General features: G+C 59.4%; 107 protein-coding genes (2 of these 107 only partly in view). 84 read left to right on the top strand and 23 right to left on the bottom strand.

Annotation, left to right across the window (positions count from 1 at the left end; all coding sequences use genetic code 11):
* From PspR84_RS21225 to PspR84_RS21170, 12 genes are all read left to right on the top strand, one after another.
* On the top strand, window positions 1-1,723 hold the 3' portion of the coding sequence (locus PspR84_RS21225) for a DNA internalization-related competence protein ComEC/Rec2 (protein WP_160059024.1). 512 nt of this gene lie to the left of the window's left edge; only the last 1,723 of its 2,235 coding nucleotides appear in the window; the start codon falls outside the window, past its left edge; the stop codon is at window positions 1,721-1,723.
* A gap of 101 nt (window positions 1,724-1,824) precedes the next feature.
* Complete coding sequence (locus PspR84_RS21220) at window positions 1,825-2,460, top strand: MotA/TolQ/ExbB proton channel family protein (protein WP_007908216.1); 636 nt, start codon at window positions 1,825-1,827, stop codon at window positions 2,458-2,460.
* Window positions 2,457-2,885, top strand: coding sequence for a biopolymer transporter ExbD (locus PspR84_RS21215; RefSeq protein ID WP_007908223.1), 429 nt, complete (start codon window positions 2,457-2,459; stop codon window positions 2,883-2,885). The genes PspR84_RS21220 and PspR84_RS21215 overlap by 4 nt, the downstream gene beginning before the upstream one ends.
* The gene (lpxK, locus tag PspR84_RS21210; RefSeq protein WP_160059023.1) at window positions 2,885-3,895 is read left to right on the top strand and encodes a tetraacyldisaccharide 4'-kinase; all 1,011 of its coding nucleotides are present in this window, start codon (window positions 2,885-2,887) and stop codon (window positions 3,893-3,895) included. The genes PspR84_RS21215 and lpxK overlap by 1 nt, the downstream gene beginning before the upstream one ends.
* Before the next feature lie 21 nt (window positions 3,896-3,916).
* On the top strand, window positions 3,917-4,102 hold the full coding sequence (locus PspR84_RS21205) for a Trm112 family protein (RefSeq protein ID WP_003174668.1): 186 nt from the start codon (window positions 3,917-3,919) through the stop codon (window positions 4,100-4,102).
* Window positions 4,099-4,863, top strand: coding sequence for a 3-deoxy-manno-octulosonate cytidylyltransferase (gene kdsB / locus PspR84_RS21200; protein ID WP_160059022.1), 765 nt, complete (start codon window positions 4,099-4,101; stop codon window positions 4,861-4,863). The genes PspR84_RS21205 and kdsB overlap by 4 nt, the downstream gene beginning before the upstream one ends.
* Window positions 4,863-5,327 carry a low molecular weight protein-tyrosine-phosphatase gene (locus PspR84_RS21195; protein ID WP_160059021.1) on the top strand — a complete coding sequence of 155 codons (465 nt, stop codon included), beginning with the start codon at window positions 4,863-4,865 and terminating at the stop codon, window positions 5,325-5,327. The genes kdsB and PspR84_RS21195 overlap by 1 nt, the downstream gene beginning before the upstream one ends.
* A complete protein-coding gene (gene murB / locus PspR84_RS21190) occupies window positions 5,324-6,343 on the top strand; it encodes a UDP-N-acetylmuramate dehydrogenase (RefSeq protein ID WP_160059020.1) in 1,020 nt (339 codons plus the stop codon). The genes PspR84_RS21195 and murB overlap by 4 nt, the downstream gene beginning before the upstream one ends.
* A 312-nt stretch (window positions 6,344-6,655) precedes the next feature.
* Window positions 6,656-7,126, top strand: coding sequence for a (2Fe-2S)-binding protein (locus tag PspR84_RS21185; protein ID WP_034155364.1), 471 nt, complete (start codon window positions 6,656-6,658; stop codon window positions 7,124-7,126).
* A complete protein-coding gene (locus PspR84_RS21180) occupies window positions 7,123-9,444 on the top strand; it encodes a xanthine dehydrogenase family protein molybdopterin-binding subunit (protein WP_160059019.1) in 2,322 nt (773 codons plus the stop codon). Before PspR84_RS21185 ends, PspR84_RS21180 begins: the two co-directional genes overlap by 4 nt.
* Window positions 9,444-10,424 (top strand): XdhC family protein, encoded by a 981-nt coding sequence (locus PspR84_RS21175; protein WP_160059018.1) that lies wholly within the window; start codon window positions 9,444-9,446, stop codon window positions 10,422-10,424. Before PspR84_RS21180 ends, PspR84_RS21175 begins: the two co-directional genes overlap by 1 nt.
* The gene (locus PspR84_RS21170) at window positions 10,421-11,017 is read left to right on the top strand and encodes a nucleotidyltransferase family protein (RefSeq protein ID WP_160059017.1); all 597 of its coding nucleotides are present in this window, start codon (window positions 10,421-10,423) and stop codon (window positions 11,015-11,017) included. Before PspR84_RS21175 ends, PspR84_RS21170 begins: the two co-directional genes overlap by 4 nt.
* Before the next feature lie 286 nt (window positions 11,018-11,303).
* Here the strand turns inward: PspR84_RS21170 and rne are convergent, their stop codons facing one another.
* Entirely contained in the window at window positions 11,304-14,549 is a 3,246-nt protein-coding gene (rne, locus tag PspR84_RS21165) for a ribonuclease E (protein ID WP_160059016.1), read from the bottom strand.
* A 699-nt stretch (window positions 14,550-15,248) separates the two neighbouring features.
* Here rne and rluC point away from each other — a divergent pair.
* The 3 genes from rluC to sppA are packed head-to-tail and all read left to right on the top strand — an operon-like array spanning window position 15,249 to window position 17,871.
* Window positions 15,249-16,208 carry a 23S rRNA pseudouridine(955/2504/2580) synthase RluC gene (gene rluC, locus PspR84_RS21160; RefSeq protein ID WP_038364486.1) on the top strand — a complete coding sequence of 320 codons (960 nt, stop codon included), beginning with the start codon at window positions 15,249-15,251 and terminating at the stop codon, window positions 16,206-16,208.
* Window positions 16,195-16,857: an HAD-IA family hydrolase gene (locus PspR84_RS21155; protein WP_160059015.1), complete on the top strand. Its 663-nt coding sequence runs from the start codon at window positions 16,195-16,197 to the stop codon at window positions 16,855-16,857. Before rluC ends, PspR84_RS21155 begins: the two co-directional genes overlap by 14 nt.
* 24 nt (window positions 16,858-16,881) lie before the next feature.
* Window positions 16,882-17,871, top strand: coding sequence for a signal peptide peptidase SppA (gene sppA, locus PspR84_RS21150; RefSeq protein ID WP_160059014.1), 990 nt, complete (start codon window positions 16,882-16,884; stop codon window positions 17,869-17,871).
* A gap of 85 nt (window positions 17,872-17,956) precedes the next feature.
* On the opposite strand, the gene PspR84_RS21145 is transcribed toward sppA, so the two are convergent.
* Window positions 17,957-18,535, bottom strand: a complete 579-nt coding sequence (locus PspR84_RS21145) for a nucleoside triphosphate pyrophosphatase (protein ID WP_160059013.1) — start codon at window positions 18,533-18,535, stop codon at window positions 17,957-17,959.
* 105 nt (window positions 18,536-18,640) lie between these two features.
* Here PspR84_RS21145 and PspR84_RS21140 point away from each other — a divergent pair, with 105 nt between their 5' ends.
* The 27 genes from PspR84_RS21140 to PspR84_RS21010 all read left to right on the top strand — a co-directional run bounded on the left by PspR84_RS21140 (window position 18,641) and on the right by PspR84_RS21010 (window position 43,537).
* Complete coding sequence (locus PspR84_RS21140) at window positions 18,641-19,168, top strand: YceD family protein (RefSeq protein ID WP_160059012.1); 528 nt, start codon at window positions 18,641-18,643, stop codon at window positions 19,166-19,168.
* Window positions 19,169-19,181: 13 nt separating this feature from the next.
* Window positions 19,182-19,364: a 50S ribosomal protein L32 gene (rpmF, locus tag PspR84_RS21135; RefSeq protein ID WP_003179396.1), complete on the top strand. Its 183-nt coding sequence runs from the start codon at window positions 19,182-19,184 to the stop codon at window positions 19,362-19,364.
* Between the two features lie 4 nt (window positions 19,365-19,368).
* Window positions 19,369-20,379, top strand: coding sequence for a phosphate acyltransferase PlsX (gene plsX / locus PspR84_RS21130; RefSeq protein ID WP_160059011.1), 1,011 nt, complete (start codon window positions 19,369-19,371; stop codon window positions 20,377-20,379).
* A gap of 123 nt (window positions 20,380-20,502) precedes the next feature.
* On the top strand, window positions 20,503-21,441 hold the full coding sequence (fabD, locus tag PspR84_RS21125) for an ACP S-malonyltransferase (protein ID WP_160059010.1): 939 nt from the start codon (window positions 20,503-20,505) through the stop codon (window positions 21,439-21,441).
* Between the two features lie 16 nt (window positions 21,442-21,457).
* Entirely contained in the window at window positions 21,458-22,201 is a 744-nt protein-coding gene (fabG, locus tag PspR84_RS21120; protein WP_008086267.1) for a 3-oxoacyl-ACP reductase FabG, read from the top strand.
* A gap of 196 nt (window positions 22,202-22,397) precedes the next feature.
* Entirely contained in the window at window positions 22,398-22,634 is a 237-nt protein-coding gene (acpP, locus tag PspR84_RS21115; RefSeq protein WP_003442511.1) for an acyl carrier protein, read from the top strand.
* Window positions 22,635-22,745: 111 nt separating this feature from the next.
* Window positions 22,746-23,990, top strand: coding sequence for a beta-ketoacyl-ACP synthase II (gene fabF, locus PspR84_RS21110; RefSeq protein WP_093435430.1), 1,245 nt, complete (start codon window positions 22,746-22,748; stop codon window positions 23,988-23,990).
* Complete coding sequence (pabC, locus tag PspR84_RS21105) at window positions 23,990-24,805, top strand: aminodeoxychorismate lyase (protein WP_160059009.1); 816 nt, start codon at window positions 23,990-23,992, stop codon at window positions 24,803-24,805. The genes fabF and pabC overlap by 1 nt, the downstream gene beginning before the upstream one ends.
* A 3-nt stretch (window positions 24,806-24,808) precedes the next feature.
* Window positions 24,809-25,981, top strand: a complete 1,173-nt coding sequence (mltG, locus tag PspR84_RS21100; protein WP_160059008.1) for an endolytic transglycosylase MltG — start codon at window positions 24,809-24,811, stop codon at window positions 25,979-25,981.
* Window positions 25,982-26,000: 19 nt separating this feature from the next.
* Window positions 26,001-26,633 (top strand): dTMP kinase, encoded by a 633-nt coding sequence (tmk, locus tag PspR84_RS21095; RefSeq protein WP_007908268.1) that lies wholly within the window; start codon window positions 26,001-26,003, stop codon window positions 26,631-26,633.
* Window positions 26,626-27,609, top strand: coding sequence for a DNA polymerase III subunit delta' (locus tag PspR84_RS21090; protein ID WP_160059007.1), 984 nt, complete (start codon window positions 26,626-26,628; stop codon window positions 27,607-27,609). Before tmk ends, PspR84_RS21090 begins: the two co-directional genes overlap by 8 nt.
* A gap of 42 nt (window positions 27,610-27,651) precedes the next feature.
* Entirely contained in the window at window positions 27,652-28,008 is a 357-nt protein-coding gene (locus PspR84_RS21085) for a PilZ domain-containing protein (protein WP_007950801.1), read from the top strand.
* A 14-nt stretch (window positions 28,009-28,022) separates the two neighbouring features.
* Window positions 28,023-28,814, top strand: coding sequence for a TatD family hydrolase (locus tag PspR84_RS21080; RefSeq protein WP_160059006.1), 792 nt, complete (start codon window positions 28,023-28,025; stop codon window positions 28,812-28,814).
* A gap of 351 nt (window positions 28,815-29,165) precedes the next feature.
* The gene (locus tag PspR84_RS21075; protein ID WP_160059005.1) at window positions 29,166-29,804 is read left to right on the top strand and encodes a TetR/AcrR family transcriptional regulator; all 639 of its coding nucleotides are present in this window, start codon (window positions 29,166-29,168) and stop codon (window positions 29,802-29,804) included.
* Between the two features lie 137 nt (window positions 29,805-29,941).
* A complete protein-coding gene (locus PspR84_RS21070; protein WP_160059004.1) occupies window positions 29,942-30,910 on the top strand; it encodes a radical SAM protein in 969 nt (322 codons plus the stop codon).
* 169 nt (window positions 30,911-31,079) lie between these two features.
* Complete coding sequence (locus PspR84_RS21065; RefSeq protein ID WP_007908280.1) at window positions 31,080-31,685, top strand: DUF4823 domain-containing protein; 606 nt, start codon at window positions 31,080-31,082, stop codon at window positions 31,683-31,685.
* Between the two features lie 15 nt (window positions 31,686-31,700).
* The gene (locus PspR84_RS21060; protein WP_160059003.1) at window positions 31,701-32,261 is read left to right on the top strand and encodes a DUF1285 domain-containing protein; all 561 of its coding nucleotides are present in this window, start codon (window positions 31,701-31,703) and stop codon (window positions 32,259-32,261) included.
* A gap of 192 nt (window positions 32,262-32,453) precedes the next feature.
* Window positions 32,454-33,170, top strand: coding sequence for a FadR/GntR family transcriptional regulator (locus PspR84_RS21055; RefSeq protein ID WP_127929329.1), 717 nt, complete (start codon window positions 32,454-32,456; stop codon window positions 33,168-33,170).
* Between the two features lie 134 nt (window positions 33,171-33,304).
* Window positions 33,305-34,180 carry an SMP-30/gluconolactonase/LRE family protein gene (locus tag PspR84_RS21050; protein WP_160059002.1) on the top strand — a complete coding sequence of 292 codons (876 nt, stop codon included), beginning with the start codon at window positions 33,305-33,307 and terminating at the stop codon, window positions 34,178-34,180.
* Window positions 34,181-34,451: 271 nt separating this feature from the next.
* Entirely contained in the window at window positions 34,452-35,270 is an 819-nt protein-coding gene (locus tag PspR84_RS21045; protein WP_160059001.1) for an SDR family oxidoreductase, read from the top strand.
* Between the two features lie 136 nt (window positions 35,271-35,406).
* Window positions 35,407-36,411, top strand: coding sequence for a substrate-binding domain-containing protein (locus PspR84_RS21040; protein WP_077574064.1), 1,005 nt, complete (start codon window positions 35,407-35,409; stop codon window positions 36,409-36,411).
* 53 nt (window positions 36,412-36,464) lie between these two features.
* Window positions 36,465-38,009 (top strand): L-arabinose ABC transporter ATP-binding protein AraG, encoded by a 1,545-nt coding sequence (gene araG, locus PspR84_RS21035; protein ID WP_160059000.1) that lies wholly within the window; start codon window positions 36,465-36,467, stop codon window positions 38,007-38,009.
* 12 nt (window positions 38,010-38,021) lie between these two features.
* The gene (gene araH, locus PspR84_RS21030) at window positions 38,022-38,990 is read left to right on the top strand and encodes an L-arabinose ABC transporter permease AraH (protein WP_026000669.1); all 969 of its coding nucleotides are present in this window, start codon (window positions 38,022-38,024) and stop codon (window positions 38,988-38,990) included.
* A gap of 246 nt (window positions 38,991-39,236) precedes the next feature.
* The gene (locus PspR84_RS21025) at window positions 39,237-39,950 is read left to right on the top strand and encodes a GntR family transcriptional regulator (RefSeq protein ID WP_160058999.1); all 714 of its coding nucleotides are present in this window, start codon (window positions 39,237-39,239) and stop codon (window positions 39,948-39,950) included.
* Window positions 39,947-40,945, top strand: coding sequence for an ADP-ribosylglycohydrolase family protein (locus tag PspR84_RS21020; RefSeq protein ID WP_160058998.1), 999 nt, complete (start codon window positions 39,947-39,949; stop codon window positions 40,943-40,945). Before PspR84_RS21025 ends, PspR84_RS21020 begins: the two co-directional genes overlap by 4 nt.
* Window positions 40,946-41,148: 203 nt before the next feature.
* The gene (locus PspR84_RS21015) at window positions 41,149-42,615 is read left to right on the top strand and encodes a cytosine permease (protein WP_038364464.1); all 1,467 of its coding nucleotides are present in this window, start codon (window positions 41,149-41,151) and stop codon (window positions 42,613-42,615) included.
* A complete protein-coding gene (locus PspR84_RS21010) occupies window positions 42,608-43,537 on the top strand; it encodes a PfkB family carbohydrate kinase (RefSeq protein WP_160058997.1) in 930 nt (309 codons plus the stop codon). The genes PspR84_RS21015 and PspR84_RS21010 overlap by 8 nt, the downstream gene beginning before the upstream one ends.
* 107 nt (window positions 43,538-43,644) lie before the next feature.
* Here the strand turns inward: PspR84_RS21010 and PspR84_RS21005 are convergent, their stop codons facing one another.
* The 5 genes from PspR84_RS21005 to PspR84_RS20985 form a co-directional block, all read right to left on the bottom strand.
* On the bottom strand, window positions 43,645-44,025 hold the full coding sequence (locus tag PspR84_RS21005; RefSeq protein WP_160058996.1) for a Rho termination factor N-terminal domain-containing protein: 381 nt from the start codon (window positions 44,023-44,025) through the stop codon (window positions 43,645-43,647).
* Between the two features lie 63 nt (window positions 44,026-44,088).
* Window positions 44,089-44,346: a hypothetical protein gene (locus tag PspR84_RS21000; RefSeq protein ID WP_016986009.1), complete on the bottom strand. Its 258-nt coding sequence runs from the start codon at window positions 44,344-44,346 to the stop codon at window positions 44,089-44,091.
* Window positions 44,347-44,390: 44 nt separating this feature from the next.
* Window positions 44,391-44,732 carry a hypothetical protein gene (locus tag PspR84_RS20995; RefSeq protein ID WP_007908306.1) on the bottom strand — a complete coding sequence of 114 codons (342 nt, stop codon included), beginning with the start codon at window positions 44,730-44,732 and terminating at the stop codon, window positions 44,391-44,393.
* Window positions 44,733-44,814: 82 nt separating this feature from the next.
* Window positions 44,815-46,011: an MFS transporter gene (locus tag PspR84_RS20990; RefSeq protein WP_160058995.1), complete on the bottom strand. Its 1,197-nt coding sequence runs from the start codon at window positions 46,009-46,011 to the stop codon at window positions 44,815-44,817.
* 109 nt (window positions 46,012-46,120) lie between these two features.
* A complete protein-coding gene (locus tag PspR84_RS20985; RefSeq protein WP_160058994.1) occupies window positions 46,121-46,774 on the bottom strand; it encodes an HD domain-containing protein in 654 nt (217 codons plus the stop codon).
* A gap of 225 nt (window positions 46,775-46,999) precedes the next feature.
* On the opposite strand from PspR84_RS20985, the gene PspR84_RS20980 reads away from it, so the two are divergent.
* From PspR84_RS20980 to PspR84_RS20935, 10 genes are all read left to right on the top strand, one after another.
* Complete coding sequence (locus PspR84_RS20980; RefSeq protein ID WP_038364457.1) at window positions 47,000-47,479, top strand: GNAT family N-acetyltransferase; 480 nt, start codon at window positions 47,000-47,002, stop codon at window positions 47,477-47,479.
* Window positions 47,480-47,638: 159 nt separating this feature from the next.
* Entirely contained in the window at window positions 47,639-48,301 is a 663-nt protein-coding gene (locus tag PspR84_RS20975) for a hypothetical protein (protein WP_160058993.1), read from the top strand.
* Window positions 48,298-48,792, top strand: coding sequence for a PAAR domain-containing protein (locus tag PspR84_RS20970; protein ID WP_016986005.1), 495 nt, complete (start codon window positions 48,298-48,300; stop codon window positions 48,790-48,792). Before PspR84_RS20975 ends, PspR84_RS20970 begins: the two co-directional genes overlap by 4 nt.
* Before the next feature lie 5 nt (window positions 48,793-48,797).
* Window positions 48,798-49,532 carry a hypothetical protein gene (locus PspR84_RS20965; protein WP_160058992.1) on the top strand — a complete coding sequence of 245 codons (735 nt, stop codon included), beginning with the start codon at window positions 48,798-48,800 and terminating at the stop codon, window positions 49,530-49,532.
* Window positions 49,529-50,059 carry a hypothetical protein gene (locus tag PspR84_RS20960; RefSeq protein ID WP_160058991.1) on the top strand — a complete coding sequence of 177 codons (531 nt, stop codon included), beginning with the start codon at window positions 49,529-49,531 and terminating at the stop codon, window positions 50,057-50,059. The genes PspR84_RS20965 and PspR84_RS20960 overlap by 4 nt, the downstream gene beginning before the upstream one ends.
* Window positions 50,060-50,164: 105 nt before the next feature.
* Window positions 50,165-51,154, top strand: a complete 990-nt coding sequence (locus PspR84_RS20955; RefSeq protein ID WP_160058990.1) for a 2-dehydro-3-deoxygalactonokinase — start codon at window positions 50,165-50,167, stop codon at window positions 51,152-51,154.
* 19 nt (window positions 51,155-51,173) lie between these two features.
* Window positions 51,174-51,794 carry a 2-dehydro-3-deoxy-6-phosphogalactonate aldolase gene (locus PspR84_RS20950; protein WP_160058989.1) on the top strand — a complete coding sequence of 207 codons (621 nt, stop codon included), beginning with the start codon at window positions 51,174-51,176 and terminating at the stop codon, window positions 51,792-51,794.
* A 46-nt stretch (window positions 51,795-51,840) separates the two neighbouring features.
* Entirely contained in the window at window positions 51,841-52,989 is a 1,149-nt protein-coding gene (dgoD, locus tag PspR84_RS20945) for a galactonate dehydratase (protein WP_160058988.1), read from the top strand.
* A 195-nt stretch (window positions 52,990-53,184) separates the two neighbouring features.
* Window positions 53,185-54,495 carry an MFS transporter gene (locus tag PspR84_RS20940; protein WP_160058987.1) on the top strand — a complete coding sequence of 437 codons (1,311 nt, stop codon included), beginning with the start codon at window positions 53,185-53,187 and terminating at the stop codon, window positions 54,493-54,495.
* Between the two features lie 61 nt (window positions 54,496-54,556).
* Window positions 54,557-55,360, top strand: a complete 804-nt coding sequence (locus tag PspR84_RS20935) for an IclR family transcriptional regulator (RefSeq protein WP_158960093.1) — start codon at window positions 54,557-54,559, stop codon at window positions 55,358-55,360.
* Here PspR84_RS20935 and PspR84_RS20930 read toward each other — a convergent pair.
* Window positions 55,357-56,409 carry an NAD(P)-dependent alcohol dehydrogenase gene (locus tag PspR84_RS20930; RefSeq protein WP_160058986.1) on the bottom strand — a complete coding sequence of 351 codons (1,053 nt, stop codon included), beginning with the start codon at window positions 56,407-56,409 and terminating at the stop codon, window positions 55,357-55,359. The genes PspR84_RS20935 and PspR84_RS20930 overlap by 4 nt on opposite strands.
* A gap of 192 nt (window positions 56,410-56,601) precedes the next feature.
* On the opposite strand from PspR84_RS20930, the gene PspR84_RS20925 reads away from it, so the two are divergent.
* Complete coding sequence (locus PspR84_RS20925) at window positions 56,602-57,492, top strand: AraC family transcriptional regulator (RefSeq protein WP_160058985.1); 891 nt, start codon at window positions 56,602-56,604, stop codon at window positions 57,490-57,492.
* Window positions 57,493-57,589: 97 nt separating this feature from the next.
* Here the strand turns inward: PspR84_RS20925 and PspR84_RS20920 are convergent, their stop codons facing one another.
* Window positions 57,590-59,254, bottom strand: a complete 1,665-nt coding sequence (locus PspR84_RS20920; protein WP_016985998.1) for an electron transfer flavoprotein-ubiquinone oxidoreductase — start codon at window positions 59,252-59,254, stop codon at window positions 57,590-57,592.
* A 551-nt stretch (window positions 59,255-59,805) separates the two neighbouring features.
* Here PspR84_RS20920 and PspR84_RS20915 point away from each other — a divergent pair.
* The 10 genes from PspR84_RS20915 to PspR84_RS20870 all read left to right on the top strand — a co-directional run bounded on the left by PspR84_RS20915 (window position 59,806) and on the right by PspR84_RS20870 (window position 69,217).
* Window positions 59,806-60,555: an electron transfer flavoprotein subunit beta/FixA family protein gene (locus PspR84_RS20915; protein ID WP_007908338.1), complete on the top strand. Its 750-nt coding sequence runs from the start codon at window positions 59,806-59,808 to the stop codon at window positions 60,553-60,555.
* Window positions 60,556-60,557: 2 nt separating this feature from the next.
* Window positions 60,558-61,487: an FAD-binding protein gene (locus PspR84_RS20910; RefSeq protein ID WP_127929312.1), complete on the top strand. Its 930-nt coding sequence runs from the start codon at window positions 60,558-60,560 to the stop codon at window positions 61,485-61,487.
* An 80-nt stretch (window positions 61,488-61,567) separates the two neighbouring features.
* Entirely contained in the window at window positions 61,568-62,389 is an 822-nt protein-coding gene (locus PspR84_RS20905) for a transporter substrate-binding domain-containing protein (protein ID WP_160058984.1), read from the top strand.
* Window positions 62,390-62,398: 9 nt separating this feature from the next.
* Window positions 62,399-62,755 (top strand): DUF4398 domain-containing protein, encoded by a 357-nt coding sequence (locus tag PspR84_RS20900; protein WP_174244473.1) that lies wholly within the window; start codon window positions 62,399-62,401, stop codon window positions 62,753-62,755.
* Window positions 62,752-63,564, top strand: a complete 813-nt coding sequence (locus PspR84_RS20895) for an OmpA family protein (protein WP_160058983.1) — start codon at window positions 62,752-62,754, stop codon at window positions 63,562-63,564. Before PspR84_RS20900 ends, PspR84_RS20895 begins: the two co-directional genes overlap by 4 nt.
* 202 nt (window positions 63,565-63,766) lie before the next feature.
* On the top strand, window positions 63,767-65,206 hold the full coding sequence (locus tag PspR84_RS20890; protein ID WP_007908347.1) for a PLP-dependent aminotransferase family protein: 1,440 nt from the start codon (window positions 63,767-63,769) through the stop codon (window positions 65,204-65,206).
* Between the two features lie 78 nt (window positions 65,207-65,284).
* Window positions 65,285-65,755: a translation initiation factor 2 gene (locus PspR84_RS20885; protein ID WP_160058982.1), complete on the top strand. Its 471-nt coding sequence runs from the start codon at window positions 65,285-65,287 to the stop codon at window positions 65,753-65,755.
* A 166-nt stretch (window positions 65,756-65,921) separates the two neighbouring features.
* The gene (locus tag PspR84_RS20880; RefSeq protein ID WP_160058981.1) at window positions 65,922-66,176 is read left to right on the top strand and encodes a YkgJ family cysteine cluster protein; all 255 of its coding nucleotides are present in this window, start codon (window positions 65,922-65,924) and stop codon (window positions 66,174-66,176) included.
* A 41-nt stretch (window positions 66,177-66,217) separates the two neighbouring features.
* Window positions 66,218-66,823 carry an START domain-containing protein gene (locus tag PspR84_RS20875; RefSeq protein WP_160058980.1) on the top strand — a complete coding sequence of 202 codons (606 nt, stop codon included), beginning with the start codon at window positions 66,218-66,220 and terminating at the stop codon, window positions 66,821-66,823.
* A gap of 300 nt (window positions 66,824-67,123) precedes the next feature.
* On the top strand, window positions 67,124-69,217 hold the full coding sequence (locus PspR84_RS20870; RefSeq protein ID WP_160058979.1) for an LTA synthase family protein: 2,094 nt from the start codon (window positions 67,124-67,126) through the stop codon (window positions 69,215-69,217).
* Window positions 69,218-69,293: 76 nt separating this feature from the next.
* Here PspR84_RS20870 and PspR84_RS20865 read toward each other — a convergent pair whose 3' ends face one another.
* Complete coding sequence (locus tag PspR84_RS20865) at window positions 69,294-69,452, bottom strand: DUF3309 family protein (RefSeq protein WP_169432680.1); 159 nt, start codon at window positions 69,450-69,452, stop codon at window positions 69,294-69,296.
* 323 nt (window positions 69,453-69,775) lie between these two features.
* Between PspR84_RS20865 and PspR84_RS20860 the strand changes: the two genes are divergently transcribed.
* From PspR84_RS20860 to csrA, 3 genes are all read left to right on the top strand, one after another.
* Window positions 69,776-70,591: an SDR family oxidoreductase gene (locus PspR84_RS20860; protein ID WP_160058978.1), complete on the top strand. Its 816-nt coding sequence runs from the start codon at window positions 69,776-69,778 to the stop codon at window positions 70,589-70,591.
* A gap of 63 nt (window positions 70,592-70,654) precedes the next feature.
* A complete protein-coding gene (locus tag PspR84_RS20855) occupies window positions 70,655-70,987 on the top strand; it encodes a YnfA family protein (RefSeq protein ID WP_007908357.1) in 333 nt (110 codons plus the stop codon).
* A 135-nt stretch (window positions 70,988-71,122) separates the two neighbouring features.
* Window positions 71,123-71,308 carry a carbon storage regulator CsrA gene (csrA, locus tag PspR84_RS20850; protein ID WP_077574041.1) on the top strand — a complete coding sequence of 62 codons (186 nt, stop codon included), beginning with the start codon at window positions 71,123-71,125 and terminating at the stop codon, window positions 71,306-71,308.
* Window positions 71,309-71,313: 5 nt separating this feature from the next.
* Here csrA and PspR84_RS20845 read toward each other — a convergent pair whose 3' ends face one another.
* The 5 genes from PspR84_RS20845 to PspR84_RS20825 all read right to left on the bottom strand — a co-directional run bounded on the left by PspR84_RS20845 (window position 71,314) and on the right by PspR84_RS20825 (window position 78,502).
* Window positions 71,314-71,541 carry a YheU family protein gene (locus PspR84_RS20845; protein WP_003199186.1) on the bottom strand — a complete coding sequence of 76 codons (228 nt, stop codon included), beginning with the start codon at window positions 71,539-71,541 and terminating at the stop codon, window positions 71,314-71,316.
* 170 nt (window positions 71,542-71,711) lie between these two features.
* Complete coding sequence (locus tag PspR84_RS20840; protein WP_077574040.1) at window positions 71,712-72,902, bottom strand: osmoprotectant NAGGN system M42 family peptidase; 1,191 nt, start codon at window positions 72,900-72,902, stop codon at window positions 71,712-71,714.
* A gap of 175 nt (window positions 72,903-73,077) precedes the next feature.
* The gene (gene ngg / locus PspR84_RS20835) at window positions 73,078-74,826 is read right to left on the bottom strand and encodes an N-acetylglutaminylglutamine synthetase (protein ID WP_160058977.1); all 1,749 of its coding nucleotides are present in this window, start codon (window positions 74,824-74,826) and stop codon (window positions 73,078-73,080) included.
* Window positions 74,827-74,829: 3 nt separating this feature from the next.
* Window positions 74,830-76,602: an N-acetylglutaminylglutamine amidotransferase gene (locus PspR84_RS20830; protein ID WP_160058976.1), complete on the bottom strand. Its 1,773-nt coding sequence runs from the start codon at window positions 76,600-76,602 to the stop codon at window positions 74,830-74,832.
* 166 nt (window positions 76,603-76,768) lie between these two features.
* A complete protein-coding gene (locus PspR84_RS20825) occupies window positions 76,769-78,502 on the bottom strand; it encodes a DUF6543 domain-containing protein (RefSeq protein ID WP_160058975.1) in 1,734 nt (577 codons plus the stop codon).
* A 274-nt stretch (window positions 78,503-78,776) separates the two neighbouring features.
* Here PspR84_RS20825 and PspR84_RS20820 point away from each other — a divergent pair, with 274 nt between their 5' ends.
* Window positions 78,777-83,600, top strand: coding sequence for an NEL-type E3 ubiquitin ligase domain-containing protein (locus PspR84_RS20820; protein WP_160058974.1), 4,824 nt, complete (start codon window positions 78,777-78,779; stop codon window positions 83,598-83,600).
* Window positions 83,601-83,604: 4 nt separating this feature from the next.
* Here the strand turns inward: PspR84_RS20820 and mnmC are convergent, their stop codons facing one another.
* Window positions 83,605-85,584: a bifunctional tRNA (5-methylaminomethyl-2-thiouridine)(34)-methyltransferase MnmD/FAD-dependent 5-carboxymethylaminomethyl-2-thiouridine(34) oxidoreductase MnmC gene (mnmC, locus tag PspR84_RS20815; protein ID WP_160058973.1), complete on the bottom strand. Its 1,980-nt coding sequence runs from the start codon at window positions 85,582-85,584 to the stop codon at window positions 83,605-83,607.
* A 172-nt stretch (window positions 85,585-85,756) separates the two neighbouring features.
* On the opposite strand from mnmC, the gene pap reads away from it, so the two are divergent.
* Window positions 85,757-87,271, top strand: coding sequence for a polyphosphate:AMP phosphotransferase (gene pap / locus PspR84_RS20810; RefSeq protein ID WP_160058972.1), 1,515 nt, complete (start codon window positions 85,757-85,759; stop codon window positions 87,269-87,271).
* Between the two features lie 102 nt (window positions 87,272-87,373).
* Window positions 87,374-88,558 (top strand): thiolase family protein, encoded by a 1,185-nt coding sequence (locus PspR84_RS20805; RefSeq protein WP_160058971.1) that lies wholly within the window; start codon window positions 87,374-87,376, stop codon window positions 88,556-88,558.
* Window positions 88,559-88,693: 135 nt separating this feature from the next.
* Here the strand turns inward: PspR84_RS20805 and PspR84_RS20800 are convergent, their stop codons facing one another.
* Complete coding sequence (locus PspR84_RS20800) at window positions 88,694-88,888, bottom strand: DUF6316 family protein (protein ID WP_160058970.1); 195 nt, start codon at window positions 88,886-88,888, stop codon at window positions 88,694-88,696.
* 210 nt (window positions 88,889-89,098) lie between these two features.
* Here PspR84_RS20800 and PspR84_RS20795 point away from each other — a divergent pair, with 210 nt between their 5' ends.
* A complete protein-coding gene (locus PspR84_RS20795; RefSeq protein WP_160058969.1) occupies window positions 89,099-90,058 on the top strand; it encodes a DMT family transporter in 960 nt (319 codons plus the stop codon).
* Between the two features lie 95 nt (window positions 90,059-90,153).
* Here the strand turns inward: PspR84_RS20795 and PspR84_RS20790 are convergent, their stop codons facing one another.
* Entirely contained in the window at window positions 90,154-91,557 is a 1,404-nt protein-coding gene (locus PspR84_RS20790) for a class II fumarate hydratase (protein ID WP_160058968.1), read from the bottom strand.
* 193 nt (window positions 91,558-91,750) lie between these two features.
* Between PspR84_RS20790 and PspR84_RS20785 the strand changes: the two genes are divergently transcribed.
* The 7 genes from PspR84_RS20785 (at window position 91,751) to PspR84_RS20755 (ending at window position 99,654) form a co-directional block, all read left to right on the top strand.
* The gene (locus tag PspR84_RS20785; protein ID WP_016986973.1) at window positions 91,751-92,272 is read left to right on the top strand and encodes a DUF2059 domain-containing protein; all 522 of its coding nucleotides are present in this window, start codon (window positions 91,751-91,753) and stop codon (window positions 92,270-92,272) included.
* A 12-nt stretch (window positions 92,273-92,284) separates the two neighbouring features.
* Window positions 92,285-92,590: a BolA family protein gene (locus PspR84_RS20780; protein WP_160058967.1), complete on the top strand. Its 306-nt coding sequence runs from the start codon at window positions 92,285-92,287 to the stop codon at window positions 92,588-92,590.
* A 163-nt stretch (window positions 92,591-92,753) separates the two neighbouring features.
* Entirely contained in the window at window positions 92,754-93,695 is a 942-nt protein-coding gene (locus PspR84_RS20775; RefSeq protein ID WP_160058966.1) for a rhodanese-related sulfurtransferase, read from the top strand.
* A 35-nt stretch (window positions 93,696-93,730) separates the two neighbouring features.
* Window positions 93,731-94,333 carry a DsbA family protein gene (locus PspR84_RS20770; RefSeq protein WP_174244519.1) on the top strand — a complete coding sequence of 201 codons (603 nt, stop codon included), beginning with the start codon at window positions 93,731-93,733 and terminating at the stop codon, window positions 94,331-94,333.
* Window positions 94,326-96,152, top strand: a complete 1,827-nt coding sequence (locus tag PspR84_RS20765) for an ABC transporter ATP-binding protein (protein WP_160058964.1) — start codon at window positions 94,326-94,328, stop codon at window positions 96,150-96,152. The genes PspR84_RS20770 and PspR84_RS20765 overlap by 8 nt, the downstream gene beginning before the upstream one ends.
* 201 nt (window positions 96,153-96,353) lie before the next feature.
* Complete coding sequence (locus tag PspR84_RS20760; protein ID WP_160058963.1) at window positions 96,354-98,813, top strand: EAL domain-containing protein; 2,460 nt, start codon at window positions 96,354-96,356, stop codon at window positions 98,811-98,813.
* A gap of 46 nt (window positions 98,814-98,859) precedes the next feature.
* A complete protein-coding gene (locus PspR84_RS20755) occupies window positions 98,860-99,654 on the top strand; it encodes an iron-containing redox enzyme family protein (RefSeq protein WP_160058962.1) in 795 nt (264 codons plus the stop codon).
* A gap of 135 nt (window positions 99,655-99,789) precedes the next feature.
* Here PspR84_RS20755 and PspR84_RS20750 read toward each other — a convergent pair whose 3' ends face one another.
* The 5 genes from PspR84_RS20750 to PspR84_RS20730 all read right to left on the bottom strand — a co-directional run bounded on the left by PspR84_RS20750 (window position 99,790) and on the right by PspR84_RS20730 (window position 104,693).
* Window positions 99,790-100,716 carry a GGDEF domain-containing protein gene (locus PspR84_RS20750; RefSeq protein WP_077574025.1) on the bottom strand — a complete coding sequence of 309 codons (927 nt, stop codon included), beginning with the start codon at window positions 100,714-100,716 and terminating at the stop codon, window positions 99,790-99,792.
* A 361-nt stretch (window positions 100,717-101,077) separates the two neighbouring features.
* Window positions 101,078-101,818 carry a YciK family oxidoreductase gene (locus PspR84_RS20745; protein ID WP_160058961.1) on the bottom strand — a complete coding sequence of 247 codons (741 nt, stop codon included), beginning with the start codon at window positions 101,816-101,818 and terminating at the stop codon, window positions 101,078-101,080.
* A gap of 108 nt (window positions 101,819-101,926) precedes the next feature.
* Entirely contained in the window at window positions 101,927-102,598 is a 672-nt protein-coding gene (gene mupP / locus PspR84_RS20740; protein ID WP_160058960.1) for an N-acetylmuramic acid 6-phosphate phosphatase MupP, read from the bottom strand.
* A gap of 4 nt (window positions 102,599-102,602) precedes the next feature.
* Window positions 102,603-103,301 (bottom strand): bifunctional 2-polyprenyl-6-hydroxyphenol methylase/3-demethylubiquinol 3-O-methyltransferase UbiG, encoded by a 699-nt coding sequence (gene ubiG / locus PspR84_RS20735; RefSeq protein WP_007908399.1) that lies wholly within the window; start codon window positions 103,299-103,301, stop codon window positions 102,603-102,605.
* A 57-nt stretch (window positions 103,302-103,358) separates the two neighbouring features.
* Window positions 103,359-104,693 (bottom strand): TRZ/ATZ family hydrolase, encoded by a 1,335-nt coding sequence (locus tag PspR84_RS20730; RefSeq protein ID WP_160058959.1) that lies wholly within the window; start codon window positions 104,691-104,693, stop codon window positions 103,359-103,361.
* A gap of 108 nt (window positions 104,694-104,801) precedes the next feature.
* On the opposite strand from PspR84_RS20730, the gene mtnA reads away from it, so the two are divergent.
* The 7 genes from mtnA to cmk all read left to right on the top strand — a co-directional run.
* A complete protein-coding gene (mtnA, locus tag PspR84_RS20725) occupies window positions 104,802-105,878 on the top strand; it encodes an S-methyl-5-thioribose-1-phosphate isomerase (protein ID WP_160058958.1) in 1,077 nt (358 codons plus the stop codon).
* Between the two features lie 436 nt (window positions 105,879-106,314).
* Window positions 106,315-109,089 (top strand): DNA gyrase subunit A, encoded by a 2,775-nt coding sequence (gene gyrA, locus PspR84_RS20720; RefSeq protein ID WP_034155294.1) that lies wholly within the window; start codon window positions 106,315-106,317, stop codon window positions 109,087-109,089.
* Between the two features lie 231 nt (window positions 109,090-109,320).
* Window positions 109,321-110,406, top strand: coding sequence for a 3-phosphoserine/phosphohydroxythreonine transaminase (serC, locus tag PspR84_RS20715; RefSeq protein WP_160058957.1), 1,086 nt, complete (start codon window positions 109,321-109,323; stop codon window positions 110,404-110,406).
* Window positions 110,406-111,500, top strand: a complete 1,095-nt coding sequence (gene pheA / locus PspR84_RS20710; RefSeq protein ID WP_007908404.1) for a prephenate dehydratase — start codon at window positions 110,406-110,408, stop codon at window positions 111,498-111,500. The genes serC and pheA overlap by 1 nt, the downstream gene beginning before the upstream one ends.
* A gap of 13 nt (window positions 111,501-111,513) precedes the next feature.
* Window positions 111,514-112,626: a histidinol-phosphate transaminase gene (hisC, locus tag PspR84_RS20705; RefSeq protein WP_160058956.1), complete on the top strand. Its 1,113-nt coding sequence runs from the start codon at window positions 111,514-111,516 to the stop codon at window positions 112,624-112,626.
* Between the two features lie 28 nt (window positions 112,627-112,654).
* Window positions 112,655-114,862 (top strand): bifunctional prephenate dehydrogenase/3-phosphoshikimate 1-carboxyvinyltransferase, encoded by a 2,208-nt coding sequence (locus tag PspR84_RS20700; protein ID WP_238785329.1) that lies wholly within the window; start codon window positions 112,655-112,657, stop codon window positions 114,860-114,862.
* Window positions 114,859-115,343 carry the 5' portion of a (d)CMP kinase gene (cmk, locus tag PspR84_RS20695; RefSeq protein ID WP_015093983.1) on the top strand. 205 nt of this gene lie beyond the right edge of the window, so the window shows 485 of its 690 coding nt (coding positions 1-485); it begins with the start codon at window positions 114,859-114,861; its stop codon lies beyond the right edge, outside the window. Before PspR84_RS20700 ends, cmk begins: the two co-directional genes overlap by 4 nt.

Genomic DNA, 115,343 nt, shown 5'->3' with positions numbered 1-115,343 from the left:
GCGTTGGGCCTGGCGCGACAGCATTCGTCAGCGCCTGCTTGCAGTGGATGCGCACGGTCGGACCGGTGCTCTGGCCGCGTTGGTGTTGGGCGATGGGTCCGGGCTCAGTCGTGAGGATTGGCAGATTTTGCAGGACACCGGCACCGTGCACTTGTTGGTGATTTCCGGTCAGCACATCGGCTTGCTGGCGGCGGTGATGTATTGGCTGGTCGCAGGGTTGGCGCGATTTGGCCTGTGGCCATTGCGTTGGCCGTGGCTGCCATGGGCCTGTGGGCTGGCGTTCGCGGCAGCGTTTGGTTATGGGCTGCTTGCCGGGTTCGATGTGCCGGTGCAGCGGGCCTGCGTGATGGTCGGGCTGGTGCTGTTGTGGCGCCTGCGCTTTCGCCATCTGGGGGCATGGTGGCCGTTGCTGCTGGCGTTCAATGGTGTGCTGTTGCTGGATCCGCTCGCCAGTTTGCGTCCGGGTTTGTGGCTGTCGTTTGCGGCGGTGGCGGTGTTGATTTTCACCTTTGGCGGTCGTTTGGGTCCGTGGCGCTGGTGGCAGACCTGGACGCGGGCGCAATGGTTGATTGCGATTGGTTTGTGCCCGGTTTTGCTGGCACTGAACCTGCCGGTCAGTCTCAGCGGGCCGCTGGCCAATCTGCTCGCAGTGCCCTGGGTCAGTCTGGTGGTGTTACCGCCAGCGCTACTGGGGACGGTGTTGTTGCCTGTCCCTTATGTTGGCGCCGGCCTGCTGTGGCTGGCCGGCGGTTTGATCGACGTACTGTTTCGCGCGCTGGCAATGATTGCCGGGCATTGGCCGGCGTGGATCGCACCCTCGGTACCCACTTGGGTCTGGGCCATTGGCGGCCTCGGCGCCGTGTTGTTGCTGTTGCCGCGCGGCGTGCCGATGCGTGCACTGGGCTGGCCATTGCTATTGCTGCTGGTCGTGCCACCCCGCGAGCGTCTGGATGAAGGGCTGGCCGAGATCTGGCAACTCGATGTCGGCCAAGGCCTGGCCATCCTGATCCGCACGCGTCATCACGCGCTGCTGTATGACGCGGGGCCACGCTTTGGCGATTTCGATCTCGGTGAGCGGGTGGTGCTGCCTGCATTGCGCAAACTCAGCGTGAGAAACCTTGATCTGATGCTGCTTAGCCATGCGGACGCCGATCACGCTGGCGGTGCTTTGGCGATCACTCGTGGTTTGACCGTCGATCAAGTGATCAGCGGCGACCCGGCGGGGCTGCCCGCGCAGTTGAGCGCCGAGGCCTGCGAAAGCGGCCGGCAATGGCAGTGGGACGGCGTGCGTTTTCAACTCTGGCAGTGGGCGGACGCCGGCGACAGCAATCAGCGTTCCTGCGTGTTGCAGATCGAGGCCAATGGCGAGCGCCTGTTGCTGACCGGCGATATCGACACCCACGCCGAACGCGTATTACTCGACAGTCCACTGGCGGTCCCGACGCAATGGCTGCAATCGCCTCACCATGGCAGCCGCAGTTCATCGTCAATGGCGCTGCTCAAGGTGCTGCAACCTGAAGCCGTGTTGATTTCTCGCGGACAGGGCAACTCTTTCGGCCATCCACATCCGACCGTACTGGCGCGTTATCGCAAACAAGGCCTGCGCATTTACGACAGCGCCGAACAGGGCGCCATTCATCTGCAACTGGGCCGCTTCAAACCGCCGTGGACGATGCGTCATCAGCGGCGTTTCTGGCGTGATACGCCTGCGCTCGCCCGTTGATCGGTGCCAGCATGGATGGCACATCACGGTCGTCGGGGCGGCGGGTCTTAATCGTGAATCGGTATGGTAAAGTGGCGCACTTTTTCGAGGGGACTGTCACTGTGTGGGAATTGGTCAAATCCGGCGGCTGGATGATGTTGCCGATCATTCTGAGCTCCATCGCGGCCATGGCGATCGTCGCCGAACGCCTGTGGACCCTGCGCGCCAGTCGCGTCACCCCCGAGCATCTGCTGGGCCAGGTCTGGGTCTGGATCAAGGACAAGCAGCTCAATAAAGAAAAACTCAAGGAATTGCGCGCCAATTCGCCGCTGGGGGAAATCCTCGCTGCCGGTCTGGCCAACTCCAAGCATGGTCGCGAGATCATGAAAGAGTGCATTGAAGAGGCCGCCGCCCGGGTCATTCACGAACTCGAGCGCTACGTTAATGCGCTGGGCACGATTGCCGCCATGTCGCCGTTGCTCGGTCTGCTGGGCACCGTGTTAGGCATGATCGACATTTTCAGTGCCTTCACTGGCTCAGGCATGACCACCAACGCCTCGGTATTGGCCGGTGGTATTTCCAAAGCATTGATCACCACTGCGGCAGGCCTGATGGTCGGTATTCCGGCGGTGTTCTTCCACCGGTTCCTGCAACGCCGTATCGATGAGCTGGTGGTGGGCATGGAACAGGAAGCGATCAAACTGGTTGAAGTGGTGCAGGGCGATCGTGACGTCGACCTGGCCGAGGGCCGCGCGTGAAATTCCGTCGCAAGCCTCGGGAAACCATCGATATCAACCTCGCGTCGCTGATCGACGTGGTGTTCATTCTGCTGCTGTTTTTCGTCGTGACCACCACGTTTACCCGTGAAACCCAGTTGCGCGTCGACCTGCCGGAAGCGGTCAGCGGGTCACCGGCCGAAGATCAGCAGCTCAAGCAGATCGACGTGGCTATCAGCGCCGAAGGCGTTTTTTCGGTGAACAACAAGATTCTGCCGAAAAATGATCTGGCGACCCTGATGGAAGCCATGCAGAAAGAGTCCAACGGCGACACCAACATGCCGTTGTCGATCAGTGCTGACGGCAAGACTCAGCATCAATCCGTGATCACCGCCATGGACGCGGCCGGCAAGCTCGGTTTCAGCCATCTGCGCATGACCACGGTCGAGGCGGCGCCCAAATCCTGATGAGCCTGTCCGATCGCTTTCTCGCCGCGTGGTATCAGGGGCACCCGGCCCTGGCGCTGCTGCGGCCGCTGGAAATGTTGTATCGCCGTGTGGTGATCAACAAGCGTCAGCGCTTTCTCAGCGGTGAGGGTGAGATCTATCAATCGCCCGTGCCGTTGATCGTGGTCGGCAACATCACCGTGGGTGGCACCGGCAAGACGCCGATGATTCTGTGGTTGATCGAACATTGCCGGCGTAGCGGTTTGCGCGTCGGCGTGGTCAGCCGTGGCTACGGTGCCAAACCGCCGCAACTGCCATGGCGCGTTGAGGCCGAGCAAACCGCGGACATTGCCGGTGATGAACCGTTGTTGATCGTCCAGCGCACAGGTGTGCCGCTGATGATCGACCCCGATCGCAGCGCCGCCGTCAAAGCCTTGCTCGCCAATGAGCCGCTGGATCTGATCCTCTCCGACGACGGCATGCAGCATTACCGCCTGGCGCGTGATCTGGAGCTGGTGCTGATCGACGCCGCTCGTGGCCTCGGCAACAAGCGTTGCCTGCCTGCCGGGCCGTTGCGCGAACCGATCGAACGTCTGCAAAGTGTTGATGGTGTGCTGTTCAATGGTGCGACTGAAGACCGTGACGACGGTTTCGCTTTCCGTCTGCAACCGACTGCACTGGTCAACCTGCGCAGCGGGGAGCGTAAACCCCTTGACCACTTTCCCGCTGGCCAGGCCGTGCACGCCGTCGCCGGGATCGGCAATCCGCAACGTTTCTTCAATACCCTCGAAGCGCTAGACTGGCGAGCAATCCCCCATGCGTTTGCCGACCACGCCGAATACAGCGTGCAGGCGTTGAATTTCACACCGTCATTGCCGTTGGTGATGACCGAAAAGGACGCGGTGAAGTGCCGTGCCTTCGCTGCTGCCGATTGGTGGTATCTGGCGGTCGATGCTGTGCCGTCGCCGGCCTTCATGGCCTGGTTCGACACTCAGCTGATGCGCCTGTTGCCCGATCGGCTTTTGCCTTAACTCATTTATCAGGGAATGTTCATGGACACCAAATTGCTCGACATCCTCGCGTGCCCGATCTGCAAAGGCCCGCTCAAGCTCAGCGCCGACAAGACCGAGTTGATCAGCAAGGGCGCCGGCCTGGCCTACCCGATCCGCGACGGCATCCCGGTGATGCTCGAAAGCGAAGCCCGTACCCTGACCACTGACGAGCGTCTGGATAAATGACCACCGCCTTCACCGTTGTCATCCCGTCGCGTTTCGCCTCGACCCGCTTGCCGGGCAAGCCGCTGCTGGACATCGCCGGCAAGCCGATGATCCAGCACGTCTGGGAACAGGCGAGCAAAAGCAGCGCCTCCCGCGTGGTGGTTGCGACTGACGATGCGCGCATCGTCGAGGCCTGCAAGGCCTTTGGCGCCGAAGTCGTGCTGACCCGTGAAGATCACAATTCCGGCACCGATCGTCTGGCCGAAGTCGCGGCGAAACTGGGCCTTGAACCCGACGCGATAGTGGTCAATGTGCAGGGTGACGAGCCGCTGATCCCGCCGAGCGTGATCGATCAGGTTGCCGCCAATCTGGCCGCCCACACTGAAGCGCGCATGGCCACGCTGGCCGAGCCGATTGAGGACGTGGAAACCTTGTTCAATCCGAACGTGGTCAAGGTCGTCAGCGACCTCAACGGTCTGGCGCTGACCTTCAGCCGCGCGACGCTGCCGTGGGCACGCGACGCGTTCGCCAAGAGCCGCGAGCAATTGCCTGAAGGCGTGCCATACCGTCGTCACATCGGCATTTACGCCTACCGCGCCGGTTTCCTTCATGACTTCGTGAGCTGGGGCCCGTGCTGGCTGGAAAACACTGAATCCCTCGAGCAACTGCGTGCCCTGTGGCACGGCGTGCGGATTCATGTCGCCGATGCGCTGATCGCGCCGCCAACCGGCGTCGACACGGTTGAAGACCTCGAGCGCGTTCGTCGCCTGCTGGGGGCCTGATGCGCGTTCTGTTTGTGTGCCTGGGCAACATTTGCCGTTCGCCCACGGCTGAAGGCGTGTTGCGGTACAAACTGCGTGAAGAAGGGCTGGCGGATCAGGTCGAAGTGGCCTCCGCCGGCACCGGTGACTGGCACGTCGGCAACCCGCCGGACAAACGCAGCCAGGCTGCGGCCAAAGTGCGCGGCTATGACCTGTCGGCGCAACGCGCGCAACAGGTCAGTCGTGCCGATTTCGCCAGTTACGATCTGATTCTGGCGATGGACAACAGCAACCTGCGCAACCTCAAGGCATTGCAACCGTCTACCGGTAAAGCAGAGCTGGATCTGTTTCTGCGTCGTTATGCCGGTGTGGTCGATGAAGTGCCGGATCCGTATTACGACGGCGATCAGGGTTTCGAGCAGGTGCTGGATCTGATCGAAGCCGCGTGTGACCAGTTGTTGATCGAAGTGAAGGGCCGGTTATGAGTTTGCAGGTGCAACCGCAGGTTTCCCTGAAGTCGTTCAACAGTTTTGGCGTGGATGTTCGTGCGCAACTGTTCGCCGAAGCCCGCAGCGATGCCGATGTCCGTGAAGCGCTGGCGTATGCCACGGCGCACGACGTGCCGTTGCTGGTGATTGGCGGTGGCAGTAACTTGCTGCTGACCGCTGATATTCCGGCGCTGGTGCTGCGCATGGCAACGCGCGGGATCCGCGTCATCAGTGATGACGGCAACCGCGTGGTGATTGAGGCTGAAGCGGGCGAGCCGTGGCATCCGTTTGTCCAACACACACTGGCGCTGGGCTTTTCCGGACTGGAAAACCTCAGTCTGATTCCCGGCACTGTCGGCGCTGCGCCGATGCAGAACATTGGCGCTTACGGTGTCGAGATCAAGGATGTGTTCGCCGGCCTCACCGCGCTGGATCGTCAGACCGGCGAGTTGCGCGACTTCACTCTAGAAGAATGCAACTTTGCCTACCGCGACAGTCTGTTTAAGCAGCAGCCGGGACGTTGGCTGATTTTGCGGGTGCGCTTCGCGCTCAATCGCGTTGCACATCTGCATCTGGAATACGGCCCGGTGCGCCAGCGCCTGACCGAGCAAGGTATCGAGCAGCCGACGCCGACCGATGTCAGCCGCGCGATTTGCAGCATCCGCAGTGAAAAACTGCCAGACCCGGCAGTGCTCGGCAATGCCGGCAGTTTCTTCAAGAATCCGCTGGTGTCGGCGGCCATCGTCGCGCAGATCAAAGCGCAGCATCCGGATGTGGTCGCCTACTCGCAACCGGACGGGCAGATGAAACTGGCCGCGGGCTGGTTGATCGAGCGCGCTGGCTGGAAAGGTTTCCGTGAGGCAGATGCCGGCGTGCATAAATTGCAGGCGTTGGTGCTGGTCAACTACGGCGCGGCAACCGGGCTGCAACTGCTCGATCTGGCGCAACGCATCCAGAAAGACATTGCCGAACGTTTCAATGTCGAGCTGGAAATGGAGCCCAATCGCTATTAGTGCAGCTGCGAGCTTCAAGTTTTTAGCGGCAAGCTACAATCTTGATGGTGAGCCAGCTACTGCTTTTACTTGCAGCTTGTAGCTAAAAGCTCGTAACTGAAAAGCCCTGTCTCAGCAGGGCTTTTTCGTTAATGTTGGGTTAACTTAGCGAGCTAACGATAACCGTCATTTGCTTCACAAAAGGCCCGGTGCAGACGTTCGCGTCGGCACAAGAGAGCCTGATTAGCCTGAGTCGATCTGCGTGAACCACCGCCGATTCAACGGCGGCAGATTGCTCGACCCGATAACCACTAAAAATATGCGGGCGTGCCCATGATTACCCTGAAACTCAATGGCCAAGACCATTCACTTGATGTCACGGAAGACATGCCGCTGCTCTGGGCTATTCGCGATGTTGCTGGTTACAACGGCACCAAATTCGGCTGCGGCATGGGCCTGTGTGGCGCCTGCACCATTCACATCGATGGCTTGCCGGCGCGCAGTTGCATCACGCCGATTGGCTCGGTGGTCGGGCAGAACGTTACTACCATCGATAATCTTCATGCTGACCCGGTCGGGCAGGTGGTCCAGCAAGCCTGGCTCGACAGTGCTGTGGCTCAATGCGGTTTCTGTCAGGGTGGGCAGATCATGTCGGCCACGGCGTTGCTCAAGACCAACCCGAATCCGAGCGACGAGCAGATCGAAGAAGCCATGGTCGGCAACATTTGCCGTTGCGGCACCTATAACCGGATCAAAACCGCTATTCGTCAGGCTTCCACTCACTTGAAGGAGGCCAAGGCATGAGTCGCCTTCCGAATGATTTCGCCCTGAGCAATCTCAGCCGTCGTGGTTTCCTCAAAGGCGTCGGCGCTACCGGTGCACTGGTGCTGGCCGCCAGCTGGGGCTGGCAGGATGCGTTGGCCGAGGACAAGCCGAAACAGTTCGGCGCCGATGGCATGCCCAATGGCTGGATCGATGATCCGAAGGTCTACGTCAGCATCGCCGCTGACGGCACGGTCACCGTGGTGTGCAACCGTTCGGAAATGGGCCAGGGCGTGCGTACCAGTCTGACTATGGTCGTCGCTGATGAGCTGGAAGCCGATTGGGCGCACGTCAAAGTGCAGCAGGCGCCGGGTGATGAGGTGCGCTTCGGCAACCAGGACACCGACGGTTCGCGCAGCATGCGTCACTGGTACGAACCGATGCGGCGTTGTGGCGCGGCGGCGCGGACCATGCTCGAGCAAGCTGCCGCTGCGCAGTGGAAAGTGCCGGTCGGCGAATGTCACGCGCAGTTGCATAAAATCATTCACAAACCGTCCGGCCGTGAGCTGGGCTATGGCGAACTCGCCGCCGCGGCCAGCGCATTGGCAGTACCGGCGCGTGACAGCCTGCGCCTCAAGCAGCCATCGGAATTTCGCTACATTGGCAAAGAAGGCACCAAGGCCATCGACGGTGACGACATCGTCAATGGTCGTGCGGTGTACGGTGCTGACGTGCATTTCGACGGCATGTTGTACGCGACCATCGCGCGCCCGGCAGTTTACGGCGGCAAGGTCAAATCGCTGGACGACAGCGCGGCGCTGAAAGTCCCCGGCGTGCTCAAAGTGATGCAGATTGAAGGGCGTCCGCTGCCTTCGGAATTTCAGCCGTTAGGCGGCGTGGCTGTCGTGGCCAGCAATACCTGGGCAGCGATCAAGGGCCGCGAAGCTTTGAAAATCGAGTGGGACGATGGCCCGAATGCCAGTTACGACTCGATTGCCTATCGCAAGGAACTCGAAGCCGCCTCGCTGAAACCCGGCAAAGTGGTGAGCAACACTGGCGATATCGACAAGGCGTTGAGTGGCGCGGCCAGCACCCTTGAAGCTTCTTACTATCTGCCGCATCTGGCGCAGGCGCCGATGGAACCGATGGTCGCCATCGCCCGTTACCAGGACGGGGTTTGCGAGGCATGGGCGCCAAGTCAGGCGCCGCAAGTTACCCGCGAACGAATCGGCGAGCGCCTTGGTCTGCCGTTCGACAATGTCACCTTTAATGTCACACTGCTCGGCGGCGGTTTCGGGCGCAAATCCAAGCCGGACTTCGTTGTTGAGGCGGCGATCCTCGCCAAGGAGTTTCCCGGTAAAGCAGTGCGGGTGCAGTGGACGCGTGAAGATGACATCCACAACTCCTATTTCCACACCGTGTCCGCCGAGTATCTAAAGGCGGGCGTGGGCAAGGACGGCATGCCGTCCGGTTGGCTGCATCGCACCGTGGCACCGAGCATCACCGCGCTGTTCGCGCCGGGGATGAACCATGAAGCCGCGTTCGAACTGGGCATGGGTTTCACCAACATGGCCTACGCCATTCCTAACGTGCGCCTGGAAAACCCCGAAGCCACCGTGCACACGCGAGTCGGCTGGTATCGCTCGGTGTCGAACATTCCCCATGGTTTCGCAATTCAGAGCTTCGTCGATGAGTTGGCGCACAAGGCCGGCGAAGATCCGCTCAAGTACCAGATCAAACTGCTCGGTGCGGATCGGCAGATCGACCCGCGTACCTTGAGCGAAGAGTGGAACTACGGTGAGTCTCCCGAGCGTTATCCGATCGATACCGGACGCATGCGCGCCGTGCTGGAAACCGCCGCGAAAGCTGCCGGTTGGGGGCGCAAACTGCCGAAGGGGCGTGGTCTCGGTCTGGCGGTGCATTACAGCTTCGTCACCTATGTGGCGGCGGTGATCGAAGTCGAGGTCAAGGACGATGGCACGCTGATCGTGCATAAGGCCGACATTGCCGTGGATTGCGGGCCGCAGATCAACCCTGAACGTATTCGCTCGCAGTTCGAAGGCGCTTGCGTGATGGGCTTGGGCAACGCAGTACTGGGCGAAATCAGCTTCAAGGACGGCAAGGTCCAGCAGGACAACTTCCATATGTACGAAGTGGCGCGCATGTCGCTGGCGCCGAAGGAAGTTGCCGTGCATCTGGTAACGCCACCGGGCGACGTGCCGTTGGGCGGTGTCGGCGAACCGGGCGTACCGCCGATTGCCCCGGCGCTGTGCAACGCGATTTTCGCCGCCACCGGCAAGCGTATTCGCAACCTGCCGGTGCGCTATCAGTTGCAGGGCTGGCAGAAGGCAGAGGCGTAATGGACAGCGTCGACCTCAACGTCCTGCGCAGCGTCCTTGAGTGGCGCCGCGCGGGACAGCGGGTGGTGCTGTTCAGCGTGGTGCAGACCTGGGGCACGGCGCCTCGCGCTCCCGGCGCGATGTTGGCGTTGCGCGAGGATGGCGTGGTGATCGGTTCGGTGTCGGGCGGGTGCGTCGAGGATGACTTGATTGCCCGTTTGCACGACGGCCGCATCGCCAGCGATGGGCCGCCGGTGCAGTTGATCACTTATGGCGTCACGCGAGAGGAGGCGGCGCGCTTCGGATTGCCTTGTGGCGGTACGTTGCGCCTGACCGGAGAGCGGGTTGGCGATCCTGCGTGGGTTGCCGAATTGCTCGCGCGTTGTGAAGCGCACGAGATCGTCGCCCGTGAGCTGAACATTGAAACCGGTGAAGTGTTGCTGTCGGCGGCGAGCAAGTCTGATTCGCTGGCGTTCGACGGCAAAAACCTGCGAGCCATCTACGGCCCGCGTTGGCGATTGTTGTTGATCGGCGCCGGACAGTTGTCGCGCTACGTCGCGGACATGGCGCGGCTGCTGGATTTCGAGGTGCTGATTTGCGATCCGCGTACCGAGTTTGTCTACGGTTGGGAAGAGCACCACGGGCGTTTCGTCCCGGGCATGCCGGATGACGCGGTGCTGAGCATCCAGACCGATGAGCGCACGGCGATTGTCGCGCTGACTCATGATCCGCGTCTGGATGATATGGCGTTGCTCACGGCGCTGGATTCGCCAGCCTTCTATGTTGGCGCGCTCGGCTCTCGGGTCAACAGTCAGAAGCGTCGGGAGAATCTCGCTCAGCTAGGCTTGTCGGTACAGGCGATCGATCGACTGCACGGGCCGATCGGTCTGCACATCGGCAGTCATTCACCGGCGGAAATTGCCTTGTCCTTGTTGGCAGAAATCGTCGCGATCAAGAACGGTGTCGAGTTGAAGCAGAAGAAAACACTGGAGGGCGCATGAGTCGATCCATTGCAGTGATTGTGCTGGCAGCGGGCGAGGGCAGTCGCTTTCGCCAGGTGGCGGGTGCGGACAAGGACAAGTTGCTGGCGGACTGCACCGGGCGTGATGGTGCGGTGCGTTCGGTGATCGAGCAGGTGTTGGTGAATCTGCCGGCCGGTCTTGATAAGCGCGTCATGGTGACGACTGAGGCGCGGCCGCAGGCAATGCGCATGGCCCAGGCTTACGGCTGTGAGGTGGTCTCGATCGAATCGACCGGAATGGGTGACAGCATTGCCGCTGGCGTCGCGGCGTGCCCGGAGGCGGATGGCTGGTTGATTGTGTTGGGGGATATGCCGTTTATCTTGCCGTCGAGTATTGAACGAGTCGTTGCGGCGATTGCCGACGATGCGGTGAGCGTGCCGGTGCAGGATGGCGAGTTTGGCCATCCAGTGGGGTTTGGGCGTTCGTTTGGTGCGGGGTTGCAGGCTTTGAGTGGCGATCGAGGGGCTCGGCCGTTGTTCAAGCAGGGCAGGTTGGTGGAAGTGGCGGTGGATGATCCTGGAGTGCTTTGGGATATCGATGTGCCTGAGGCTTTGGTTTTTGCTTCGTCTTGAGAGCTGCGTAAATTCCTAAGAGCCCCTCACCCTAGCCCTCCCGAAACGTCGGACCGCCCAGAGGGAGAGGGGACTGATCTAGGTGTTCTTTCGAGGTACATCGACCTGAAATATCCAGTTGAACTCAATATCTGAAAACCGCGCAAATCGGCGCCCTTTCCCCCTCGTCCCTTGGTGAAAAGGCTGGGGGCGAGGGGGTTGGATCTAGAGTCCACCACAAAAAATCGAGGCATAAAAAAGCCCCGCCAGGTTTTCACCGGGCGGGGCTCTTTATTGGCTTTGGAAATTACACGAGTGGTTTAGGCTCGTGTTCTTTTTCCTCGGCTTCCTGGTGCTGCTCGACCGCGTCCTGAACGGAGCGTGGTGCTTCAGCGATCACCGCTTCGACAACCGCTTCTTCAGCGACCGGGGCAGGCGCTGCCTCGACCACTTCAGCAACCGGAGCAGCAGCGGCAGCCAGTTCGGCTTCCTTCTGCAGACGCTCTTCTTCACGCTTGCGACGACGCACTTCACGTGGGTCGTTCGGCGCGCGGCCGCTTGGTGTCAGGGCGCTGACCGGAGCCGGTGCTTCAACCACTGGAGCTGGCGCTTCGGCAACGACAGGTGCTTCGACAACCGGTGCTGGTTCAGCAACGACCACTGGCTCGGCAACTTTGCTCTCTTCAACCACAGGAGCTTCAACCACCGGGGTTTCGAACACTGGCGCTTCAACAACCGGTGCCTCAACCACTGGCGCTGGTGTTTCAGCAACAGCCGGCTCGGCGACCCAGTTGAAAGCGGTCTGCTCTTCGCGAACTTCACGCACGGTTTCGGTCACGGTTTCAGCGACGGTTTCAACCACCGGCTCGGCAACCACGGCTGGAGCTGGCTCTACCTGAGGCAGGGTTTCCTGAACCGGTGCCACTTCGACTTCCGGAGCAGCAATCACTTCCACTGGCGTAGTCGCTTCAACAACTGGCGCTTCCACTGGAGCAGTTTCCTGCACAGTGGCGGTGGCGAGTTCAGCTTGCTCGTGGGCTTGGGCTTCCGCCGGAGCACTGATCACGGTGCTGGCAACGGCTGCGGTAACAGCCAGGCCTGCGGCCAGATCGGCGGTGCTTGGCTCTTCAGCGTTTTCGCCGGCTTCGGATTCTTCCGAACCTTCTATCACGTTACCGTTGGCATCACGCTGACGCTCACGACGGTTGCTGCGACGACGCTGACCGCGCGAACGACGACGTGGACGATCGCCTTCGGCGTTCTCCGAACCGTCTTCCGGCAGTTGCTCTTCGTTGCTGTTCACTTCTTCTTCAGCGACGGCAGCAGCGGCCTGTTCGGCGCGTGGCTGACGCTCTTCACGCGGCGGACGCGGTGCGCGTTCTTCACGTGGCTGACGGGCCGGACGCTCTTCAGCGACAACGGCTGCGGTAGCTTCAGCCACTGGAGTGGCGTCCAGAGGCTCGCGCAGTTCACGTACACGTTCTTCACGCTCGCCACGTGGCTTGCGGTCTTCACGCGGTGCACGTGGAGCACGTTCTTCACGCGGAGCACGAGGAGCGCGTTCTTCACGGGCAACTGGCGCTTCGGTACGGGCTTCACGAGGCTCGCGGACTTCACGGGCTTCACGTGGCGCGCGCTCTTCGCGTGGCGCACGTTCTTCACGTGGGGCACGTTCTTCACGTGGGGCACGTTCTTCGCGCGGCTTGCGTTCTTCATCGCGGCGACCGTTACGGTTGCGGCTCTGCTGACGACCGTTGCGACGCTCTTCGTTGCGGGCCGGACGTTCGGCGGCTGGTTTTTCAACCACAACCGGAGCGGCTGGCTCTTCTTTGGTGGCGAACAGGCTGACCAGCGATTTCACCAGGCCTTTGAACAGGCTTGGCTCTGGCGCGGTAACCGGGGCCGGTGCTGGAGCGGCAGGCGCGGCGGCTTCGGTCGGAACCGGAGCGTTGGCACGGGCCGGTGCAGTTTTAACGGCTGCTTCCTGGCGAACCAGGGTGCGGGTCGCAGCGGCTGGCTGAACTTCTTCGACTTCAGCAGCGGCAGCAGCGATTTCGTAGCTGGACTGGTTGGTCGCGGCTTCCGGGCTGTCGTCACGCAGACGCTGAACTTCGAAATGCGGGGTTTCGAGGTGGTCGTTCGGCAGAATGATGATGCGGGCACGGGTGCGCAGTTCGATCTTGGTGATCGAGTTGCGTTTTTCGTTGAGCAGGAACGCGGCGACCGGGATTGGCACCTGAGCGCGCACTTCGGCAGTGCGGTCTTTCAGAGCTTCTTCTTCGATCAGGCGCAGGATCGCCAGCGACAGCGATTCAACGTCGCGGATGATGCCGGTGCCGTTGCAACGCGGGCAGACGATGCCGCTGCTTTCGCCCAGCGACGGACGCAGGCGCTGACGGGACATTTCCAGCAGGCCGAAGCGCGAGATGCGGCCGATCTGCACGCGAGCACGGTCGGCTTCCAGGCATTCGCGGACTTTCTCTTCCACGGCGCGCTGGTTCTTGGCAGGGGTCATGTCGATGAAGTCGATGACGATCAGGCCGCCGATGTCGCGCAGGCGCAACTGACGGGCGATTTCTTCGGCGGCTTCAAGGTTGGTCTGCAGAGCGGTTTCTTCGATGTCGCTGCCTTTGGTGGCGCGCGCCGAGTTGATGTCGATGGACACCAGGGCTTCGGTCGGATCGATGACGATGGAGCCGCCGGAAGGCAGTTCAACGACGCGCTGGAAAGCGGTCTCGATCTGGCTTTCGATCTGGAAACGGTTGAACAGCGGCACGCTGTCTTCGTACAGCTTGATCTTGCTGGCGTACTGCGGCATCACCTGGCGGATGAAGGTCAGGGCTTCGTCCTGGGCTTCAACGCTGTCGATCAGCACTTCGCCGATGTCCTGGCGCAGGTAATCGCGGATCGCGCGGATGATCACGTTGCTTTCCTGGTAGATCAGGAAAGGCGCGGAGCGATCCAGCGAGGCTTCTTTGATGGCGGTCCACAGTTGCAGCAGGTAGTCGAGGTCCCACTGCATTTCTTCGCTGCTGCGGCCCAGGCCGGCAGTGCGCACGATCAGACCCATGTCGGCCGGTGCAACCAGGCCGTTCAGCGCTTCACGCAGTTCGTTGCGCTCTTCGCCTTCGATGCGACGGGAGATGCCGCCGGCACGCGGGTTGTTCGGCATCAGCACGAGGTAACGACCGGCCAGGCTGATGAAGGTGGTCAGGGCTGCGCCCTTGTTGCCACGTTCTTCTTTTTCGACCTGAACGATGACTTCCTGGCCTTCGCTCAGGACGTCCTTGATGTTGACGCGGCCTTCAGGAGCTTTCTTGAAGTATTCGCGGGAGATTTCTTTGAGGGGCAGGAAGCCGTGGCGCTCGGAGCCGAAATCGACAAAGGCAGCCTCAAGGCTTGGTTCGATGCGAGTGATGCGGCCTTTATAGATGTTGGCCTTCTTCTGCTCGCGTGCACCGGATTCGATGTCCAGGTCGTAGAGGCGTTGGCCATCTACCAGTGCAACACGCAACTCTTCGGGTTGAGTTGCGTTAATCAGCATTCTTTTCATGTAGTACCGTCGGTTTCCGGGCTGCCGGAAACGGCGTTCGGCACACACGACTTCTCACGGTCGGTGTCAGGTGCGTCGGGAGTGGTTGGCCATTCCCGTGTCCAGCGATATGCGGCCAATTGGGCCGATATAGCGACGTACGCGTCCTGCTTGCTGTGGCTACTTAAGCACTCAGTCAGGAGGAGGAATCAACCAGCGGCTGTGGACGAGATGAAGCGTCTTGATAAAGCCTATTGCTACACAGTCCAGCGGTTGTGCATCTCCACCCTACACGTATCCCTGATAATTCGGGTGCTGCCGCGCGCAGAATCCGCAGCGGGTTGGCATTTACCGTGAGCTCCGAAAGGGGAGGTCACGCATCATGGCTAATTCAGGCGTTGTTTCCGAAGCATTCGCTCGGGGTCATCTGCAGCTGACTGCACTTTGTGAACTGGCCTTGAATGTGTGCCTGCCAGGCGAGTAAAAACTCCGCTCGGCGGTGTAATTCAGGCCTCATGTCACCTGCGCTTGTTACAACTGCAAACTCCACCGTTACGTAGCGAAAGCCCCGTAGGACGGCCTCGCGTCCTGGTGAATTGCGTTGGTCAGGGCCGGTTTTTGACCGTGGTTCCTCTGTCCAGGCCGCTTTTGGCGGCGTTCGCGACTATAGCAGTAATGATTAAGTGCTTCAATTCCATAAAAATTGTTATCATCCGCGGCATGACAACTACTGCCCCTTCGACTCCAGGCGTTCAATTGCTTGAAGTCTCGCCGGAGTATGCCGGCCAACGAATCGACAATTTCCTCCTCGCTCGGCTCAAAGGCGTGCCCAAGACCTTGATTTACCGCATTTTGCGCAAAGGCGAAGTGCGTGTGAACAAAGGTCGGATCAAGCCCGAATACAAGCTGCAGGCTGGCGATATCGTGCGCGTGCCGCCGGTTCGCGTGCCTGAGCGCGATGAGCCGGTGCCGCTGGCACAGGGTCTGTTGCAGCGCCTGGAAGCTTCGATTGTCTTCGAAGACAAAGCCCTGATCGTGATCAATAAGCCCGCCGGCATTGCGGTTCACGGCGGTAGTGGCTTGAACTTCGGGGTGATCGAAGCCTTTCGTCAGTTGCGTCCCGATGCCAAAGAGCTGGAATTGGTACACCGTCTCGATCGTGATACCTCCGGCCTGCTGATGATCGCGAAAAAGCGCAGCATGTTGCGCCACTTGCACGAGCAATTGCGCGGCGATGGCGTCGACAAGCGCTACATGGCGCTGGTGCGTGGCAACTGGGCGACCTCGATCAAGAAAGTCAGTGCGCCGTTGCTCAAGAGCAATCTGCGTTCCGGCGAGCGCATGGTTGAAGTCAACGAAGAAGGCAAAGAAGCCCTGACCATGTTCAAGGTGCTGCGCCGTTTCGGTGATTTTGCCACCATGGTCGAGGCTAAACCGGTTACCGGTCGTACCCACCAGATTCGCGTGCACACCTTGCATGCTGGCCATTGCATCGCTGGCGACAGCAAGTACGGCGATGAGGATTTCACCAAGGAAATCCGTGATCTGGGCGGTAAGCGCCTGTTCCTGCACGCTTACATGCTGACCGTGCCGCTGCCCGATGGTGGCAAGCTGACCTTGCAGGCACCGGTCGATGAAATGTGGGCCAAGACCGTGGAGCGATTGAGTGCGCCCATCTGATTACAAGCTGCTGATTTTCGATTGGGACGGCACGCTGGCCGATTCCATCCATCGGATCGTCGAGGCGATGCACTCTGCATCCGGGCGCTCCGGTTTCGAGTTGCGTGATGATTTTGCCGTCAAAGGCATTATCGGTCTGGGCTTGCCCGAGGCGATTCGCACGTTGTACCCCGAGATCAGCGATGCCGAAATGACCTTGTTTCGCGAGTATTACGCCGATCACTACATCGCTGCAGAGGCCGTGCCTTCGCCGTTGTTCGAAGGGGTAGTCGAGTCGATGGCGTCGTTTCGTGAGCAGGGCTATCACCTCGCTGTCGCCACCGGCAAAAATCGTCGCGGCCTGGATCGGGTGCTCAAGGCCAATGGCTGGGAAGATTATTTCGATATCACCCGCGCTGCCGATGAAACTGCCAGCAAACCGCACCCTCTGATGCTGGAGCAGATCCTTGCGCATTGTGGTGTGCGTCCGCAGCAGGCGCTGATGGTTGGTGATTCGTCCTTCGATCTGCTGATGGCGCGTAACGCGGGGATGGATTCGGTCGCGGTCAGTTATGGCGCGCAATCGATCGAATCGCTGCAGCAGTTCGAGCCACGTCTGTCGATCGACCGTTTTTCTGAATTGCATGCCTGGCTGGGGCAGCAGGCTTAATACGTTTTTGCTGGGGTGGATGGCATGACCGACGAATGGAAAGCACCGGCCAAGGCAAGTGCCGACGGCGGTGACGAGAAAAGCTGGAAGCTGTTGGAAAAGACCCTGCTCGCCGGTGTGCAAGAGCAGCGTCGTTCGCGGCGTTGGGGGATCTTCTTCAAGCTGCTGACATTTGTTTATCTGTTTGTTGCGCTGATTTTGTTCACGCCGCTGATGGACATGGAAAAAAGCGCCGCGCGCGGACCGAACTACACCGCGCTGATCGACGTCACCGGCATGATCGCCGACAAAGAGCCGGCCAGCGCCGACAACATCGTCGGCAGCCTGCGCGCGGCGTTCGAGGACAAGAAGGTCAAGGGCGTGATCCTGCGGATCAACAGCCCGGGCGGCAGTCCGGTGCAGTCGGGTTATGTGTATGACGAGATCAAGCGTCTGCGCGGCCTGCACCCGGAGATCAAGGTGTATGCGGTGATTTCCGATCTGGGTGCGTCCGGTGCTTATTACATCGCCAGTGCGGCGGATCAGATTTACGCCGACAAGGCGAGTCTGGTCGGTTCGATTGGTGTGACGGCGGCCGGTTACGGTTTTGTCGGCACCATGGAGAAACTTGGCGTCGAGCGTCGTACGTACACCTCGGGCGAGCATAAGTCGTTCCTTGATCCGTTCCAGCCGCAAAAGCCTGAAGAGACAGCGTTCTGGCAGAGCGTGCTCGATACGACGCACAAGCAGTTCATCAACAGCGTCAAGCAGGGGCGTGGTGATCGTCTGAAAGACAAGGATCATCCAGAGCTGTTCTCTGGGTTGGTCTGGTCGGGCGAGCAGGCGCTGCCGCTGGGATTGATTGATGGTCTGGGCAATGCCAGTTCGGTGGCGCGGGATGTGATTGGCGAGAAGGAGCTGGTGGACTTCACCGTTCAGGAATCGCCGTTCGATCGCTTCTCGAAGAAGCTCGGTGCCAGTGTCGCTGAGCAGTTGGCGATGTGGATGGGGTTCCACGGGCCTTCGTTGCGCTGATTCGTTGTAAAGATCAAAGATCGCAGCCTGCGGCAGCTCCTACACAGATCGGTGTAGGGGGTGCCGCAGGCTGCGATCTTTTGCTTTACGGGATCTGCACGCCTTCGATCAGCAGCATGTCGATCAGGCGAATCAGTGGCAGGCCGATCAGGCTGGTGGCGTCAGGGCCTTGGGTGGACTGAAACAGGCTCACGCCAAGGCCTTCCGCCTTGAAGCTGCCTGCGCAGTCGTAAGGTTGTTCAATGCGCAAGTAACGTTCTATGCGCGCCTGATCCAGTGTGCGCATGTGTACGGTGAACGGCACGCAGTCGACCTGGCATTGCCCGGTTTTGCTGTTAAGCAGGGCCAGGCCGGTCAGGAAGGTCACGCTGGCGCCACTGGCGGCCATCAATTGTTCGCGAGCCTTTTCGAAAGTATGCGGCTTGCCGATAATCTGCTCGCCGAGCACGGCGACCTGGTCCGAACCGATAATCAGATGAGCGGGGTGGCTGTCGGCCAATGCCCGGGCTTTTTGTTCGGCGAGGCGTTTGACCAGTTCGATCGCTGATTCATCTGGGCGGTGGCTTTCATCGATATCCGGCGAGCTGCAGACGAACGGCAGGTGCAGGCGGGCGAGCAATTCGCGACGATATGTCGAGCTTGAAGCGAGTAATAAAGGCAGCATTCGCGTCTCCTGAGGCAGATGCGAATTCTAGCGGAGGCACGCAAGTGACGGACAGGGCACAATTTCCTTTGACATGGGTGGGTGCATCCCTATAATGCTGCGCCTATGTTGAATGACCCGATTCCACCTCACGTTGACCCGCGCAAATTGGCTGATCGTGGCACCACCCTTCAAGGTGAAATGCTGCTGGCCGATTTGGAGAGACTCTGCGACCCGCTTTCCGACAATGTCGGTACGGTGCAGGCGAAATTCGTTTTTGAACGAGATGAACGTAAATCTGTGGTAATTCACAGCTTTATCGACACCGAGGTCAAAATGGTTTGCCAGCGTTGTCTTGAGCTGGTCACCCTGCCGATCCACAGCGAATGCAGTTATGCTGTGGTGAAAGAGGGTGCGAATACCCAGTCGTTGCCGAAAGGTTATGACGTGCTGGAACTGGGCGAAGATCCATTGGATCTGCAGTCACTGGTCGAGGAGGAGCTTCTGCTCGCCTTGCCCATTGTGCCTGCTCATCATCCGGAAGAATGCCAGCAGCCGGCGGGTCTCGATGAGCCCGAACCGAGCGAGGACGAGTCAACGCGGTCCAACCCGTTCAGTGTATTGGCGCAGTTAAAGCGTGACCCAAACGTTTAGGAGTTAATCAATTATGGCTGTTCAGCAGAACAAAAAATCCCGCTCTGCCCGTGACATGCGCCGTTCGCACGACGCTCTCGAGGCTAGCACCCTGTCTGTAGAAAAAACCACTGGTGAAGTTCACCTGCGTCACCACGTATCGCCAGAAGGCGTATACCGTGGCCGTAAAGTGATCGACAAGGGCGCTGACGAGTAATCACTTGTCCGCTCAGGTCATCGCGATTGACGCAATGGGCGGGGACTTCGGTCCCCGCAGCATTGTTCAGGCCAGCCTTGCTTGCCTGTCTGCTACGCCCTCGCTGCACCTGACCCTCGTCGGTCAACCCTCCCTTCTTGAAGAATTGCTCAACGGCCAATCGGCTGCCGATCGCGCGCGCCTGACGATTGTTGCGGCCAGCGAAGTCATCACCATGGACGAAAAACCGACCCAGGCGTTGCGTGGCAAGCCGGATTCGTCGATGCGTGTCGCTCTCGAACTGGTGCGTGACGGCAAGGCTCAGGCGTGTGTCAGTGCCGGTAATACCGGTGCGCTGATGGCGCTGTCGCGTTTTGTGCTGAAGACGTTACCCGGTATTGATCGTCCGGCGATGGTTGCCGCGATTCCGACGCAGAAGGGTTATTGCCAGTTGCTCGATCTGGGCGCCAACGTCGATTGCAGTGCCGAGCATCTGCTGCAGTTTGCGGTAATGGGCTCGGTGGCGGCGCAGACGCTGGGTATTCATCGCCCACGCGTCGCGCTGTTGAACATCGGAACCGAAGACATCAAGGGCAATCAGCAGGTCAAACTCGCTGCGACGCTGTTGCAGGCTGCTCGCGGTATCAACTATATCGGCTTCATCGAAGGCGACGGTTTGTATCGTGGCGAGGCCGATGTCGTGGTGTGTGACGGTTTCGTTGGCAACATCCTGCTCAAGTCCAGCGAAGGTCTGGCGACGATGATCGCGGTGCGTATCGAGGCGTTGTTCAAAAAGAACGTCGCTTCCCGTGTGGTCGGTGCCTTGGCGCTGCCATTGATGAAGCGCTTGCAGGCGGATCTGGCGCCAGCGCGACATAACGGCGCGAGCTTTCTCGGTTTGCAGGGCATCGTCGTGAAAAGTCACGGTTCGGCCGGGGTGCAGGGCTTTCAGAGTGCGATTCAGCGGGCGCTGATCGAGATTCAGGAGAATCTGCCTGAGCGCCTCCACGGTCGTCTGGAGGATCTGTTGTCTTAGGCGTTTTCGTCGGACAATGCTTAAATGTGACCGCCCGGTTCAAAGGGCCATCCAACTGTCAGTTTCTTGCGTCCCCCAGCGGGGCGTCATTTTCCGACGACAAGATCATTAGGGGCTTGTTACATGTCTGCTTCCCTCGCATTCGTCTTTCCAGGACAGGGTTCGCAGTCCCTCGGCATGTTGGCCGAGCTGGGCGCGGAATATCCGTCGATCCTCGAAACGTTCAAAGAAGCTTCTGAGGCTCTGGGCTATGACCTGTGGGCGCTGACCCAGCAGGGCCCGGAAGAGCTGCTCAATCAAACCGATAAAACCCAACCTGCCATTCTGACCGCTTCGATCGCCCTGTGGCGTCTGTGGCTGTCTGAAGGTGGTGCGCGTCCGGCTTTCGTTGCCGGTCACAGCCTGGGTGAATACAGCGCGTTGGTCGCTGCTGGCAGCCTGACACTGGCTGACGCGGTGAAGCTCGTTGAGCGCCGTGGTCAACTGATGCAGGAAGCGGTTCCGGCCGGGCAGGGTGGTATGGCTGCCATCCTCGGTCTGGAAGACGCTGACGTGCTGGCGGCCTGCGCTGAAGCTGCGCAAGGTGACGTGGTCAGTGCCGTCAACTTCAACTCGCCAGGTCAGGTGGTGATTGCCGGTGCCAAGGCAGCCGTTGAGCGGGCCATTGAAGGCTGCAAGGCCCGTGGTGCCAAACGCGCCATGCCGTTGCCAGTGAGCGTGCCATCGCACTGCGAGCTGATGCGCCCGGCAGCCGAACGCTTCGCCGAATCCATTGCCGCCATCGACTGGCAGGCGCCGCAGATCCCGGTCGTACAGAACGTCAGCGCGCAAGTGCCGGCCGATCTGGAAACCCTCAAGCGTGACCTGCTCGAACAACTGTACAAGCCAGTGCGCTGGGTCGAGTCGGTACAGACTCTGGCCGCCAAGGGCGCGACCAATCTGGTCGAATGCGGCCCGGGCAAAGTCCTGGCCGGTCTGAACAAGCGTTGCGCCGAAGGCGTCGCGACATCCAACCTCAATACCCCAGACGCTTTCGCTGCCGCTCGTGCAGCGCAAGCCTGAATCAGGAGAAACTTGCATGAGTCTGCAAGGTAAAGTTGCACTGGTCACCGGTGCAAGCCGCGGTATCGGCCAGGCTATCGCACTGGAACTGGGTCGTCAGGGCGCCATCGTTGTTGGCACCGCGACTTCCGCTTCGGGCGCTGAGCGCATTGCGGCAACCCTGAAGGAAAACGGTATTCAGGGCACTGGCCTTGAGCTGAACGTTACCAGCGATGAATCGGTCAGCGCAGTACTGGCGAGCATTCAGGAACAGTTCGGTGCGCCAGTGGCGATCCTGGTCAATAATGCCGGCATCACCCGCGATAACCTGATGATGCGCATGAAAGACGATGAGTGGTACGACGTGATCGATACCAATCTGAACAGTCTATTCCGCCTGTCCAAGGGCGTTCTGCGCGGCATGACCAAGGCGCGTTGGGGGCGAATTATCAGTATTGGCTCGGTGGTGGGTGCCATGGGCAACGCAGGCCAAGTAAACTATGCAGCCGCCAAGGCCGGTCTGGAAGGTTTCAGCCGTGCAATGGCGCGTGAAGTCGGTTCGCGTTCGATTACGGTCAACTCGGTAACTCCAGGGTTTATCGACACCGATATGACGCGCGAGCTGCCTGAAGCACAGCGTGAAGCCTTGCAGACGCAGATTCCGCTGGGTCGTCTGGGACAAGCTCAAGAGATCGCGTCTGTGGTCGCTTTTCTTGCATCCGACGGTGCGGCATACGTCACTGGGGCTACAATCCCGGTGAACGGTGGGATGTACATGTAAGTAAAATGTGACGGATTGCTTCAAAAAAATGTCATACGAGCTGTCTAAAATCCGTTATAAAGCTGCAATCTATTTATAGGCAGAGGGCTGCAGGGTTTGAGGAGTGAAGCTTTCAGTTGAAAAACTGAAAAGTCTTTCTATACACTTACCCACTGGCCAGCTGCCTGAATTTGTCCATTAGGAGTGAAAACAAGGTATGAGCACCATCGAAGAGCGCGTCAAGAAAATCGTTGCCGAGCAACTGGGTGTTAAAGAAGAAGAAGTGGTTAACACCGCTTCCTTCGTAGAAGACCTGGGTGCCGACTCCCTTGACACCGTTGAGCTGGTGATGGCTCTGGAAGAGGAATTCGAGACCGAAATCCCTGACGAAGAAGCTGAGAAGATCACTACTGTACAAGCTGCAATCGATTACGTTACCAACCATCAGGCGTAATAGCTTGTAATCGTTGTTTGCTGTCATGGAAAAACCGCACTGCCATCATGGCGTGCGGTTTTTTCTTTAGGCCTGATGCAAAGTCGTCGTCATTTGAAAAAGGAGAGTGCTGTGTCGCGTAGACGCGTCGTAGTCACCGGTATGGGTATGTTGTCGCCACTGGGCACGGATGTGCCGAGCAGTTGGCAGGGCATTCTGGCTGGCCGCAGTGGCATTGGTCTGATCGAACACACCGACCTTTCTGCCTATTCCACCCGCTTTGGCGGCTCGGTAAAGGGCTTCAATGTCGAGGAATACCTGTCGGTCAAGGAAGCGCGCAAGCTCGACCTGTTCATTCAGTACGGCCTCGCCGCAGGCTTTCAAGCCGTGCGCAACGCCGGTCTGGAAGTCACTGACGCCAACCGTGAACGCATTGGCGTGGCCATGGGTTCGGGGATCGGCGGTCTGACCAATATCGAAGAAACCAGCCGTACTCTGCATGAGACGGGCCCGCGTCGAATCTCGCCATTCTTCGTGCCAGGCTCGATCATCAATATGATTTCCGGTTTCCTGTCCATCCACCTGGGGGCACAGGGACCTAACTACGCCATCGCCACTGCATGTACCACCGGTACGCACTGCATCGGCATGGCGGCACGCAACATCATGTACGACGAAGCCGACGTGATGATTGCCGGCGGTGCCGAAATGGCCGCATGCGGTCTGGGCATGGGTGGCTTCGGCGCGTCCCGTGCGCTGTCGACCCGCAATGACGAACCGACCCGCGCCAGCCGTCCATGGGATAAGGGCCGTGATGGTTTCGTCCTGTCCGACGGTGCCGGTGCACTGGTTCTCGAAGAGCTGGAACACGCCAAGGCGCGCGGCGCGACCATCTATGCTGAACTCATCGGCTTTGGCACCAGTGGCGACGCGTTCCACATGACCTCGCCACCTGCCGACGGCGCCGGTGCAGCACGCTGCATCACCAACGCGCTGCGCGATGCGAAGATCAACGCCGATCAAGTGCAATACATCAACGCTCACGGTACTTCGACTTCGGCCGGCGACCTCGCCGAAGCCAATGCGATCAAGACCGTGTTCGGTGATCACGCCTACAAACTGGCAGTGAGCTCGACCAAATCGATGACCGGTCACCTGTTAGGTGCGGCGGGCGCGGTTGAAGCGATCTTCAGCGTTCTTGCGATCAACAGCCAAGTGGCACCGCCGACCATCAACCTCGATGAGCCGGATGAAGGCTGCGATCTCGATTTCGTGCCGCACACTGCGCGCAACATGGACATCGATGTCGTGCTGTCCAACTCCTTCGGTTTTGGCGGCACCAACGGCACCTTGGCGTTCCGCCGGTTCGCAGGCTGATGGACAGCTGGGTCGACGGTCAACCGGCTGACACTCTGTCGCTGAAAGATCGCGGCCTGGCTTACGGCGACGGTCTGTTCGAGACCATCGCCGTGCGTAGGGGCCAGCCGATCCTGCTGGATCGACACCTGACGCGCCTGGCCGATGGCTGCTCGCGTCTGGCCATTGCGGCGGATATCGAGCTGATCCGTCACGAGCTGCTGAGCTATGCGGCAGCGATGGGCGAGGGCGTGCTCAAGCTCATCCTCACCCGTGGCGACGGTTTGCGCGGTTATGCGCCCGACCCGACGGCGCCGGGCCGCCGCATTCTGCAAGGCAATCCTCCAGCGGCTTATCCTGCTGTGCATGCTGAACAAGGCGTTCGCCTGTTCCCGTGCAGCACCCGCCTGGCCAAGCAGCCGTTACTCGCCGGACTCAAACACCTCAATCGCCTTGAACAGGTTCTCGCCCGTGCCGAATGGCAGGACAGCGAGCACGCCGAGGGCTTGATGCTTGATCAGGTCGGTCGAGTGATCGAGGGTGTGTTCAGTAATCTGTTTCTGGTGCGTGACGGTGTGCTGATCACACCGGACCTGAAGCGCTGTGGCGTCGCCGGTGTGATGCGCGCCGAAATATTGTTTCAGGCCGAGTCACTGGCCATTCCCACGCAGATCGCCGACATCAGCCTCGAACAGCTGCAATGGGCCGATGAAGTGTTTGTCTGCAACAGCGTGTATGGCGTCTGGCCGGTACGCGCCTGTGCTGCACTGAGCTGGCCGGTTGGCCCGCTCACCCGTAAACTGCAAACCATTGCCCGCGCCCTACTGGATGCCTGATTTGTGAGACGTAAACTTTTGCTGCTGCTGGAAACCGGACTGGTTCTGGCAGGGCTGTTGATGGGCGCCAGCGCCTGGAAGATTCACTCTGCACTGGAACAGCCTCTGAACATCACGCAGGAAGAACTGCTGGATGTGCCGAAAGGCTCCACTCCGACCCGTACGTTCCTTTCCCTCGAAACCGATGGCGTCATCAAGGACGCGTTCTGGCTACGTGTCTATTGGCGCTTCAACCTCGCCGGTACACCGATCCACAGCGGCGAATACCGCATGCAGCCGGGTATGACCGTCAACGGTCTGATCGACTTGTGGAAGCGTGGCGAAGTGGTGCAGTACAGCCTGACGCTGGTCGAGGGCTGGAATTTCCATCAAGTGCGCGCCGCGTTGGCCAAGGATGACAAGGTCGAGCAGACCCTCAACGGTTTGAGTGACAGCGATGTCATGGCCAAAATCGGCCATAAAGGTCTGTTTCCGGAAGGCCGGTTCTTCCCCGATACCTACCGCTTCGTGCGTGGCATGTCTGATGCCGAGTTGCTGAAGAAAGCCTTTGACCGCCTCGATGAAGTGCTGGCGAAAGAGTGGGAAAGTCGTTCTGCCGATGTGCCGTACACCGAACCCTATCAAGCGCTGATCATGGCGTCGCTGGTCGAGAAGGAAACCGGCGTGCCGCAGGAGCGTGGGCAGATTGCCGGTGTCTTCGTGCGTCGCATGGCCCTGGGCATGCAGTTGCAGACCGATCCGACCGTCATCTATGGTCTGGGCGATCGCTACACCGGCAAGTTGACCCGTGCACATCTGAAAGAGCCGACGGCGTATAACACTTACGTGATCCCCGGCTTGCCGCCGACGCCGATCGCGATGGTTGGCCGCGAAGCGATTCACGCGGCACTGAACCCGGTGGACGGCACCAGCCTGTACTTTGTTGCGCGTGGTGACGGCAGTCATGTGTTCTCTGACGATCTCGATGCCCATAACAATGCGGTGCGTGAGTATCAGCTCAAGCGTCGTACGGATTACCGCTCCAGCCCTGCGCCGGCGACAACGCCTGAAGCAGCTCCCGCTGTCGAGGATGCGATTCCTGCAACATCTCCGGATACAGCGCCGGAGTCGTTGCCACAAGTTGCACCACAGGCGCCAGCGCCGACTCCAGAAGCCGAACCACAAAACACGCAATGACGTTGATTAAGGACTGCCTGTGACTGGCTTGTTTATTACCCTTGAAGGCCCTGAAGGCGCCGGCAAAAGCACCAACCGCGAATACCTTGCCGAGCGCCTGCGCGCCGCCGGTATCGAAGTGGTGCTGACCCGAGAGCCTGGTGGCACGCCGCTGGCCGAGCGGATCCGCGAAGTGCTGCTGGCGCCGGCCGACGAAGTCATGAATCCGGACGCCGAGCTGTTGCTGGTATTCGCCGCACGTGCCCAGCATCTGGCCGAAGTGATTCGCCCGGCCATGGCCCGAGGCGCGGTGGTCCTGTGCGATCGCTTTACCGATTCCACTTACGCCTATCAGGGCGGCGGTCGCGGCTTGTCGCTGGAGCGCATCGCCGCGCTGGAGACCTTTGTGCAAGGTGATCTGCGCCCGGACCTGACGCTGATTTTTGATCTGCCGGTGGAAATCGGTCTGGCCCGCGCCAGTGCCCGTGGTCGTCTGGATCGTTTTGAATTGGAAGGTCGGGCGTTTTTCGAGGCCGTGCGTAGCGCTTTCCTCAAACGTGCCGAAGCCGATCCTGCGCGCTATGTGCGCATCGATGCCGGTCAGCCATTGGCCAAGGTTCAACAATCGCTGGATACCCTGATTCCTAATCTGCTGGAGCTGGCCCGTGGCTGAGGCCTACCCGTGGCAGGACAGCCTCTGGCAACAATTGGCCGGGCGTAAGCAGCACGCGCACGCCTATCTGTTGCATGGTCCGGCCGGTATCGGTAAACGTGCGTTGGCCGAACGCCTGATGGCCAGCCTGTTGTGCCAGCGGCCGACGCCGGAAGCCTGCGGCGAGTGCAAATCCTGCCTGCTGCTCAAGGCTGGCAGCCACCCTGATAATTACATCCTCGAACCGGAAGAAGCCGATAAGGCAATCAAGGTCGATCAGGTGCGCGATCTGGTCAGCTTCGTGGTGCAGACTGCGCAGATGGGCGGGCGCAAAGTGGTGCTGATCGAGCCGGTCGAGTCGATGAACATCAACGCCGCCAACGCCTTGCTGAAAAGCCTTGAAGAGCCGTCCGGCGATACGGTTTTGCTGTTGGTCAGCCATCAGACCAGCCGTTTGCTGCCGACGATCAAGAGTCGTTGTGTGCAGCAGGCCTGCCCGTTGCCGGGCGAGGCGATGAGTCTGCAATGGCTGGCTCAGGCGTTGCCGGATTGCTCCGAAGAGGAACGTGTCGAACTGCTGACGCTGGCCGCCGGTTCGCCGCTGATGGCGGTCAGTCTGCAATCGCAGGGCGTGCGTGAACAACGCGCGCAAGTGGTCGAAGGCGTGAAGAAGCTGCTCAAGCAGCAGCAATCGCCGACGCAACTGGCGGAGGAATGGAAAAGCATTCCGATGCTGCGTCTGTTCGACTGGTTCTGCGATTGGTCGAGCCTGATCCTGCGTTATCAATTGACTCAGGATGAAGCCGGCCTCGGTCTGACCGACATGCGCAAAGTCGTGCAGTACCTGGCGCAGAAAAGTGCGCAAGGCAAAGTCCTGGAGATTCAGGACTGGATTCTCGCCCAGCGACAGAAAGTCCTGAGCAAGGCCAACCTCAATCCGGCCTTGCTGCTGGAAGCGTTGTTGGTGCAATGGGCGGGATTGCCTGGTCAAAGATAAGAATGTGTACCTAGACTCTGAACATCAGTAGTGGAGGTCAACATGAATGAACCTGTCAGCCCGGGGCCGCGCAACGGCATTTTGTCCCTGACCATCAAGGACAAGTCGGTGCTCTACGCCGCCTACATGCCATTCATCAAGAACGGTGGCCTGTTCATCCCGACCAACAAAAGTTACAAGTTGGGCGACGAGGTGTTCATGCTGCTCAACCTGATGGATGAGGCCGAGAAGATCCCGGTGGCCGGCAAGGTCGCGTGGATCACCCCGAAAGGGGCGCAAGGCAATCGCGCGGCCGGTGTCGGCGTGCAGTTCAACGACGGCGACAACACCGCGCGCAGTCGCATTGAAACCCATCTGGCCGGAGCGCTTAAATCCGACCGTCCCACTCATACGATGTAAGTAGCCGTCTTTTTATGCTCGTAGATTCCCATTGTCACCTTGATCGCCTCGACCTCGCCGCCCACGACGGCTCGCTGAGTGCTGCACTCGATGCGGCCCGTGAGCGCGGAGTAGGGCACTTCCTGTGCATCGGCGTGAGTGCTGACAACGCCGCCGACGTCAAAGCTCTGGCTGAGCGTTATGACGATGTCGATTGTTCGGTCGGCGTTCATCCGCTGGATGTGCAACCCGGCGCGGCGCCTGCGCTGGACTGGCTGCTGCACGAACTCAATCACCCGAAAGTGGTGGCGATCGGTGAGACCGGCCTCGACTATCACTACGAACCGGAAGCCGCTGAGCTGCAGCAGGCGTCGTTTCGTCTGCACCTGCAAGCGGCGCAGCAGACTGGCAAACCGGTGATCATCCACACCCGTGGCGCCCGCGCCGACACTCTTGAGCTGCTGCGTGAAGCAGCCTTGCCGCAGGCCGGTGTGCTGCATTGTTTTACCGAAGACTGGGACATGGCCAAAGCTGCACTGGACATGGGTTATTACATTTCCCTGTCGGGCATCGTCACCTTCCGTAATGCCGATGCGTTGCGCGATGTCGCGAGCAAGGTCCCGGCGGATCGTCTGCTGGTGGAAACCGATTCACCGTATCTGGCGCCGATTCCCTATCGCGGCAAGCCCAACCTGCCGCAATACGTGCGCGAGGTGGCGGAATTCCTGGCGATGTTGCGCGGTGAAAACTACGAGCGTTTTGCCGAGCAGACCACCGAGAACTTCAAGCGTCTGTTCCCGCTGGCGAGTGTTAAATCTGCCCTGTAGCCGATGGCCAAATCGCAGGCAAAAAAAACCCGGGTTCTGGGGGGTGAATCCGGGTTAAGACCATTAGGAGTAAAACAAAGGCACGCGGTCCCTTGGTACCTTTATCGGCGCGACACTTGGGGGAGATGTCGCCCGACAGTTCAAGTATTGATCAGTCTGGCGTGCAGTCCAGTGAGCCGGTCGGGGTTTTTAAACAAATTTGGAATACGTTCGCTTCAGTTGAGTTCTCATTGCGCCCAAAACGTTCTCAAAATGAACAAGAAACACAGATATGGTCGGATGATCCGTGCATTTTTGCGCAAGTTAGGCATAATACGCGGCTTCGAATTTTGACCCTTCAGACCTTTTCTTATGCACAAAGAACCTCGTAAGGTCCGTGAGTTTCGTCGCCGCGAGCAAGAAATTCTCGATACCGCGCTCAAGCTGTTCCTCGACCAGGGTGAAGACAGTGTCACCGTCGAGATGATTGCTGATGCCGTGGGTATCGGCAAAGGCACGATCTACAAGCACTTCAAATCCAAGGCCGAGATCTATCTGCGCCTGATGCTTGATTACGAGCGCGATTTGAACGAGCTGCTGCATTCGGCCGATGTCGACAAGGACAAGGAAGCGCTGTCCCGCGCCTACTTCGAATTCCGCATGCGCGACCCGCAGCGCTATCGCCTGTTCGACCGCCTCGAAGAGAAGGTGGTCAAGGGCAATCAGGTGCCGGAGATGGTCGAGGAGCTGCACAAGATCCGTGCCTCGAACTTCGAACGCCTGACCTTGTTGATCAAGGGCCGCATCAGCGAAGGCAAACTCGAAGACGTGCCGCCGTACTTCCACTACTGCGCAGCCTGGGCGCTGGTGCACGGCGCTGTGGCGCTGTATCACTCGCCGTTCTGGAGCAATGTGCTGGAAGATCAGGAAGGTTTCTTCCAGTTCCTGATGGACATCGGCGTGCGCATGGGCAACAAGCGCAAGCGCGATCCGGAAATCCCAAGCAGCTGAACCATTCAGTTGCCTTATTGCGCCATGATTTCGCTACATGTCGCAGTACCGCAGGAATATACTCAGGCATAGGGCTTGCTAAAACTTGATTTGTGAGTCAAGTTTTAGCGGCTCGAAATTCTTTCGCCGGAGTGATCATGATCGTTGACCGACAAGGCAGGCGTTTTCGCAATTTGCGGATCAGTCTGACCTCAGCCTGCAATTACGCGTGTACCTACTGCGTGCCCAACGGCAAGCGGTTGGTGGCTGCGCAGGATGAACTGTCGGCCGAAGCCATGGCCCGCGGCGTGGCGTATCTGATCGAAGCCGCCGGCATCGAACGGCTGCGCATCACCGGCGGCGAGCCGCTGGTCAGCCCCAAACTCGAATCGTTCATGAGCGCCGTCGGCAAGATGGGCCTGGACGACATCAGCCTGACCACCAACGGTCAACTCCTGGCGAAAAAACTCCCACTGCTGGTGGATGCGGGTCTGCGCCGGATCAACGTGTCCCTCGATACCCTCGACGCCAGCGCCTTTCGCAGCATCGCCCGTGGCGGCGATCTGGCCACTGTGCTCGACGGCATGGATCAGGCGAAAGCGGCGGGGATGAAGATCAAGGTCAACATGGTGCCGTTGCGCGGGCAGAACCTTGATCAAGTCATGCCGCTGCTGGATTACTGCCTGGAACGCGGATACGAATTGCGCTTCATCGAGTTGATGCGCATGGGCCATCTGGCCAAGGACAATAATGCGTTCCTGCAACAGTTCGTCAGCCTGCAACAGCTGCTGGCGCTGATTGGCGAGCGTTATGAGTACGCGCAAACCGACGCACCAGTGGACGCTACGGCCGTGCGTTACGCAATTCCCGGTTTAGGCAACTTTGGTGTGATCGCCAACGAAAGCGTGCCGTTCTGCCGGACCTGCTCGCGCTTGCGCTTGTCGTCGACCGGTTGGCTGCATGGCTGCCTGTCGTCGAGTAACCGCCACTATGTCGGTGATCTGCTCGACAAGCCGCGCCATCAGGCGTTGCCGGCGCTCCAGCGTTTGCTGGTCAAGGCGTTGGGGGACAAGCAGGAAGTGGCGTTCTCTGGCGGCGCTACCGTCATGAAAATCATCGGCGGCTGAACAACCGCTTTCGCGAGCAGGCTCGCTCCCACCTTGGGATGTATTCCCCTGTGGGAGCGAGCCTGCTCGCGAATACGATTTAACCATCAACAAATTTCTTGAGCTGGCGCAAAAGCTGCATCCAACGGCCATTCGCCGGTTTTCCGTCACCGGCCTCTGGAGGAATAGGATGCGTAGCCTGGTTTTGCTGCTGGCCGTTTTGGCGCTTGGCGGCTGTATGACTGTCAGCGATATGGCCGAAGGCACTCGCTATCAGATGAGCGACGCGGGCTTGCTGGATCACAGCGACAGCCGCCGCGTGAATAACTTCCGCATTCAGCCGGACTCATTTATCTACATCGCCCAGGGTGCCTTCGCGCCGCCGGGTGGTTCCTACCCGCGCCCGAACGTAGTGGCTGAAGAGGCCTTCAAGGGCTTCGTCGAATACTTCCCGATGGTCCGCCGCGCGCGTGCGCCAGAAGGCCTTGATCAGGCGATGGGCGAAGCTCGCGATGCCGGTGCGCACTACCTGCTGTACACGCGTTTCGCCAAGGCTGACGACCGCATCGGCAATTCCGATGAGTGGCTGGATGAAGAAGCGGTCGATCGCCTCGGCATCGACGGCGGCGTGATTCAGATCATGTTGATCGAGACCAGCACCCAGTATTTGATTGATACTGCACGGATCAAGAGTCGTGGCGGTTTACTGACGTTCCACGACAGCAAGCCCGAAGACCTGATCGGCCCGCCGCTGGCGCAGTACGCGCGCAGTCTGTTGGGAGTCGGCGACCAATAATTCAAGGAGAACGCCATGAGTGGCCCGCAAAAAGCCAATGACCTGTTGGGACAGATCCCGAAAACCAAAGGCTTGCCGCCGGTGCACTTGTGGAACCCGGACTTCTGCGGCGACATCGACATGCGCATCGCCCGCGATGGCACCTGGTATTACCTGGGTACGCCGATCGGGCGCAAACCGATGGTCAAGCTGTTCTCGACGATCATGCGCCGCGATGGCGATGACTATTTTCTGATCACCCCGGTCGAGAAGGTCGGGATCAAAGTCGACGATGCGCCGTTTGTGGCAATTGCGGTCGAGGTTGAAGGCGAAGGGGAGGCGCAGCTGTTGCGCTTCACCACCAATGTCGAAGAAACCGCCGAGGCCGGGCTAGAGCATCCGATCCGCGTCGAAATTGATCCGGCGACCCAAGAGCCGGCGCCCTACGTGCATGTGCGTACCAACCTTGAAGCGCTGATCCACCGCAATGTGTTCTATCAACTGGTGGAGCTGGCGGTCAGCCGCGAAATCGACGGCCAGCGCTGGCTTGGTGTGTGGAGCGGCGGCGAGTTCTTCCGCATCGGCCTAGAACCCTGAAACACAACCCCTTGTAGGAGTGAGCCTGCTCGCGATAGCGGTGGATCAGTCAATACTTATGGTGACTGACATACCGCTATCGCGAGCAGGCTCACTCCTACACTGATTTGTGTTCCTGCAGTAAATCCTTATTGACGCGCAATCGTATGATGATTAGCTTGATCACCCATCGCGATCCGCTTTGAGGTGTCCATGTCCAGCAGCTTTCATGCGTCGACCGTTGACTGGCTGGGCAGCTGGATCGCCGCTGGCCAGGTCAAACCCGGGCAGACCATCAAGGTCGAGGCCGATCTGGGCGAACAGCTCGGGGTCAGCCGTACGGTCATCCGCGAAGCGATCAAAACCCTCGTCGCCAAAGGCATGCTCGAAGTCGGGCCGAAAGTCGGCACCCGCGTATTGCCGGTGCGGCGCTGGAACCTGTTCGATCCGCAAGTGGTCGGTTGGCTGTCGCGCAATGGCTTGCCGGAAAACTTCGTCGATGACTTGCTCGACCTGCGCCGCACCATCGAACCCATGGCCGTGCGCTGGGCTTGCGAGCGCGCGACCCTGGAACAGATCGAAGCGGTGCAACTGGCCTATAACGCCCTTGAGCGCGCGGTCGACAGCGGCATCGATTACAACCGCGCCGATCAGGTCTTCCACGAATGCATCCTCGCCGCCAGCCACAATCAATTCATTGAACAAATGGTCCCTGCGCTCGGCGCATTGCTCGCAGTGTCATTTGAAGTTTCTGCAGCCGACCCGGATGAACTGCGCCGCACGTTACCAATCCACAAAGATATGGCCGACGCCATTGCTGCCCGCGATTCTGCGCGCGGGGTGTGGGCATGCATGACCCTGATCGACAACGCGGATCTGGCAATAAAGCGCTTTTACCCGAAAGTCATGGCCGACAAAAAAGCCAGCTGAATACACCGAAATCCCCTGTAGGAGTGAGCCTGCTCGCGATAGCGGTAGATCAGTCGCATTGACGTCAACTGACACTACGCCATCGCGAGCAGGCTCACTCCTACAGTAAAAACAAGAACAATGGAGACCGTTATATGCCGTGGACCGCCCTGACCCAACACCGCGCCCAACTCGGTGAAGGCCCGTTCTGGGACGCGCCAACCCAGACGCTGTACTGGGTCGATATAGCCGGCAAACAGGCCCTGCGCCTGATCGGCCAGAACGTACAGATCTGGCAAATGCCCGAGCACATCTCCGCGTTCATCCCCTGCGCCAGCGGCGATGCCTTGGTGACCCTGAGCAGCGGCGTCTACCGTCTCGATCTCGACTCCCCGGGCCTCGAACCACGCCTGACGCTGTTCTGCGTTGCCGACCCGCAGCCCGGCAATCGTCCCAACGAAGCGCGTTGCGATGGCCAAGGTCGTCTGTGGCTCGGCACCATGCAAAACAACATCGGCGAACAGGGCGAAGATCTGCCGATCACCCGTCGTTCCGGTGGTCTGTTCCGGATCGATCCGGATAAACGTGTGACGCCGTTGTTGCGCGGCCTGGGTATTCCCAACACGCTGTTGTGGAGTGATGACGGCACCACGTTGCTGTTCGGTGACAGTCTCGACAGCACGCTGCACCGTTTTTTCATCCACACCGACGGCAATCTCGATGCTGCACAAGTCTGGTACGGCCCCGATCAGCAGGGTGGCCCGGACGGTTCAGCAATGGATGCCGAAGGCTACATCTGGAATGCCCGCTGGGATGGCAGTTGCCTGCTGCGGCTGACGCCCGATGGCAAAGTTGATCGCAGAATCGATCTGCCGGTCAGCCGCCCGACCAGTTGTGTATTCGGCGGTGAAGACCTGAAAACCTTGTTCATCACCAGCGCCCAGAGTCCGCACAACCATCCATTGGATGGCGCGGTACTGTCGATGCGCGTGGATGTCGCAGGAAAACTCTGTACGCGCTTTGCGGATTAAATCCCAGAATATGGGATGCAAAATTATATATTGAGATTATTTGGCGGTCGGGTTTATAGTCGACTCCAGCAGTAACACGCACTCACACTTAAAAAGAACAAAACAGGTGAAGTGATGCAGCGAATGTCTATCGCACTCCCGCGTGGAGTCCGCGTCTCGCAACGGCTCGATGCCGTCGGCGGCGCCTGCCTGTTTCGTTCAAACCGCCTTCCAGACCGGACATCGGCAGATGCCCGGTTTTTTTGTGCCTGCGAAACAGGAGTCCTGATCCATGGCTGAACCCCTTTCCCTGCCGCCGGTGCCCGCGCCGCCGGAGGGCGAGCGTCTGAAAAACAAGGTCGTGCTGCTGACCGGTGCTGCGCAAGGCATCGGCGAAGCCATCGTCGCTGCCTTCGCCTCGCAGCAAGCGAAACTGGTGATCAGCGATATCCAGGCTGAGAAAGTCGAGCAGGTTGCCGCGCACTGGCGTGGGCAAGGCTATGACGTGCAGGCGCTGAAGGCCGATGTCTCGCATCAGTCTGATCTGCATGCCATGGCCAAACGCGCTGTTGAACTGCACGGACGCATCGACGTGCTGGTCAACTGCGCCGGGGTCAACGTGTTCCGCGATCCGCTGGAGATGACCGAAGAAGACTGGCGTCGTTGTTTCGCCATCGATCTGGACGGCGCCTGGTTCGGCTGCAAAGCGGTGCTGCCGCAGATGATCGAGCAGGGCGTTGGCAGCATCATCAACATCGCATCGACCCATTCCAGTCACATCATTCCTGGCTGCTTCCCGTACCCTGTGGCCAAGCACGGTTTGCTCGGCCTTACTCGCGCACTCGGCATCGAGTACGCCGCGAAGGGCATCCGCGTCAACGCCATCGCCCCGGGCTACATCGAAACCCAATTGAACGTCGATTACTGGAACGGTTTCGCCGATCCGCATGCCGAACGTCAGCGCGCCTTCGATCTGCACCCGCCGAAGCGCATCGGTCAGCCGCTTGAAGTGGCGATGACCGCCGTATTTCTGGCCAGTGATGAAGCGCCTTTCATCAATGCTTCATGCATCACCATCGATGGTGGGCGCTCGGTGATGTACCACGACTGAGCGCAGTGGCTTTCACGCGGATAAATCCGTTTGCAATCCAATCATCATACGATATGACTATTGTCAGAAGATTTTGCAGGAACACGCTTTAACGCTTTTCAAACATTGCTCAAAAAAAATAACAAGGAGTCAGCTTATGAAACGTCGTTTCGGGATTCGTACCCTGTGCAGTACCGCCCTGGCGGTTACCGCGTTCAGCCTGAGCAGTGCGCTGCTCGCTGCCGACACCGTGAAAATCGGCTTTCTGGTCAAGCAGGCTGAAGAACCGTGGTTCCAGACCGAGTGGGCCTTCGCCGAGAAAGCCGCCAAGGACAAGGGCTTCGAACTGATCAAGATCGCCGTGCCGGACGGCGAGAAAACCCTCTCGGCGATCGACAGCCTTGCCGCCAACGGCGCCAAGGGTTTCGTGATCTGCCCGCCGGATGTCTCGCTCGGTCCGGCGATCATGGCCAAAGCCAAGCTCAATGACCTGAAAGTGATTGCCGTCGACGACCGTTTCGTCGACGCCAACGGCAAGTTCATGGAAGACGTGCCGTACCTCGGCATGGCCGCGTTCGAAGTCGGCCAGAAGCAGGGCAACGCCATGGTCGCCGAAGCGAAGAAACGCAACTGGGACTGGAAAGACACCTACGCGGTGGTCAACACCTACAACGAACTCGACACCGGCAAGAAACGCACCGACGGCTCGGTGAAATCCCTCGAAGACGCCGGCATGCCGAAGGATCACATTCTGTTCGCCGCGCTGAAAACCCTCGACGTACCGGGCAGCATGGACGCGACCAACTCGGCGCTGGTGAAACTGCCGAGCGCGGCAAAAAACCTGATCATCGGCGGCATGAACGACAACACTGTGCTCGGCGGCGTACGCGCCACCGAAGCGGCCGGTTTTGCCGCAACCAACGTGATCGGCATCGGCATCAACGGCACCGACGCCATCGGCGAACTGAAAAAGCCGAACAGCGGCTTCTTCGGCTCGATGCTGCCAAGCCCGCACATCGAAGGCTACAAGACTGCCGAGATGATGTACGAGTGGGTGACCACCGGCAAAGAACCGCCGAAGTATACCGCGATGGACGACGTCACCCTGATCACCCGCGAGAACTTCAAGCAAGAGCTGGAAAAAATCGGCTTGTGGAACTGATGCCGCGACGGCCCGGGTTGCCGGGCCGTTTTTTGGTGTGAAGAGGTGGCTTTATGCACGCGCAAGTACAGACACAACAACACAGCGCCAGCGGCAGCCTGCGCTTCAGCGGGATTGGTAAAACCTTTCCCGGTGTGAAAGCGCTGGACGCGATCAGCTTCGTCGCGCATCCGGGCCAGGTTCATGCCTTGATGGGCGAGAACGGCGCCGGCAAATCTACTCTGTTGAAAATCCTCGGCGGCGCTTACATTCCGAGCAGCGGCGAGTTGCAGATCGGCGAGCAGACCATGGCGTTCAAGTCGACCGCCGACAGCATCGGTAGCGGAGTCGCGGTGATTCACCAGGAGCTGCATCTGGTGCCGGAAATGACCGTCGCTGAAAACCTGTTCCTCGGCCATCTGCCGGCCAGTTTCGGTTTGATCAATCGCGGTGCGCTACGCCAGCAAGCATTGAATTGCCTGAAAGGCCTGGCCGACGAAATCGACCCGCAAACCAAGGTAGGACGCCTGTCCCTCGGTCAGCGGCAACTGGTGGAAATCGCCAAAGCGCTGTCCCGTGGTGCTCACGTCATCGCTTTCGACGAACCGACCAGCAGCCTCTCGGCCCGCGAGATCGACCGCTTGATGGCGATCATCGGTCGCCTGCGCGACGAGGGCAAAGTCGTCCTCTATGTTTCCCATCGCATGGAAGAAGTGTTCCGCATCTGCGACGCGGTGACGGTGTTCAAGGACGGTCGCTATGTGCGCACCTTCGATGACATGAGCCAGTTGACCCACGATCAACTGGTGACCTGCATGGTCGGCCGCGACATTCAGGACATCTACGATTATCGCCATCGTCCACGCGGCGCCGTCGCGCTGAAGGTCACCGGCCTGCTCGGCCCGGGCCTGCGCGAGCCGATCAGTTTCGAAGCGCACAAAGGTGAAATCCTCGGTTTGTTCGGACTGGTCGGGGCAGGGCGCACCGAGCTGTTTCGCCTGCTCAGTGGTCTTGAGCGCAACACCGCCGGCCGCCTGGAACTGCGTGGTCACGAACTTAAATTGCGCTCACCGCGCGATGCGATTGCTGCCGGGATTCTGCTCTGTCCCGAGGATCGCAAGAAGGAAGGCATCATCCCGCTGGCCAGCGTTGCCGAGAACATCAACATCAGTGCGCGCGGGGCCAACTCCGGCCTCGGTTGCCTGATTCGCGGTCTGTGGGAAAAGGGTAATGCCGACAAACAGATCAAAGCGCTGAAAGTGAAAACCCCACACGCCGGCCAGCAGATCAAGTTCCTTTCCGGCGGCAATCAGCAGAAGGCCATTCTCGGTCGCTGGCTGTCGATGCCGATGAAAGTCCTGCTGCTCGACGAACCGACTCGCGGCATCGACATCGGCGCCAAGGCTGAGATCTACCAGATCATCCATAACCTCGCCGCCGAGGGTATTTCGGTGATCGTGGTGTCCAGCGACCTGATGGAAGTGATGGGCATTTCCGACCGCATTCTGGTGCTCTGCGAAGGCGCCCTGCGCGGCGAAATCGGCCGCGATCAGGCCAATGAATCCAACCTGCTGCAACTGGCTTTGCCGCGCCACCGCGCTGACGGCGTGGCGAACTGAGAGGTGACTATGATGACAACCCAAAACGAAACCCTGCCCAAAGAGCGCAAACCGTTGGACATGCGTCGCTTCCTTGATGACTGGGTCATGTTGCTGGCGGCTGTGGGCATCTTCGTTGCCTGTACGCTGCTGATCGACAACTTCCTTTCGCCGCTGAACATGCGTGGCCTGGGCTTGGCGATTTCCACCACCGGCATCGCGGCGTGCACGATGTTGTATTGCCTGGCGTCGGGTCATTTCGACCTGTCGGTCGGCTCGGTGATTGCCTGCGCCGGAGTGGTTGCGGCGGTGGTGATGCGCGACACCAACAGCGTGTTTCTCGGTGTCAGTGCAGCGTTGGTGATGGGTCTGATTGTCGGGCTGATCAACGGCATTGTGATCGCCAAGTTGCGCGTTAATGCCTTGATCACGACGTTGGCGACCATGCAGATCGTTCGTGGTCTGGCGTACATTTTTGCCAATGGCAAAGCGGTGGGTGTGTCGCAGGAATCGTTCTTCGTGTTTGGTAACGGCCAGTTGTTCGGCGTGCCGGTGCCGATTCTGATCACCATCGTCTGCTTTCTGTTTTTTGGCTGGCTGCTGAATTACACCACCTACGGGCGCAACACCATGGCCATCGGTGGCAACCAGGAAGCAGCATTGCTGGCAGGTGTGAACGTTGATCGGACCAAGATCATTATCTTTGCCGTGCATGGTGTGATTGGTGCGCTGGCCGGGGTGATTCTGGCTTCGCGGATGACCTCGGGGCAGCCGATGATTGGTCAGGGGTTTGAGCTGACGGTGATCTCTGCTTGTGTGTTGGGCGGGGTGTCGTTGAGCGGCGGGATCGGCATGATTCGGCATGTGATTGCCGGGGTGTTGATTCTGGCGATTATTGAGAATGCGATGAACTTGAAGAATATCGACACGTTCTACCAATACGTTATCCGTGGTTCGATCCTTCTGTTGGCCGTCGTGATTGACCGTCTGAAGCAACGCTAGAATCAAGAGCCCCTCACCCCAAGCCCTCTCCCAGAGGGAGAGGGGGAAAGGGAGCAGATCTCCTAGCTTTTCAAACCTGAGTTCGACTTGATATTTCAGGTCGATGTAATTCGAATAAACACCTCGATCAGTCCCCTCTCCCTCCGGGAGAGGGCTAGGGTGAGGGGCTTTTGATTCTCCCGCCTTTCGTCACTCTCCCTAAATATTCCTTGCCCGCCCACACCCGTTTCGGGTATCAATTTGTACATGATTAGACAGGTACGATTTGACAAGAAACAACGGGTGGTCGACGAGCTCGTCCGGCGCATCGAAAGCGGCCTCATGGAGGACGGCTTTCTGTTGCCCGGCGAGCATCAGTTGGCTCAAGAATTCAACGTCAGCCGAGGAACGCTGCGCGAAGCGCTGGCCGAATTGAAACGGCGCAATTACATCGCCACGCAAAGCGGCGTCGGCTCCATCGTCACCTTCGACGGTGTCGCCCTCGACCAGCGCAGCGGCTGGGCGCAGGCCTTGGCCGACAGCGGGGCGATGATCAATACCGAAGTGTTGCGTCTGGAAGCCGTGACCCGGCCCGATCTGCTGGCGCGTTTTGGTACCGATCAATTCATCACCCTCGACCGTCGCCGCCGTTCCAGCGAAGGCACGCTGGTGTCCCTCGAACGCTCTTTGATGCCGGCGACCGGCGGCCTGGAAAGCCTGCCGCGCGTCGGCCTGATCGACAATTCCCTGACCATCACCCTGGCCGCCTACGGCTACATCGGCGAGCGCGGCGATCAATGGATCGGCGCCGAACCGCTGAATGCCGAAGACGCCGCATTGCTTGGCCGGCCTGAAGGCACGGTATTCCTCAAAGCGCTGCGCACCACCTACGACCGGCAGAACCGCTTCATGGAACAGGTGGAAAGTTTGCTCGACCCGGTGCATTTCCGTCTGCACCTGCAATTTGGAGAATCGAAATGACCGCGTTCAACCGTGCCCTCGGCGCTTTCTATGGCCTGGCCCTCGGTGATGCGCTGGGCATGCCGACGCAATCGCTGAACCGCGAAACGATCAAGACCCGTTTCGGCACGATCACCGATTTGCAGGACGCCGGGCCGCTGCAACCAATCGCCGCGAACATGCCCAAAGGCTCGATTACCGACGACACCGAACAGGCGATTCTGGTCGGCGAGTTGTTGGTAGAAGGAAAGGGCCGCATCGAACCGGCAATCCTCGCGCAACGCCTGATCGAGTGGGAAGCCGAGATGCAGGCCAAAGGCTCGCAGGACTTGCTCGGGCCGTCGACCAAACGCGCGATCGAAATGATCCTTGCCGGGCATTCGCCGGAAGAGGCCGGACGCTATGGCACCACCAACGGTGCGGCGATGCGCATTACGCCGGTGGGAATCGCGGCAGATGTTGCCGATCCTCAACGCTTTATTGCGGCGGTGGTGCAGGCTTGCCAGGTCACGCACAACACCACGCTGGGGATTTCCAGTGCGGCAGCGGTGGCGGCGGTGGTGTCTGCCGGCATCAATGGCATGGACCTGGGCGAGGCACTGAACCTTGGTCAGCAAATCGCTCAACAAGCGGAAACGCATGGGCACTGGGTGGCCGGTGGGCGCATTGCCTCGCGCATCAGTTGGGCGCGCACCATCAGTGTCGATAGCGACAAGGCATTGCTGGCGGATCTGCTCTACGACGTGATCGGCACTTCGGTGGCCTCGCAGGAGTCGGTGGTGGTGTCGTTCGCGCTGGCGCAGCAAGTCGCGGTGGGTGAGATGAGCGCGTTTGATGCGTTGTGCATGGCCGCCGGTCTTGGCGGTGACACTGACACCATCGCGGCGATTCTTGGCGCAATGCTTGGGGCCTGCCTGGGTCTTGAGAGCTGGCCTGCCGAGATGGTCGAGACGGTTAAGGCCGTTAATCATCTGGAGCTTGAGCCGTTAGTGCAGGGGCTGTTGGCTTTGCGCTGATTGGGCTGACGTCTTCGCGAGCAGGCTCGCTCCCACAGGGATTACACGGTACCTGTGGGAGCGAGCCTGCTCGCGAAGGCCGCACCGCAAATTTCGAATTTTCAACCCGCAATGGATCGCGCAGACAGGCCGAGGACGGCCGGGAAGTCTTGTCGTTTTGCATCATTGCCACAACCACAAAAAAGGCAAACAGGAGCATCTTCATGAGTTCATCAAACGCCGGGCAAAGCGCCGGGCAACTGGAAACCCGCGGCATCGAACCGGTGCCGGAAGCCGAGTGCAACGGTCATCCGCTGCAACTGTTCTGGGTCTGGTTCGCCGCCAACATCTCCATCCTCGGTCTGCCGCTGGGCGCCACGCTGGTCGCATTTCGCGGGTTGGCCATCTGGCAGGCGATCATCGTCGCAATCATCGGCGCGGCCGGTTCGTTTGCGGTGGTCGGGATCATCTCGATTGCCGGTCGCCGTGGCCGCGCGCCGAGCCTAACCTTGTCGCGGGCGATCTTCGGCGTGCGCGGTAACATCGGCCCGACACTGGTCTCGCTGATGTCGCGCCTGGGTTGGGAAACCGTCAACACCACCACTGCCGCATTCGTGCTGTTGTCGCTGTGCTCGATTCTGTTCGGCTCGCCGGTGGAAGCGAAAAGTGCGCCGGTGCTGACGCTGATCTTCATCGCGATTTTCGTCCTGCTGACCTTGTCGGTGTCCGGCCTCGGCCATGCGACCTTGCTGGTGATTCAGAAGTGGGCGACCTACGTCTTCGGTGCGCTGAACATTCTGGTCGGTGGTTTCCTCTGCGCGACCATCGACTGGAGCGCGGTATTCAACGCCACGCCCGCGCCGATGAGCGCAATGATCATCGGCATCGGCACCATGGCTGCGGGCACCGGCATCGGTTGGGCCAACGCTGGCGCCGACATGTCGCGCTATCAGCATCGCAGCGTCAAGGCTGTGCGTCTGGTTGCGTCTGCTGCGTTTGGTGCGGGCATTCCGCTGGTACTGCTGATCACTCTTGGCGGTCTGCTGTCGGTGGGCAACAACGACCTGGCCTCGGCGACTGACCCGATCGTGGCAATCCGCGACATGCTGCCAACCTGGATGGCGGTGCCGTACCTGATCACCGCATTCGGTGGCCTGCTGCTGTCGAACAACCTGTCGGTGTATTCCGCCGGTTTGACCACATTGACCCTCGGCCTCAAGGTCAAACGCGTCTACGCGGTGGTGGTCGATATCGTCGCGATCTTCGCCGGTTCGATCTACTTCATGCTGATCGCCGACAGCTTCTACGGTCCGTTCATTACCTTCATTTCCCTGCTTGCCGTGCCGATCACCGCGTGGGTCGGGATCTTCGTCGTTGATCTGATTCACCGTCACTACTACAGCCCGACAGATCTGCTCGACGTCAGCCCGAGCAGCGCCTATTGGTATCGTGGCGGTATCGAATGGCGTGCATTCGGCGCGTGGGCGATTGCCATCGTCCTCGGCTTCAGCTTTACCACCATCGGCACCACTGCCGAGAACGTCTGGTTCAAGGGCTTCCTGTCCGACTCGTGGCTGGGCCACAACGGCCTCGGCTGGATCGTGACCTTCGTCGTCGCTGGTGGGATTTACTTTGTATTGGGCGGGGCGAAAGATCGCCGTGCCGCGCAAACCGAGAATGCACATGCCTAAGATGTTGCACACCGGCCAGGTCATCATCGACCTGGTCATGGCCGTGGATAAACTGCCGCAGATAGGCGGTGACGTGCTGGCGCAGTCTGCCGGTTTCGAAGCCGGTGGCGGGTTCAATGTGATGGCGGCAGCGGTGCGTAACGGCCTGCCGGTGGTGTATCTCGGTCGCCATGGCACTGGGCGTTTCGGTGATCTGGCGCGGCAGGCGATGAACGCCGAGGGGATTCACATCGGCATCACCGAACCCGCGCAGAAGGACACCGGTTTATGTGTGGCGCTGACCGATGCGTCGGCGGAGCGCAGTTTCATTTCCTATATCGGCGCTGAAGGTGAGGTGACCGAAGAAGATCTGAACAGCGTCGCGGCCGAGGCGGGTGATTACGTTTATCTCAGCGGCTACAGCCTGCTCCACGAAGGCAAAGCGCAGGCATTGCTCGATTGGACATTGGCACTACCGAGCTCGATCAATGTTGTGTTCGATCCGGGCCCGTTGGTCGAGTCGCCGGACTCGCCGATGATGCAGGCGTTGCTGCCGCGCATCGATGTGTGGACCAGCAACAGTGTTGAAGCGTTGCGGTTTACCGGTGCTGAAGATATTGGCGTGGCGCTGGATCGACTCGCTGAATATCTGCCCAAAGAGGTGCTGATGGTGGTGCGTGACGGGCCGCAGGGCTGCTGGATTCATCAGCGCGATGAGCGTCGGCATGTGCCCGGGTTTGCGGTGAAAGCGGTAGACAGCAATGGCGCTGGTGATGCCCATGCTGGCGTGTTTGTTGCCGGACTGGCGCAGGGTTTGTCTGCCCATGAAGCGGCTCGCCGGGCGAATGCGGCAGCGGCTATCGCAGTGACGCGCTGGGGGCCGGCTACTTCGCCGGGGGCGGCAGAGGTGGATGCGTTTATCCGCGAGTCCGGCGGCGCTTGATCTACCGCTTTCGCGAGCAGGCTCGCTCCCACAGGTGATTTGTGATCGACATAAATTTAATGTGGGAGCGAGCCTGCTCGCGAAGGGGCCTTTAGCCTCACACAAACTTAGCCGGCCTTGCGCAATGCCTCGATCAACTCCTGCTTGCGCATCGAAGACCGCCCCGGAATCTGCTTCGCCCGGGCCTCCTTCATCAAGCTATCGACTGTCTGCGTATCCTTCGACGCTTTGCTATTACGCGAATGCCCCTCGCGACTGGCCACCGCCCGCCGCGATGACTCTTTACGATCCTCAGCCTTGGCACTCGCCGGTTTTATGCGCCCGGAACCGCCGGATTTTTCGCCACCGCCCGATTGCTTGTTCACCGTCGCCCAGGCCCGCGCCTCGGCGTCATCTTTCGACAGGCCTTTCTTTTCGTAGCTGTCTTCGATGTGCTCGGCTTTGCGCTTTTGCTCGGTGGTGTATTTGTCTTTGCTTCCACGAGGCATGGGGTTTCTCCTCTTGTGTGCAGATCCGGCCGCCCGCCGCATCGGCAGCGAGCGGCCCCTGGATTACTGCAGATCCAGCTTGCGCGCGGCCTCAACGCCAGCGGCACTGAGCTTGATCGGCAGGTTCAACGAATGTTCGCCAGCCTCGTTGCAGGTCACATGCCCGTGGTGAATCAGTCCACGATCCTGCAAAGCGGCGAGGGCGCTGGCCACGACCTTCTCGCCCCGGTAATTGTCCAGCACCTCCTTGCCCAGTCCACTCGGATGAGCGTGCAGCAGGCGGGTGAGGACTTCTTTTTCCAGGTTTTTATCGACGTTCATGGTTACCTCTTCATTGGGTTGAACAGGACGCTCGCGTCGGCGAACTACTGACCGGAGCCTTCGGAACCGGAGCCACCGGTGGTGGTTTTCGAGCCGACGCCGGGGCCCGCGTTGTCTGGCGTGGCGGGGGCGTCGGGGGTATTCATGCCGCCCTGCCTGCCCGGGTCACTGCCCTGCGTGCGCGGATCGGTGCCGGTGGCGGGAGGCTGATTGATCAAAGGCACGCCGGAGCCATCGGTATTCATGCCGGGGGCACTGTTGATGGCGGGGGCGCGTGGCGGGGTCGGATCGGTAGGGCCGGTGCCCGCAGCGGTGGCGGATGCGGCGAACACCGCAGGGCAGAGCAGGGCGCTGAATACGAAAGCGGTCAACCTTGACGGGATCATAGGGCTTCTCCAGTGATTGGAATCCTTACCTGTCGTTGGTCTGCCCTCTGATCGGATTGGTGCCTGATGAACGACGAACGGTCTAGATCACCGCTGCGGTTTTGATGACCAGTCGGCGCCAAAGCAAGCGGCCAAAGGTAATCAACCAGTTGGCCAACGCGACGATCAAAACCGTCAAAAGCAGCGTGCTCATGCCGTGTTCAACGATGATTTTTCCGGCCAGCAACGGGAAACCAAACACACCGATAAAGTACGCCAGACTGAACAGCAACAAGGCCTGTGACGTGGTGCCGGCCGGTGCTTCGTTGGCCGCCAAACCGTTGATCACCGAATAGGTCAGGCCATAACCGACGCCGAGCACCAACGCCGCCAGCAGATAGGTGAATCCACTGTGCACGCCGAACGCGAATAGCACGATCGAGCCGAGCATCAGCCCCGACAACAGGCAAGAAGCGCGCAGCGGATCACGCTTGACCACATAGCCAGCGATCAGCATGCGGCTGCTGATTGCCGCACTCATGAAGCCCAGAAAGAACAGCGAATAATCCAGCGATCGCGCAGCGGCGTAACTGGTCTGGAAACTCGACAGGCCACCGAACACGCAACCGCCGAGGCCGACCATGATGATCGGAAACAGGGCGCGCGAGCCAAGCACTTGAGTGGTCGCTTGCCAGCTGATTTTTGCCGCTGTCGGGGCCTGCGCACTTTTCAATCGAGAACCGAGCCGCCAGAACAGCAGCACCCCGATCAGGCTTGCGAGCGCCGCCAGATAAAACGCCGAGGTCACTGGCAAGCCCAGCGCAGTGGCTGCCCGTCCGAGCAACGGGCCGCTGCCGATCCCGGTCATCATGCTGCCCGACAGCAGCGCGAAGTACTTGGCGCGCTGCGCCGGGGTCACCAGACTCGCGACGATGATCGGCCCCAGGGTGTAGAAAACGCCCCAACCCAAGCCCAACAACAAACCGAAAAACAACAGCAGATGACCAAATCCTGGCGTCAGCGCAAAGCCCAGACTTGCCGCCACCAGCAACAGACCGAACAGGGCAATCGAACGCGCCGCGCCGAGCCAGTCCGACAGATGCCCGGACACCAGCACTGCGACAAACGTACTGAGCATCGCCGCCGAAATCACACTGCCGGCATCGTGTTCATTGCCGCCGCGAGAACTGATCAACAGCGACAATAAAAACGTCGAGCCGTAAGACAGCGACAGCAGATAACTGGCGAGGCAGAACAGGCCGAACAGCTTGCCTGAAACCTTGGGTATTGCTTGCGACATGACGCGAATCCTTGAGCGGAAAAATTCAGCGTCGTCTGTTTAACACGTCAGGCAGGCGACTTAGGTCTGAGCTTGGCGAAGTCAGGATCACTGCACGCCGGAGTAATGCTCAAGCGATACCGATCTCTTCCTTGAGCTGCTCCATGAAACCCTTCAGACGATGATGACGGACCAGCGCCAGACGCTGGCCGGTGGCAGTCTGGAAACCGTCGGCGAGGTGCAGCAGTTTGGTCTGGAAGTGATCGAGGCAAAACCGCTTGTCGTCGTAGTCGCGCTGTTTCGCTTCGGGATCCTGCGGGTCGTACAACGCCGAGCCCATACGCCCGGCGATATAGAACGTACGGGCGACGCCGAGCATGCCCAGTGAGTCGAGGCGGTCGGCGTCCTGGACGATTTTCGCTTCGAGGGTGAGCGGGGTGATGTTGGCGGAAAAACTATGGGCTTCGATGGCGTGGGCGACGGCCTTGATTTTTTCTTCCGGCCAGTTCAGAACGGCCAGCACTGACGAAGCTTTATCTGCCGCCAGCCGCGAAGCCTGCGCGCGCAGTGGCGAATTCTTCTCGACAGCCACGCAATCGTGCAGCAGCACGGCGGCGAGCAACACCTCAAGATCGCCGCCTTCTTCTTTCCGTAGCGTGCGTATGTTGTGCCAGACCCGTTGCAGGTGGGCGAGGTCGTGAGCGCCGTCGTCGGACGGCTCCAGGGCGTGCGGCAGTAACTCTGCTGCCAGTGCCGCCACGGGTGTAAAAAACTCAAGGTTCATAAGCATCCTTTCAGATTGTCGAAGTCCCTGTGGGAGCGAGCTTGCTCGCGAAGAGGCAGTATCAGTCACCGCAATGTCACTGACAGTCCGCTTTCGCGAGCAGGCTCGCTCCAACAGGGAACTGCAGCGTTTGCAACATTGCGCAGGGTAGTGTGTGTTTTGCCATGTGACGAGCGCCGCCCACGGCCTTAGTATGGCGTTTTCCTTTTCCGACAAGGCCCGTCCATGACGATCGACATCCGCCCGGCGACCCCCAGCGATGCCCCGCAAATCCTCGCCTTCATCACTGAACTCGCTGATTTCGAAAAGGCCCGCCACGAGGTCATCGCCAGCGTCGCTGACATCGAGCGCAGCCTGTTCGGCGAAGGCGCCACCGCTCACGGTCTGATCTGCCTGCGCGACGGTCTGCCAATCGGTTTCGCGGTGTTCTTCTTCAGCTATTCGACCTGGCTCGGCAGCAACTGCCTGTACCTCGAAGACCTCTACATCACCCCCGAACAACGCGGCGGCGGTGCCGGCAAAACCTTGTTGCGTCACTTGGCGAAAATCGCCTGCGACAACGACTGCGGCCGCTTCGAATGGAGCGTGCTCGACTGGAACACGCCGGCGATCGAATTCTATAAATCCCTCGGCGCGCAACCTCAGGAAGAGTGGGTGCGCTACCGCATGGATGGCCAGGTTCTGCGTGAGTTTGCCGAGGGTTGAACACGATGATGGCAATCCGGCAGTAATTCGATTGTCGCCAGCGCTCTAGTCCGGCATTCTACGCGCCATTTTTGCGCGCTCACGGACGACACCTGCAATGCCTCTGGCACAACTTCTCCACGCCCGTGGAGCCTTCGCTGCGTCAACGAGTGACCGGCGATGAGCGGACTACGGGCGTCAATGCGTCTGTATGGCCTGGTGAAAAACTCAGGCTTGAGCGACAACCCCCAGCGCCAACCGGTCGACATTCTGTGCATGACAAATCGTACGGGCGGCAGCGCCATTCGTGCGTTCGTGTCACGCCTTGATGCCGAGTTGATGACCCGCACCGCCGGGCTCGCCGAGTACCGCGTGATACCGCTGCGCACCTTCGATCCGACGGCGTTTATCGACGCCCATCAAGGCTGGCTGACGCTGCACATTTGCTGTGGTTTCGTCGCCCCTGCCGGGCATTCGCTGCTCAGGGGCGGCGGGTTGATGCCGATGGGCTGGTACGTCTATTCCGAGATCGGCCAGTGGACGGCCCAGCATTATCTCGATCTCGGCGCACAAATGGCCGAACTGCTGCAATCGACTTATGAGCGTAATCATCTGCGCCACTACAACGCCTGGCTCAACGAACTCGACGACGCCTCGCCGGCTGAACTGGCCTGGCAAACCGACGAAGCCTGGCAACACCTGCAAACCGCCGCATCACCCGACAGCCGTGAGCATTGCCACGCCCTGTTCGACCCCGTCGACAACCGCTGGCGCTTCGCCGAGACCGACATCGATATTCATCAGCCGCACCCGGAACCCCTGAAGCAAGGAGCTTTGAATTGAGTGGTAAACCCGCTGCACGCGTCACCGACCCGACCGCCTGCCCATTGCCAGGCCATGGCACCAACCCGATTGCCTCCGGCTCGCCGAACGTCTTCTTCGACGGCCTCGCCGCCGCGCGCATGACCGATAAGTCGGCGTGTGGCAGCCCGATTACCGGAGCGGTTTCCGGCACCGTATTCATCAACGGCCTGAACGCGGCCACGCTCGATAGCACCGGAGGCCACGGCAATGTCGTGGTCGGTGGGTCGGGGACGGTGATTATTGGCCAGAGCGGCGGTGGGGCAGCGTTTAGTGGGCTGTTGCCGATGCCGGTGCATTTTACGGACAGGTTGCAAGTGGTTAACGAGGCGACTGGCGAGCCTATCCCCGATCATCCGTATGCGATCCAGCGAGGTGATGGGCGCATAGAACATGGCATCACCAATGAGCAGGGCTTTACCCATATGGTGAGTTCTCACTTGGCTGAAACTATTAAATTGTTTGTAGAGTGATCGAAATGGAAGTCGAAAATCCTGCACTCAGAGACTGCAAAACTGAAGTGGCTGGCCATGAGTTGACCTGCAAGACTGACCAGAGCGTCAAGCAAGTTACTGTCAAAGTGAAAAAGGTAGCCGTTTTCTTTATTGGCGGTGCTGGGGATAAAGAGGAGTATTATCAGAATGAACCTCCTCATCATAATGTGCAAAATGCGTGGAATCAGTTGTCGAACAGACTGTCTCCGGAACAAAAGCTCGACGTTAATTTACCTTATATAAGCTATAAGGATGTTCGCGGTGAGAAGGATATCGAGAAGTATGTAATACGCCCGTTAAAAGGTGATAAGACGGTTTATCTTGTGATTGTTGGTCATAGCCTTGGGGGGTGGAATGGTGCACATTTGACCTCGATTTTGAAAGAACGAGGTTATACAGCCAAGATGTTGGTAACACTCGATCCTGTTGGCGGTGGTACAGGTGTATGGATGTTCTCTGATATCTATTTTACGACGCCAAAGCCCGTGGCAGATTACTGGATAAATATATTGGCATCCCCCAAGGAAAAAGACGATTCAGATACTGTTGCCAGTTTGGGAGAGCGCTGGATCATGACATCTGGACCTCATATGAATGAGGCGGTCAGTGCGAATCACCGGCAAGCAGGTATGCTGTTCGCCTCCAAACTTCAAAGTGGAAAGTCTGCGTGCGATATAGTTTATGAGCGAGTGACTCAATATTTGGAATCGAAAAAATGATACGACTATTTATTGTGCTGACGATGCTTCTATGTAGTTCTTGTGCCAAGCGGCCGATTCTTCCTGATACCGAGATTGAATTCATTTCTGTCGCTACAGGGGGCGATAGTTTGTCTTGGAGTGTTCGCTTTAGTTCGAAGACCGATGTGTTGAATTTTTTTAAGGATGCGACGGGAGAAACGCAGTTGGGTGAAACAGTGTTTTGCTCTCTGGATAAAGAGCTTGAATTTGAAAGCTCCGATAAATTGACTAATTATTTTGTTGGTAATCTTGTTGAGGTTGACGCCGATAAGTCTGGTTTAGACCATATTTATACGTCTAGATTGTCCGCAGTGAGAAAGGAGGATGAGGGCGTTTCAAATGTTTTCATGAGCGCGGAAGAACTGCTGGCATTATTAAATGAACGTAACGCCGTCTCTTGCAGAGTGTTTACCTCAGCTTACTCATTCGGGGGATACTATTCGGAGTCAATGCTGATTCCAGCAACTGACCTCGTACACGTCATTGAACAGCAGCGCGTGCAATGATTGCTTTATCCCATAATGTGGGATGCAAAATTACATATTGAGATTTCACGTCTGAGAGGTCTATAGTCCGTCGCACTCACTGCCAAAAACAAAACAGGTGAAGCGATGCTGGCGCAATTGATCGCGCTCGACTGGGGGACGACCTCATTACGTGCTTACAAACTCGCGGCGGACGGTGTGGTGCTGGAGCAGCGCGCGCTGTCGTCCGGGATCATGCAGTTGCCCAAGACCCCGCGAAACATCAACGGTCGCGAATGCGCCGATGGTTTTGAACTGGCGTTCGACGAGGCGTGCGGCGACTGGCTCGAGGCGCAGCCGGATCTACCGGTGATTGCTTGCGGCATGGTCGGCAGTGCGCAGGGCTGGCGCGAAGCGGCCTACTGCGAGACGCCGGCGAACGTCGCCAATCTCGGAAAATCCCTACAAACAGTGATCAGTCTGCGCGGCACCGTGGTGCATATCGTGCCAGGCGTGATTCAGCGTTCTCGTCTGCCGAACGTGATGCGCGGCGAAGAAACCCAGGTCCTTGGCGTCCTGCAGAATCTGCCGGTTGAGGCGGGCGCTGATCTGTTGATCGGCCTACCAGGCAGTCATTCGAAATGGGTCGACGTGGTCGATGGCTGCATCACTCATTTCGATACCTTCATGACCGGCGAAGTGTTCGCCGTGCTCAGTGAGCACAGCATTCTCGGCCGGACCCTGAAGCAAGGCGCGACGTTCGATGCTCTGGCGTTTGACCGTGGCGTGCAGGTTGCGCAGTCGGCGGACGGCGAGCTGGGCGTGCTGTCGACGTTGTTCAGTGCCCGCACCCTGGGCCTGACCGGTGAACTGAGCCCGACAGCGCAGGCGGATTATTTGTCCGGTCTGATGATCGGCCATGAATTGGCAGCACTGGCCAGCGCTCAACGCCTTCGCCGCGACAACCCGAATCTCCCTTCGATCATCCTCATCGGCAACGCGCAACTGTGTGCGCGCTACCGCCGTGCCCTCGACGCCTGTGGTTTCGCCAACGTGACGCTGGCCGAGCAGGCCACCGAGCGTGGCTTGTGGCAACTGGCGCTGGCTGCCGGACTGATTGATTCCTCATCCCGTTAACCCTGACTGGAGGCCTGACATGCTCAAGCAAGCATTGGCGCAAAACGGTCTGATCGCGATTCTGCGTGGCCTGCATCCGCAGGAAGCCGCCGCTGTCGGAGAAGTCCTGTATGCAGCCGGATTTCGCGTCATCGAAGTACCGCTCAATTCCCCTTCGCCGTACGAAAGTATCCGCATCCTGCGCAAGGCCCTGCCCGCCGATTGCCTGATCGGTGCCGGCACGGTGTTGACCCCGGAACAGGTCGGGTTGGTGAAAGAAGCCGGCGGCCAAGTGATTGTCATGCCGCACAGTGACGCCAAGGTCTTGCGTGCGGCGAAAGCGGCGGGGCTGTTTCTGTCGCCGGGTGTCGCCACGCCGACCGAGGCCTTCGCGGCACTGGAGGAGGGCGCGGACATTCTCAAGATGTTTCCGGCCGAGCAGATGGGCCCGGCGGTCGTCAAAGCCTGGCTCGCGGTGTTGCCGTCCGGGACGGTGTTGGCGCCCGTCGGCGGTATCACTCCGGACAACATGCAGGCGTTTATCGACGCCGGCGTGAAAGGTTTCGGCCTCGGTTCCGGGCTGTTCAAACCGGGCATGACGCCGGAGCAAGTGGCGGTGAACGCCAAGGCCTACGTGGCTGCTTGGAAGGCCCTTCGCTAAGACTTTTTGGCGCTGTGTGCGCTGCATCTACAAGAGAGACAAAAAGATGAAAATCACCAAACTCACCACCTTCATCGTGCCGCCGCGCTGGTGTTTCCTCAAAGTCGAAACCGATGAAGGCGTGACCGGTTGGGGTGAACCCGTGGTCGAAGGCCGCGCGCACACCGTCGCGGCCGCCGTCGAAGAATTGTCCGACTACCTGATCGGCAAAGACCCACGCAACATCGAAGACATCTGGACCGTGCTCTATCGCGGTGGCTTCTACCGGGGCGGCGCGATTCACATGAGTGCGCTGGCCGGTATCGATCAGGCGCTGTGGGACATCAAGGGCAAGGCGCTCGGGGTGTCGGTCAGCGATCTGCTCGGCGGTCAGGTGCGTGACAAGATTCGCGTGTATTCGTGGATTGGCGGTGACCGTCCGGCCGACACCGCACGTGCGGCGAAAGAGGCGGTGAGCCGTGGTTTCACTGCGGTAAAGATGAACGGCACCGAAGAGTTGCAGTTCCTCGATACTTTCGAAAAAGTCGATCTGGCGCTGGCCAACGTTGCCGCTGTGCGTGATGCGGTCGGGCCGAACGTCGGCATCGGTGTCGACTTCCATGGCCGCGTGCACAAGCCGATGGCCAAGGTGCTGATGAAGGAGCTCGATCCGTACAAACTGATGTTTATCGAAGAGCCGGTGCTCAGCGAAAACTACGAGGCCTTGAAAGAACTGGCACCGCTGACCAGCACGCCGATTGCCCTCGGTGAGCGGCTGTTCTCGCGTTGGGACTTTAAACGCGTGTTGAGCGAAGGTTACGTCGACATCATCCAGCCGGATGCCTCCCACGCCGGCGGCATCACCGAAACCCGCAAGATCGCCAACATGGCCGAAGCCTACGACGTGGCTCTGGCGCTGCATTGCCCGCTGGGGCCGATTGCGCTGGCGGCGTGTTTGCAACTGGACGCTGCTTGTTACAACGCGTTTATCCAGGAGCAGAGCCTGGGCATCCATTACAACGAGAGCAACGACTTGCTCGACTATGTGATAGATCCACGGGTGTTCGATTACGACAAAGGTTTTGTGAAGATTCCGAACGGGCCGGGTCTGGGCATCGAGATCAACGAGGAATACGTGATCGAGCGCGCAGCAGTCGGGCATCGCTGGCGTAACCCGATCTGGCGCCATGCCGATGGCAGCTTTGCCGAGTGGTGAGTCGCTGAATCACCTGTGCCCCCTGTGGGAGCGAGCCTGCTCGCGAATGCTATGTCACATCCGACATCGATGTGACTGATCCGACGCCTTCGCGAGCAGGTCGAATCGTCGCACCGTCGCTCCCACAGGTTTAATCTCCACATGGATGGGAGATTTGCGTCATGACCTCAATAAACATAAGAAGAGGCATCTCTCATGCAACCGCAAACCCTCACCGGGCAGGCGTCTTTAGTCACGCCTAGCCGCAAGCGGTTTTTCATCATGGTGTTGCTGTTTATCACCGTGGTCATCAACTACCTCGACCGCAGCAACCTGTCGATTGCCGCGCCGGCGCTGACCAGTGAGTTGGGCATCGATCCGATTCACGTCGGCCTGATCTTCTCTGCGTTCGGCTGGACCTACGCCGCCATGCAGATCCCCGGCGGCTGGCTGGTCGATCGTGTGCCGCCGCGCATTCTTTACAGCGTCGCGTTGCTGCTGTGGTCGCTGGCCACAGTGATGCTTGGTTTCGCCGCCAGTTTCATCGCGTTGTTTGTCTTGCGCATGGCGGTCGGTGCACTGGAAGCCCCGGCGTATCCAATCAACAGTCGCGTGGTCACTACTTGGTTCCCCGAGCGTGAACGCGCCACGGCCATCGGTTTCTACACCTCGGGTCAGTTCGTCGGCCTGGCATTTTTGACCCCGGTTCTGGCCTGGCTGCAACACGAATTCGGCTGGCACATGGTCTTTGTCGCGACCGGCGCGGTGGGCATCATTTGGGCAGCGATCTGGTACGCGGTGTATCGCGAGCCACGGGATTTCAAAGGTGCCAACGCGGCGGAAATCGATCTGATCCGCGAGGGTGGTGGTCTGGTCGATATTCAACAAGAGTCCGCCAAGATCAAAGCCAAATTCAGCTGGACCGACTTGGGCATCGTCCTGACCAAACGCAAGTTGTGGGGCATCTACCTTGGCCAGTTCTGCCTGAACTCGACGCTGTGGTTTTTCCTGACGTGGTTCCCGACTTATCTGGTGAAGTATCGCGGCATGGACTTCATCAAGTCCGGCCTGTTGGCGTCGCTGCCGTTTCTCGCAGCGTTCGTTGGCGTGTTGTGTTCGGGGTTCTTTTCCGACTTCTTGATCCGTCGCGGCTACACCGTTGGCTTTGCGCGCAAGTTGCCGATCATTGGCGGGCTGCTGATTTCCACCTCGATCATCGGTGCCAACTTCGTTGAGTCGACGCCCCTGGTGATTGCCTTTCTGGCGCTGGCGTTCTTCGGCAACGGTCTGGCCTCGATCACCTGGTCGCTGGTGTCGACGTTGGCGCCGGCGCGTTTGCTCGGGCTGACGGGCGGGGTGTTCAACTTCATCGGCAACCTGTCGGCGATTGCCACGCCGATCGTTATCGGCTTTCTTGCCAGCGGCGATTCCTTCGCGCCGGCGATCACCTATATCGCGGTTCTCGCACTGATCGGCGCTTTGTCCTACGTGCTGCTGGTCGGCAAGGTCGAGCGTATCGAGTTGTAGTGGTCTGCGTCGGGCGACCATAATGCCGCCCGTTCCTTCGCTCAACGGTAAAAGGCTGGATATGCAGGAAGACGCTCCGGAAAAAACCAAGGACGCCGCGCCCACCGGCACCCAGACGCTGTTACGTGGCTTGGGTGTGGTGCAAGCGGTGGCCAGCGGCGCCCGCGATCTCAAGGAGATTGCCCGGCTGATCGGCACCACGCGCAGCACCACCCATCGTCTGGCCAGTTGCCTGGTCGACGAGCGCTACCTGCGCGTGGTGCCGCAAGTCGGTTATCTGCTCGGGCCGAAGCTGATCGAACTGGGTTTCCAGGCGCGCGAAGAATTGCCGCTGGTGACCTTGGCCGCACCCTACCTGGACGAGTTGTCGGCATTGACCGGCGACACTGTGCACTTAGGCATTCGTGAAGGCGATGAGGTGCTGTATCTGCTGAAAAATCCGGGGCGCAACGGCCCGGAAATGCGCTCGCGGGTCGGCCATCGCATGCCGCTGGCACGCACCGGTATCGGTAAGGCGTTGATGCTCGATGACTCGCCGAAAGATTGGCAACGTCTGTACGACATCAGCCTGCCGGCAGGTGGGAAAAGTCAGTTCTGGCCGCAGCATCCCCAACAGTCGTGGGAACAGCTTGAGCAGCGCATGACCGAATACGTCGCCGGTGGCTACGCGTTCGATCTGGAGGACAACGAACCGTCGATCCGCTGCGTGGCGGCGCCGATTCGCGATGCGAGCAAGGGCATTGTGGCGGCAATCAGTATCGCCAGCACCGTGCCGTACATGCCGCTGGAAAAAATGGCCGAGCTGATTCCCCTGATCAAAGGGGTCACAGCCCGGCTATCGGCGGAACTCGGTCTAAAGATTTAAACCTTGAGGGTCGCCATGTCGATGACGAAACGGTACTTCACGTCGCCAGCGATCATGCGCGCATAAGCCTCATTGATCTGGCGGATGTCGAGCATTTCGATGTCGCAGGTGATGTTGTGTTCTGCGCAGAAATCCAGCACTTCCTGGGTTTCAGCAACGCCACCAATCAACGAGCCGGCCAATACGCGGCGGCTCATCACCAGTTTGCCAGCGTGGACCGGTGGATCGATCGGTTCGATCAGACCGACCAGAATGTGCACGCCGTCGAAGCGCAGGGTGTCGAGGTACGGGTTGAGATCGTGCTGCACCGGAATGGTGTCGAGCAGGAAGTCGAAGTAACCGGCAGCGGCTTTCATCTGCTCGCCGTCGGTGGAAACGATCACGTGATCGGCACCCTGACGGCGACCTTCTTCAGCCTTGCTCGCCGAGCGGGTGAATAGCGTGACTTCGGCGCCCATGGCCTTGGCGAATTTGATGCCCATGTGGCCGAGGCCGCCCATGCCGAGAATCCCGACTTTGTCGCCCGCTTTCACACCGTAGTGCTTGAGCGGCGAGTAGGTGGTGATACCGGCGCAGAGGATTGGCGCGGCGCTGGCTAACGCCAGTTTTTCCGGAATGCGTACGACGAAATGCTCGCTGACGACGATGCTGTCCGAATAACCGCCCATGGTGTTGCTACCATCGACACGATCCGGGGTGGCGTAGGTCATGGTCGGGCCTTCGAGGCAATATTGCTCAAGGTTCGACTGGCAGGCTTCGCAGGTGCGGCAGGAGTCGACCATGCAGCCGACGCCGACCAGATCGCCTACTTTGTGCTGGGTGACATTCGCACCGACCGCGGTGACTTTTCCGACGATCTCATGGCCGGGCATCAGCGGGTAAACGGCGATGCCCCATTCGTTGCGCGCCTGGTGGATGTCGGAGTGGCAAACGCCGCAGTAAAGAATTTCGATGGCGACGTCGTCGGCGCGCGGGCTGCGACGTTCGAACTTCATCGGGGCGAGGGGGGTGGTGGCCGATTGGGCGGCATAACCGATGGCTGTGTACATGTGAAACCTCGCAAAAGCAGGAACAAGTGAGGCGGCGCATTCTGGGCGCCGACTGTCGGTCCGACCATGACGATTCCTCCGGGTCTCATGCCTAATCCTCCGGTATACGGGGTTGATCGGTCGCATTGGCAAAAGGATCTGCGATGATGCTTTCATCCCTTGTTTTCGTGATTTTTTGTGAAGAGCAATTCGATGCAATTGACCCGTCATCTTGATGCCAATGCCCGGCTGGTTTCGCTGATCGAACCGCTGGCGCTACGCGATGGTTACAGTCGGACCGGGCTGCCCGGTGTGCAAGTGTTGCGCGCCAGTTGCGACGTCGCCCGTGGCCCGCACATTTATGAGCCGAGCCTGATGATCATCGCCCAGGGCAGCAAACTGGCGTTTCTCGGGCCGCGCACCATGGAATACGGTGCCGGGCATTACCTGATTCAGGCGCTGCCGGTGCCGTTCGAATGTGAGACCTTCGCCTTGCCGGATGCGCCGTTGCTCGGCGTGTCGGTGGCGATTGATCGGGTGTTGCTCGGTGAGCTGGTGCTGGCCATGGGGCTGGCGCCGGGGCGGCATATTCCGGCACAGACACCGGAGTCGATGACCTCGGTGGTGCTCGACGATGATATGCGTGGCTGTGTCGAACGTTTGCTCAGTTGCCTGCACGATCCGCTGGAATGCCAGATTCTCGGGCCGGCGCGGGTGCGCGAGTTGTTATTCGTCGCGTTGCGTGGGCCACAAGCGGATGTGTTGCGCGCGCTGGTTGAGCAGCAGGGGCAGTTCGCCCGGGTGGCGGCATCGATCAGTCATCTGCATGCGCATTACACCGAGCCGTTGAACGTGGAGACGCTGGCCGGTTGCGCGAATATGAGCGTGTCGACATTCCATGAACACTTCAAACGCAGCACGTTGTTGTCGCCGGTGCAGTATCTGAAGCGTTTGCGGTTATTGAAGGCGCAGACGTTGCTGGTGGCGGAAGGGCTGGGTGTGGCGCAGGTGGCGCATCGGGTGGGGTATCAGAGTACTTCGCAATTCAGCCGCGAGTATAAGCGCTACTTCGAACGCAGCCCGGGTGACGAGCGCGCCGCCTGATTCGATGATAACTCCCACAGTAGTTTTGTGGTGTCAGAGGAATTTTGGGCAACAAAAAGGCCCCCAAATCGGGAGCCTTGTTGTTCAGCGGTTCGACTTACATGTTCGGATAAGTCGGGCCGCCAGCGCCTTCCGGCGTGACCCAAGTGATGTTCTGCGAAGGGTCCTTGATGTCACAGGTCTTGCAGTGCACGCAGTTCTGGGCGTTGATCTGGAAGCGCTTCTCGCCGTCTTCCTTGGTGATCACTTCGTACACGCCGGCCGGGCAGTAGCGCTGTGCCGGTTCGTCGTACAGCGGCAGGTTCTTGCTGATCGGGATGCTCGGGTCGGTCAGCTTCAGGTGGCACGGCTGTTCTTCTTCGTGGTTGGTACCGGAGATGAACACCGAGCTGAGTTTGTCGAAGCTGAGTTTGCCGTCCGGCTTCGGATAGTCGATCTTCTTGCAGTCGGCCGCGAGCTTGAGGCAAGCGTAGTCCGGCTTGGTGTCGTGCAGGGTGAACGGCAGTTTGCCGCCGAAGATGTTCTGGTCCAGCCAGTTGAAACCGCCGCCGACGATGGCGCCGAACTTGTGGATCGCCGGGCCGAAGTTACGGCTGGCGAACAGTTCGTCGTAGAGCCAGCTCTTCTTGAACGCGTCCACATAAGTGGTCAGTTCTTCAGTGCCGTCCTTTTCCGCGAACAGTGCATCAGCCACCGATTCAGCGGCGAGCATGCCCGACTTCATCGCGGTGTGGCTGCCTTTGATCTTGGCGAAGTTCAGGGTGCCGAGGTCGCAACCGATCAGCGCGCCGCCCTTGAAGACCATTTTCGGCAGCGAGTTCAGGCCACCTTTGCAGATCGCACGGGCGCCGTAGCTGATGCGCTTGCCGCCTTCCAGATACTGAGCCAGCACCGGGTGATGCTTGAGGCGCTGGAACTCGTCGAACGGCGACAGGTAGGTGTTGCTGTAGGACAGGTCAACGATCAGACCGACCACCACCTGATTGTTTTCCAGGTGATAAAGGAACGAGCCGCCGGTGTTTTCGGTGCCCATGATGTCCAGCGGCCAGCCGGCGGTGTGCACCACCAGACCTGGCTGATGTTTGGCCGGATCGATTTCCCAGATTTCTTTCAGACCGATGCCGTAGTGCTGGGCGTCGGCATCGCTGTCGAGGTTGTAGCGCTTGATCAGTTGCTTGCCGATGTGGCCACGGCAGCCTTCGGCGAACAGCGTGTATTTGCCACGCAGTTCCATGCCCGGGGTGTACAGGCCTTCTTTCGGGTTGCCTTCGCGGTCGACGCCCAGATCACCGGTGATGATCCCGCGTACCACGCCTTGCTCGTCGATCAGCGCTTCCTGAGCAGCGAACCCCGGGTAGATTTCTACGCCAAGGTTCTCGGCCTGCTGAGCCAGCCAGCGGCACAGGTTGCCGAGGGAGATGATGTAGTTACCTTCGTTGTGCATGGTCTTGGGCACAAAGAAGTCTGGAATCTTCTGCGCGTTTTCGGCGTTTTTCAGCACGAAAATATCGTCGCGGGTGACTGGCGTGTTCAGCGGCGCGCCGAGTTCCTTCCAGTCCGGGAACAGTTCGTTCAGAGCGCGTGGTTCGAACACGGCACCGGACAGGATATGTGCGCCGACTTCGGAGCCTTTTTCGACCACGCAGACGCTGATTTCCTTACCGGCTTCGGCGGCCTTCTGCTTCAGACGGCAGGCGGCGGACAGGCCAGCGGGGCCGGCACCGACGATGACCACGTCGAATTCCATGTATTCGCGTTCCACAGGCTATCTCCTACTCAAGGCTCAACAGTTTTTTTTCTAATTTGGAGGTTTGATGTCGCATCCGCTATTCCTTTACGTTAACGTCAAGGGGAATATTGGAGAACAGACCTTTCTCTCTAGGCGGCGCATTATATCTACACCACTCCTAGCGTCCAATACAAACGTTTGTTTGAATTGGCTCCAGCCCAGAGAAATCAAAGAAGCGCGGCTTATGAATGGTCATTTTGCTGTATTGACCGGAATAGGCGTTCCGGTCAAGATACGGGCGGTTTTGCGCTCGTCGTAGGCAGACTGGTGGTTTCAAGAGCACGTCTAAAGACAGGGCACAGGCAAATAGAAGGTGATGCGCAGCGCAGTCTGGCGCGCAGTTTACACCGCGTGAGGATCAATGACTTGTCGGTCACCACTGACGAACGGTCGCACCCCTCAACGCCGTGCAATCACCTCGCACCCCGGTCGGCGTTTTTAGAGGTGCCCTTTTAGCCTGATGAGCATCAACCGCCAGGTTCGCCTAGGCGACTTTCTTTTCACCGGAGAGTAACGAGGAATCCATGAAGGTTCTTGTAGCTGTCAAACGCGTTGTGGATTACAACGTCAAGGTTCGCGTCAAGGCGGACAATTCCGGCGTCGATCTCGCCAACGTCAAGATGTCGATGAACCCGTTCTGCGAAATCGCAGTGGAAGAAGCCGTACGCCTGAAAGAGAAAGGTGTTGCGACTGAAATCGTCGTCGTCTCCATCGGCCCGACCACCGCTCAGGAGCAGCTGCGTACCGCACTGGCTCTGGGTGCCGACCGTGCCATCCTCGTCGAATCCGCTGAAGATCTGACCTCGCTCGCCGTGGCCAAGCTGCTCAAGGCTGTGGTCGACAAGGAACAGCCGCAGCTGGTGATCCTCGGCAAACAGGCCATCGACAGCGACAACAACCAGACCGGCCAGATGCTCGCGGCACTGAGCGGCTACGGTCAGGGCACGTTCGCCTCGAAAGTCGAAGTCTCTGGCGACAGCGTTGCCGTGACCCGCGAAATCGACGGCGGCGCGCAGACAGTTTCCTTGAAACTGCCGGCAATCGTCACCACTGACCTGCGTTTGAACGAGCCGCGCTATGCGTCTCTGCCAAACATCATGAAAGCCAAGAAGAAGCCTCTTGAAGTGCTGACTCCGGACGCTTTGGGCGTTTCCACCGCCTCCACCAACAAGACCCTGAAAGTCGAAGCGCCGGCGGCACGCAGCGCAGGCATCAAGGTCAAGTCGGTGGCTGAACTGGTCGAGAAACTGAAAAACGAAGCGAAGGTAATCTGACCATGACTATCTTGGTAATCGCTGAACACGACAATAAAGTGTTGGCCCCGGCCACACTGAACACCGTGGCTGCTGCTGCCAAAATCGGCGGCGACATCCACGTTCTGGTTGCAGGTCAGGGCGCTGGCGCCGTGGCGGAAGCCGCTGCGAAAATCGCTGGCGTGAGCAAAGTCCTCAACGCTGACAATGCCGCTTACGCGCATCAGTTGCCGGAAAACGTTGCTCCTCTGGTTGCAGAGCTGGGCGCTGGCTACAGCCACATCCTGGCTGCCGCTACCTCCAACGGCAAAAACATCCTGCCGCGCGTTGCTGCGCAGCTGGACGTTGACCAGATCTCCGAGATCATCTCGGTCGAAAGCGCTGACACTTTCAAGCGTCCGATCTACGCCGGTAACGCCATCGCTACCGTACAGTCGACCGCGCCAATCAAAGTGATCACCGTGCGTGCCACCGGTTTCGACCCGGTTGCTGCTGAAGGTGGTTCGGCTGCTGTTGAAGCCGTCGCTGCTGCGCACAACGCGGGCACTTCGAGCTTCGTTGGCGAGGAGCTGGCCAAGTCCGACCGTCCGGAACTGACCGCTGCCAAGATCGTCGTTTCCGGCGGCCGCGGCATGCAGAACGGCGACAACTTCAAACACCTGTACGCCCTGGCCGACAAGCTGGGCGCTGCCGTCGGTGCTTCGCGCGCCGCGGTCGACGCAGGTTTCGTACCGAACGACATGCAGGTCGGTCAGACCGGCAAGATCGTTGCGCCACAGCTGTACATCGCCGTCGGTATCTCCGGCGCGATCCAGCACTTGGCCGGTATGAAAGACTCCAAAGTGATCGTTGCGATCAACAAGGACGAAGAAGCGCCGATCTTCCAGGTGGCCGATTACGGTCTCGTGGCGGATCTGTTCGAAGCAGTACCTGAGCTGGAGAAGCTGGTCTAATCCAGCGGCTTCACTTATAAAGAGCCCGACCTTTTGGTCGGGCTTTTTTTTGTCTTGGATTTGAGTGGGAGCGTTTTGCCATGGATCTGCGTTGCGGATGGTTGTTGGGATTGGCCCTGTTGCCGGGGCTGGCGATGGCCGCCGGCAAATGCGAACGCCTCGTCGTCACCGGCAGCCCGGACGCACCGCCGTATCTGTGGCAGGACCCGCAGAATCCCAAGCAGTTGATCGGCGCCAGCGCCGACCTGTTGCAACAAGTCGCCAAAGATCTCGGCATCAAGGTCGAGTTGCTTTACGCCGGCAAACGCTCGCAAGCCCTCGACGAAGTACGTAGTGGGCGCATGGACATGCTCGCCGACGCGCCGCTGACATTCACTGAGCTGGAAAACCTCGATTACGTCTATCCGCCATTGCTGGAAAACGACTATCTGGTGTGGACACGCAAAGGCTCGACACTGGTCTACAGCGAAGCCAAAGACCTGCACGGCCACGCGGGCGCGTTGTCGGAAAAGTCTCGAATCACCCAGGCATTCGGCACTTTCGCCGAGCAGAATCTGACCCTGACCAAGACAGCCAACCTCACCCAGGCCCTGCAGAAATTGCTTCTCGGTGAAGTCGAATATGTACTCGCCGGGCGCTACTCGGGCATGGCCGGCGCGCAGGCGTTGGGTATGGCCAATGATCTGCTGGCGTTCGAGCAACCCATCGACCGCCCGGGCCTGTTCCTCGCGGTTTCGCATAACTCGGCGTGCAACGATCCGTGGTTGCGCGGACAGCTAGCCAAAAAGATGACAGAATTGCCCGCGTCCGGACTGACGGAAGCCGCGCTGCAACGCAATATCGAGCGCTGGAAGGCGCAGCAGCAACAGCCGCAACCACCTGTCAGTGCCCCAAAACAGTAGGGATTCTTAGTGAGTATTCGACCTCTTTTCGCGGCTGTGGCCGTTCTGGCTCTGGCCGGTTGCGCAACCGATCCGGCACCCAATGAACAAATGCGCCTGACCGAGCAAGCCATCACCCAGGCCAAAGCTGTTGGCGCCACCGCCGACGAAGTGCCGGAAATGAAACTGGCCGAAACCAAATACAACCGCGCCAAAGGCAACATGGCTGACGAGTCCTACCGCAACGCACGCATGCGTTCGGAACAGGCTGAACTGGATGCACGTCTGGCCGAAGCCAAAGTGCTGACGCAAAAAAGTCAAGAACAGCTGAATGTGCTGAACACCCGTATCGTCCGACTGCGCAAGCAACTGGGAGATGCCCAATGAGCCTCAAGTCGAAACTTCTCGGCGGCCTGATCCTCGCCGGGTGTGTCAGCCTGTACGGCTGCGCCGGCCAGCACAGCGAATCCGCGCTGCAAGAAGCCAGTGCCGATTTCCAGAAGGTCAAGGAAGACTCCAATGTGCTGCGCATCGCGCCGAAAGACGTGATCCGCGCCGGTGAGTCGCTGGCCCGTGCCGATCGCCTGTCGACCTATTGGGGCAGCGGTTCGGACGTGGTGCATTACGCCTACCTGAGCCAGCGTTACAGCGAAATCGCCCGCGAGCACACCAATCAGGTGCTCAACGAAGAGCGCGCGGCGAAACTGGAACTGGATCGCCAGCGCTTGCAACTGGCCTTGCGTGAATCGAAGTTGCTCAGCGTGCAGCAACAGGGCAAATGGCTGGAAGAACAGATCGTAGCACTGGCCACCAGGCAGACTGACCGGGGTCTGGTGATGACGCTCGGCGACGTGCTGTTCGATACCGGTGAAGCGGAGCTGAAAAACTCGGCCAACCGTGTCGTCCTGAAAATCGTGCAGTTCCTGCAACTGAACCCGAAACGCGTGGTGCGCATCGAGGGCTACACCGACAGCACCGGCGGCAAACAGGAAAACCTCAAGCTGTCTCGTGACCGCGCGCAATCGGTCGCCGACGTGTTGATGGATCTGGGCATCGACGACAAACGCATTCAGGTCGAAGGTTACGGCGACGAATACCCGGTGGACGCCAACGCTTCCGAGCGCGGACGGGCACAGAATCGTCGGGTTGAGATTGTCTTCTCCGATGAAAAAGGCCAGCTCGGCGCCGCCCGTTAAGGGTTGCGTCTCTGGAAAGCCCGGGCTGTCATGCAGTGCCGGGCTTTTTTACGTCTGTCGAATGGCCCACAAATCAGTACAGTCAGGGGCAGACACCGCACTGTATGGTCGAGTAATGTAGCAACTGTCCCAGTACACTTCCAAACTGTTCCGGTATTGTTTCACACAAGAATAAAATGCCCGTGAAATCGAGTGCTGCGTCATGACCAATCTCTTGCTCTACCAACGTATTGCTCAGCAACTGGCCGAAGACATCCGCCGTGGTGTCTATCAACCGGGGGAGCGCGTGCCTTCGGTGCGCAAGATGAGTTCGCAGCTCAACGTCAGCCATGCGACGGTGTTGCAGGCTTACGCCAATCTCGAAGATCAGGGCTTGATTCGGGCGCGCCCGCAGTCCGGTTATTACGTGCATCAGACCCCCGCGCTGACTGCGCCGACGCCGGACATTGCCCGGGTCGAACGGCCGGGGCTGGTCACCCGCAGCAGCATCATTCAACAGGTTCTGGTCGAATCACGCCGCGAAGGCGTGTTCCCGCTGGGTGCGGCCGTGCCGAGTGTCGATTACCTGCCGGTGCGCGCACTGCATCAGCAACTGGCCAAGGTCACCCGCTTCCATAGTCCGCGTGCTTTCAGCTACATGTTCAGCCCCGGTTTTGAGCCGCTGCGCCGGCAAGTGGCGATCCGCATGCGCGACGCCGGTGTGGTGGTCGATCCGTCGGAAGTGGTGATCACCCACGGTTGTGTCGACGCCTTGCAGATGTCGTTGCGCGTACTGACCCGGCCTGGTGATCTGATCGCCGCCGAATCGCCAACCTATTACGGTTTGCTGCAACTGGCCGATCTGCTCGGCCTGAAAGTTATCGAGATTCCGAGCGATCCCGCCACCGGCATGAGCCTTGAGGCTCTGCAACTGGCTGCCAACCAATGGTCGATCAAAGCGCTGGTGCTGACCACGCGCCTGAGCAATCCGCTGGGCGGCACCATGCCCGAAGAGCGGCAGAAGCAGTTGCTGCGGTTGGCTTCGGATTTCGACATCCAGATTGTCGAAGATGATATCTACGGCGAACTGATGTTCGAGCAAGGCAAAACCAAAGCGCTCAAGGCTTATGACCGACTGGACCGGGTGATCTACTGTTCAAGCTTCTCCAAGACCCTGTCACCCGGTGTGCGCATCGGCTGGATGATCGCCGGCAAGTACCAGCAGGAAATCCAGCGCTTGCAGACCTTCAGCACCCACTCGGCGTGCAGCGTGACGCAAATGGCGATTGCCGCCTATCTGGAAAACGGCGGTTATGACCGGCATTTACGGTACATCCGCCAGGAATACCGGAAAAACCTCAGCGCCTTCCAGTTGGCGGTGCAGCAGTACTTCCCCGAAGGCACGCAAATGACCCGGCCCACGGGCGGTTTCATCCTTTGGGTGAGCTTGCCGGGGAGGGTCAATACGCAAGAATTGCATGTGCGTGCGTTGCAGCAGGGCATCAGCATTGCGCCGGGACTGATCTTCAGTAATACCGAGCAGTTCAACCACTGTATCCGCCTCAACTGCGGGATTCCGTGGAACCGCGAGGCGGAGCGGGCGCTGATGACCCTGGGGATGCTGGCGACGCAACTGTGTCAGGAAACTGCTGGCGGATTCTGAACGAGCGCTGGCTGATGCTTGTCTTGTGGCGCCCAACAAGCGAGCATATGGCCCTCTGCCGTTAGTGTCGTTGGGTCCATGAAAGCGATTTTTCCTGCTGCTTGGGTTTTGTTGGGTTTGCTGATGATCGGTCATGCGCCTGGCGCCGTGGCCGCTGCGGTTCAGGAAAAACCGGCTGCGACGAGCCCCGCGAAAAAAAATCCACCTGTGCAGAAAGCCGCTACGGCGAAGAAAACCCAGCAAAAAGTCATCAAGAAGCGTAAGCCGGTCGCCTCGAAATCAAAACCCGCCAGCGAAGTGGTGAAAACCAAATTGCCGCCGGCCAGACTCGATCTGAGCCTGCCCAAGGACATGGTTCAGGAGTTGAAGCCCAAAGGCACGGTTGAGTTGCCCAAGCGCGAGCCGATCCTGCCGCAGATGTTTGGCGAAAAAAACAACGGATTCCAGCTCAACGGCCGCTTGCTCAGCAATGAAATGCAGTTGCAGCTGCGTAACGAAGAGCGCCGCGAAGTCGAAGGCGCAGCACTGGATTTCGAATTCAAACAGTAAATCCAGACCATCTGTGACCCGCAGACCAGACGCTTTGTCGGAGACTGGTCAGTCACATTCAGTTATCGGTGAAAACCCCGGTTCCGGGAATTTGAAACAGCCGTTTTAGCGGTTACTCTGTTCCGCGTCCCTTTTACACATTGCCCGTCGCGAGGAATTGTTCGTCATGAAATGCCGTGAAGGCTGTGGCGCTTGCTGCATTGCCCCATCGATCAGTTCGCCGATTCCCGGCATGCCTGATGGCAAACCTGCCGGCGAACGTTGCGTGCAGCTCTCGGTCGAAAACCTGTGCACCATTTTCGGCCGCCCTGAGCGCCCGGCAGTCTGTTCCGGCTTCGCAGCGGATGTCGAAGTCTGTGGCAGCAGCTCGGAAGAAGCGATCAGATTGATCGGCTGGTGGGAGCAGATGACGGCGGCGTGATGTGTCAAACGAACGGAACTTCAACAATAAGGAATAAGACTATGGGTTCGCTGCATCGTATCGCTGTGTTGTGTGGTTTGACCGCTGTGCTGGCCACGTCCGTCGCCCAGGCTGAAGACTGGAAAGTCGCCAAGAACGAGGACGGCATCATGGTTTCCCTGAGTGAAGTGCCGGGCTCGGACTACAAGTCCTACCAAGGCGTTGCGCTGATGAAAACCACCGTTGCCAAACTGCGCGCACTGCAGGAAGACGTCTCCGGCGCCTGCGCCTGGATTCACGAGTGCAAGACCCAGAAACTGCTCAAGCACGAAGGCGACAAGAGCTGGACCTACACCCAGTTCAACACCCCTTGGCCAGTCACCCCGCGTGACTCGGTGATCGAAGTCACCACCGTCGAAGGCGCCGACGGCAGCTTGACCCGCAACCTCAAAGGTCTGCCGACGTACGTTCCTGAAGAAAAAGGCTTTGTCCGCGTGCAGCAGGTCAAAGGCTTCTGGAAGTTCGTACCGAAGGGCGACCAGGTTGAAGTCACTTATCAAGTGCACACCGAACCAGGTGGCAGCGTGCCAGCAATGGTTGCCAACAAATTTGTCGTCGATGCTCCGTTCAACACCCTCAAAGCTTTGAAAGAACGCGCCGAGAAGTAATCGGCCCGCGTTCAGCGAAACGCCCCGAACAAGTCGGGGCGTTTTGTTTTGTATCTATATTGTGTTTCCAGATATGCGTTGCACGAAATTTTCACAAAGTGTTCCTGACAATTCGCCCGCTCTGTTTGCCCGCTGCCATAAATGAAAGTGTCTGGCGGTGGGGCAGTAATCAATGGCAATGGTGCGGGTGATCGTGCAACATTTGCGCACCGCGCAAGCCCCGGGGTCTGGAATGACCAATAGAGGGCATGGCGCCGCTGTATTTTTGCAACTTCAACTTCCAATGGGTCCTAAAACGACATGGCAAACCCGGACGCCCTGAATCAGCAGCGATCTTCTGCTCGCCTGCTGCAACCGACCGTCAAATCGCATCTGGCCTACACGCTGCTTTGCGCGCTGGTCATGATGGTGATGTTTTCCGTGCTGCGCCTCGCGCTGCTGGTCTACAACCGCGAGATGATCCTCGACACCCCGGCTTCGACTTTCCTTGAAGCCTTCGCCAACGGCCTGCGTTTCGACCTGCGTCTGGTGGTTTACGTGTGCATTCCGCTGGTGCTGGCGCTGTTCAGTGCGCGCGCCATGGCGGCACGCGGTTTCTTCCGTCTGTGGCTGACGATCGCCTCGAGCATTGCGCTGTTTCTCGGCCTGATGGAGATGGATTTCTACCGCGAGTTCCACCAGCGCCTCAACGGTCTGGTGTTCCAGTATGTGAAAGAAGACCCGAAAACCGTGATGAGCATGCTCTGGTACGGTTTCCCGGTGGTTCGCTATCTGCTGGCATGGGTCATCGGCACCGTCATCCTGACACTGGCGTTCAAAGGCGCCGACCGTGCCACGCGTCCGCGCGGTCCTTTCAGCGGCGGTAGCGTCAGCACCCGTCAGGTGGCGCCGTGGTACACCCGTCTTGCGGTATTTGTGGTCTGCCTGCTGATCTGCGTGGTTGCCGCCCGTGGCACTCTGCGTCAAGGCCCGCCAATGCGTTGGGGTGACGTGTACACCACCGATTCGAACTTCGCCAACCAGCTCGGCCTTAATGCCACGCTGTCACTGATCGAGGCCGCCAAGTCCCGCATGGGCGAGGATCGCGACAATATCTGGAAAGCCACGTTACCGCAGGAGCAAGCGCAGAAAGTCGTGCGCGACATGCTGCTGCTGCCGGATGACAAACTGGTCGATGCCGATATTGCCGCCGTGCGCCGTGATTACACGCCGCCGACCGACAAGACCCTGCCGATCAAGAACGTTGTGGTGATCCTGATGGAAAGCATGGCCGGTCACTCGGTCGGTGCATTGGGCGCGCCAGGCAACATCACGCCATACCTGGACAAACTGTCGAAGGAAGGCCTGTTGTTCGACCGCTTCTTCTCCAACGGTACGCACACTCACCAGGGCATGTTCGCGACCATGGCCTGCTTCCCCAACCTGCCAGGTTTCGAATACCTGATGCAGACCCCGGAAGGCAGCCACAAGTTGTCCGGCCTGCCGCAGGTGCTCAGCGCCCGTGATTACGACGACGTGTACGTCTACAACGGCGACTTCGCCTGGGACAACCAGTCGGGCTTTTTCAGCAACCAGGGCATGACCAACTTCGTTGGCCGTAACGACTTCGTCAACCCGGTGTTCTCCGATCCGACGTGGGGCGTGTCCGACCAGGACATGTTCGACCGTGGCCTGCAGGAGCTGAAAGCACGCGAAAACGGCAAGCCGTTCTATGCGCTGCTGCAAACCCTGTCCAACCACACGCCATACGCCTTGCCGACGCCATTGCCGGTCGAGCGCGTGACCGATCGTGGCAGCCTCAACGAACACTTGACCGCCATGCGCTACTCCGACTGGGCGCTGGGTCAGTTCTTCGAGAAGGCGCGCAAAGAGCCGTACTTCAAGGAAACGCTGTTCGTCATCGTCGGCGACCACGGTTTCGGCAACGAACGCCAGATCACCGAAATGGACCTGGGTCGCTTCAACGTGCCGATGCTGATGATTGCGCCGGGCATTCAGGAGAAGTTCGGTACCCGTGACCACACCGTGGGTACGCAGATCGACATCGTGCCGACCATCATGGGCCGTCTCGGTGGCGAAGTGCGTCACCAGTGCTGGGGCCGTGACTTGCTCAACCTGCCTGAAGGCGACACCGGTTTCGGTGTGATCAAGCCGTCGGGCAGCGAGCAGACCACTGCCATCGTCACCGCTGACCAGATTCTGGTGTTGCCGAGAGACAAGGACATGGGGCCGAAGATGTGGCAGTACCAACTGGGTGCCAATCCGCACGCCGAAGTGGTACCGAATGCACCGCGTACCGCCGAGTTGAAACTCAAACTCGAAGCGTTCCTGCAAACGGCAACCAAAAGCCTGATGGATAACACCGCCGGTGTCATCCACGGCAAGCCGGATTGATCGCTCGCCTACAGTAAAATCCGCGCAATAAAAAAGAGGCCCTGAACAGGGCCTCTTTCTTTTTACGCTTGAAGCGTTATATCCGACCGAGTAACAGCAGGACCAACAGCACCACCAACACCACGCCGATAATGCCCGATGGACCGTAACCCCAACTTCTGGAGTGCGGGAAGACCGGCAGACCACCGATCAGCAACAGGATCAGGATAATGATTAGAATTGTGCCCATGTCGATTTCCTTGTTGATAGTGTTCGAGAAGTCTTGGTATTCAAGGGCGACTGGAGACTAAGTAATTCCAGACGGCTTACAAATTCCGACCGGTGCGCGTGAAAGAAAATTCAATGTTTTTTTAATGTATTTGGATTGCTCGATTATTTCCTTTGCAGCGAAAAGATCGCAGCCTCGTTTCACTCGACAGCTCCTGCACGAATCCAAGTAGGAGCTGCCGAAGGCTAAGATCTTTTGATCTTGCATTCAGCAACTTGATGGAGCGTGGGCGCGCGCCAATCCTTCGCTACACTCCGCGCATCTTCCCCGGAACAACAAGGCTGTGTGCTATGCAAAATCGCATGATGATCACTGGTGCGGGCTCGGGCCTGGGTCGCGAAATCGCGCTGCGCTGGGCGCGTCAAGGCTGGCAACTGGCCTTGTCCGACGTCAGCGAACCCGGCCTGCAGGAAACCTTGAAAATGGTCCGTGAGGCGGGCGGTGACGGTTTTGTTCAGCGCTGCGATGTGCGTGATTACAGCCAGCTCACTGCGTTCGCTCAGGCCTGCGAAGAGAAACTCGGCGGCATCGACATCATCGTCAACAACGCCGGTGTCGCCTCCGGCGGTTTCTTCAGCGAACTGTCGCTGGAAGACTGGGACTGGCAGATCGCGATCAACCTGATGGGCGTGGTCAAGGGCTGCAAGGCATTCCTGCCGCTGCTTGAACAAAGCAAAGGCAAAATCATCAACATCGCCTCCATGGCCGCACTGATGCAAGGCCCGGCGATGAGCAACTACAACGTGGCCAAGGCCGGCGTGGTTGCACTCTCGGAAAGCCTGTTGATTGAACTGGCGCAACAGGAAGTCGCCGTGCATGTCGTTTGCCCGTCATTCTTCCAGACCAACTTGCTCGACTCGTTCCGTGGCCCGACGCCGGCGATGAAGGCGCAGGTCGGCAAGTTGCTGGAAAGTTCGCCGATCACGGCGGCGGACATCGCCGACTACATTTATCAGCAAGTGGCGGCCGGCGAGTTCATGATCCTGCCCCACGAACAAGGGCGCATGGCGTGGGCTATCAAGCAGAAGAATCCGCAACTGCTCTACAACGAGATGACTTCCATGGCCGAAAAAATGCGCGCCAAAGCCAAACAGAATAACGGCTGACCTTGCCCGTTGCAGACGGCATCGTTAGGGTGGCCGCAATGGTCACCCTGTCGAGACGCGTCAATGCTCAATTACTTGTGGTTCTTCCTCGCGGCGTTGTTTGAAATCGCCGGTTGTTTCGCCTTCTTCATGTGGCTGCGCCAGGGCAAAAGTGCTCTGTGGGTGATTCCTGCGCTGCTCAGTCTGACCTTGTTCGCGTTGTTGTTGACTCGCGTCGAAGCCAATTATGCCGGGCGCGCCTACGCCGCGTACGGCGGGATCTACATCGTCGCGTCGATTGGCTGGCTGATGGTGGTCGAGCGGGTTCGTCCATTGAGTTCGGACTGGATCGGCGTGGCGTTGTGCGTGATCGGCGCCAGCGTGATTCTGTTCGGGCCGCGATTTTCTGCGGCGTGAGGGTTGGTTGTCGGAAACGTCTGACGGCTTGATGCGAGCATGGCTGTAAGGCAAAACTGATTTGCCCTCCATGCATTGTAGAGCCGCGGCAAGCCGCGCATCTTCAGGGTTCGCTAACCCTGAAGGACGAATCTCATGCTTGTACTCAGCCGTGTCGTTGGTGAGTTGATTTCAATCGGTGATGACATCACCTTGCGCGTTCTGTCAGTGAACGGCTCCAGCGTGCGTTTTGGCGTCGAGGCGCCACAAAAGGTCAACGTGCACCGCGCGGAGGTCTATGAGCGGATTCAGCGCAAGCAGGCCACGCAGAAAGTTCGCTGAGGATTTCAATCGAACAGATGCTTGGGCACATCGTGCTTGAGCATCAACTGGCACTGCTCGCTTTCCGGGTCGAAGACGATCAGCGCCTGGCCTTTGGTCAAGGCCTGACGCACGCGCAGCACGCGGGTTTCCAGTGGCGTGTCATCGCCATTGTCGGTGCCGTCGCGAGTGACGAAATCTTCGATGAGGCGGGTGAGGGTGTCGACTTCAAGTTGGTCGTGGGGAATGAGCATGGGCACCTCGGTCAAATCAATGTCGGGATGCTACGGCGATTGCGGGTTGGCTGCCAGTTTTGTGTTGCCTGTACTGACGCCATCGCGAGCAGGCTCACTCCTACAAGGGAACGCATTCCCAAGGTAGGCCTTCGCCTGCTCGCGATAGCGGTATTCCAAACAACGATGATTTAACTATCGGAACGCTGCCCCACCAGACTGTCCACCGACGGCACCCGCGTATCGCTCTCCATCTGCGTGTCATGTTCAATCTGATGACTGAAGCGATCCAGCGAAGCATTCGCCGGTGCCGCATCGCTGGCAAACACCGGCGGACTCAGAATGTAAGCCCCGAGCAGTCGGCTCAGAGCCGCCAGGCTGTCGATGTGCGTGCGCTCATAACCATGGGTCGCATCACAGCCAAAGGCGAGCAGGGCGGTGCGGATATCGTGGCCGGCCGTCACCGCCGAATGCGCATCGCTGAAGTAATAACGGAACAGGTCGCGGCGCACCGGCAGTTCGTTTTCACCGGCCAGACGCAGCAAATGTCGCGACAGGTGATAGTCGTACGGGCCGCCGGAATCCTGCATCGCCACACTCACTGCGTGTTCGCTGGAGTGCTGGCCAGGAGCGACCGGCGCGATGTCGATGCCGACGAATTCGCTGACGTCCCACGGCAATGCTGCCGCCGCGCCGCTGCCTGTTTCTTCGGTGATGGTAAACAGCGGATGGCAGTCGATCATCAGTTCCTGACCGCTGTCGACGATGGCTTTGAGTGCCGCCAGCAGTGCCGCAACCCCGGCCTTGTCATCGAGGTGGCGGGCGCTGATGTGGCCGCTTTCGGTAAACTCCGGCAGCGGATCGAACGCCACCACGTCGCCGATGCTGATACCCAGCGAATCGCAATCGGCCTTGGTCGCACAGTAGGCGTCCAGACGCAGTTCGACGTGATCCCAACTGATGGGCATCTCGTCCACTGCAGTGTTGAAGGCATGCCCGGAGGCCATCAGCGGCAAGACACTGCCGCGAATCACACCGTTGTCGGTAAACAGGCTGACGCGGCTGCCCTCGGCGAAACGGCTCGACCAGCAGCCGACCGGGGCGAGGGTCAGACGGCCGTTGTCTTTGATCGCACGGACGGCGGCGCCGATAGTATCGAGGTGCGCCGAGACGGCGCGGTCGGGGCTGTTTTTCTTGCCCTTGAGCGTGGCGCGAATGGTGCCGCGCCGGGTCATTTCGAACGGGATGCCGAGTTCCTCCAGACGCTCGGCGACGTAACGCACGATGGTGTCGGTGAACCCGGTGGGACTGGGAATGGCGAGCATTTCCAGAAGGACTTTTTGCAGGTAGTTGAGATCCGGTTCGGGGATTTGCGTGGTCATGGAAACTCCTGATGGGTTGAGCACACCGATGGTTTCGATGAGGAAATATGGGTGGTGGATTTAAGGGCCTCTTCGCGAGCAGGTCGAATCGTCGCACCGTCGCTCCCACAGGGGAATGCATTCCAAATGTGGGAGCGAGCTTGCTCGCGAAGGCGTCAGCCCAGACAAAGCGGATTCAAGAAACAACCGGCTGACTGTGCGGAAACAACAAATCGACAAACCGCTCCGCCGTCGGTTGCGGCTCATGGTTGGCCAACCCGGCGCGTTCGTTGGCCTCGATAAACACGTACTCCGGTTGATCCGCCGCTGGCACCATCAAGTCGAGGCCAACCATCGGAATATCCAGCGCTCGCGCCGCGCGCACGGCGGCATCGACCAGGGTCGGGTGCAGAATCGCCGTGACGTCTTCCAGAGTGCCGCCGGTGTGCAAATTTGCCGTGCGCCGCACAAACAAATGTTCACCGGCCGGCAGAATGCTGCTGTAGTCATACCTGGCCGCATGCAGGGTGCGCTGGGTTTCGTGGTCCAGCGGGATCTTGCTTTCGCCGCTGGTGGCCGCTTGCCGACGGCGGCTCTGCGCCTCGATCAACGCGCCCACCGAATGCTGACCATCGCCAACCACTTCCGCCGGTTTGCGAATCGCTGCAGCGACCACTTCAAAGCCAATCACCAGAATCCGCAGATCAAGCCCTTCGTGGAAGCTTTCCAGCAGCACGCGGCTATCAAATTGCTTCGCCGTTTCGATGGCCTGCTGCACCTCTTCGATGCTCTGCAGATCCACCGCCACGCCCTGGCCCTGTTCGCCGTCGAGCGGCTTGACCACCACTCGCTGATGCTCGTCGAGGAAGGCCAGGTTATCGTCGGCATTTCCGGCCAGTTGCTGCGAAGGCAGGTTCAGACCGGCGCCCTTCAGCACTTTGTGCGTGAGGCTTTTGTCCTGACACAAACTCATGCTGATCGCGCTGGTCAGGTCGCTCAGCGATTCGCGGCAACGCACGCGACGCCCGCCGTGGCTGAGGGTGAACAGCCCGGCATCGGCGTCATCCACCTGCACGTCGATGCCGCGTCGATGAGCTTCTTCAACGATGATCCGCGCATACGGATTGAACTGCGCCTCCGGCCCCGGGCCCAGAAACAACGGTTGGTTGATGCCGTTCTTGCGCTTGATGGCGAAGGTCGACAGGTTGCGAAAACCGAGCTTGGCATAAAGACTTTTCGCCTGGCGGTTGTCGTGCAACACCGACAGATCCAGATAGCTCAGGCCGCGACTCATGAAGTGTTCGATCAAGTGCCGCACCAGCACTTCACCGACTCCCGGGCGCGAGCACTGCGGATCAACCGCCAGGCACCACAGGCTGCTGCCGTTTTCTGGATCGTTGAAGGCTTTTTGATGGTTCAGGCCCATGACACTGCCGATCACCGCGCCGCTGTCTTCGTCCTCGGCCAGCCAATACACCGGGCCGCCCTGGTGATGCGGAGTCAGCCGTGTGGCATCGATCGGCAACATGCCGCGTGCCTGATACAACAGATTGATCGCCTGCCAGTCCGCCTCACTCTGTGCACGGCGGATACGAAAGCCGCGAAACACTCGGGTGGCCTGACGATAATCGCTGAACCACAGGCGCAAAGTGTCGGACGGGTCGAGAAACAATTGCGTCGGCTCCAGGCCGAGAATCTGCTGCGGTGCAGCGACGTACAGCGCGATATCGCGCTCGCCGGGCTGCTCTTTGAGCAGTTCCTGCGCCAGCGATGCCGGGTCAGGAAAGGTGTGGCCGATCAGTAACCGGCCCCAGCCGCAATGCAGCGCAATCGGCTCGGCGGCCAACGTGCTGCCGTCTTCGGCCAGACGTGCCTGCAAGCGTTCGTAGGACGGTGCCTGACCGCGAAGCAGCCGCTGGTTGATGGCCGTGGCGTGGGGTTTCATCGATCAGATTCCTTGTTCACTGAGCCACAGGTTCAGGGCCGCCAGTTGCCACAGTTTCGAACCGCGCAACGGCGTCAGTTGGCCTTGCGGATCGGTCAGCAATTTATCGAGCATGGCCGGGTTGAACAGGCCGCGATCCTGACTCGGATCAAGCAGCAGTTCGCGTACCCAGTTCAGCGTGTCGCCCTGCAAGTGCTTGAGGCCGGGCACCGGGAAGTAGCCTTTTTTGCGGTCGATCACTTCACTCGGAATGACTCGGCGTGCAGCTTCTTTCAGCACTTGTTTACCGCCATCCGGCAGCTTGAATTGGCCCGGGACACGGGCCGACAGTTCAACCAGTCGATAGTCGAGAAACGGCGTACGCGCCTCCAGACCCCAGGCCATGGTCATGTTGTCGACGCGTTTGACCGGGTCGTCGACCAGCATCACCGTGCTGTCCAGACGCAGGGCTTTGTCGACGGCTGCGTCGGCGCCGGGCTGGGCGAAATGTTCTTTCACAAAATCACCGGCCGCGTCATGCGCAGTCAACCATTGCGGTTGCACGGTGGCGGCGTAGTCGTCATAGCTGCGATCGAAAAACGCATTGCGATACGCCGCATACGGATCGGCTGCGCCATCGACTTGCGGGTACCAGTGATAACCGGCAAACAGTTCGTCGGCACCTTGGCCGCTCTGTACCACCTTGCAGTGCTTGGCGACTTCGCGCGACAGCAGATAGAAAGCGATGCAGTCATGGCTGACCATCGGCTCGCTCATCGCACGGAACGCGGCGGGCAGCTGCTCGATGATCTCTTTTTCGTCGATGCGCAATTGGTGATGCTGAGTGCCGTAGTGTTTGGCGATCAGATCGGAATACTGAAACTCGTCACCGCGTTCGCCGCCGGCATCCTGGAAACCGATGGAGAAGGTCGACAGGTTCTCCACGCCGACTTCACGCAACAGGCCAACGAGCATGCTCGAATCGACGCCGCCGGACAGCAGCACACCAACATCCACCGCCGCACGTTGACGAATCGCCACCGCCTCGCGAGTGCTGTCGAGGACGCGGTCGACCCAGTCTTCCAGCTTTAGGTTTTTCTCGTCTTCGTGCGGGCCGTAAGGCAGGGTCCACCAGGTTTTCTGCTCGGTGCGGCCGTCGGCTTCAACGCGCATCCAGGTCGCCGGTGGCAGCTTTTCAATGCCGGCCAGCAGGGTGCGTGGCGCCGGGACCACGGCATGGAAGTTCAGGTAGTGATTGAGCGCCACCGGATCGAGGATCGGGTTGATGTCGCCGCCCTTGAGCAGCGCCGGCAAGGCCGAAGCAAAACGCAAACGCTGACCAGTGCGCGACAGGTACAACGGCTTCACGCCGAGACGGTCGCGGGCGATGAACAGGCGTTGGGCGTCGCGTTCCCAAATGGCAAACGCGAACATGCCGTTGAGCTTCGGCAGCAGCGCTTCGCCCCAGGCGTGATAGCCCTTGAGCAGCACTTCGGTATCGCCACCGGAATAGAAGGCGTAACCCAGCGCTTCGAGTTCGGCGCGCAGTTCCGGGAAGTTGTAGATCGCGCCATTGAAGGCCAGGGACAGGCCCAGTTGACTATCGATCATCGGCTGCGCCGAGCCGTCCGACAGGTCCATGATTTTCAGGCGTCGATGGCCCAGGGCAATCGGCCCTTGGGCATGGAAGCCCCACGCGTCGGGGCCGCGAGGGGCCAGGTGATGGGTGATTCTCTCGATCGCTGCAAGGTCTGCAGGTTGTTGATCAAAACGTAACTCGCCAGCTAATCCGCACATAAAGTCCTTACCGGTTTTTCCGTTGGGGAGGGGTCAAGCCGTACCTCGCCAAAAGGGCGGGTACTCAGAAACTGACCCGCCGCGGTAAGTGGAGTTTTAGAACGATAAGTTATAAGGCGGATAGCACGACAAAGCGTGCTTGCAATCATTGCCGAGTGACGGCGAGTCAGGGCTGGGGCGCGGGGACAGCCTGTTGACTGTGCAAACGCCAGCCAGCACTGGGCGAATACACCACGGCTGGCTGATAGCTAGAGCGACTCAAAGGATGGCGAATACGCCAGGCCAAGGGGTTGGGTTCCACTTCGTACACTGTTGCGTCGATCTGGATGTAGTGACGCCCGTTGAAGTTCAGCACCCGGCGATCATCGTCGTCGGAGTACGCGTCATCCGTCACCCGGTTTGCAACGTGAGAAGGGACTTCATAGCCGGTCAATGCGCGTTTCCACAGCCGATACCCTTGCTGCAGGTGCGCATGCTCTTGCACTTCGAATGTCTTGAAGTATTCCCCTGCCGATTCGCCGCTGGCATCCGCACCGAGGCTTTGTGTATCGGTGGCTGCCAATGACTTTTGCAGGTCCAGCAGTTGCCCCAACGCGGTGTGCTTTTCTCTGCTCGTCCAGTTTTCGAGGCCGGTGAACACTGTGCCCAGCAAGGCATCGGCTGCGGTGGTGCGCCAGTGCCGGCTGAACTCATAAATCAAAGTGGCGGAAAGGGGCGGGCGCCTGCGTCGCAGATGATTTTCCCGGCGCTGGACATGCACACTTTCATTGACATTGGCCACCGGTACGGCCACTTCTTTGACGTCGGATAACAGCTTGTCCAGGCGATGCATGAAAAGAGAGTGAAACATGCACTTGTCCAGCGGGGTGAAAGCAATATCGTCTTTTAACGACATGTTGGTGTGGTCGCGATTTAAAAAGTCATCTTGGTCGATGTTGTTCAGGTGCGAGGCAATCGAACTGCGCAAAGAAGGCATTGCTATGATGTGCGTTGCCAGTCTTGTTCTGATGTTGTCTTCGTCTTTTTCCTCATAAAAGCCTTGGCCTGGATCATTGGGGATATAAAGGATGTAGCTGTCTTGCGTCGCTGTCGGGTTCAGGCGACAGACGATCAGTGTTGCGTGAATCGTATACTTGCGAAAAAGTTTTACCGACATCAGACGGATTTTTTCCTGATTGAAAGTTGCACCGTTGTCGATATCGTTATTGTCGTTGGTAAAGTCCACCAAGGTAGACAGTAATTCATCGGATATGCGTTTGGTCAGGGATTTCTCGTAGGCTGCAAGTCTCATATTGAGTTTGCCCAGACTAACCGCACTCAGTCGAACACTCGACACTTCAAAAGTGAGGTTGAGATGTTTCTGATAGGCGCCGCCGAGGTCGAGGGTACGGCTCAACGCCGCAAAATCGTGGGCAGTGATGCTGGCCTGATCGGCCGGTTCGAACGGCGCATCCTGAGGGTCGGGTTGCGTTTTACTGTCGAGGGAAAAGTGATATTTACCCGTTTCGGTATCGGTGAAGTTGAGCATCGCCGCATGCAGCAGGCTCAGGCTGAGCGCCGCTGTGTGCTTGGTGGCCGCCGGTTTGAGCGTGATGGTGTCATGATTTCGGAATGCGTTGGCGTATTGCTTCTGCAACTCAATTCTGAGCATTCGGCCGCAGAATTTTTCCGGCGTTGCCAGTTCGCGAAGCATTTTCTCGAAATAGTTCTGATAAGGGATCGCCTTGACCAGGGTTGAGCGCAGCCCCGCCAGTTTCGCGGCATCAGCGTTGGGTAAGCCATGGGAGATGAAACGCTCGAGGATCTTGGCTTTGTCCCAGTCATTGATTTTGTCGAGTAGCGCCTTGACCGTTTCGTCGTTGGGTAATGTGTTTGGCTGTTTGTCCAGTAATGAAGTCATGCGGCAAATCTCGTCGTCGATCGGAGTTCTCATGTTATGGCGTCGCCGGAGTGTTGAATAACGCCATTAGTTGATTGATTGGCTTATTCAAACAACCATTTTTTGATTGAAGCATATAACTATGTACCACCCTGCGCGCGCGGGTGGTACATAGTTATACTGATGATGAGAGACGTTGTTGGTTTGCTGGGTTTTTGTCAGAACTTCGAGCTGTTGGTTATTGCTTGAAAGCGCTAAGGTTGATGTTCTAACCCGCAATAAAGGACTATTGCCAATGTCAGCCGAAGCAAAAAAAGAACAGCTATTGCAAAACACGATTTTGAGCGCGTTGCTGGACGCCACAGGGGATCTGGACAGCGCCGAAGCCTTGCAGAAAATCCTGCCGGCGCATTGGCTGAAAGCGACCCCGGCGACGTTATCTGCCCTTGATCAGACCGTCCGTGATCTGCACTCGGTTCAGCTTGTCGTGCAGAAGGATCTGGATGCGCTGAAACCCTTGCAGGCGTTCTGCATTGACGAACTGAGCAGTGCCTTGAAAAGCAAATGGTCGCTGACCTTTGATGTTGAAAAAGATCTGTTGAGCCTGCCCGGCGTCGACTGCGGGTGCCCGGCCACATCGACCGACAAGGATGGTATCCAGACGATCCCGCACGCGACGCAGACGCTGCTGCAAGCGGCCATGCAGAACTTCAGCGAAGATGAGGCGACAGACTCGTTTCCCGAGGGCAGTCTGGTGCGGATAAGCAGTGCGCCGGCGGGTGTGGAGGGGCTGACTCCAGTTGCCTTCGCCAGGTTTTGCCGGGAGCTGGATCTGGGCAAGCGCTATCAGGCGCATTTTCAGCAGGTCTTTGGTCTGCGCAGCAGCGACGACAAGGTGATCGCCACGCGTTCGATGACTCGCGATATCGCGAAAATGAAAAGGTTGTTACTGCAACTGGACATGCACCTGGCGGTACTGAAAAACCACCTCACACCGGCAGGCCTGCAAATGCTGCAGACACTGATTGATGCTGACGGCGTGGTGTCAGCGAAAACGCTGTACTACAACAAGCGCCCGCTGATCATGCAAGGCATCGAGATCCTCGATAGCTGTGTCTGGGGCGTCGTGGTGTTTTCCGCCCGTTCCGTGGAGCTGTATCCGGATGAATGGTGCCTGGTGTACATGGCCGCAGAGCCAGAACGTCCGCTGTACGAATACTCCAGTTTCAATGCATTCAAGCAATACCTCACCCGGCAGTTGAAAGAGAAACGCTACAAGGATTATTTCGCCAACAGCATCGACGAGGATGACAAGGCGGATTTCTTCAAGACGTTCGCCGAGACCGCCGAGTTGGGGCACATCAAACAACTGCCGATCAGCGTGCCGCTCTTTGAATTCATGGTGCAAAGCCATGTCGGCAAGCTGCAACTGGATGCGCGCAAGCTGGCGGTACCGACCGAGGATATCGATGAGGATGTGCGCCAGAAACGCTTGCTGGATATGCTCCAGTTGGGGGTGAGTGTGGTTTCGGTAGCCGGTCTGGTCGTGCCGGTGCTCGGGCAATTGATGATGGGCGTTGCCGTCGGGCAGTTACTGGGCGAGGTCTACGAAGGTGTCGAGGACTGGCGCCGTGGCGATCACCAGCAAGCGCTTTCACACTTGCTCAGTGTGGTGGAGAACATCGCGCTGATGGCTGCGTTTGCCGGCGGGCAAAAAGTGCTCGGCACGCTCGGCCGCAAACTGGTGAAGTCACACCCCGATTTTTTCGGGCAATTCACCACCATTCTCAATCGGTCCGGCAAGCCACGGCTGTGGAAACCCGACATGGTCAGTTATGAGCATCAGCTTCCTTGGGGGGTGACCATGGCCGATAACTCGGAGGAGTTCTATCAGGTTGGCGCCAAGACCCTCGGTCGCGTCGACCATCGGATCTTCGCCGTTACCTACGATTCAGCATCTGAGGGCTGGCGCCTCGAACATCCGCAGCGCCCGCAGGCTTATGCGCCGCCGTTGGAGCGGCATGTCGAGGGTGGCTGGCGACTGGCGACCGACCATGCCGAGCAGTGGAACAGTGCCGCCTACACCCTCAAACGCATCGATCCGAATCTGAGTGAGTTCAGCGACACCGATCTGGATATGATCCGCCGGCTCAGTGGCACCTCGCACGAGCAGTTGCTGCGGATCTTCAATGACAATCTGCCGCTGCCGGGGCGGTTGCGCGATGCCGTGGAGCGTGTGCGCATCGAGCGCCAGTTGCGGCAACTGATCCGCGAGCTGGAGCACGGCGAAATCCATTCCGGCCAGCCAGTGGAGGCGCAGTTGCAGGGCTTGCCGAAGTTACCCGGCTGGCCGAACGACCGCTATCTTGAAGTCACCGATGCCGAGGGCGAAATCAAGGCGACCTATCCACTGACCCCAGTGCACGACGATTCGGCTTGTGTGTTGGTGACGGACGATCAATTGGCCAGCGGTCGATTGCTGCAAACGGTCATCGATGGCTTGTATCGCTCCGAAGTCGAAGCCTTGCTGGGGGAAAAGGTCGCCAGCAGCGCTGAAGCGCAACAGTTGGCAAAGACCCTGGGGGCGGCGCTGAAGGCTGATCGTCGCGCTGTGTTCGAGCGCCTGTACGAAGATTATGACCAGAGCGACGCCGACCACCTCAGGCCATTGCGCAGTGAGTTTTCCGAGGTTCCCAGCCGTGAGGCGCAAGCACTGATCGACCGGGCGTCCAGTGTCGAGCGTGTGCATCTGCACAGCGCCGGACGGATGCACCTGGGGCTGGCGCAGCGGGTGCGGGCGGCCAATAGCGAGGTACGCCTTGATCGCGCGCTGACAGGCTTTGATTTACCGGAGATCGCCAATGCCGATACCGAAAAACTGGCGATTCAACTGTTGCCACACTTGAGTGGCTGGGACGCGGAACTGCGTCTGGTGCTGCGAGACCGCACCCTCAAAGGACCGATTCTCGAAAGCATCGGTCCAGAAGCTGCGACGTCTTTGAAAACCTGCACGCTGGTCAAATCGGCGGCTGGGTATGAAGCATTGGGCGGCGACGGCAAATCCCTCGGCAAGATTGCCGCCGGGCCGGATGCTTTGTATGGCGCACTGCTCAAAGCGCTGCCGCCGCGTCAGCGAATGGCCATGGGTTTCCCCGATCCTGTAGCGGCGGACAGTGCGCGATTACGTCGTGTGCTGCTCAACAGTGGACTGGATGGGCGTGAGCCAGGCAAACGGATCCTGATCAGCGGCAAGGCTGAGCCGCTCGACTATGAACACGCTTGTCTTCAAGCCGATCCTTCATCCACGACGAATCATCCGCGCGCCTTGTTGCGCAAGGTCAGAAGGCTTTACCCGAGTTTGACCGAAACCCAGGCGATTCAATTGATCGACACCTTCGGCGATGATCCGCTGAGTCGAGCGGTTCGAGTGAAAGCGCTAAGGCAGGACCTGAAAAAACTGCGAGCCACGTTGAAAACCTGGAGTGAGGACAACGCCGCCATGACAGCAGCCGGGGGCGATCTGCGAGAACTGCGGCACAGTCGCAAGGCGGTGGCCGAGATGATCGAGGACAGCTTTCGCCGGCTGTTTTGGGCGAAGGACGAAAGCGGCCAGTCCGTCTGTGTGCTGAATCTGGACGGCATGCGCGTGGCCAGGTTGCCGACGTTGCCACCGGGGCTGAGCTTCGATCACATTCAGCAGTTGTCGCTCAAGAACATGGCGCAGGATGACGATGTCGCGTATTTCCTCAAGGCGTTCAAGCAGATCGAATCACTTGAACTCGACGAAAACAAACTGACACGGCTCCCGGAGATGTTGTCGCACATGCCCGGACTCACACGGTTGAATCTGGCAAACAATCAGATCCGGCTGACCGAACAGACGCTGGCGAAGCTCAGCCAGTTGCGCACGCTGCAGCATCTGAATTTGAACGATAACTTGCTGGGCGCAACGCCGGATGTGAGCCGTATGTTTGATTTGCGGCGTTTGTTGCTGCGTGAAACCGGTCTTACCGAAATGCCCAAGGGCCTGGAGCGTCTACCGTCGCTGGATTGGGTGGATTTGCGCAGTAATCAGATCAAAGACCTGCCGGGCTGGCTGTTCAAGACGCCGAGACGCTTTAGTCAGGCGCTCAACCTGCGCGCCAATCCTCTGTCCGAAACCAGTAAGGCCTTTCTGGAAACTTACCGAGGCAACGTCGGTGTCGGCATGGGCTATCTGGAAAACGACATTGCCCGGCTCGACGAGCAACAGGCACGCCTGCTTTGGTTCAACGATGGTGTCGGCCATGACTGGCCTCGGCGTAACAGGGTCTGGACGGCTTTCAAAGAGGACTCGCGAGCCGAGGGCTTGTTTCACTTGCTCTCGGAACTGGGCAGTACGGCCGATTCGCAACGCGTGCGCAGTGAGATGCAACGGCGGGTCTGGGCTGTGCTGGAGGCGGCCGAAGCGGATGCGCCGTTGTGTGATCAGGTACTGAGCCTGGCCGCCAACCCGATCAACTGCACGGACAGCGCGGCAATGAACTTCAGTTATCTGGAAGTCGCCGTGGAAGTCGATCGGGTGACCAGCCTGGCCGGTGGCCGGATCACTACGGCCAAACCGCTGCTGAAACTGGGACGTGGCCTGTTCCGGCTGGATCAACTGGACCGGATTGCTCAGGAACACGCCGCCAGGGTGCCGACTGCCGACCCGCTGGAGGTGAACCTGGCCTATCGCGTGGGACTGGCCGATACGCTGGATTTGCCGGGCCAGCCACGGAACATGCGCTTTGCCATGCTGGCGGGAGTGACCGCTGAGGATCTGGAATTGGCGACGAACAAGGTGAAAACGGCTGAATTGTCTTCCGAGTGGTTGAAGTTCTTGCGGCGCCAGCCGTTCTGGAGTGATTACCTCAAGCGCACGTTTGGCCGACAGTTTGCGGGCATTGATGGCACGTTCTCGCCAAAACTCGATGCCGTGTTCGAACAGGCCGATGCGCTCAGTTCTGCGGACTACCTGAGCACAATGGAAGCGGTGAGACTTGAACGGGAGACGGCCGAAAACGCTCTGCTGACGCGTCTGACCGACGATGCCATCCGCCTGGAGAATCTGGGCATCTGTGCGATGTCCCTGGACTGAAGATCTACTTGCCGCGAATCAACCGACGTAGTGCGAAACGGTTGGGGTGGCAGGCTTCGGCCACGCTTCTGGGCAGCGGCAACGGTTCGTTGTCCAGCCACGCGGCGAGCAGCTCACCGGACAGTGGCGCGGTGATCAGGCCCCGCGAACCGTGGCCACTGTTGACGTACAGACCGTCGAGCCACGGGCAGACGATGTCCGGCACTTGCCGGGCATCCTTGCTCAGGACGGCATAGGCCTCGAGGAAGGCATCGCGATCGGTGAGGGGGCCGACAATCGGCAAATAGTCCGGGCTGGTGCAGCGGAAAGCCGCGCGGCCCTGAAGGTTTTCGACTGCCTGTTCGCGGATGTTCAGGCGCTCGACGAGGTCGCTGGAGATCTCTTCGAGCATCAGCAGATTGCCTTGGTGTTCGGCGGTGGTCGGCGTCAGGTCATCGCTGTTGAAATCGAAACTGGCACCGAGGGTGTGCTCGCCCAATCGGGCCGGGGCGACATAGCCTTCGGCACAGACCACGGTGGCCAGCGTCTGACTGCCGGCGGTTTCGGCGAGACGAGTGATTTGCCCGCGAATGCGCTTGAGTGGCAACTCGGCACTTTGCGCGAAGCGTTTGATTTCGGCCGCACCGGCCAGCACCACGACCGCTGCGCTGGCAATCAAACGGTCGCCGTCGAAGGCTTGCCATTGATCGTCAACCTTGTGCAGTTCCAGTACTTCACGGTGGCTGAGCAATTCGATGTTCGGTTGCGCCACTTGTGCCTGACACAGCGCCGGCGGATGCACCCAGCCACCTTCGGGATAGTACAAACCGCCATGGCTAACGCCGACCCCGGCGCGGGCTTGCGCCTCGGGCTGATCCAGCCATTGCAAAAGATCTTCGGGAAAGGCCTCAGCCAGTTGCGCGTGGCGCTCGGCTTCCTTGGCATTGAACGCCAGTTGCAGCACACCACAATCGTCCCAATCGGTGCCGCGTTGCAGGGTTTCCAGCAGACGGCGGGTGTAACCGAAACCGCTGACGATCAGTTGCGACAGCGCCGTGCCGTGGGCAGACAACTTCAGGTACAGCACACCTTGTGGATTGCCGGAAGCTTCTTGCGCCACGGCTTCATGGCGTTCCAGCAACGAGACCTGCCAGCCGCGTGCGGCCAGACTGGACGCCGTGGCACATCCCGCCAGACCGGCGCCGATCACCAGCGCACGACGCTCACCGACAATCGGGGCAGGGCGCGCGAACCACGGCTTTTGCGCAGCAGGCGGCGACACCTGCGCTGGCCAGCCGAGAAATTCGCCCCGGAGGATTTCCCACTTGTGGCCGATGCCCGGCGTGCGCTTCATTTTGAACCCGGCGGCATTCAGCAAACGCCGTACCCAACCGGTGCTGGTGAAGGTGCTGATAGTCGAGCCGGGCGCGGCCAGCCGTGCCAGTTCGACAAACAGTTCGGCGGTCCACATGTCAGGGTTTTTCGCCGGGGCGAAACCGTCGAGAAACCATGCGTCGATCTGCGCGTCGAGCTGCGGCAGCAGCTCCAGTGCATCGCCGATCAACAGCGTCAGCGTCACGCGGCCGTTGGCCAACGTGATGCGCTGAAAACCCTGATGGATTGCCACGTAGTGCGCCAGCAACTGATCGGCCAACGGCTTGAGTTCCGGCCACAAGGCCAAGGCCCGTTGCAGATCGGCCGGGCTCAGCGGGTATTTTTCGACGCTGACAAAATGCAGCCGCGCACCGGCCACTGCATGCTGCTCGAACAGCTGCCAGGCACAGAGAAAATTCAGCCCGGTGCCAAAGCCGGTTTCACCAATAACCAACCGACCGCTTGCCGGCAACGCCGCAAAGCGCTCGGCCAGACGGTTTTGTTCGAGGAACACATAACGGGTTTCATCCAGACCTGATTGGTCGGAAAAATACACGTCATCGAACACCCGCGAACGCGGGCGTCCCTGGTCATCCCAGTCGAGTTGGGCGTGGGGCAATACAGGTTTCATGGCAGGCTCGGCAACGACAAGGCGGCCATTCTAGCCGATCGCGCAGGGGCTGCTTGATCCATGGCAAGGCTTGCGGTCACTGACTCGCGGACAATCCGTCGCTCGCGGGAATTTCTGCGCCGTTGCTATGCCCAATCCGCTAGTCTTGCTGAATCCTGGAAGGAGCCGTCCCATGTTTGAATCCGCTGAAATCGGTCACGCCATCGACAAAGACACCTTTGATGCGGCCGTCCCGGCATTGCGTGAAGCCTTGCTCGAAGCGCAGTTCGAGTTGCAGCAGCAGAAGCGTTTCCCGGTGATCATCTTGATCAACGGTATTGAAGGTGCGGGCAAGGGCGAGACGGTCAAGTTGCTCAACGAGTGGATGGACCCGCGCCTGATCGAAGTGCGCACCTTCGATCAGCAGACTGATGAAGAGTTGTCGCGGCCTCCGGCGTGGCGCTACTGGCGGATGCTCCCGGCCAAGGGGCGCATGGGTATTTTCTTCGGCAATTGGTATAGCCAGATGCTGCAGGGGCGGGTGCATGGCTTGTTCAAGGATCCGCGTCTGGATCAGGCAATCGCCGGCGCCGAGCGTCTGGAAAAGATGCTCTGTGATGAAGGCGCGCTGATCTTCAAGTTCTGGTTTCACCTGTCCAAGAAACAGATGAAGGCCCGGCTCAAAGCACTGGCCGATGACCCGTTGCACAGCTGGCGCATCAGCCCGCTCGACTGGCAGCAATCGGAAACCTACGACAAGTTCGTCAAATACGGCGAGCGCGTGCTGCGCCGTACCAGCCGTGATTACGCGCCGTGGCACGTGATCGAAGGCGCTGACGCCAACTACCGTAGCCTGGCGGTCGGCAAGATTCTCCTCGAAGGTTTGCAAAATGCGCTGAAGCGTGCGGACGTGCATCCGCACGATGTCAGCGCCGCGCCGTTGGGTACACCGGTCGATCAGTTGAACCTGCTCGACAGTCTCGACCTTACCCAGCGCCTTGAGAAGAAAGACTACGAAGAACAACTGATCACCGAGCAGGCGCGCCTGTCCGGGCTGATGCGCGACAAACGCATGCGCCGCCACGCGTTGGTGGCGGTGTTCGAAGGCAACGACGCGGCGGGCAAGGGCGGGGCGATCCGCCGGGTGGCGGCGGCGCTCGATCCACGTCAATACAACATCGTGCCGATTGCCGCGCCGACTGAAGAGGAGCGTGCGCAGCCATACTTGTGGCGTTTCTGGCGGCACATTCCGGCGCGCGGCAAGTTCACCGTGTTCGACCGCTCCTGGTACGGGCGCGTGCTGGTCGAACGCGTCGAAGGCTTCTGCACGCCGGCCGACTGGTTGCGCGCCTATGGCGAGATCAACGATTTTGAAGAGCAACTGGCCGACGCAGGAGTCATCGTGGTCAAGTTCTGGCTGGCCATCGACAAGGACACGCAGATGGAGCGTTTCCAGGAACGCGAAGAGATCCCGTTCAAGCGCTTCAAGATCACCGAGGACGACTGGCGCAACCGCGACAAGTGGGATGAATACCGTGCCGCCGTCGGCGATATGGTCGATCGCACCAGCTCCGAGATCGCGCCGTGGACCTTGGTTGAAGCCAATGACAAGCGCTGGGCACGGGTCAAAGTGCTGCGTACGATCAACCGTGCCCTGGAAGAGGCTTTCGAGAAATCCGACAAGCACGCGAAGAAGCACAAGGACTGAGCCGATAGACGCGCATACGCGGGGTGAATGATTGTCGCGGTGGTTGATGCGGTGGACTTATGCTCGGTCCACTCTCAACTGACCAGAACAATGAGGTATGCCATGCGTGAAGTGGTGATCGTCGACAGTGTGCGGACTGGCCTGGCCAAATCCTTTCGCGGTAAGTTCAACCAGACCCGTCCCGATGACATGGCGGCTCATTGCGTCAACGCGCTGCTTGAGCGCAACGACATCGACCCGGCCAGCGTCGAGGATTGCATCGTCGGCGCCGGCTCCAACGAAGGCGCGCAGGGTTACAACATCGGCCGCAACGTCGCGGTGCTCTCGCGTCTGGGCACCGGCACCGCCGGCATGACCCTCAACCGTTTTTGTTCCTCAGGCTTGCAGGCGATCGCGATTGCCGCCAACCAGATTGCCTCGGGTTGCAGCGACATCATTGTCGCCGGCGGCGTCGAGTCGATCAGCCTGACGATGAAAAGCGTCAACAACGATCACCTGATCAACCCTGTGCTCAAGCAGCAGTCGCCGGGTATTTATTACACGATGGGCCAGACTGCCGAAGTGGTCGCGCGACGTTATGGCGTGAGCCGTGAAGCGCAGGATCGTTACTCCCTGCAAAGTCAGATTCGCACTGCGGCGGCGCAGGCCGCCGGGCTGTTCAACGATGAAATCGTGCCGATGGTGGTCAAGTATCGTGTCGAGGACAAGAACACCGGTGAAGTGCAGATTCTTGATGGCGTGGTGGATCGCGACGATTGCAACCGCCCGGACACCACTTACGAAAGCCTCGCTGGACTAAAACCGGTATTCGCCGAGGACGGTTCGGTGACGGCGGGCAACTCGTCTCAGCTGTCCGACGGTGCCTCGATGACACTGGTGATGAGCTTGGAAAAAGCCTTGCAACTGGGCCTCAAGCCGAAAGCGTTTTTCCGTGGTTTCACCGTGGCCGGTTGTGAACCGGACGAGATGGGCATTGGTCCAGTGTTCTCGGTGCCGAAACTGCTCAAGGCCAAGGGTTTGCAAGTGGCGGATATCGACTTGTGGGAGTTGAACGAGGCGTTTGCTTCGCAGTGCCTGTACAGCAGGGATCGGCTGGAGATCGACAACGACAAGTACAACGTCAACGGCGGCTCGATTTCCATTGGCCACCCGTTTGGCATGACCGGATCGCGGCAGGTCGGGCATCTGGTGCGCGAGTTGCAGCGGCGTAATCTGCGTTATGGGATTGTCACGATGTGCGTGGGCGGGGGGATGGGCGCTACCGGGTTGTTTGAGGCGGTTCGCTAAGCACTGACCTGTTTGGTGTCTGATCTACCGCTTTCGCGAGCAGGCTCGCTCCCACATGGGTTAAGGGTGTACATAGTTTTCATGTTCACCCCAATCCTGTGGGAGCGAGCCTGCTCGCGAAGGGATCGACCGGGTTTACCGGTTGTTATCCTGTAGCTGCATCCGCGCGATATAAGCCTTTATTTCCTGCTCAGCCTTCTCGGTATTCTCAAACGGCCCTTCAAGGGTATTTTCCCGAGTGCTGAAAAACAGTTCGCCATTGATCCGGCACACCCGGTCGCTGCGAAAGTGCATTTCGGGGGCGCTGTCGCGGGCGCGCATTCCTAACATGATCGGTCTCCTTGGCTGATGTGCTGGAAGGGATCCAATGAGCTTATGCCTGAAGCACTTGACGCGCCCGTCCAGCCGATCAACGGCGGCACGCCAATTTAATGCTGCGACCTGCACAGTTTTATTCGCGTCCTGGCCTTAACTGTCCCTGTGACCCGTCTGATCGCGCGCCTAGAATGGGCGCACTTGTCAGCAGGCTTTGAGGTTCGCATGCACATTTCATCCGGTCGCTGGGTCTACGGTCTGTTCCTGGCGCTGCTGACCGCGTTTCTGTGGGGCATTCTGCCGATCAAACTCAAACAAGTCTTGCTGGTGATGGACCCGGTGACGGTGACCTGGTTTCGTCTGTTGGTTTCCGGTGGTTGTCTGTTCATCTATCTGGCGGCAGTGAAGCGCCTGCCCAGCCGTAAAGTGCTCGGGCCCAAGGGTGGCTGGCTGGTGCTGATGGCGGTGCTCGGGCTGGTCGGCAACTATGTGTTGTACCTGATGGGTCTCAATCTGCTCAGCCCCGGCACCGCACAACTGGTGGTGCAGATGGGCCCGATCATGTTGCTGATCGCCAGTCTGTTTGTGTTCAAGGAACGCTTCAGTATCGGTCAGGGCATTGGTCTGGCGGTGCTATTGATCGGTTTTGTGTTGTTCTTCAATCAGCGCCTGGCCGAGCTGCTGACCTCGCTGTCGGATTACACCGCAGGGGTTTTGCTGGTGCTTTTGGCGTCGACGGTGTGGACCTTCTATGCGCTGGGCCAGAAGCAATTGCTGACGGTGTGGAATTCGCTGCAGGTGATGATGGTGATCTATCTGTTCTGTGCACTGTTGCTGACGCCGTGGGTGCATCCGCTCGAAGCGTTGAATCTGAGTCCGCTGCAGGGTTGGCTGCTGTTGGCATGCTGCATGAACACGCTGATTGCCTACGGCGCGTTCGCTGAGGCGCTGGCGCACTGGGAGGCGTCGCGGGTCAGTGCGACGTTGGCGATTACGCCGTTGGTAACGTTTGGTGCCGTGGCGATTGCGGCCGGGATCTGGCCCGAATATGTGCGTGCCGAGCAGATCAATGCGCTGGGCTATGGCGGGGCGGTGCTGGTGGTACTGGGGTCGGCACTGGTGGCGTTGGGGCCTTCGTTGATTGCCGGGTTGAAGGCGCGGCGGATGAAGATGGCAGCAGGCTAACCGCGTCAGGGCCATCGCGAGCAGGCTCACTCCTACATTTGGAACGCATTCCCCCTGTAGGAGTGAGCCTGCTCGCGATGACTTATTAAGAAACGCTACAAAACTAAGCCCTTGGCGCCAGCCTCGATCATATTCTCCGGCCGCACCCAGGCATCAAACTCTTCATCGGTCAGATACCCCAGCGCCAACGCCGCCTCACGCAAGGTCAGTCCTTCGCTATAGGCCTTCTTGGCAATCTCCGCAGACTTGTCATAGCCGATGTGCGGGTTCAACGCGGTCACGAGCATCAGCCCACGTTCCAGATGTCTGGCCATGACCTCGGCATCCGGCTCCAGCCCGGCGATGCAGTGCTGCTGGAAGTTGCTACAGCCATCGGCGAGCAGGCGGATTGATTGCAGCAGGTTGTGGATGATCACCGGTTTGAACACGTTCAACTGCAAGTGACCCTGACTGGCGGCAATGCCGATGGTCACGTCATTGCCCAGTACCTGACAGGCGAGCATCGACAGCGCTTCGCACTGGGTCGGGTTGACCTTGCCCGGCATGATCGAACTGCCCGGCTCATTCGCCGGCAGGCGCACTTCGGCAAAACCTGCGCGTGGCCCGGAGCCGAGCAGACGCAGGTCGTTGGCGATTTTCATCAGCGCCACGGCGAGGGTTTTCAGCGCGCCCGACAGGCTGGTCAGCGGTTCGTGGCCGGCGAGGGCGGCGAACTTGTTCGGCGCGGTGACGAAGGGCAGGCCGGACAGCGCCGCCAGTTCTGCGGCAATCGCCTCGCCAAAACCGTGTGGCGAATTCAGCCCGGTACCGACCGCGGTGCCGCCCTGAGCCAGTTCACACACCGCCGGCAGCGCGGCGCGGATTGCGCGCTCGGCGTAATCCAGCTGCGCGATGAAACCCGACAGCTCCTGACCGAAGGTGATCGGCGTCGCGTCCATCATGTGCGTGCGCCCGGTCTTCACCAGTTTCATGTGCCGCGCCGCCAGTTCGGCGAGGCCGCCGGACAGCTCGGCAATTGCCGGCAGCAGTTGTTCCTGCACCGCTTGCGCAGTGGCGATGCTCATCGCGGTAGGGAAACAGTCGTTGGAGCTTTGCGAGCGGTTGACGTGATCGTTCGGGTGCACCGGCGTCTTGCCGCCGCGCGGGTTGCCGGCCAGTTCGTTGGCGCGACCGGCAATCACCTCGTTGACGTTCATGTTGCTCTGGGTGCCGCTGCCGGTCTGCCACACCACCAGTGGAAACTGGTCGTCGTGCTGGCCGTCGAGGACTTCGTCGGCGGCCTGCTCAATCAGGCGGGCGATGTCGGCGGGCAGGTCGCCGTTGCGGTCGTTGACCCGGGCGGCGGCTTTCTTGATCAGGGCCAGGGCGTGCAGGACCGGCAGCGGCATGCGTTCCTGACCAATGGCGAAGTTGATCAGCGAGCGTTGCGTCTGAGCACCCCAGTAAGCGTCGTCCGGGACTTCGATCTGGCCCAGACTGTCGGTTTCGATACGGCTCATCGTGCACACTCCTGTTGGTTCGTTTGCGCAGTTTAGGCCCGGTCGGACCCAGGTGGTTCCCTCGATCCGATTGTTGACCGGTAAAACCCGGCCAATCAAGCGCGGCAAGGCTCGGGGGTTGAGCGACGAGGTTTTTTAGGCGCAGAATGGTCGCCCTTGGGGTTTTACCTCGCCTAGCTGAAAAGGAAACTCGATGACTCGTCTTCGTGCCATCTGCACCGCGGTTGCACTGGTTTGCGCCAGCGGCCAGGTGCTTGCCGATACCGCCAGCCACAACGCCAGTGCTGAAGCTTTCCTGACCCTGGCGCACGCTGACAAGCTGGGCACTCCGGTGTACATGCAAGTGCAGCAAATGTTCGCTCAGCGTTTCGAACAGACCAAAGCCCCGGAAGCCAAGAAAGCCGTGCTGGAAACCTACCAGGCCAAGGCCAACGCCGCTCTGGACCAGGCCATTGGCTGGAACAAGCTCAAGCCTGACATGGTCAAGCTCTATACCACTAACTTCAGCGAATCCGAGCTGAAAGACCTGGTCGCGTTCTACCAGTCGCCACTGGGCAAGAAAGTCCTGGAAAAAATGCCGCAGCTGACCCAGCAATCGGCCCAGATGACCCAAGCCAAACTGGAAAGCGCCGTGCCAGTCGTCAACAAGTTGCTCGACGACATGACCAAAGAGCTGGACCCGAAAGGCGCTGCTGCGCCGGCCAAGAAGAAGTAAGCGGAGTTCGTGATGACCATGCAACAACGCATCGAATCGACGCTGGGCCTGCTTCAGCCTGAGCACCTGCAAGTGCTGGATGAAAGCCACATGCACAGTCGCGGGTTACAGACGCACTTCAAGGCAGTGGTGGTCAGCGCGCAGTTCGACGGCCTGAACCGGGTCAAGCGTCACCAGAAAGTCTACGGCACGCTCGGCGAGTTGATGGGCGAATTCCATGCGTTGGCGCTGCACACCTACACCCCGCAGGAATGGGCAGAGACTGGCGCCGCCCCGGCGTCGCCAACCTGTGCCGGAGGACGGCAGCCGCAAGCTTGAAGCGGCAAGCTGCAAGTTAAAGGCGAGTGTTCTTGGCTTGTCGCTTGAAGCTCGCCGCTTGAAGCTGCTTTTTTGCTAGAATCCGCAACGCGCCGCTCACCCGGCGCGTTTTTTTTTGAATCCGGTTCACCCTTTGCGAGGGTAGCCACCTGGAGAAATACCCATGACACAACCGATTGTCGTGGCGGCACTGTATAAGTTCGTCACCCTCGAAGATTACGTCAACCTGCGCGAGCCTCTGCTGCAAGCGATGGTCGACAACCAGATCAAAGGCACCCTGCTGATCGCCGAAGAAGGCATCAACGGCACGGTGTCCGGCAGCCGCGAAGGCATCGATGGCCTGCTCGCCTGGCTGAAGAACGACCCACGCATGATCGACATCGATCACAAAGAGTCGTACTGCGACGAGCAGCCGTTCTATCGCACCAAAGTCAAACTGAAGAAAGAGATCGTCACCCTCGGTGTCGAAGGCGTCGACCCGAACAAAAAAGTCGGCACTTACGTTGATCCGCAAGACTGGAACGCGTTGATCAGCGACCCGGAAGTGCTGTTGATCGACACGCGCAACGATTACGAAGTATCGATCGGCACCTTCGAAGGCGCCATCGATCCGAAAACCACCAGTTTTCGCGAATTTCCCGACTACATCAAAGAACACTTCAACCCGGCCGTGCACAAAAAGGTCGCGATGTTCTGCACCGGTGGCATTCGCTGCGAGAAAGCCTCGAGCTACATGCTCGGCGAAGGCTATGAAGAGGTTTACCACCTCAAGGGTGGCATCCTGAAGTACCTTGAAGAGGTGCCGCAGGAAGAGACCAAGTGGCAGGGCGACTGCTTTGTGTTCGACAACCGCGTGACCGTGCGTCACGACCTCAGCGAAGGCGACTACGATCAATGTCATGCCTGCCGCACACCGGTCAGTGTTGAAGATCGCGCCTCCGAGCATTACGTCGCTGGCATCAGTTGCCCGCATTGCTGGGACAAGCTCAGCGAGAAAACCCGCCGCAGCGCGATCGATCGGCAGAAGCAGATCGAACTGGCCAAGGCGCGCAACATGCCGCACCCGATCGGCTACAACTACAAGCAAGCATCCACCGAGGCTTAACCATGTCTGCGCGCCTGCTCTATGTGATGGATCCGATGTGTTCGTGGTGCTGGGGATTTGCTCCGGTGGCCAAGGCATTGGTCGAGCAGGCGCAAGCAGCCGGGGTCGAGTTGCATCTGGTGGTCGGCGGTTTGCGCACCGGCAGCGGTTCGGCGCTGGAGCCGACCACGCGTCGCTACATTCTTGAGCATTGGCAAGCGGTCACCGAGGCCACCGGCCAGCCGTTCAAGTTTGACGGCGCGTTGCCCGACGGTTTTGTCTACGACACCGAGCCGGCCTGCCGCGCAATCGTCACCGCGCGCAGTCTGGCGCCGGACTGCGCGTGGACACTGGTCGGTCTGATCCAGCAGGCGTTTTACGCAGAAGGTCGCGATGTCACCCAGGCCAGTGTGCTGGTGGAATTGGCAGAGCAGGCCGGCGTGCCGCGTATCGAATTCGCTGCGTTGTTTGATCATGCCGATCAACACAAAGCGACTCAGGCCGATTTCAGTTGGGTACAGGATCTCGGTATCGCCGGTTTCCCGACCCTGCTGGCCGAGCGCAACGGTCAACTGGCGCTGCTGACCAACGGCTATCAACCGCTCAGTGAACTGTCGCCGTTACTGGGTCGATGGCTGGAGCGTGCGGCCTGTGTCTGATTCGGCCGATGACACGCCAGCCGTAAAGCGTGTCGACCGGCTGAGCTGGGCAGAAGTCCGGCGACTGGCACTCACTCACAAAAAATCCCTGTGGATCGCCAACGGTGTGGCTGTGCTGGCGACGTTGTGCAGCGTGCCGATCCCATTGCTGTTGCCATTGCTGGTGGACGAAGTCCTGCTCGGCCACGGCGACGCGGCACTGAAAGTGATGAACCATGTGCTGCCGACGATGTGGCAGCAGGCGGCGGGTTACATCGGTCTGATGCTGTTGGTCACCCTGACGTTGCGATGTGGCTCACTGAGCTTCGGCGTTTTGCAGTCACGGCTGTTCGCACGGCTGGCCAAAGACATCGTCTATCGCATTCGCGTGCGTCTGATCGAACGCCTCAAGCGTATTTCCCTCGGCGAATACGAAAGCCTGGGTAGCGGTACGGTGACCACGCACCTGGTCACGGACCTCGATACCCTCGACAAATTCGTTGGCGAAACCCTCAGCCGCTTTCTGGTGGCGATGCTCACACTGGTCGGCACCGCCAGCATCCTGATGTGGATGCACTGGAAGCTGGCGCTGCTGATTCTGCTGTTCAACCCGCTGGTGATCTACGCCACGGTGCAGTTGGGCAAACGCGTCAAACACCTGAAGAAACTCGAGAACGACAGTACCTCGCGCTTCACTCAGGCGTTGAGCGAAACCCTTGATGCGATTCAGGAAATCCGTGCTGGCAACCGTCAGGGTTTCTTCCTCGGGCGACTCGGCCTGCGTGCGCAGGAGGTGCGTAATTACGCGGTCAACTCGCAGTGGAAAACCGACGCCTCCAACCGCGCCAGTGGTCTGCTGTTTCAGTTCGGTATCGACATTTTTCGTGCGGCGGCGATGCTCACGGTGTTGTTCTCCGATCTGTCGATAGGCCAGATGCTCGCGGTGTTCAGCTACCTGTGGTTCATGATCGGCCCGGTCGAACAACTGCTCAATCTGCAATACGCCTATTACGCGGCGGGCGGGGCGCTGGCGCGGATCAACGAACTGCTGGCACGTGCCGATGAGCCGCAATATTCCGGCAGTGTCGATCCGTTCAAGGGGCGTGACACCGTCGGCATTCAGGTGCAAGGCCTGAGCTTCGGCTACGGTGATGAACTGGTGCTGGATCAACTGAATCTGTCGATTGCTCCCGGTGAAAAAGTCGCGATTGTTGGCGCCAGTGGCGGTGGCAAAAGTACCTTGGTGCAATTGCTCCTCGGGCTGTACACGCCGCTGGCCGGCACCATCCGTTTCGGCGGTTCGACCCAGCAGGAGATCGGCCTCGACACGGTTCGCGAAAACGTCGCGGTGGTGCTGCAACACCCGGCGCTGTTCAACGATACCGTGCGCGCCAACCTGACCATGGGCCGCACTCGCAGTGATGAAGCGTGCTGGCAGGCACTGGAAATCGCTCAGCTCGAAGCGACCATCCGTGCTTTGCCCAATGGCCTGGACAGTATTGTCGGCCGTTCCGGCGTGCGCTTGTCGGGCGGGCAACGCCAACGCCTGGCCATCGCCCGGATGATCCTCGCCGAGCCGAAAGTCGTCATCCTCGACGAAGCCACTTCGGCCCTCGACGCCGCCACCGAGTACAACCTGCATCAGGCCATGGCGCGCTTCCTCAATGGCCGCACCACACTGATCATTGCTCATCGACTGTCGGCGGTGAAACAGGCTGATCGCGTGCTGGTGTTCGATGGCGGTCAGGTCGCTGAGGACGGCGATCACCAGCAGCTGATCGCCGATGGCGGTCTGTATGCCAAGCTCTATGGTCACCTGCAGCAGATCCAGCGCCCTTGAGTTTCGTTCCGGTTTCTGTGCTTAGTGCTTGAATTGCATTGAGTAAATTCAACCGGAACGCTCAAGCAGACCAGCCATGTGCACAATCGACCTAGAGGACGGCATAGCTGTCCCTTTGACTTGTCGAAAATTAGCCTAGGCTGAGCTGTCAGGAGCAGGATTTTCCGGTGTTCATCTGGCAGTGCTTGCGCAAGGGATCTCATGAAGCAAAAGCGGACTCTCGGAACGCCACGGTTGTTGGGCATCGTGTGGCCATTTATTGCCGTCGTGTTATTTCAAGCGTTATTGGGCGGCGTGAGTCTTTACGTGCTCTCGGCCGTTCGCGGTTACGTCGCCGGTGAAAGCCTCTGGTCCAAGGGTCAGAAAGACGCGATCTACTACCTCAATCTGTATGCCGATAGCCGCGACGAGGCCATTTTGCTCAAATACCGCAACGCGATTGCCGTGCCGCAAGGCGGGCATCAGTTGCGTCTGGCGCTGGATCATCAACCGCCGGATCTGGCCGCTGCGCGCGAAGGTATTCTCAAGGGCGGCAACCACCCGGACGACGTCTCCAGCCTGATCTGGCTATACCTCAACTTCCGCCATTTCAGTTATCTGGAAACCGCCATCGATCGCTGGACCGTCGGTGACGCCTATCTGGTCGAGCTGGATGACGTGGCGCAGGAGATGCACCGCAGCATTTCAGATAACACCGCCAGCAGCGCTGATATCCAGCGCTGGAAGGCACGGATTTTCGCCATCAATGACGGCGTCACCCCAGCAGCGAAGGCTTTCAGCGATGCCTTGGGCGAAGGCTCGCGAATGATCATGCGTCTGCTGCTGTTCACCAACCTGGCCACGGCGCTGGGGTTGATCGTTCTGGCCTTGTGGCGCACACACAAACTGCTCAAGCAGCGTCACGCCTTTGCCGAGGCGCTGCAACTGGAGAAAGATCGGGCGCACGTCACGCTGCATTCGATCGGTGATGGCGTCATCACCACCGATGTCAGCGGCGCCATCGATTACATGAACCCAGCTGCCGAAGCCATGACCCACTGGAAAGCCGAGCAGGCGGCCGGGCTGCCGCTGGCAGCGCTATTCAATTTGCTCGACGACAATGCCCAGGCCGAAGGCCTGACGCTGATCGAGCACATTCTCAGTGGCCAGCTCAGTGGCGGCAGCGAGCATTCGAAACTGATCCAGCGCCTGGATGGCACGACGTTGTCGGTGACGCTGGTCGGCGCACCGATCCGCAATGCCGGCAAGGTCAGCGGTACGGTGCTGGTGCTGCACGACATGACTCAGGAGCGGCAATACATCGCCAATCTGTCGTGGCAGGCCACCCATGATGCGCTGACCGGACTGGCCAACCGCCGCGAGTTCGAATATCGCCTGGAGCAGGCACTGCACAACCTCACGCGCCATTCCGGTCGGCATGCGCTGATGTTCCTCGATCTCGATCAATTCAAACTGGTCAACGACACCTGTGGTCACGCCGCCGGTGATGAGTTGTTGCGGCACATTTGCACGCTGCTGCAATCAGGGTTGCGCGAGGGGGACACGCTGGCACGACTCGGGGGTGATGAGTTCGGAATTTTGCTGGAGAACTGCGCACCGGACGCGGCGGAGAAGATTGCCGAGGCGCTGCGCCAGACTGTGCAGAATCTGCATTTTGTCTGGAAGGGGCGGCCGTTCCTGACCACTGTGAGCATTGGTCTGGTGCATATCGCACAAACCCCGACGACCCTCGAAGCCTCACTGCGTGCGGCCGATATGGCCTGTTACATGGCCAAGGAGAAAGGCCGCAACCGTGTGCAGGTCTATCACGCCGACGATTCCGAGCTGTCGCTGCGCTTTGGCGAAATGGCCTGGGTACAGCGTCTGCACATGGCGCTGGAGGAAAACCGTTTTTGTCTGTACGCCCAGGAAATCGCCCCGCTCAAACCGGGCGACAACAAGGGTGGGCACATCGAGATTCTGCTGCGTCTGCATGATGAAGCCGGACGGATGATCCTGCCGGACAGTTTCATTCCCGCTGCCGAGCGCTATGGTTTGATGAGTCAACTGGATCGTTGGGTAGTTCAGAACGTATTCAAGGTTATTGCTCAATGTATTGCGCAAGAACATCAAGAGCCATTAGCAATGTGTGCGATTAATCTGTCAGGCATTACTATAGGAGATGACGCGTTTTTGCACTTTCTGCGCGAGCAGTTTGTTAACTATGCAATACCGCCTGAAATGATTTGTTTTGAAATTACAGAAACCAGTGCAATTGCAAATCTGGGCAGCGCAATAAGATTTATTAATGAACTCAAAGGGTTAGGTTGCTACTTTTCGTTAGATGACTTTTGTGCCGGAATGTCTTCGTTCGCTTATCTGAAACATTTGCCTGTAGACTTCCTGAAGATCGACGGGAGTTTCGTAAAGGATATGCTGGACGACCCGATTAACCGCGCAATGGTCGAAGTGATCAATCACATCGGGCATGTCATGGGTAAGCAGACAATTGCCGAGTTTGTTGAAACAACCCAGATCGAGCAGGCGTTGCTTGAGATTGGTGTGGATTACGCTCAGGGTTATGTTATAGAACGCCCACAGTTGTTTACCTGTGACAGTTTGCAAAGTCGGCCCGCCAGGCCGCAACCGCTGTTATTCAAAGCGCCTGGCACGTTCCGTTGAAGTCTCTCGCCGATCCTTACAATCACAAATCAAAAGGAGCCGAACAGTGATCGACACATTCAACCGAACCGGACCACTCATGGAAGCTGCAAGTTATCCAGAATGGGCACAACAGCTCATTGAGGATTGCAGCGAGAGCAAGCGCCGGGTTGTCGAACATGAACTTTACCTGCGCATGCGTGATAACAAACTCAGCGCCAGAACCATGCGTCAGTACCTGATCGGGGGCTGGCCGGTGGTTGAGCAGTTTGCGTTGTACATGGCGCAGAACCTCACCAAAACCAGATTTGCCCGTCACCCGGGCGAAGACATGGCGCGGCGCTGGCTGATGCGCAATATCCGCGTTGAACTCAATCACGCCGATTACTGGGTGCATTGGAGTCGTGCCCATGGCGTCAGTCTGGAAGACCTTCAGGCCCAGCAAGTGCCGCCGGAACTGCATGCCTTGAGTCATTGGTGCTGGCACACCAGTTCAGCCGACTCACTGATTGTGGCCATCGCCGCTACCAACTATGCCATCGAAGGCGCGACCGGGGAGTGGTCGGCGCTGGTCTGCTCCACCGGCGTGTACGCCGCAGCGTTTCCCGAAGAGGATCGCAAGCGCGCGATGAAGTGGTTGAAGATGCATGCCCAGTACGACGATGCTCACCCTTGGGAAGCGCTGGAAATCATCTGCACCCTGGCCGGGATGAACCCGAGCAAGGCATTGCAAACCGAACTGCGTCAGGCTGTGTGCAAGAGCTACGACTACATGTATCTGTTTCTGGAGCGTTGTATGCAGCTTGAGACGTCGGAACGCTTGTTGGTCAACCGAGAGCGCAGGGCCGTAGTCGAGAGCTGATTTCGGCTTATCGCAAAACCAATGTGGGAGCGAGCCTGCTCGCGAAAGCGGTCCGTCAGTCAACTCATGGTTGAATGTCAGATTGCATTCGCGAGCAGGCTCGCTCCCACACTGTTTTGTGTTGGTTGGAAAGCCTTAGCCCGCCATCGCCAACCGGTTGCGACCTTCACGCTTGGCCACATACAACGCACTGTCAGCGCGGCGCAGCAAGCTGTCGGCCGATTCGCCCGGCAACAACGTCGAACATCCCAGGCTCACAGTCAATTCGATCAACTGCCCATCCGCATAGTATTCCGCTGCCTGCGTCGCATAACGCAGACGTTCGCCGACCATTGCCGCCGCATCCCGGCTGGTATTGGACAGCAGCACCAAAAACTCTTCACCACCGTAACGAAACACCATGTCGACGTTGCGCAGTTGCGCCTTGATGGTCGCGGCGATGGCTTTTAGTACGTCATCGCCGGCGCTGTGACCATGGCTGTCGTTGACCCGTTTGAAGTGATCGATGTCGAGCATCAGCACCGAGAGCGGCTGCACATGCCGACGCGACATGTCGATCTCGCGCTGCAAGGTCTGCTCCATGGCGATACGGTTGCCGGCGCCGGTCAACGGATCACGCAGGGCGCTCTGTGTGGCGGCGCGGTAGAGCAAAGCATTGCGCATCGGGTACAGCAGCGACGACAACAGCGATTCAAGGTTGCCCTGGTCCTGTTCGTTGAAGCGCTGATTGCGGCGGAATATCAGTTCACCCATGTGCTCGCCTTCGTGACTGAGGCTATAGCTGATCGAATGGTGGCCGCGGGTGCCGAACTCCAGGCGCAAATCGCTGCCCTGGTGCACGTAACTGAGCGCGTCCAGCGGCACAAGGCGCTGAACTTCGCGGAAAAACAGACCGAGGATGCGTTGCGGCTCAAGGCTGGTCTGCAGTTGCAGGCTCATTTGCTGGCGCAATTGCGCCAGGCTGGCCGGTCGCTCCAGAAGGGGAGGCAGTTGACCAAAGCCCAGGCGTTGCAATTTGGCACTGTCAAAGTCAATTGCATTGGTCTGGGAGGGTGATTTCATATGGCGTGAACCCTTAGCGGTAAGTCCGTCTTACAGGCTGGGTGAGAGCGGCTATGGGCTGCGCGTCATACTGATCCATCAGTCCCGTAGGACGTTTGGCGTAAGTCTAGTCTGCCGGATGACGATTAGTCAGCTATCGAAATCGGCTTCGCCCCATTGCCTTCACGCGGCTTGCTTTGAGGGAAATTAGAGCGAAAGTCGTGCCATTCGGTTCGGTTTTATTTAAACCGTTTGCAATCAATGGGTTGGCTTTGAAGGTGGGAGGTGGGTGCTGGAAAATTGACTGGATTGTGACGCTCTCGGGCGGCAAATGCATGCCGCGACAGGAATCTGCCGCGGCAACAAATGCGACGTATGGCAGTTATTGCGCGTTGAACGCCTGACCGTTGATGCCGGTGCTGTCCGGGCCCATCAGGTACAGGTAGACCGGCATGATTTCTTCCGGTGTCGGATTGTTCAGCGGGTTTTCGCCCGGATAGGCTTGTGCGCGCATGCTGGTGCGGGTGCCGCCCGGGTTGATGCTGTTGGAGCGAACTGGCGCCACACCGTCAACTTCATCGGCCAGGGTTTGCATCAGGCCTTCGGTGGCGAACTTCGACACGCCATAGGCGCCCCAGTACGCCCGACCCTTGCGGCCGACGCTGCTGGAGGTGAACACCACCGAGGCGTCTTGTGACAGCTTGAGCAGCGGCAGCAGGGTGCTGGTCAGCATGAACATGGCGTTGACGTTGACCTGCATGACGCGCATGAAGTTTTCGCCGGACAACTGCTCGATCGGCGTGCGTGGGCCGATGATCGAAGCGTTGTGCAGCAAACCGTCGAGGTGGCCGAACTCGGTCTCGATCATCGCGGCCAGTTCATCGTACTGATGGGGCAGGGCGGTTTCCAGGTTGAACGGAATCACCGCCGGTTGCGGATGCCCGGCAGCTTCGATCTCGTCATACACCTGCGCCAGATTGGCCTCGGTCTTGCCCAGCAGCAATACCGTAGCGCCATGGGCGGCGTAGGTTTTCGCCGCAGCCGCGCCAATGCCACGACCGGCACCGGTGACCAGAATGACCCGATCCTTGAGCAATTCGGGACGAGCGGAATAATCAAACATAAAAACCTCACAATCCATTAATAGCTAAAAGATCGCAGCCTGCGGCAGCTCCTACAAATGATCACTGTTCTGGAGGAGCTGCCGCAGGCTGCGATCTTTTGACGTTGATCAGCAGCTGCAAAGCGCGCTATCGAGCACCTTGCGCAACTCCGACGGATGGTCCACCACCACGTCCGCGCCCCAATGCCGCGGGTTGTCGTCCGGGTGAATGTAGCCAAATGTCACCGCCGCCGTTTTCGTACCGGCATCGCGCCCCGATTCGATATCGCGCAGATCATCGCCGACAAACAGAACCGTCGCCGGATCCAGATCAAGCATTTTGCATGCAAGGATCAACGGCTCCGGATCCGGCTTGCTGTTTTTCACGTGATCCGGGCAGATCAGCAGCGCCGAACGCTCGGACAGTCCCAACTGTTGCATGATCGGCTCGGCAAAGCGCAACGGCTTGTTGGTCACCACGCCCCAGATCAGGTTGGCCTTCTCGATGTCGGCGAGCAGTTCGCCCATGCCGTCGAACAGCTTGCTGTGTACGGCGCAACCGACCAGATAGCGCTCGAGGAACTCCAGACGCAGTTCTTCGAAGCCCGGCGACTCCGGGTCCATCGAGAACGTCACCGCGACCATGGCCTTGGCGCCGCCGGAAATCTCGTCGCGGATGTGCTTGTCGTTGATCGGCGGCAAGCCGCGATCCGCGCGCATCGCCTGACAGATGGCGATGAAGTCCGGCGCCGTGTCGAGCAGGGTGCCGTCCATGTCGAAAAGAACTGCTCTGATGGCCATCGGCTTATTCCTCGCGCAGGGTCTGGATCATGTAGTTGACGTCAACGTCGTTGGCCAGTTTGTAGTGCTTGGTCAGCGGGTTGTAGGTCAGGCCGATGATGTCCTTGACGGTCAGGCCGGCCATGCGGCTCCAGGCGCCCAGCTCGGACGGGCGAATGAATTTCTTGAAGTCATGGGTGCCGCGCGGCAGCAGCTTCATGATGTATTCGGCGCCGATGATGGCGAACAGGTACGCCTTCGGGTTGCGGTTGATGGTCGAGAAGAACACCTGGCCGCCGGGCTTGACCATGCGGAAGCAGGCGCGGATCACCGACGATGGATCAGGTACGTGCTCAAGCATTTCCAGACAGGTCACCACGTCGAACTGCTCGGGCATTTCTTCGGCCAGGGCTTCGGCGGTGATCTGGCGGTATTCGACGCTGACGCCGGATTCCAGCTGATGCAGTTGCGCGACTGCCAGTGGCGCTTCGCCCATGTCGATGCCCATTACGGTGGCGCCACGCTGGGCCATGGCTTCGCTGAGGATGCCGCCGCCGCAACCGACGTCGAGGACTTTCTTGCCGGCCAGATTGACCCGCTCGTCAATCCAGTTGACCCGCAGCGGGTTGATGTCGTGCAGTGGTTTGAATTCGCTTTCGCGGTCCCACCAGCGATGGGCCAGGGCTTCGAATTTGGCGATTTCGGCGTGGTCGACGTTGCTCATGTTAAATCCTCTGAAACTTGAAAAAAGGCTGTAGCCCAGGCGTTTGCGCCCGGGCGTTTACGATTCGGTGTGGCCGCTGATGCGCTGGCCCCAGGCCCGGGCAGTGGCGCCCAGTTGCTCTTCGTCCAGTCGTGTCAGGCGGCGGTCGTCGAGCAGTTGTTTGCCGGCGACCCACAGGTGTTTCACGCAATCGCGACCGGTGGCATAGATAAGCTGCGAAACCGGGTCGTACACCGGTTGCTGCGCCAGGCCGGACAGGTCGAAAGCGACGATGTCGGCGGCTTTGCCTATTTCCAGTGAACCGACTTGCGTCTCGATCCCCAGTGCGCGCGCGCCATTCAGGGTGGCCATGCGCAGTGCCCGATGAGCGTCCAGCGCGGTGGCGGAGCCGGCGACGGCTTTGGCCAGCAGGGCGGCGGTGCGGGTTTCGCCGAGTAGATCCAGATCGTTATTGCTGGCGGCGCCATCGGTGCCGACCGCGACATTCACCCCAGCCTGCCACAAACGCTCGACCGGGCAGAAGCCGCTGGCGAGTTTCAGGTTGGATTCCGGGCAATGAATCACGCTGGTGTTGCTTTCTACCAGCAACGCCAGGTCATCCTCGCTGATCTGAGTCATGTGCACGGCCTGGAAGCGCGGGCCGAGCAGACCGAGGCGGCCGAGGCGCGCCAGCGGACGTTCGCCGCGCTGCTCCAGTGACTGCTGAACTTCGAACGCGGTTTCGTGAACGTGCATGTGGATCGAGGCGTCCAGTTCCTCGGCAATCACGCGGATTTTCTCCAGGTTCTCGTCGCCGACGGTGTACGGTGCATGAGGGCCAAAGGTGATCTTGATCCGTTCGTGATGCTTCAAGTCGCCGAACAACTCGACGCCCTGACGAATGGCTTCATCTGCACTGCTGGCGCCCGGAATCGGGAAATCAAGGATCGGAATCGCGATTTGCGCGCGAATGCCGCTGTTATGCACGCGTTCGCTGGCGACTTTCGGAAAGAAATACATGTCCGAGAAGCAAGTGATGCCGCCCTTGATCTGCTCGGCAATGGCCAGATCGGTGCCGTCACGGACGAAAGCTTCATCGACCCATTTGGCCTCGGCCGGCCAGATGTGGTTTTCCAGCCAGGTCATCAGCGGCAGATCATCGGCCAGGCCACGGAACAGTGTCATCGCCGCGTGACCATGAGCGTTGATCAGGCCGGGGGCGAGCAGCACATCCGGCAGTTCGCGGATTTCCGTGGCGTTACACTTCAATGCTTCGGCGCGCGGGCCGATAAACACGATGCGACCGTCGCGGATGCCCAGGCCGTGCTCTTTGAGCACAACGCCTGCAGGTTCGACGGGTACCAGCCAGGTCGGCAGCAATAATAAGTCGAGCGCAATGGCAGGTTTCGGCATCGAGGGTCGGTTCCAGTGCTTTTGTAAAGGATGGCGAAGTATACCCGAGCGTCTTCGCGGGGGGATCGCTATAATCGGCGGCTTTTGTTCATGAGTGCGGGGTGTGGGATGCGCGATCGACTGTTGGCTGCGGAGAAAGTGAAGGCCATCGATTGGCGAGACGGCGCGCTGCACCTGCTGGATCAGCGTATTTTGCCGTTCGAGGAAACCTGGATTGCCTACACCAGCGCCGCTGGCGTGGCCGAGGCGATTCGCTCGATGGTGGTGCGTGGCGCACCGGCCATCGGCATCAGTGCGGCCTATGGCATCGTGCTCGCGGCGCGCACGCGGATTGCTGAGGGTGGTGACTGGTACGCGGCGCTGGAAGAGGATTTCGCCTTGCTGGCGGATTCTCGTCCGACAGCGGTCAATCTGTTCTGGGCCTTGGGTCGCATGCACGATCGCCTCGACCGCCTGAAGGAAAACGCCGATCCGCTGGCGGCGCTGGAGGCCGAAGCCATCGCCATTCACGAAAGCGACCGCGAAGCCAACCTGACCATGGCGCAACTGGGTGTGGACCTGATTCGCAAGCACCAGGGCAATGCTCAGGCGATTCTGACCCACTGCAATACAGGCGCGCTGGCCACTGGCGGTTTCGGCACGGCGCTGGGGGTGATTCGTGCGGCTTATCTGGAAGGCATGGTCGAACGTGTTTATGCCGACGAAACCCGTCCATGGCTGCAGGGCTCGCGCCTGACTGCGTGGGAGCTCGCCAACGAAGGTATCCCGGTGACGCTGAATGCCGACTCCGCCGCTGCGCACATCATGAAAACCAAGGGTGTGACCTGGGTGATCGTCGGTGCGGATCGCATCACCGCCAACGGTGACGTGGCAAACAAGATCGGCACCTATCAACTGGCAGTCAACGCCATGCACCACGGCGTGCGTTTCATGGTGGTGGCGCCGAGTTCGACCATCGACATGAATCTGGCCAGCGGTGACGACATCCCGATCGAAGAACGTGATGGTGCCGAGTTGCTGGAAGTCGGCGGCAAGCGGGTCGGTGCGGACGTTGAAGCGTTCAACCCGGTGTTTGACGTGACGCCGGCGGATCTCATTGACGCGATCGTTACCGAAAAAGGCATTGTCGAGCGCCCGGACACCGCGAAAATGGCCCAGTTGATGTGCCGCAAACGCCTGCATTGATGCTGGCCTGCTCAATGTAGGAGCTGCCGAAGGCTGCGATCTTTTGATCTTGCTTTTTACAGGTCAGGATCAAAAGATCGCAGCCTTCGGCACCTCCTACAGGTGTTTGTGCCCCTAAATGTCAATAAACATCGCTAAACCGAGCCCCATTTCTGCATTCAAAGAAGCTCTGAGCCTCTCTCGTCCCCGTTAAGCCTGTCACCGGTCAACTAACTATGCTCCATGCGCATCAGGGGGATAGGTGCGTGGCGGCCTTTGTGATAACATCCGGCGTTTTCCGAGGCAGCTCCACGGAGCTGTCTTTACTGCGCAAATCCACTCTTCAGATTGTTGATTTGTCGTAAGTCGGCGCATGGCACTCGGCCTGCCCCGACGAGCTTCGTTGCTCCCACATGGATATGACGAAGTTTCACCAGAAAAAGGAATCAGGCTTCTCATGGGCGAACTGGCCAAAGAAATCCTCCCGGTCAATATCGAAGACGAGCTGAAACAGTCCTACCTCGACTACGCGATGAGCGTGATCGTCGGCCGTGCACTGCCGGATGCGCGCGATGGCCTCAAGCCCGTGCACCGTCGCGTACTGTTCGCGATGAGCGAGCTGGGCAACGACTTCAACAAGCCGTACAAGAAATCTGCCCGTGTTGTCGGCGACGTGATCGGTAAGTATCACCCGCACGGTGACACTGCCGTGTACGACACCATCGTTCGTATGGCTCAGCCTTTCTCCCTGCGCTACCTGCTGGTAGACGGTCAGGGCAACTTCGGTTCGGTCGACGGCGACAACGCTGCGGCCATGCGATACACCGAAGTACGCATGACCAAGCTGGCGCACGAGCTGCTGGCTGACCTGCACAAGGAAACCGTGGACTGGGTGCCGAACTACGACGGCACCGAAATGATCCCGGCGGTCATGCCGACCCGTATTCCCAACCTGCTGGTCAACGGCTCCAGCGGTATCGCCGTGGGCATGGCGACCAACATTCCGCCGCACAACCTCGGTGAAGTCATCGACGGTTGCCTGGCGCTCATCGACAACCCTGAGCTGACCGTCGATGAGCTGATGCAATACATCCCCGGTCCGGACTTCCCGACCGCCGCGATCATCAACGGTCGCGCTGGCATCATCGAAGCCTACCGCACCGGCCGCGGGCGTATTTACATGCGTGCCCGCTCGATCATTGAAGACATCGACAAGGTCGGTGGCCGTCAGCAGATCGTCATCACCGAACTGCCGTACCAGCTGAACAAGGCACGTCTGATCGAGAAGATCGCCGAGCTGGTCAAAGAGAAGAAGCTCGAAGGCATCACCGAACTGCGCGACGAGTCCGACAAGGACGGTATGCGCGTCGTGATCGAACTGCGTCGCGGCGAGGTGCCTGAGGTGATCCTCAACAACCTCTACGCCCAGACCCAGCTGCAGTCGGTATTCGGCATCAACATCGTTGCGCTGATCGATGGCCGCCCACGCATCCTGAACCTCAAGGATCTGCTGGAAGCCTTCGTCCGTCACCGTCGCGAAGTCGTTACCCGCCGTACTGTGTTCGAACTGCGCAAGGCGCGTGAGCGTGGCCACATTCTCGAAGGCCAGGCCGTTGCCCTGTCGAACATCGACCCGGTTATTGCCCTGATCAAAGCCTCGCCGACCCCTTCGGAAGCGAAAGAAGCGCTGATCAGCACGCCGTGGGAATCCTCGGCAGTGGTCGCGATGGTTGAACGTGCCGGTGCCGATTCGTGCCGTCCGGAAAACCTCGACCCGCAATACGGTCTGCGCGAAGGCAAGTACTTCCTGTCGCCAGAACAGGCGCAAGCCATTCTGGAACTGCGCCTGCACCGTCTGACCGGTCTGGAACACGAAAAACTGCTGGCTGAGTATCAAGAGATCCTCAATCAGATCGGCGAGCTGATCCGCATCCTCAACAGCGCTGTGCGCCTGATGGAAGTGATCCGCGAAGAGCTGGAAGTGATCCGCGCCGAATACGGCGACGTGCGTCGCACCGAAATTCTCGATGCCCGTCTCGACCTGACCCTGGGTGACATGATCCCGGAAGAAGAGCGCGTCGTGACCATCTCCCACGGTGGCTACGCCAAGACCCAGCCATTGGCTGCGTACCAGGCTCAGCGTCGTGGCGGTAAAGGCAAGTCGGCCACCGGCGTCAAGGATGAGGACTACATCGCTCACCTGCTGGTTGCCAACAGCCACACCACGCTGCTGCTGTTCTCCAGCAAGGGCAAGGTGTATTGGCTCAAGACCTACGAGATTCCGGAAGCGTCCCGCGCTGCCCGTGGCCGTCCGCTGGTCAACCTTCTGCCATTGAGCGAAGGCGAGTACATCACCACCATGCTGCCGGTCGATCTTGAAGCCATGAAGCGTCAGGCTGATGAAGAAGAGGCCGAAGGCGCCGAGGCTGATGTAGAAGAGATCGAAAACAGCAACGAGACCGACGAAGAGCGTCGTGCTCGCATCAAGGCTGCTGACCGTAAGAAAGCACCGTTCATCTTCATGTCGACCGCTAACGGTACCGTGAAGAAGACCCCTCTGGTGGCCTTCAGCCGTCAGCGCAGCGTTGGTCTGATCGCACTGGAACTGGACGAAGGCGATATCCTGATCTCCGCTGCCATCACCGACGGCGAGCAGGAAATCATGCTGTTCTCCGACGGCGGCAAAGTAACGCGCTTCAAGGAATCCGAAGTTCGCGCCATGGGCCGTACTGCCCGCGGTGTACGTGGTATGCGTCTGCCGGAAGGGCAGAAGCTGATCTCCATGCTGATTCCGGAAGAAGGCAGCGAAATCCTCACCGCTTCCGAGCGCGGCTACGGCAAGCGCACGGCGATCACCGAGTTCCCTGAATACAAACGTGGCGGTCAGGGCGTAATCGCCATGGTCAGCAACGAACGTAATGGCCGTCTGGTCGGCGCGGTTCAGGTGCAGGATGGCGAAGAAATCATGCTGATCTCCGATCAGGGCACTCTGGTGCGTACCCGTGTCGACGAAGTGTCGAGCCTGGGTCGTAACACTCAGGGTGTGACGCTGATCAAGCTGGCCAAGGATGAAACCCTGGTCGGGCTGGAGCGGGTTCAGGAGCCTTCGGAAGTCGAAGGTGAAGAGCTTGAAGGTGAAGAGGGCGAGGAATTCGAAGGCACTGTCGTCAACGACGATGCCGGTGAAGACCAGCAACTCGACGCCGCAGCAGACGAAGAACCGCAAGAATAAGCGGACAAACGAGGGGGCGGATGAGAATTCGCCCCCTTGTTATTTGTCCGGTATAAAATTTCGACATCATGGAGATCCCCTGTGGGAGCGAGCCTGCTCGCGAATGCAGGCGCTGCGGTACCTCTGACACACCGCGGTGATGCATTCGCGAGCAGGCTCGCTCCCACAGGGCCGTGTTGATCGGTAGTGTGATTTATTGCGTGATACCACCAAATCAGAGCGAGATTGGATGTGAGCAAGCGAGCCTTTAACTTCTGCGCCGGTCCTGCGGCGCTTCCTGAAGCTGTCCTGCAACGTGCCCAGGGTGAACTCCTTGATTGGCACGGCAAGGGTCTGTCGGTCATGGAAATGAGCCATCGCAGCGATGAGTTCGTGTCCATTGCCACCCAGGCCGAGCAGGATCTGCGTGACCTGCTGAATATCCCGTCGAACTACAAAGTGCTGTTTCTGCAAGGTGGTGCCAGCCAGCAATTCGCGCAGATTCCACTGAACCTGTTGCCTGAAGGCGGCTCGGCCGACTACATCGATACGGGTATCTGGTCGCAGAAAGCCATTGAAGAAGCCTCGCGCTACGGTCACGTCAACGTTGCCGCCACCGCCAAGCCTTACGACTATTTCGCTATCCCGGGCCAGAACGAGTGGAACCTGTCGAAAGACGCTGCTTACGTTCACTACGCGCCGAACGAAACCATCGGCGGTCTGGAGTTCCAGTGGATCCCGGAAACCGGCGACGTGCCGCTGGTAGCTGACATGTCTTCGGACATTCTGTCGCGCCCGGTCGACATCTCGCGTTTCGGCATGATCTACGCCGGCGCGCAGAAGAACATCGGCCCGAGCGGCATCGTCGTCAACATCATCCGCGAAGACTTGCTGGGCAAGGCGCGTTCGCTGTGCCCGACCATGCTCGATTACAAAGTCGCGGCCGATAACGGCTCGATGTACAACACCCCGCCGACCCTGGCCTGGTACCTGTCCGGCCTGGTGTTCCAGTGGCTGAAAGAGCAGGGCGGCGTTGAAGCGATCGCCAAGCTGAATGACGTCAAGCAGCGCACGCTGTACGACTTCATCGACGCCAGCGGCCTCTACAGCAACCCGATCAACAAGTCGGATCGCTCGTGGATGAACGTGCCGTTTCGTCTGGCCGATGATCGTCTCGACAAGCCGTTCCTCGTCGGTGCCGAAGAGCGCGGCCTGCTCAATCTGAAGGGCCACCGCTCCGTGGGCGGCATGCGCGCCTCCATCTATAACGCTGTCGACATCACCGCGGTCAACGCGCTGGTGGCGTACATGGCTGAATTCGAGAAGGAACACGGCTGATGTCCGAGCAAGAACTCAAGGCACTGCGCGTTCGCATTGATGCTCTGGACACTAAAGTCATGGAGCTGATCAGTGAGCGTGCGCGTTGCGCCCAGGAAGTCGCGCGAGTAAAGATGGCCTCGCTGGCCGAAGGCGAAGTGCCGGTGTTCTATCGTCCTGAGCGCGAAGCTCAGGTGCTCAAACGCGTGATGGAGCGCAATCAGGGGCCGCTGGGCAACGAAGAGATGGCGCGTTTGTTCCGCGAAATCATGTCGTCGTGCCTGGCGCTGGAGCAGCCGCTGAAAGTGGCTTACCTCGGCCCTGAAGGCACCTTCACTCAAGCGGCGGCCATGAAGCACTTCGGCCACGCGGTGATCAGCAAGCCAATGGCGGCGATCGACGAAGTGTTCCGTGAAGTGGCGGCCGGTGCGGTGAATTTTGGCGTGGTGCCGGTGGAAAACTCCACCGAGGGCGCGGTCAACCACACGCTGGACAGCTTCCTCGAACACGACATGGTCATCTGTGGCGAAGTCGAGCTGCGTATTCACCATCACTTGTTGGTCGGTGAAAATACCAAGACCGACAGCATCAGCCGCATCTATTCCCACGCACAGTCGCTGGCTCAGTGCCGCAAGTGGCTGGACGCGCATTACCCGAATGTCGAGCGCGTGGCGGTTTCCAGCAACGCCGAAGCGGCCAAGCGGGTCAAAGGCGAATGGAACTCGGCGGCGATTGCCGGCGATATGGCCGCAGGGCTGTATGGCCTGACCCGTCTGGCCGAGAAGATCGAAGACCGTCCCGACAACTCGACGCGCTTCCTGATGATCGGTAATCAGGAAGTGCCGCCGACCGGCGACGACAAGACTTCGATCATCGTGTCGATGAGCAACAAGCCCGGCGCGCTCCACGAGCTGCTGGTGCCGTTCCACGACAACGGGATCGACCTGACCCGCATCGAAACGCGTCCATCGCGCAGCGGCAAATGGACCTACGTGTTCTTCATCGACTTCGTCGGCCACCACCGTGATCCGTTGATCAAGGGTGTGCTGGAAAAGATCAGTCAGGAAGCAGTAGCACTCAAAGTGCTGGGTTCCTACCCGAAAGCAGTTCTCTAAGGGGCGGTAGCAAATGAGTGGCAACTTCCTCGCTCTGGCACAGCCGGGCGTGCAACAACTTTCGCCGTACGTTCCGGGCAAGCCTGTGGGCGAACTGGCGCGCGAGCTGGATCTTGATCCGGCAAAAATCGTCAAGCTGGCGAGCAACGAAAACCCGTTGGGTGCCAGCCCGAAAGCCTTGGCGGCGATCCGCGAAGAGCTGGCCGAGCTGACTCGTTATCCGGACGGCAACGGTTTCGCATTGAAATCGCTGCTGGCCGAGCAATGCCGTGTCGAACTGAACCAGGTTACCTTGGGCAACGGCTCCAACGACATTCTTGAGTTGGTCGCGCGTGCCTATCTGGCGCCGGGCCTGAATGCGGTGTTCAGTGAGCACGCGTTCGCGGTGTATCCGATCGCCACTCAAGCGGTCGGCGCCCAGGCCAAAGTGGTCCCGGCGAAGGATTGGGGGCATGACCTGCCGGCGATGCTCGCGGCCATCGATGCCAACACCCGCGTGGTATTCATCGCCAACCCGAACAACCCGACCGGCACCTGGTTCGGCGCTGAAGCGCTGGACGAATTCCTTCAGGATGTTCCGGAGCACGTTCTGGTAGTGCTGGACGAGGCTTACATCGAATACGCCGAAGGCAGCGATCTGCCGGACGGTCTGGATTTCCTTGCCGCTTACCCGAATCTGCTGGTATCGCGCACGTTCTCCAAGGCCTATGGTCTGGCGGCATTGCGTGTTGGCTACGGTCTGTCGACTCCGGTTGTTGCTGATGTGCTGAACCGAGTTCGCCAGCCGTTCAACGTCAACAGTCTCGCCCTCGCGGCAGCCTGTGCGGCGCTGAAGGATGAGGAATATCTGGCGCAAAGCCGTCAACTCAACGAGGCGGGCATGCAGCAGTTGCAGGCCGGTTTCCGTGAGTTGGGCCTGAGCTGGATCGAATCCAAAGGCAACTTTATCTGCGTCGATCTCGCTCAGGTCGCGGCCCCGATTTTCCAGGGCTTGCTGCGCGAAGGCGTGATTGTGCGTCCGGTGGCTAACTACGGCATGCCGAACCACCTGCGGGTGACCATCGGTCTGCCGGCGGAAAACAGCCGCTTCCTCGAAGCGCTGCGCAAGGTTCTGGCTCGTGGGTGATGTCACTGCACTGCAATCTGCTGCACCTATGATCGGGCGCCTTGTGGTGGTCGGTCTGGGGTTGATCGGTGGTTCGTTTGCCAAAGGCTTGCGTGAAAGCGGCATCTGCCGCGAAGTGGTCGGGGTCGATCTCGATCCGCAATCGCGCAAGCTCGCGGTCGAGTTGGGTGTGGTCGATCGTTGTGAAGATGACTTGGCGGCTGCATGCCAGGGCGCTGACGTGATTCAACTGGCGGTGCCGATCCTGGCCATGGAAAAAGTGCTCGCACGGTTGGCGGGCATGGATCTGGGGCAGGCGATTCTGACTGATGTCGGCAGCGCCAAAGGCAATGTGGTGCGCGCAGCCACCGAAGCGTTTGGCGCGATGCCGCCGCGTTTCGTGCCGGGTCATCCGATTGCCGGTTCCGAACAGAGTGGGGTGGAAGCCTCCAATGCCGAACTGTTCCGTCGCCACAAGGTTATCCTCACGCCACTTGAGCAAACCGATCCGGCTGCGTTGGCGGTGGTTGATCGTCTGTGGCGCGAATTGGGTGCCGACGTCGAGCACATGCAGGTCGAGCGACACGATGAAGTGCTGGCTGCGACCAGCCATTTGCCGCATTTGCTGGCCTTCGGCCTGGTTGATTCGTTGGCCAAGCGCAATGAAAATCTTGAGATCTTCCGTTACGCTGCGGGCGGTTTCCGCGATTTCACAAGAATCGCCGGAAGCGACCCGGTGATGTGGCACGACATCTTCCTCGCTAACCGCGAGGCTGTTCTGCGCACACTCGATACATTTCGCAGCGACCTCGACGCCTTGCGCGACGCGGTCGATGCAGGGGATGGGCACCAATTGTTGGGCGTCTTTACGCGCGCCCGGGTTGCCCGCGAGCATTTCAGTAAAATCCTGGCCCGCAGGGCCTATGTGGACGCTATGAATTCCAACGATCTGATCTTCCTGGCTCAACCTGGTGGCCGCCTGTCCGGTCGGATTCGCGTACCAGGCGACAAATCCATTTCCCACCGTTCGATCATGCTCGGTTCGCTGGCCGAAGGCGTCACCGAAGTCGAAGGCTTCCTTGAGGGCGAAGACGCTCTGGCGACCTTGCAAGCGTTCCGCGACATGGGCGTCGTCATCGAAGGGCCGCACCACGGCCGCGTAACCATTCACGGTGTCGGCCTGCACGGTCTGAAACCGGCGCCGGGCCCGATCTATCTGGGTAACTCCGGTACCTCGATGCGTCTGCTGTCCGGCCTGTTGGCTGCGCAGAACTTCGACAGCACTTTGACCGGCGATGCCTCGCTGTCCAAGCGTCCGATGAATCGCGTGGCCAATCCACTGCGTGAAATGGGCGCCGTGATTGAAACCGCTGCTGAAGGTCGTCCACCGATGACCATTCGTGGCGGGCACAAACTCAAAGGCCTGACCTACACCATGCCGATAGCCAGTGCTCAGGTGAAATCCTGCCTGCTGCTCGCCGGTCTTTACGCTGAAGGCAAGACCACTGTGACCGAGCCGGCCCCGACTCGCGATCACACCGAGCGCATGCTGCGCGGCTTCGGCTACCCGGTGAGCGTTGACGGCGCTACGGCTTCGGTTGAATCCGGCGGCAAACTGACTGCCACTCACATCGAAGTCCCGGGTGACATCTCGTCGTCGGCGTTCTTCCTGGTCGCGGCCTCGATCGCTGAAGGCTCGGAGCTGGTGCTTGAGCACGTCGGCATCAACCCGACCCGTACCGGCGTGATCGACATCCTGCGCCTGATGGGCGCGGATATCACTCTGGAAAATCAGCGTGAAGTCGGCGGCGAGCCTGTGGCTGATCTGCGCGTGCGGGCAGCTAAACTCAAAGGTATCGAGATTCCGGAAGAGCTGGTCCCGTTGGCGATCGACGAATTCCCGGTGTTGTTCGTCGCCGCTGCCTGTGCCGAAGGGCGCACCGTGCTGACTGGCGCCGAAGAGCTGCGGGTCAAGGAATCGGATCGCATTCAGGTCATGGCAGACGGTTTATTGGCTCTGGGCGTCAAATGCCAGCCGACCCCGGACGGCATCATCATCGACGGCGGCCAGATTGGCGGCGGCGAAGTGCATGGTCATGGCGATCACCGTATCGCGATGGCATTCAGTGTGGCGTCGCTGCGCGCTACTGCACCGATCCGCATCCATGATTGCGCCAACGTCGCGACGTCGTTCCCCAACTTCCTCGCACTGTGCGGGCAGGTCGGTATTCGTGTGGCACAAGAGGCTCAGTCGTGAAAAACATTGCACCGGTCATCACCATTGATGGGCCAAGCGGCTCGGGCAAAGGCACCGTAGCCGGGATTCTGGCCAAGCGTCTGGGCTGGAATCTGCTGGACTCCGGTGCGCTTTATCGTCTGCTGGCGTTTGCGGCGCACAATCATGGTGTCGACCTGACCAATGAAGAGCTGCTGAAAAAACTCGCCGCTCATCTGGATGTGCAATTCATTGCGGCGACCGACGGTCAGTTGCAGCGGATCATTCTGGAAGGCGACGAAGTCAGCGACGTCATCCGCACTGAAAGCGTCGGTTCCGGCGCTTCGCAAGTGGCCGCACTGCCGGCCGTACGCGAGGCGCTGCTGCAGCGCCAGCGCGCTTTTCAGGAAGCGCCGGGCCTGGTTGCCGACGGTCGCGACATGGGTACGGTGGTTTTTCCTGATGCACCGCTGAAAATTTTCCTGACCGCCAGTGCCGAGGAGAGAGCGCGCCGTCGATATTT

This window comes from Pseudomonas sp. R84 (assembly GCF_009834515.1).
Taxonomy (GTDB): Bacteria; Pseudomonadota; Gammaproteobacteria; order Pseudomonadales; family Pseudomonadaceae; genus Aquipseudomonas.
Note: the sequence above shows the minus strand (reverse complement) of the source record. Positions and strands in the feature narration are given on the sequence as shown.

Coding starts and splice junctions, on each gene's coding strand:
- lpxK (WP_160059023.1), top strand. CDS start 2,885: ATGAGCCTGTCCGATCGCTTTCTCGCCGCGTGGTATCAGGGGCACCCG.
- PspR84_RS21205 (WP_003174668.1), top strand. CDS start 3,917: ATGGACACCAAATTGCTCGACATCCTCGCGTGCCCGATCTGCAAAGGC.
- kdsB (WP_160059022.1), top strand. CDS start 4,099: ATGACCACCGCCTTCACCGTTGTCATCCCGTCGCGTTTCGCCTCGACC.
- PspR84_RS21195 (WP_160059021.1), top strand. CDS start 4,863: ATGCGCGTTCTGTTTGTGTGCCTGGGCAACATTTGCCGTTCGCCCACG.
- murB (WP_160059020.1), top strand. CDS start 5,324: ATGAGTTTGCAGGTGCAACCGCAGGTTTCCCTGAAGTCGTTCAACAGT.
- PspR84_RS21185 (WP_034155364.1), top strand. CDS start 6,656: ATGATTACCCTGAAACTCAATGGCCAAGACCATTCACTTGATGTCACG.
- PspR84_RS21180 (WP_160059019.1), top strand. CDS start 7,123: ATGAGTCGCCTTCCGAATGATTTCGCCCTGAGCAATCTCAGCCGTCGT.
- PspR84_RS21175 (WP_160059018.1), top strand. CDS start 9,444: ATGGACAGCGTCGACCTCAACGTCCTGCGCAGCGTCCTTGAGTGGCGC.
- PspR84_RS21170 (WP_160059017.1), top strand. CDS start 10,421: ATGAGTCGATCCATTGCAGTGATTGTGCTGGCAGCGGGCGAGGGCAGT.
- rne (WP_160059016.1), bottom strand. CDS start 14,549: ATGAAAAGAATGCTGATTAACGCAACTCAACCCGAAGAGTTGCGTGTT.
- rluC (WP_038364486.1), top strand. CDS start 15,249: ATGACAACTACTGCCCCTTCGACTCCAGGCGTTCAATTGCTTGAAGTC.
- sppA (WP_160059014.1), top strand. CDS start 16,882: ATGACCGACGAATGGAAAGCACCGGCCAAGGCAAGTGCCGACGGCGGT.
- PspR84_RS21145 (WP_160059013.1), bottom strand. CDS start 18,535: ATGCTGCCTTTATTACTCGCTTCAAGCTCGACATATCGTCGCGAATTG.
- PspR84_RS21140 (WP_160059012.1), top strand. CDS start 18,641: ATGTTGAATGACCCGATTCCACCTCACGTTGACCCGCGCAAATTGGCT.
- rpmF (WP_003179396.1), top strand. CDS start 19,182: ATGGCTGTTCAGCAGAACAAAAAATCCCGCTCTGCCCGTGACATGCGC.
- fabD (WP_160059010.1), top strand. CDS start 20,503: ATGTCTGCTTCCCTCGCATTCGTCTTTCCAGGACAGGGTTCGCAGTCC.
- fabG (WP_008086267.1), top strand. CDS start 21,458: ATGAGTCTGCAAGGTAAAGTTGCACTGGTCACCGGTGCAAGCCGCGGT.
- acpP (WP_003442511.1), top strand. CDS start 22,398: ATGAGCACCATCGAAGAGCGCGTCAAGAAAATCGTTGCCGAGCAACTG.
- pabC (WP_160059009.1), top strand. CDS start 23,990: ATGGACAGCTGGGTCGACGGTCAACCGGCTGACACTCTGTCGCTGAAA.
- PspR84_RS21085 (WP_007950801.1), top strand. CDS start 27,652: ATGAATGAACCTGTCAGCCCGGGGCCGCGCAACGGCATTTTGTCCCTG.
- PspR84_RS21080 (WP_160059006.1), top strand. CDS start 28,023: ATGCTCGTAGATTCCCATTGTCACCTTGATCGCCTCGACCTCGCCGCC.
- PspR84_RS21075 (WP_160059005.1), top strand. CDS start 29,166: ATGCACAAAGAACCTCGTAAGGTCCGTGAGTTTCGTCGCCGCGAGCAA.
- PspR84_RS21070 (WP_160059004.1), top strand. CDS start 29,942: ATGATCGTTGACCGACAAGGCAGGCGTTTTCGCAATTTGCGGATCAGT.
- PspR84_RS21065 (WP_007908280.1), top strand. CDS start 31,080: ATGCGTAGCCTGGTTTTGCTGCTGGCCGTTTTGGCGCTTGGCGGCTGT.
- PspR84_RS21060 (WP_160059003.1), top strand. CDS start 31,701: ATGAGTGGCCCGCAAAAAGCCAATGACCTGTTGGGACAGATCCCGAAA.
- PspR84_RS21055 (WP_127929329.1), top strand. CDS start 32,454: ATGTCCAGCAGCTTTCATGCGTCGACCGTTGACTGGCTGGGCAGCTGG.
- PspR84_RS21050 (WP_160059002.1), top strand. CDS start 33,305: ATGCCGTGGACCGCCCTGACCCAACACCGCGCCCAACTCGGTGAAGGC.
- PspR84_RS21045 (WP_160059001.1), top strand. CDS start 34,452: ATGGCTGAACCCCTTTCCCTGCCGCCGGTGCCCGCGCCGCCGGAGGGC.
- PspR84_RS21040 (WP_077574064.1), top strand. CDS start 35,407: ATGAAACGTCGTTTCGGGATTCGTACCCTGTGCAGTACCGCCCTGGCG.
- araG (WP_160059000.1), top strand. CDS start 36,465: ATGCACGCGCAAGTACAGACACAACAACACAGCGCCAGCGGCAGCCTG.
- araH (WP_026000669.1), top strand. CDS start 38,022: ATGACAACCCAAAACGAAACCCTGCCCAAAGAGCGCAAACCGTTGGAC.
- PspR84_RS21025 (WP_160058999.1), top strand. CDS start 39,237: ATGATTAGACAGGTACGATTTGACAAGAAACAACGGGTGGTCGACGAG.
- PspR84_RS21020 (WP_160058998.1), top strand. CDS start 39,947: ATGACCGCGTTCAACCGTGCCCTCGGCGCTTTCTATGGCCTGGCCCTC.
- PspR84_RS21015 (WP_038364464.1), top strand. CDS start 41,149: ATGAGTTCATCAAACGCCGGGCAAAGCGCCGGGCAACTGGAAACCCGC.
- PspR84_RS21010 (WP_160058997.1), top strand. CDS start 42,608: ATGCCTAAGATGTTGCACACCGGCCAGGTCATCATCGACCTGGTCATG.
- PspR84_RS21005 (WP_160058996.1), bottom strand. CDS start 44,025: ATGCCTCGTGGAAGCAAAGACAAATACACCACCGAGCAAAAGCGCAAA.
- PspR84_RS21000 (WP_016986009.1), bottom strand. CDS start 44,346: ATGAACGTCGATAAAAACCTGGAAAAAGAAGTCCTCACCCGCCTGCTG.
- PspR84_RS20995 (WP_007908306.1), bottom strand. CDS start 44,732: ATGATCCCGTCAAGGTTGACCGCTTTCGTATTCAGCGCCCTGCTCTGC.
- PspR84_RS20990 (WP_160058995.1), bottom strand. CDS start 46,011: ATGTCGCAAGCAATACCCAAGGTTTCAGGCAAGCTGTTCGGCCTGTTC.
- PspR84_RS20985 (WP_160058994.1), bottom strand. CDS start 46,774: ATGAACCTTGAGTTTTTTACACCCGTGGCGGCACTGGCAGCAGAGTTA.
- PspR84_RS20980 (WP_038364457.1), top strand. CDS start 47,000: ATGACGATCGACATCCGCCCGGCGACCCCCAGCGATGCCCCGCAAATC.
- PspR84_RS20975 (WP_160058993.1), top strand. CDS start 47,639: ATGAGCGGACTACGGGCGTCAATGCGTCTGTATGGCCTGGTGAAAAAC.
- PspR84_RS20965 (WP_160058992.1), top strand. CDS start 48,798: ATGGAAGTCGAAAATCCTGCACTCAGAGACTGCAAAACTGAAGTGGCT.
- PspR84_RS20960 (WP_160058991.1), top strand. CDS start 49,529: ATGATACGACTATTTATTGTGCTGACGATGCTTCTATGTAGTTCTTGT.
- PspR84_RS20955 (WP_160058990.1), top strand. CDS start 50,165: ATGCTGGCGCAATTGATCGCGCTCGACTGGGGGACGACCTCATTACGT.
- PspR84_RS20950 (WP_160058989.1), top strand. CDS start 51,174: ATGCTCAAGCAAGCATTGGCGCAAAACGGTCTGATCGCGATTCTGCGT.
- dgoD (WP_160058988.1), top strand. CDS start 51,841: ATGAAAATCACCAAACTCACCACCTTCATCGTGCCGCCGCGCTGGTGT.
- PspR84_RS20940 (WP_160058987.1), top strand. CDS start 53,185: ATGCAACCGCAAACCCTCACCGGGCAGGCGTCTTTAGTCACGCCTAGC.
- PspR84_RS20935 (WP_158960093.1), top strand. CDS start 54,557: ATGCAGGAAGACGCTCCGGAAAAAACCAAGGACGCCGCGCCCACCGGC.
- PspR84_RS20930 (WP_160058986.1), bottom strand. CDS start 56,409: ATGTACACAGCCATCGGTTATGCCGCCCAATCGGCCACCACCCCCCTC.
- PspR84_RS20925 (WP_160058985.1), top strand. CDS start 56,602: ATGCAATTGACCCGTCATCTTGATGCCAATGCCCGGCTGGTTTCGCTG.
- PspR84_RS20915 (WP_007908338.1), top strand. CDS start 59,806: ATGAAGGTTCTTGTAGCTGTCAAACGCGTTGTGGATTACAACGTCAAG.
- PspR84_RS20910 (WP_127929312.1), top strand. CDS start 60,558: ATGACTATCTTGGTAATCGCTGAACACGACAATAAAGTGTTGGCCCCG.
- PspR84_RS20905 (WP_160058984.1), top strand. CDS start 61,568: ATGGATCTGCGTTGCGGATGGTTGTTGGGATTGGCCCTGTTGCCGGGG.
- PspR84_RS20895 (WP_160058983.1), top strand. CDS start 62,752: ATGAGCCTCAAGTCGAAACTTCTCGGCGGCCTGATCCTCGCCGGGTGT.
- PspR84_RS20890 (WP_007908347.1), top strand. CDS start 63,767: ATGACCAATCTCTTGCTCTACCAACGTATTGCTCAGCAACTGGCCGAA.
- PspR84_RS20885 (WP_160058982.1), top strand. CDS start 65,285: ATGAAAGCGATTTTTCCTGCTGCTTGGGTTTTGTTGGGTTTGCTGATG.
- PspR84_RS20880 (WP_160058981.1), top strand. CDS start 65,922: ATGAAATGCCGTGAAGGCTGTGGCGCTTGCTGCATTGCCCCATCGATC.
- PspR84_RS20875 (WP_160058980.1), top strand. CDS start 66,218: ATGGGTTCGCTGCATCGTATCGCTGTGTTGTGTGGTTTGACCGCTGTG.
- PspR84_RS20870 (WP_160058979.1), top strand. CDS start 67,124: ATGGCAAACCCGGACGCCCTGAATCAGCAGCGATCTTCTGCTCGCCTG.
- PspR84_RS20860 (WP_160058978.1), top strand. CDS start 69,776: ATGCAAAATCGCATGATGATCACTGGTGCGGGCTCGGGCCTGGGTCGC.
- PspR84_RS20855 (WP_007908357.1), top strand. CDS start 70,655: ATGCTCAATTACTTGTGGTTCTTCCTCGCGGCGTTGTTTGAAATCGCC.
- csrA (WP_077574041.1), top strand. CDS start 71,123: ATGCTTGTACTCAGCCGTGTCGTTGGTGAGTTGATTTCAATCGGTGAT.
- PspR84_RS20845 (WP_003199186.1), bottom strand. CDS start 71,541: ATGCTCATTCCCCACGACCAACTTGAAGTCGACACCCTCACCCGCCTC.
- PspR84_RS20840 (WP_077574040.1), bottom strand. CDS start 72,902: ATGACCACGCAAATCCCCGAACCGGATCTCAACTACCTGCAAAAAGTC.
- ngg (WP_160058977.1), bottom strand. CDS start 74,826: ATGAAACCCCACGCCACGGCCATCAACCAGCGGCTGCTTCGCGGTCAG.
- PspR84_RS20830 (WP_160058976.1), bottom strand. CDS start 76,602: ATGTGCGGATTAGCTGGCGAGTTACGTTTTGATCAACAACCTGCAGAC.
- PspR84_RS20825 (WP_160058975.1), bottom strand. CDS start 78,502: ATGACTTCATTACTGGACAAACAGCCAAACACATTACCCAACGACGAA.
- PspR84_RS20820 (WP_160058974.1), top strand. CDS start 78,777: ATGTCAGCCGAAGCAAAAAAAGAACAGCTATTGCAAAACACGATTTTG.
- mnmC (WP_160058973.1), bottom strand. CDS start 85,584: ATGAAACCTGTATTGCCCCACGCCCAACTCGACTGGGATGACCAGGGA.
- pap (WP_160058972.1), top strand. CDS start 85,757: ATGTTTGAATCCGCTGAAATCGGTCACGCCATCGACAAAGACACCTTT.
- PspR84_RS20805 (WP_160058971.1), top strand. CDS start 87,374: ATGCGTGAAGTGGTGATCGTCGACAGTGTGCGGACTGGCCTGGCCAAA.
- PspR84_RS20800 (WP_160058970.1), bottom strand. CDS start 88,888: ATGTTAGGAATGCGCGCCCGCGACAGCGCCCCCGAAATGCACTTTCGC.
- PspR84_RS20795 (WP_160058969.1), top strand. CDS start 89,099: ATGCACATTTCATCCGGTCGCTGGGTCTACGGTCTGTTCCTGGCGCTG.
- PspR84_RS20790 (WP_160058968.1), bottom strand. CDS start 91,557: ATGAGCCGTATCGAAACCGACAGTCTGGGCCAGATCGAAGTCCCGGAC.
- PspR84_RS20785 (WP_016986973.1), top strand. CDS start 91,751: ATGACTCGTCTTCGTGCCATCTGCACCGCGGTTGCACTGGTTTGCGCC.
- PspR84_RS20780 (WP_160058967.1), top strand. CDS start 92,285: ATGACCATGCAACAACGCATCGAATCGACGCTGGGCCTGCTTCAGCCT.
- PspR84_RS20775 (WP_160058966.1), top strand. CDS start 92,754: ATGACACAACCGATTGTCGTGGCGGCACTGTATAAGTTCGTCACCCTC.
- PspR84_RS20770 (WP_174244519.1), top strand. CDS start 93,731: ATGTGTTCGTGGTGCTGGGGATTTGCTCCGGTGGCCAAGGCATTGGTC.
- PspR84_RS20760 (WP_160058963.1), top strand. CDS start 96,354: ATGAAGCAAAAGCGGACTCTCGGAACGCCACGGTTGTTGGGCATCGTG.
- PspR84_RS20750 (WP_077574025.1), bottom strand. CDS start 100,716: ATGAAATCACCCTCCCAGACCAATGCAATTGACTTTGACAGTGCCAAA.
- PspR84_RS20745 (WP_160058961.1), bottom strand. CDS start 101,818: ATGTTTGATTATTCCGCTCGTCCCGAATTGCTCAAGGATCGGGTCATT.
- mupP (WP_160058960.1), bottom strand. CDS start 102,598: ATGGCCATCAGAGCAGTTCTTTTCGACATGGACGGCACCCTGCTCGAC.
- ubiG (WP_007908399.1), bottom strand. CDS start 103,301: ATGAGCAACGTCGACCACGCCGAAATCGCCAAATTCGAAGCCCTGGCC.
- PspR84_RS20730 (WP_160058959.1), bottom strand. CDS start 104,693: ATGCCGAAACCTGCCATTGCGCTCGACTTATTATTGCTGCCGACCTGG.
- mtnA (WP_160058958.1), top strand. CDS start 104,802: ATGCGCGATCGACTGTTGGCTGCGGAGAAAGTGAAGGCCATCGATTGG.
- gyrA (WP_034155294.1), top strand. CDS start 106,315: ATGGGCGAACTGGCCAAAGAAATCCTCCCGGTCAATATCGAAGACGAG.
- pheA (WP_007908404.1), top strand. CDS start 110,406: ATGTCCGAGCAAGAACTCAAGGCACTGCGCGTTCGCATTGATGCTCTG.
- hisC (WP_160058956.1), top strand. CDS start 111,514: ATGAGTGGCAACTTCCTCGCTCTGGCACAGCCGGGCGTGCAACAACTT.
- PspR84_RS20700 (WP_238785329.1), top strand. CDS start 112,655: ATGATCGGGCGCCTTGTGGTGGTCGGTCTGGGGTTGATCGGTGGTTCG.